Here is a 114978-nt window from a genome sequence, read left to right as displayed (position 1 = left end):
CTCGACCAGGTCGAGCACCGCGCCCAGGTCACCGGCGGGTCGGCCCATGGCCAGGTGGAGCACCAAGCCGTCGTAGGCGAGTTCGAGAAAACGGGCCAGCACGTCGATGGGAATGTCCTCGCGGAGTACGCCGGCCTCACGTTGACGGGCCAGCCGGTCCCGGGTCGCCTCGGCGATGGCGGCCGACCGCTGCGCCCACCGGGTGGCGAAGGTGGGGTCGGTACGCAGCCGTCGCGACACCTCCAGTTGGCTGCCCAGCCATCCGGTGGTGTCCGGGGAGACCGCCCGGGCGAGCAGGTCCCGCATCACCTGGACCAGTCCGTTGCGGGCCACGGTCTCCACCATCGTGGCGGCGTCGTCCTCGGCGACGGCCAGGAAGAGCGAGTCCTTGTCCCGGAAGTGGTGGAAGATGGCGCCGCGGGAGAGGCCGGTGGCCTCCTCCAGCCGGCGCACGGTCGCGCCCTCGTAGCCGTGCCGGGCGAAGCAGGCCCGCGCGGCGGCGAGGATCTCCTGTCGGCGGGCGTCGAGCTGGTCCTGGCTTACTCTGGGCACGTGTCGATCGTGTCAGCTCCCCCTTGCTGACGCAAACCGTACGTACGGCTTGGTTCTCTGGCAGGCCGCGGACGGCGACGGTTCCCGACCGACACCACCGCGTAACCTTCCGCCCTGTCGGCGAGGCACCCGATTCCCGTAAGGTGCCCGAGTGCCGCTGCTCCTGCTGGACCTGGACAACACCCTGCTCGATCGGGCCGGGCCGTTCCGCACCTGGGCGCAGCGCTTCCTCGACGGCATCGGAGCGCCACCGCACGACATCGAGTGGCTGCTGTCCATCGACGCCGACGGGTTGACGGACCGCTGGGACGTGGCGGACGCGATCCGGGACCGCTACCGGTTGCGGATCCCCTCCATCGACCTGGTGGAGGAACTGCACGACGGAGTCGTCGAGTTCACCCGGCTGGATCCGCTGGTGGCGTGTGCCCTGCGGATCGCCGACGACGCCGGCTGGATGCCGGTGGTGGTGACCAACGGCGCGGTTCGGCAGCAGGACACCAAGATCCGCCGCACCGGGTTGGACCGGTACATCGCCGACTGGGTGATCTCCGAGGAGGCCGGGGTCAGCAAGCCCAACCCCCGCATCTTCGCGCTGGCCGCGCAGCGGGCCAGAATGCCGCTGCGCGGCGCCTGGGTGGTCGGGGACGGTCCGGAGGCGGACATCGGCGGAGCCACCGCCGTCGGCCTGCCCAGCATCTGGCTGCACCGGGGGCGGCCCTGGACCGACGCCCGCTTCGCGCCCACCGCGACGGTGGACACCGTGATCGCCGCCATCGCCGAGATCATGGGTGCCTGACTAATTCGGTTGACCAGGCGGGTACCGCCGACGAGCATGGTCCGCGCAGCGTGCGACCCGGGCGTGCGCCCGGACGAGGGAAGGAGGTCGGTCATGGCCGTCTTCGCAGGTCACTTCCTGCCTCCTGACAACTCGACCAAGGGATCACCCGCACCATGCGCGATCACGACTTCCCGGCGCCCGAGCGCCGGACCCGCGGCCGCCGCCGCTTCGACGACGACGAACCGCACTTCCTGAAGCGCGGCCGACCGACCGGCCCCGCTCCGACCGACCCCGACGAGCCTGACCCGGAGACCGACGAGACGTGGTCCTCCTGGGACGACGCCGTGCACGGTCCGCAACCGCACCCGCACTGGCTGGTCACCGAGCTGGCCGCGAAGGACACCGAACTCGGTGTGCTCAAGACCGGCAAGGAGGCCGACGTCCACCTGGTGCGCCGGGGCCTTCCCGGCACCGACCGCTTCTGCCTGCTGGCGGCGAAACGCTACCGGGATCCTCGGCACCGGCTGTTTCACCGGGACGCGGGATACCTCGAAGGGCGCCGGGTGCGCCGCTCGCGTGAGATGCGGGCGATGACCGGCCGGACCGCGTTCGGCCGGCAGATGATCGCCGGTCAGTGGGCGGCGGCGGAGTTCGCCGCCCTCAGCCGGCTCTGGGAGATCGGTGAGCGCTACGGCACGGTCACCGTGCCGTACCCGGTACAGCTGCGCGGCACCGAGCTGATGCTGGAGTTCCTCGGCGACCCTGAGGAGGGAACGGCCGCACCCCGGCTGGCCGAACTGCGCCCGTCGCCGGCCGATCTGCGTGACCTGTGGGGGCAGTTGGTCGACGCGCTTGTCGTCCTGGCCCGGGCCGGCTACGCGCACGGTGACCTGTCGCCGTACAACCTGCTGGTGCACGCGGGACGGTTGGCGCTGATCGACCTGCCGCAGGTGGTCGACGTCGTGGCCAACCCGCAGGGGCGGGAGTTCCTCGCCCGCGACGTTCGCATCGTCGCCACCTGGTTCGCCGCCCGGGGCCTGCCGGCGGATCTCGTGGACCCGACGGTGCTGACCGAGGTGCTGTGCCGCGAGGCCGGTCTGGCCTGACCAGCGGGCTCCGGGCGGTCACCGCCGCCCGGAGCCCGTCACGGTTACCGGAGCCCGACCGAGCCGGACCGGGTGGCGGGCGCCGCCGACCGGGCGGCGAGGTGCGGGTACGCGGCGCTCACTGCAGATACCGTTCGACCTCGGGCACGGGGCGGGCGCCCTGGGCCTCCGGATCGCCGTGGGCCTGCCGAGCGGCGCGGCGGCGGCGCAGCAGGTCCCAGCACTGGTCGAGGGATTCCTCCAGCTCGCGTAGCCGGGCGCGGGCCTCGTCGTCGGTGCCCGTCTCGTGTTCCTGCGCCTGTGCGCGCAGCCGGTGCTCCTCGTCGACCAGATCCGAGATCCGGCTCAGGATGGTCTTGTCGTCCATGTCCCTGAGCCTGGCACAGCGGGGCCGACCAGGGCCCGCATTCCCGTCGGCGAATCCCACGGACGGGCTCGCTGGCGCCGGCGAGCCCGTCCTCGCGACGGGCGGTGGCCAGTCGTCTCGGCCCGCGCGGTCCGGGTCGGGTCGGACGGACATGACGTAGATCACCCGGTCCCCGACGGGCGGGCCGAGGGGCCCCGGCGCCCGCGCGACGCAGCTCAGCGTACGGGCGGCGGTGCCGGTTGCCCGGCGCGGTCCGGTGCGCGTTCCGGGACACCGCACCAGGTCGACCACGGCATGATCACGAGCGCTTGAGTTGATCCGGTGACGTTGTTAGGTTGCGCCGGGGTCGGTGTGCTGTGTGCCTCACTCCTGACTGACCGGTCAACTAGCTCAGGGCCAGGGACGGTGTAATGGGTTCCCGCAGTAGGAGTCTGCGTACCAAGGTGGTGGCCCTGCTGGCCGCGCTTGTGGCGCTGTGGGGCTTCACTGCCTGGGTCACCGTCCGCGATGGAGTCGACCTGCTCGGTATGCGGGCACTCGACGTGCGGGTCTTCGACCCCACCGAGCCGCTGCTGCTGCAGTTGCAACTGGAACGGCGCACCTCGCTGGTCTACCTCGGACGGCCGAACGAGACGACGTTGGACGAGCTGACCCGGTTGCGCGCGCGCACCGACCAGTTGGCCGCCGAGTACGTCGAGTCGAGCGACCACTGGCAGGTCGGCCTGCTCGGCAGCGACGCGCTGCACGACCGCCTCGCCGAGTCGAAGCGGCAACTGGCCGCGTTACCCGACACGCGTGCCGCCGTCGACGGACGCAACATCGGCCGCGGCGTCACCGGGACGGCGTTCACCGAGCTGATCGAGTCGTTCTACGAGGTGTACGACGAACTCGGCAATGTCGACGACGACCAGATCGCCGACGACACCACCCAACTGATCCGGCTCAACCAGGCTCGGGAACTGCTGTCCCAGGAGGACGCTCTGCTGGCCGGCGTGCTCGCCGCCGGCCGGATAACCCCGGCCGAGCGGGCCGAGTTCACCCGGATCGTCGGTGCCCGGCAGTTCCTCGCCGAGCAGGCGGTCGTCCGGCTGCCCGATGCCGACCAGCGCCGCTACGAACAACTGGTCACCGGGACGAGCTTCCGGCGGCTGGCCGATCTGGAAACCCGGATCATGAACGGCACCGGCACCGCCCGACCGCCGTTCTCGACCTCGGACTGGTCGAATGTCACGGCTGCGGCGCTGATCGAGATCGGTGACATGGTGCTGGCCGGTGGGGACGACGTCGTTAGCAACGCCACCCCGGTCGCGATCGGCGTCATCGTCCGACTGGTCCTCGCCACAGGCCTCGGTCTGCTCGTGGTCATCGCCGCGGTGGTCGTCTCGATCACCACGGCACGGGCTCGGGCGCGGCGGTGGCACCGACTGCGCGACGCGGCGCTCCAGTTCGCCGACGAACGGTTGCCGCGCGTTGCCGAGCGGCTCGGGCGCGGTGAGCAGGTGGACATCGCCGAGGAGGCACCGCCGCTGCGCCTCGGCGACGACGAGATCGGCCAGGTCGGCCGGGCCCTGGACGTGGTGCGGCAGACCGCCGTCCGCACCGCCGTCGAGCAGGCCGAGCTGCGTCGGGCCGCAGGCGAGGTGTTCCTGGGCCTGGCCCGGCGTACCCAGGCCCTGGTGCACCACCAGCTCACCCTGCTCGACGCGATGGAGCGGCGCGAGCACGACGCCGAGGAACTGGAAGACCTGTTCCGCGTCGACCACCTGGCCACCCGGGCGCGGCGCCACACGGAGAACCTGATCACCCTCGGCGGCGCCACCCCCGGCCGGGCCTGGCGCCGCGGCGTCCCGATGGTGGACGTGGTCCGGGGCGCGGTCGGTGAGGTCGAGGACTACCCCCGCGTCACGGTGCGCGAGATCGCCGATGTCTCGCTGGCCGGGCCGGCCGTCGGTGCGGTCATCCACCTGCTCGCCGAGCTGATCGAGAACGGAGTCACCTTCTCACCGCCGCACACAAGCGTCGAGGTCCGTGGTCAACCGGTCGCCAACGGCTTCGCCGTCGAGATCGAGGACCGCGGTCCGGGCATGACCGAGGCGGACCGCGCCGCCGCCAACCACCGGATCGGAGACGGTGGTGAGCTGACCCACGGCGACGCGTCCCGGCTGGGTCTCTACGTGGTGAGCCGGTTGGCCACCCGGCACGGCGTGCGGGTCCGGCTCAGGGAGTCGGCGTACGGCGGGACGACCGCCGTGGTGTTGATCCCGAGCGACCTGATCATCGGGGACGAGAGCGAGCCGAGCGTGCCGGGGAAGGCGTCGGCGACCGGCGCCGACGGATCCGGGCCGTCGACCGAACCCCGGGGCGGGCCGGCCCAATCCGCGGCGTTGAACGGACCGACGGTCCCGACCGGACTGCCGGTCACCACCGCGTCCGTCCACGGCTCGCCCTGGCAGCCGCGCCGGTCGGCGAATCCCGGGCCGAGCGCCGGTGCCGACCCTGCCGGTCAGCCAACCGAGCCGGGCCACCTCACGGCCAGCGGGATCGGGCTGACCCGCACCGAGTCGGGCCTGCCGGTCCGGGTACGGCAGGCGAGCCTGGCACCGGCGTTGCGAGCCGAGCCCGAGGCGGTGGCGGAGGGCGACGACACGATCCGGGAGCCGGAGCAGGTCCGGCGCATGATGAGTTCGTACCAGACCGGCACCCGGCGGGGACGCTCCGACGCCGCCCGGCTGCTCGGTGCTGGCGGTCGGCCCGGACCCGACGATGAGTCCGACGACGCCGATCAACAGGAGACCTGACCGAGGTGCGCTGCCCGGTGAGCCCGGGGAGAACGGTCAGGCCCAAGTGAGCCGGTGATGAGCCGGAGGAGAAGAGGGACGACGAAGTGGGGCAGAAGACGGCTTCGAGTGCCGACCTGACGTGGTTGCTGGACGATCTGGTAGGCCGGGTCAAGCAGGCCGAGCACGCGGTCGCGTTGTCCGCCGACGGTCTGCTGATGGCCTCCTCGCAGGGGCTCAGCCGCGACGACGGCGAGCATCTGGCGGCGATGGCCGCCGGCATCCAGAGCCTGGCCCGTGGCGCCGGCAAGCGGTTCGGTGGCGGACAGGTGCAGCAGACGATCATCGAGATGCAGTCGTCGTTCCTGTTCGTCACAGCCGCCGGCCGCAACGCCTGCCTGGCGGTGCTGGCCAGTGCGGACGCCGACGTCGGTCTGATCGCGTACGAGATGGCCATGCTGGTCACCCGGGTCGGCAAGTACGTCGCGTCACCGCCCCGCTCAGCCGAGCAGACCGGCGGGGAGCAGTAACCCTACCCAGCATCTTCGAGGCGGTTGTCAATGGAACACGGGCACTCTGACCGGCCGGCGGACGCGGCCACGCTGCCCACCGCGATCAAGATTCTGATCGCCGGCGGGTTCGGGGCGGGTAAGACCACCCTGGTCGGTGCGGTGAGTGAGACGCGTCCGCTGCGGACCGAGGAGGTGCTGACCGAATCCGGTGTGGGCATCGACGACCTGGAAGGCGTCGAGACGAAGCGGACCACCACCGTCGCGATGGACTTCGGTCGGATCACCATCAGCGACGACCTGGTGCTGTACCTGTTCGGCACCCCGGGTCAGGACCGGTTCTGGTTCGTCTGGGACGAGTTGGCCCTCGGGGCGATCGGCGCGGTGGTACTGGCCGACACTCGTCGGCTGGCCGACTGCTTCCCCTCCATCGACTACTTCGAGGGTCGGGGAACACCGTTCCTCGTCGCGGTCAACTGCTTCGAGGGGGCCCGCCGGTATCGGCTCGACGAGGTGCAGGCGGCGCTGAACCTCGACTCCGAGGTGCCGGTGCTGCTGTGCGACGCCCGGCAGCGGGAGTCGGTCAAGGAGGTGCTCATCATGCTCGTGGAGCACGCCATGAAGATCCGGGCGGCCCGTCGCACCGACTGACGGACCCCGCAGCACCGAGGGCTCCCACCCCGTCGGGGTGGGAGCCCTCACGGCATCGCGGTCAGCTGGCGATCATGCGGCGCAGCACGTACTGCAGGATGCCGCCGTGCCGGTAGTAGTCCGCCTCACCGGGGGTGTCGATCCGCACCACCGCGTCGAACTCCACCCCGCCGTCGGTGGTGACCTTCACCGTGCGCGGGGTGTCGCCGTCGTTGAGGGCGGTGACCCCGGAGATGGAGAACGTCTCGGTGCCGGTCAGCCCCAGCGACTCGGCGTTCTCCCCGGCGGGGAACTGCAACGGCAGCACGCCCATGCCGATCAGGTTGGAGCGGTGGATCCGCTCGTAGGACTCGGCGATGACGGCCTGCACCCCGAGCAGCATGGTGCCCTTGGCCGCCCAGTCCCGCGACGAGCCGGATCCGTACTCCTTGCCGGCCAGGATGACCAGCGGCACCCCCGCCTCCTGGTACGCCATGGAGGCGTCGTAGATCGAGGTCTGCTCCCCGGTCAGGTGGTTGACCGTGAAGCCGCCCTCCACCCCGGGAACCAACTGGTTACGCAGCCGGATGTTGGCGAAGGTGCCCCGGATCATCACCTCGTGGTTGCCCCGGCGGGAACCGTAGGAGTTGAACTCGTGGCGCGGCACGCCGTGCTCGGCGAGGTACTGCCCGGCCGGGGAGTCGGCCTTGATGGAGCCGGCCGGCGAGATGTGGTCGGTGGTCACCGAGTCGCCGAGCTTGGCCAGCACCCGGGCACCGGCGATGTCGGTCACCGGCTCCGGTTGCTGCCGCATGCCCTCGAAGTACGGGGGCTTGCGGACGTAGGTGGAGTCGCCGTCCCAGGCGAAGGTGTCCCCGGTCGGGGTCGGCAGGGACTGCCAGCGCTCGTCACCGGCGAAGACGTCGGCGTACGCGGAGCTGAAACCGGTGGCACCGATCGCGGAGGCGATCACGTCCTGGATCTCGGCGGTGCTCGGCCAGATGTCGCGCAGGAAGACCGGGTTGCCCTCGCTGTCCTCACCGAGCGGCTCGTTGGCCAGGTCGATGTCCATCGTGCCGGCCAGGGCGTACGCCACCACCAGCGGCGGGGACGCCAGGTAGTTCATCTTCACGTCCGGGTTGATCCGGCCCTCGAAGTTGCGGTTGCCGGAGAGCACCGAGACGACGGCGAGGTCGGCCTCGTTCACCCCGGCGGAGATCTCCTCCGGCAGCGGGCCGGAGTTGCCGATGCAGGTGGTGCAGCCGTAGCCGACCAGGTGGAAGCCGAGCTTCTCCAGGTACGGGGTGAGACCGGCCCGCTCGTAGTAGTCCATGACGACCTTGGAGCCCGGCGCGAGGGTGGTCTTCACCCACGGCTTGCGGTTCAGGCCCTTGTCGACGGCGTTGCGGGCGAGCAGCGCCGCACCGATCATCACCTGCGGGTTGGAGGTGTTGGTGCAGGAGGTGATCGCGGCGATCACCACGGCACCGTGGTCCAGCTCGAACTCGGTGCCGTCGGCGCCGGTGACCCGGATCGGGTTGCTGGCCCGGCCGCCCGAACCCACAGCGGCGTTCACCAGGTCGCGGGGCGCGTCGGCCGGGTCGTCGATGCCGTTGGCCGGGGAGTCGCTGGCCGGAAAGGACTCGGCGCTGGCCTCGTCGGCGTGGCCGGTCACGCCGTACGGCTGCTCCTGCTGCGGGACGCCCGGCTTGCGGCCCGGGTCGCCGCCGGTCTCGTCGGCGGACACGTAGTCGGTGAGCGCCGAGCGGAACAGGGTCTTGGCGTTGCCGAGCGGCACCCGGTCCTGCGGGCGCTTCGGTCCGGCGAGCGAGGGCTCGATGGTGCCCAGGTCGAGTTCCAACTGCTCGGAGTAGACCGGCTCGTGGTCCGGGTCGTGCCAGAGGCCCTGCTCCTTGGCGTACGCCTCGACCAGGGCGACCTGCTGCGGGTCACGGCCGGTCAACTCCAGGTAGCGGACGGTCTCGGCGTCGATCGGGAAGATCGCGACGGTGGAGCCGTACTCCGGGGACATGTTGCCGATGGTGGCCCGGTTGGCCAGCGGCACCGCGCCCACGCCGGGGCCGTAGAACTCGACGAACTTGCCGACCACGCCGTGCTTGCGCAGCATCTCGGTGATGGTCAGCACCAGGTCGGTGGCGGTGGTGCCGGCCGGCATCTCGCCGGAGAGCTTGAAACCGACGACCCGCGGGATCAGCATGCTGACCGGCTGGCCGAGCATGGCGGCCTCGGCCTCGATGCCGCCGACGCCCCAGCCCAGCACACCCAGGCCGTTGACCATGGTGGTGTGCGAGTCGGTGCCGACGACCGTGTCCGGGTACGCCTGGCCGCCGCGCTCCATCACGGTGCGCGCCAGGTACTCGATGTTGACCTGGTGCACGATGCCGGTGCCCGGCGGGACCACCTTGAACTCGTTGAACGCGCTCTGGCCCCAGCGCAGGAACTGGTAGCGCTCCTTGTTGCGCGCGTACTCCAGCTCGACGTTGCGCTCGAAGGCGTCCTCGCGGCCGAACAGGTCGGCGATGACCGAGTGGTCGATGACCAGCTCGGCGGGGGCGAGCGGGTTCACCTTGGTCGGGTCACCACCCAGCTCGCGGACGGCCTCACGCATGGTGGCCAGGTCGACCACGCACGGTACGCCGGTGAAGTCCTGCATCAGCACCCGGGCCGGGGTGAACTGGATCTCGACGTTCGGGTCCGCGCTCGGGTCCCACGCACCGAGCTGACGGATGTGCTCGGCGGTGATGTTCGCGCCGTCCTCGGTCCGCAGCAGGTTCTCCAGCAGGATCTTCAGGCTGTAGGGGAGCCGTTCCTGGCCCTCCACCTTACTGATCTTGAAAATCTCGTAGCTCGCGTCTCCGACGCGTAGCTGGGTCTTCGCACCGAAGGTGTCGAGGCTCGCCACGTCGTACTCCTTCACACCAGCGACCGTGAGTAGTCCTGAGCAGTCTTTCGCACCGGCCGGAGCGCTGCCGTGCTTAGGCAACACTTACCGCCGATTCCTGCCGTCAACAAAACCGTACGTCCGTCTTGCTATTCGTGCAACCCGGTGTCACTGGGTGGACGGGCGGTGCCTGCTGCGGCCCGATCTCGACACCCTCACCGCCTGGCTGAGAGCCGCGGGCTGGCACCCCGGGCAACCGGAGGCGACAACATCGGGGATGTTGCTGTGTCACGCCACGGCGAGGGAGCAACATCCCCGATGTTGTCGGACCCCGGGGTGGTTCGGGGAGAGACGACGAAGGGCCGGCCCCGGGTGGGGTCGGCCCTTCGTGGTGGTGCGTTGTGGTCAGGAGGTGGCGGTGTAGCCGCGGGTGGCGATCCAGTCGGCGAGGGCGTCGATGCTCATTCGGTAGGAGGCCTGGGTGGGGTCGGCGGAGTCGGCGATGGTGACGGTGTCGCCGCCGTCGCGGTAGCCGACGACGCTGATGTAGTGGCCGCCCTCGAAGCTGTGCGGGGTGCCGTCGGTGTCGGTGGCGGTGCCGGCGATGTTGGCGACCACCGCACGGCCGTCGTCGATGGTGGTGACGATGTCGTCGCGCAGCTTGTCGGTCTGCTTGTCGTCAGCCTTGGGGGTGGTGATCTCGACCGACTTGTAGACGTCCTTGCCGGTCTCCTTGTTCAGGACGGGGGTGATGTCGTTGATCGAGTTGGTGCCGGCCTCGGTGGTGCGCATCTCCTTGGCCATGGTGTCGACGTCGATGTTCTTGCCCTGCACGCTCAGGGCGTTGCGGGCGGCGGCGGGGCCGCAGTAGTAGAAGTTGGGCTGGGCTTCGTAGCGGACGCCGAGTTCGCGTTCGCCGGCGGGCTTGCGGTCGGCCTGCACGGCGCTCGCCTGGACACCCGGGGTGGCGTGGGCGGCGACGGCGGGGCCGGCGATGCCTCCGGCGGTGGCGGCGGCAGCGGCGATGGTCAGGGCGGTCTTGCGCAGGATGGTGGTAGCCATGATTCGCACCTTTCGGTCGGGGGTGCGCGCGGCGGTGCCCGCGTGGGGGATGCGGGTGGGCCGTGCGGAAAGGGGAGAACGCTTGCTACGCGCTGGGTTCGGCGTGGATGCCGGGGACGTGATGTCCGCCGGGGTGTAACGCCGGGTGGGCCGGGGTCATTCCGGGGGATCCTCGCGGGGGAGGCGGCTGCCCTGGCGGTGTCCCGGGGGATGTAACGCCGGGTGGGCCGGGTGCATTCCGGGACCTCGCGGGGAGGCCGGCTGCCCTGGCGGTGCCCGGGGGATGTAACGCCCGACGGCGGGGGGTCATTCCGACCCGCCGGGGGCGGCGCTCGGGGGGCGCTCGTGGTTACGCCATGTACAACCACCGGACCGGGCCCCCGATTCCGCCGGGGACGTGAGCCGGGTCACCGCAAAGTGTGTCATACCGGACATCGGGTCGATTGTCGCCCGGTCGGCGGGCCCCGCCTGCGCGAGCCGAGGCTCGCGGTGGGCAGGGCAGGGCAGGGGTGGTGGGGCGTTTCTCGGGCGGGGGAAGGGGGAAGCGGCGGCCGGGCAGCAGGTCACGACCGAGGGGAGAGGCCGTGCGGCAGCAGGACCGGTCCACCGCCATCCGTGAGCGCCTTTCACCGGTCGCCGGTGCGCCGCTGTGGTGCGACGCGCTTGATTTCGGACTTCGGGGCGACGGGGTCACCAACGACCAGCCGGCGCTGTCTGCTCTGGTCGACCGCCTGGGTGAGGGATACGCCGCCGACTCCCGGGCGCGGGTCATCTACTGCCCGCCCGGGATCTACTCGATCCGGGACGCGGGCACGATCTGGCGCAGCGGAGTGTCACTGATCGGTGCGGGGCCCGGTGCCACCCGGTTCGTGCTCAGCAACGAAGGCAACCGGGCAGACCCGACACCACTGGCCTTCTGGACCACCGTGCAGCACGGTGCCGACCGGGACCGGCACATCGCCGACTGCACCTTCGCCGACTTCGAGATCGACGGCTCCGGCGTGGCCATGGCCGAGTACAGCTATCTGGCCAAGGGGCTCGGCCTGCAGTACGTGGTGCGGGGTGTCTTCCGCAATCTCTACATCCACCACACCGGCGCCACCGGCCTCGGTTGCGACTTCCTGCAGGACAGCCTGATCGACGGGGTGGTGGTGGTCGGGTGCGGACGGTTGGACACCGGTGAGGAGATGGGCGGCGCGGGCATCGGCATCGGCATCGGCGGCTGGGGTGCGGTGGAGCGTTGCACCATCAGCAACTGCACCACCCTGGGCAACGGCACCAACGGGATCTTCCTCGAACTGCAGAAGCCGTACTGGACGCCGCCGCGCGGCTACCGCATCATCGGCTGTCACAGCCAGGCCAACCGATTCGGCATCTCGGACTGGGGCGCCGACGGCCTGATCGTCTCGGCCTGCACGATCACCGGGAACCTGGAGGCCGGCTTCGACATCTCCGCCAACGGCACGGCCGGCATCGCCGGTCGGGGTGGCATTCTCACCGACTGCGTGATCGACCGCAATGTCCGCGACGGGATCAGCATGGGCAACACCCCGGGGTCGTACACGATCCGGGGCAATCGGATCAGCGGCAACGGCTGGTACGGATACCACCAGCACAGCCTGGGCAACGGCTATGAGGGCCCGGCCTCGGACGTGGTGATCGACAACAACGAGTTCTGGGACAACGGTCTGGACGGGATCCGGGTGGATCGGCCGATGGTCGACGCGACGGTGACGAACAACCGGATCCGGAGCAACGGGCGGCAGTGCGCCCCGGCGGCCACCGGCTCCGGGGAGTCGGTGCGGTACGGCCGGCGTGCCGTGTCCGACCGGGCGGCGGCGTGGTCGATCGACGGGCACCGCGGCAAGCTGCTCCGGGTGGGGTCTCGACTGGCCCTCGTGGTCGGCAACACCGAGATGGAGCTGGAACTGGCCGACCTGCGACCGGACGCGGCGATCGCCTGGAACGAGGACGTGCCGCCACCCGGTGCGCGCTACGAACTGCCGGCGGCGGCACCGGTACGGGCCGGTATCACCGTGAACGCCCACCTCGAGTCCGCAACGTTGCGCGGCAACCGGATCTGGGACAACCGCGACGACCCGACGCAGAGTTACGGCATCTGGATCAGCGATCAGGGTGCGTGTGTCTCCTGCCGGGTCGAGGACAACGACCTCGCCGGCAACACCGAGGGAGCGCTGCGGCTGGACACCCAACCGGTCGGCGGTCGCTGGGACCGCAACCACGTCGACGTGGACTGAGGGACGCCTCAGCCGTCCTCGTCGGCCGGGGCGGCCGAGCTGGCCTCCGCGTGCCGGTCGCGCAGCCGGGCCCGGATCTCCTCCGGGGTGTACGCGCGCCGCCGTCGTTCCGCCCGGGCGATCACCACGCCGGAGGCCGCGACACCGGCCAGTCCGGCCAACCCGAGGACCTTCCACCACCGCATCCGTTGCCGCATCGGCTTAGGGTAGTCCCCTATGAGCATCAGCCTGGACGAGGCGGTGGAGCTGACCCGTACCGGCGATCTGTGGGTCTTCCGTGGCCGCAGCGTGCCCGACCGAGCCATCCAGTTGACCACCAACAGCCCGGTCAACCACGTCGGCATGGCGGTGGTGCTGGACGACATGCCGCCACTGATGTGGCATGCCGAGCTGGGCCGGTCGCTGCCGGACCTGTGGACCGGCACCCACCAACGTGGTGTGCAGCTGCACGACCTGCGCGACGCGGTCTGCGTCTGGGGCAACCGGTACGGCCAGCGTGGCTGGCTGCGCCAGCTCGAGCCGCCGGCGGACGCGGAGATGGAGCGGTCGGTGCTGCGGACCATCGCCCGGCTGGACGGCACACCGTTTCCGTCCACCGCCCAGTTGGCCTGGCGGTGGTTGCGGGGCCGGGTGCCGTCACCGCGGTTGCCGCTGCCGGCGACGCGGCGGCGCGGCCCGGCGGCGCGGGACCTGGCGCTGGAGACCGCGTACTGTGCCGAGGTCGTCGCGGTCACCTACGAGGCGATGGGTCTGCTGCCGGTCGGGCGGCGACCGAGCTGGTACGACCCGGGCCGGTTCTGGAGCGGGGACGACCTGGGCCTGCACGGTGGTGCCCGGCTGGGCAGCGAGATCGAGGTGCGGATCCCGCCGCGTTGAGGTTTCGGCGAGCCGCGCTGCGGCAATTGCTTGCGACGTGACTGCTTCCACCGATCTCGACCTGCTCACCGACTTCTTCGACCGGTACGGGGTGGCGCTGACCGTCGGTGACGTGCCGGCGATCGCCGGCTGTTACGCCCTGCCCGGGCTGGTGGTGGCCGACACCTACAGCTTCTCGTTCAACTCCCCGGCCGCCGTGGCGCTGTCCTTCGTGGGTGCCGCGCCGGACTACACCGAGCGCGAACTGGTCGCCGCGCACGCCGACATCGAGCAGGTGCAGCAGATTTCCGCGCTGCTCGTGGAGGTGGCGGTGCGGTGGGAGTTCCTGGACAGTCAGGGCCGGCAGGTGCCCGGCGAACGGTACCGCTACCTGCTGCGCAGCACCGAGCAGGGGTTGGCCATCTGCACCGTCGTGCGGACGGGCTGAGCCGCCGGGACGACCGTGGCCGCCCCCCGACCGGCCAGGTACGCGACGTCGATGCGTCCGGTCCGTCGGCCGGGTCGGACGGCTTCGGCGCCTGCCCGTTCCGCGCCCCGGGTCGGCGTGACTAGGCTGGCCCGTCGGCGACGACGAGTGGGGACCTCAATGTCAGTGCGGCCGTCCGGTGATGACGCCAACGACGATGCCACCGGTGACGGGTACGGCGACGACAGCCGTGCCGGCACCGGTGACCGGCACGACGACGGCACCGGTGACCGGCACGACGACGGCACCGGTGACCGGCACGGCGACGCCACCGGCGATGGTGACGCGCCCGGTGGAAACGCACTGTCCAGGATGATCGCCTCCGCGCCCTGGGTGGTGGTGCTGGTCGGCGTCGCGGTCCTGGCGGTGCTGCTGGTGGTGGCGCTGTTGGCGTTCCGTGGCCCCGAACGTCCGTCGGCCTGGTCGCCGGGCCCGCCGATGAGCCTGCCGACAGCCGGGCCGGGCGGCGAGTCGACGGCCACGGCACCGTCGACCGCCTCGACCGGTCCGTCCGCCTCGGCCCCGGCGACGGCCTCGGCGGGCCCGACCGGCTCACCCACCCGGTCCGGGTCGCCGGAGCCGTCGACCGCCCCGTCGCGTACCGGAGCGGCCACCCGGCCGGACGCCAGCCGGTCGCCGAGTGCGTCGGCGCCGGCGGTGCCGGCCGACGAGGGCGGGACGGTCACCGCCAGCTACCTGGTGCAGGACAGCGACGCGGACCACTTCGAGGCGCAGTTGATGGTCCGCAACGGCACCAGCCGGTCGGACGACTGGCAGGTGGAGTTGCGCTTCGCCGGCGGCGTCACCGGCGTCCGCGCCTCCAGCGGCCCGGGGGTCTCGGTCACCATCAGGGGCAGCGGCTGGTACCTGCTCAGCGGCACCGGTCAGCTCGCCGCCGGCGCCCAGCAGTCGGTGCAACTGCGGTTCACCCGTACCGGGGGCGGGGAGTACCCGACACAGTGCACGGTTAATGGTTCCGGCTGTGGGATGGGTTAGGACAGTTCATGATTCGTCGGGCACTTTCCGGCGCGGCTGAAGATCGTTACGCTTGCCGGGCTGCCCGCTGAGGAGAGACATGTCCGGTACGCGTCGCGCTCCCCGTCAGTTCCCGCCGCACGGCTCCGCCGCCGTGGCTTCCTCGCCGTGGATCCTGGTGTCGGTCGGGGTCGTCATCATGGTGGTGCTGCTCGTCATCGCGGTCGGCGCGTACCGGGGTCCCGGGCCGGACTTCCAGCCGGGGCCACCGGGACAGCCACCGGTCGCCGCCGCGCCGATACCCGAACGGGCCTCCTCGTCAGGTCGGGAGGTGTCGACACCACCGTCGCTCGCGGTGCCGGGGCTGTCCCCGCGCCGGACCGATCCACCGAGCCCGACCCCCAGCGCCTCCCGTACGACCTCCGCACCGCCATCGGTGGCACCCTCCCGTACGACGGTGTCACCGGCACCGTCGCCCGCGCCGATCGACGCCCGCTACCGGGTCTTGCACACGTTCCATGGCGGCTTCATCGCCGAGGTGTCGATCCGCAACACCTCTCCCCGCGACCTGGGCTGGGTGGCGCGGGTGGACTATCCGGGCGGGCGGGTGGTGACCGCCTGGCTGGAAGGCGTGCCGCAGGGGACGTTCAGCGGTACCGGCGGGACGTTGACCTACCGCAGCGGGCCGGACCTGGACGCCTGGTCGTCGGTGTACCTGCGCTTCCACATCGAGTCGGCCGATTTCCGTCCGGCGAGCTGCAGCGTCTCCGGGCGCACCTGCCGCAGCCGTCGTTAGCCCACGCGCACGGGTCACGTTCCCGTCTTGCGCAAGTGTCTGCTTTGTTGCGGGTCTGTTTGCAAGGTATTGCAGAATCTTTCGGCAAGGGCTAGCGTGCGGGCCAATCAGCGACCAGAGGAAGGCCGTCGATGAAACCCCCGCCGACACCGCGAAAAATCCTGCTCGCCCTCGTCTTCCTGCTCACCGTCACCCTGGTCGGCACGCCCGTCGCGGTGACCCCCGCCGCCGCGACCGGACGGTCCGCCGGCATCGGGGCACCGAGCGCCACCGGCGCCGTCACCTGGCACCGGGAACCCTCCGCCACGGCCCTGCTCGCGGCCGGCCGCAACCAGGCGAAGGCCGAGCAGTTCTACTTCGTACTGCCGGACCGGTTCGCCAACGGCGACCCGCGCAACGACCGCGGCGGCCTGGCCGGCGACCGGCTGCGCACCGGGTACGACCCCACGGACAAGGGGTTCTACCAGGGCGGCGACCTCAAGGGACTCACCGAGCGACTCGACTACATCGACGGGCTGGGCACCACCGCCATCTGGCTCGCCCCGGTCTTCAAGAACCGACCGGTGCAGGGCGAGGGCGACGACGTGTCGGCCGGCTACCACGGCTACTGGATCACCGACTTCACCCAGGTCGACCCGCACTTCGGCAGCCCCGCGGACCTGAAGAAGCTGGTCCAGCTCGCGCACCGGCGCGGCATCAAGGTCTACCTCGACGTCATCGTCAACCACACCGCCGACGTCATCGCCTACGAGGAGGACACGTACACCTACGTCGACAAGGCGACCGCACCCTACCGCGACGCGCAGGGCCGACCGTTCGAGGACCGCAACTACGCCGACGGCAGCCGCGACTTCCCGAAGGTCGACGGCGACTCGTTCCCGTACACCCCGACCTTCGAGACCCGGGCCGACGCGAAGGTCAAGGTCCCGTCATGGTTGAACGACCCCACCATGTACCACAACCGTGGTGACTCCACCTTCGCCGGAGAGAACAGCGAGTACGGCGACTTCTTCGGCCTCGACGACCTGTGGACCGAGCGGCCCGAGGTGGTCCGTGGCATGACGAAGATCTACGCTGACTGGGTGCGGGCCACCGGTGTCGACGGCTTCCGGCTGGACACGGTCAAGCACGTCAACATGGACTTCTGGCCACAGTTCAGCCAGGGGGTGCAGCAGGCGGCGGCCCGCGCCGGCAAGCGGGACTTCTTCATGTTCGGCGAGGTGTACAGCGCGGACCCGGAGATCGCCTCCAGCTACGTGCGACAGGGTGGGCTGCCCGCCACGTTGGACTTCGGCTTCCAGGAGGCCGCGCGCGGCTACACCGCGAACGACGGATCGGCCCGGGCGCTGGCCGACCTGTACGCCCGCGACGACCTCTACGCCGCCCGGGACACCCACGCCGGGCGACTCACCACCTTCCTCGGCAACCACGACATGGGCCGGATCGGCTCGTTCATCGCCAACGGGCCCACCGACCCGGCCAGCCACCTCCGTCGGGACCAGCTCGCCCACGAGCTGATGTTCCTCACCCGGGGCCAGCCGGTGATCTACTCCGGTGACGAGCAGGGCTTCACCGGCGCCGGCGGGGACAAGGACGCCCGGCAACCGATGTTCGCCTCGCGCACCCCGGACTACCTCGACGACGACCTGCTCGGCACCGACCGCACCCACGCGGTCGACCAGTTCGACCCGACGCACCCGCTCTACCGCACCATCGCTGAGCTGGGCCGGTTGCGCCAGGCCCACCCGGCCTTGCGCGACGGCGTGCAGGTCACCCGGTACGCGGCCGACGGACCCGGCGTCTTCGCCTTCTCCCGGTTCGACCCGGACGACCGCACCGAGTACCTGGTCGCGGTCAACAACGCCACCAGCGCGCAGACCGTCACTGTGGACACCTGGTCGGCCGGTGCCACCTTCACCGGCATCCACGGCGCCACCGCCCGACCGGTGGCCGCGGGCGACGGGAAGCTGACCCTGACCGTGCCGCCCCTGTCGGCGGTGGTGCACCGGGCCGGCACGCCGGTCGCGCTGCCCGACGCCAGGCCCGGTATCACCATCACCGCTCCCGCCGGGGCACCGGCCACCCGGGCCGAGGTGACCGCCCAGGTGACCGGCGACCCGCTGGCGCGCGTCGCGATGGCCGCCCGGGTGGCCGGCGGCAAGTGGACGCTGCTCGGCTCCGCCCAGCGCGCGCCCTACACCGTGCACCACGACCTGACCGGGCTGGCCGCCGGCACCAGGATCGAGTACAAGGCGGTGGTCCGCGACGGTCGGGGCCGCACCGCCGCCGCCCGCTCCACCACCACCGTCGGCACCCCGGACCTGCCCGGCTCGTCCCGGGACTGGCTGGTGGTCCACCACCAGCGCCCCGACGGCGACTACGCCGACTGGGGACTGTACGCCTGGGGTGACATCGACCCGGAGTACGCCACCGAATGGCCGCAGGGACAGCCGTTCGCGGGCACCGACGCGTACGGACGGTTCGCCTGGGTGAAGCTCAAGCCCGGCGCGAAGACCGTCGGTTGCCTGGTGGTCGACGCCGACGGCAACAAGGACGTCGACAACGACCGGACCGTCGACGTGACCCGCACCGGCGAGGTCTGGGTCAAGCAGGGCGACCCGGCGACGTACCAGACCCGGGAGGAGGCCGCGGGCGAACCCGCCCCGCCGGTCGAGGAGGGCGTGGCGGTCATCCACTACCACCGCCCCGACGGCGACTACGACGGCTGGGGCCTGCACCTGTGGGACGGCGCCGCCACCCCCACCGACTGGGCGAAGCCGATGCCGCCGACCCGGGTCGACTCCTTCGGCGCGGAGTTCCGGGTGCCGCTGGCCGAGGGCGCGACCGGGCTCAGCTACATCGTCCATCGCGGCGACGAGAAGGATCTGCCGCAGGACCAGCGGCTCGACTTCGCCGACGCCGGCCGCGAGGTCTGGTTGCTCGCCGCGACACCGGGCCGGCTACTGCCGGCGACGGCCACCGGCGGCAGCACGGACAACGACATCACCAGGCAGCGGGCGCACTGGATCGACCGGTCCACCGTCGCCTGGCGCACCGGCCCCACCGACGGTCGGGCGTACGCGCTGGTGACCGCGCCGACCGGCGGCGTGAGCGTGGTGGACGGCGAGTTGGTCGGGACGTACCGGTCGCTACCGTTGACCGCGCGGCCCAACGGGCTCACCGAGGCCCAGCGCGCGGCCTTCCCGCACCTGTGGGATCACCGGGCCTTCACTCTGGACCGGCGGGACCTGGCCAAGGTGCCGGCGGCGCTGCGCGGGCAGTTGCTGGTGACCGAGCGGGCCGCCGACGGCACCCTGCTCGGTGCCACCGGCGTGCAGATCCCGGGTGCGCTCGACGACGTGTACGCGTCGGCCACCGCCGCCCGACTCGGTGCCACGTTCGCCGGTGGCGTACCGACCCTGTCGGTCTGGGCACCCACGGCCCGGACGGTGTCGCTGGAGCTGTACGACTCGCCGACGGCGACCGCGCGGCCGGTGGCGATGCGCCGCGATGACCGCACCGGCGTCTGGTCGGTACGCGGACAGCGGTCCTGGAGCGGCAAGTACTACCGCTACCGGGTGCAGGCGTGGCAGCCGGCCACCCAGCAGCTGGTCACCGCCTCGGTCACCGACCCGTACTCGGTGGCGCTGGCGGCGGACTCCACGCACAGCCAGATCGTCGACCTGGCCGACCCGAGACTCGCCCCGGCAGGCTGGGCGCGGCTGCGTAAGCCGGCCGCGGTGCCCCCGGCCAAGGTGCAGATCTCCGAGCTGTCGGTGCGGGACTTCTCCGTCGCCGACGACACCGTGCCGCCGCAGCGGCGGGGCACCTTCCTCGCCTTCACCGACCCGGCCACCGCCGGCATGCGCCACCTGAAGGCGATGAGCGACGCCGGGGTGACCCACCTGCACCTGCTGCCGGCGTTCGACTTCGCCACCATTCCCGAACGCCGGGCCGACCAGCGACAGCCGGACTGTGACCTGGCCGCCCTGCCACCGGACTCGGAGCGGCAGCAGGAGTGCGTCGCCGCGGTGCGGGAGACCGACGGCTACAACTGGGGGTACGACCCGCTGCACTACACCGTCCCCGAAGGCGGGTACGCGGTCGACCCGCAGGGCGCCCGACGCACCACCGAGTTCCGGCAGATGGTGGCCGGGGTCAACGACGCCGGCCTGCGGGTGGTCATGGACGTGGTCTACAACCACACCTCGGCCGCCGGCACCGACCCGAAGTCGGTGCTGGACCAGATCGTGCCCGGCTACTACCACCGGCTGCTCGACGACGGCACGGTGGCCACCTCCACCTGCTGCGCGAACACCGCACCGGAGCACGCCATGATGGGCAAGCTGGTGGTGGACTCGCTGGTCACCTGGGCGAAGGCGTACAAGGTCGACGGGTTCCGCTTCGACCTGATGGGCCACCACCCGAAGGCGAACATCCTGGCCGTACGCAAGGCGCTGGACAAGCTGACGGTGGCCCGGGACGGGGTGGACGGAAAGAACATCCTGCTCTACGGCGAGGGTTGGAACTTCGGCGAGGTGGCCGACGACGCCCGATTCGTGCAGGCCACCCAGGCCAACATGGCCGGTACCGGGATCGGCACGTTCAACGACCGGCTGCGCGACGCGGTACGCGGCGGCGGCCCGTTCGACGACAACCCACGCCGGCAGGGCTTCGCCTCCGGGCTGTTCACCGACCCCAACGGCGACCCGGTCAACGGCTCGACCGCCGAGCAGCGGGCCCGGCTGCTGCTCCAGCACGACCTGGTGAAGGTGGGGCTGACCGGCAACCTGCGCGGCTACCGGTTCGTCGACTCGGCGGGTCGGCAGGTCACCGGCGCCGACGTGGACTACAACGGCTCGCCGGCCGGCTACACCGCCGCGCCCGGGGAGGCGGTCACCTACGTCGACGCGCACGACAACGAGATCCTGTACGACGCGCTGGCGTACAAGCTGCCGCAGACCACCTCGGCGACGGATCGGGCCCGGATGCAGGTGCTGGCGCTGAGCACCGTGGTGATGGGTCAGGGCACGGGCTTCGTCACCACCGGCACGGAGCGGCTGCGGTCGAAGTCGCTGGACCGCAACTCGTACAACTCGGGGGACTGGTTCAACCAGATCCGGTGGGACTGCGCCGACGGCAACGGCTTCGGTATCGGGTTGCCCCCGGCCGAGGACAACCGGGACAAGTGGCCGTACGCGAAGCCGTTGCTGGCCGACCCGAAGTTGGTGCCGGACTGCGCGGCGGTCGAGCTGACCGACGCCCGCTACGCCGAGCTGCTGCGGATCCGGGCCTCGTCGCCGGTCTTCGGGCTGCCCACCGCGAAGCAGGTGCAGCGGCGGGTCGCCTTCCCGCTGTCCGGTGCGGACGAGACCCCGGGGGTGCTCACCATGACCCTCGACGCCCGTGGGCTCGGCGGGAAGTGGAAGTCCATGACGGTCGTCTTCAACGCCACCCCGCAGGCCGCCACCCAGCGGGTGACCGGGCTGCGCGGGGCGGACGTGACGCTGCATCCGGTGCTGCGCTCCTCGGCCGACCCGGTGCTGCGTACCGCTGCCTTCGACCGGTCCAGCGGCACGTTCACCGTACCGGCGCGCAGCGTGGCGGTCTTCGTCCAGCGGTAGTGCCCTGCCGGTGACACGCCTCGGCCCCGCCGGTCCGATCCTGCTGGATCGTCCCGGCGGGGCCGAAGTCCCCGTCACCTCGGTCCGGCGGGTGCCGGCACCGCGTTGATCAGCCGAAGCAGTTCGGGATCGGGGTGAAGGTGCCGGCGCAGTTGGTCGGCTTGTTGGCCGTGATGGCCGACTTGTCGTCCACGTTCACCTCACCGAGGAAGCTGAAGACACCGCCAGCGGTGAGAGTGGCGAAGTTGTGCGCCACCTTCGTCTTCTCCAGGTCGATCACACCGGCGACGGTGAAGATGCCGCCGCCGACGCCCAGCGGGCCGACGGCCCGGTTGCCGCTGATCTCGCTGTGCCGGAAGGTCGCCTCACCGGTGCCGTTGAACACGCCACCGCCGAAGAAGCCGGCCTTGTTCTCGACGATCTTGCTTTCCTCGACGTTGGCGATCGCACCGAAGCCGAGAGCCAACCCACCGCCGACACCGACCGTGGTGTTCTTGGCGACCTCCACGTGGGCCAGTTCGAGGGTGCTGTCGTCGCCGGCCGCGGTGACCCCGCCGCCGGCCAGGACCGCCGTGTTCCCGGTGACCTTCGAGTACCGGACGGTCGTGTTGCCCTCGATGTCGAGCACGCCACCGCCGAAGCCGAGCACCTCGTTGCTGACGACCTCGGTCTTCTCGATCCAGGCGGTGCCGCCGTCGATGTCGTCACGGAAGATGAACGCCGCGCCGTTGGCGATGCCGCCACCGCCGATGATCGCGTCGTTGTTCTTCACGGTCGACTCGGCCACCCGCAGAACGCCCGCGTTGAAGATGCCACCGCCGTAGAGGAAGGCGGTGTTGTCGGCGACCGTGGTGTGGTACAGGCTCGCCTTGCCGAAGTTGGCCAGGCCACCTCCGACGCCGCCGGCCTGGTTGGCGACGATGTGCGTCTCCTCGAAGGAGGCGGTGCCGCCGGGCTGCACGAGCACGCCACCACCGTCGTTCGACTCCGGGTCGACGAGCACCGACGGCGCGCTCGCGGCCTTCGCCTTGAGCGCGATGCCCTTCGGCTTGGCCTGGAGCAACGGCAGGTACTCCTGCTTCGCCTCGGCGGCCTTCGTCGCCTCGACCGAGTTGGAGAACCGTGACCAGACCGCTTCCGGCGTGTCGCCGTTGACCGGCAGTGCCCGGGTCTGGCCGTTCTTGATGGTCAGGCCCTTGACGGTCAGGTTTCCGCCGCGTCCGACGTTGAGGATCCGGAACTCCTCGGCCGTGGCGTCCCGGACGATCTTGGTGTCGTGGCCCTTGAGCACCACGTTCTCCGTGATCACCGGAAGGCCGTTCGGGCCGGTCCCGTCGCCCGCGTCGGAACGGGTGAGGCTGTAGGTGCACCCCTTGGCGAGGTTGAGCACAGCGCCGTGGTTCTCGTTGGCGTAGACCAGGGCCTGGATCAGCTTGTCGCTGTCGCAGGGCACCTCCTTGCCGTGGTCCCGCTTGTCGCCGTCCCGCTTCTGGTCGTGCCGGGCACGCTCGTCGGCGGCGTTGTCGGCACGATCCTCCTTCTTGCCCTTGTGCTCCTCGGGCGCTACCGCGTTCTGGTCACCGTCCCTGCTGACCTGCTGGGCGGTGGACCAGCGCAGACCATCGGTACCAACCGCACCGGCGCCGGTGGCGACCCCGACGGCGGCGATGCTGACCACGCCGGTGAGCCCGGCGACGCCACTGGCGAGCCAGAGCTTGCGACGCCGCTTGGGCGTCGCCTCCGGCTCGCTGGCGTTGTTCTTAGCTACATAGTTGGACATCGGAGCTCTCTGCCCTCTCGTCGTACCAGACAGGGTCGTCACGCACAGGCGAGCGTCCCCTGCTACAAATCGGTTGTAGCTCCCAGAACCAACGTATGAGAATGTTCCTCGCCTCAGGCCCTTATCCGAAATAACCACACATTGGGTACGCCGGGGATCAGCGAGGCCCAGGGCCGTGCTGATCGGCACGCTCGGGCGGCTTCCCCCCGGACCTGCTCTGACCTGCTCGGACGGCCCTGGATGACCCGGAAGCGGGACGAAGGTGGGGCTCCTCCGTGACGCCGAGCGGCACGGAGGAGCCCCGCTATGTGGTGGTGCTGTCCTGGTTGCTCGTCGCTCGCCTCGGCGATGGCTCAGCCGAAGCAGCGTTCGGGGATGACCGGGCTGCCGAGGCAGTTGGTCGGTCGGTTGCCGGTGACCGCGGACTTGCGGTCGATCTCCACCCGGTTGTTGTCGGTGTAGATGCCGCCGGGTTGGTTGGTGGCCACGTTGTCGGCGACCCTGGTCCGGATGAGCGTGGTCACGCCGTCCTGGTTGGCGATGCCACCCGCGAAGCCGGCCGTACCCGACGCCTGGTTGCCCCACAGCTCGGAGTCGCGCAGGGTCACCGAGGCACCGTCGTTGAACAGCCCGCCGGCAGCGCCGTTGGCGGCCACGTTCTCCTTGACGACGCTGTGGTCGACGACGGCGGTGGAGTCCTCGGCGATCCCGAGGCCGCCGGCGTCGTCGCTGGCGTAGTTCCGGACGACCAGCAGGTGTTCCAGGCTCACCCGGCTGTCGCCGAGGGCGACCAGACCGCCGCCGTCGAGGCTGCTGGTGTTGTCCGTGAGCTGGCTCTGGACGGCGGTCGTGTCACCACCGTTGACGAAGACGCCGCCGCCGAGCACCCCGGTCCGGTTGTGGTTGATCGTGCTCTTCCAGATCCAGACCGTGCCACCCGTGCCGGCGAAGCCGTTGGGTGTGGAGCCGTTGGCGATGCCGCCGCCCCCGGCGCCCGAGGTGTTGTAGACGATCTTCGACTCCTCGACCCGCAGCGTGCCCGCGTTGAACACGCCGCCGCCGAAGCTGCCGGCGCTGTTCTGTTCCACGGTGCTGCTGCGAATCGTGGTGGTGCCGTAGTTGGCGACGCCACCTCCGTTACGGGTCGCCTGGTTCTGCACGATCCGGCTGTGCTCCAGGTCGGCGGTGCCGCCCCGCTGCACCAGGATTCCGCCCCCGTCGACGCCGTCGGCGGCGATGCTCGGCGGAGCGACGTCCACTCCGGTGGTGGCCCTGGCCGCCGGTGCGGGCTTCACGGTCGGTGCCGCCTCGACTCCGGCCGCCTTGGCTCCGGCCGCCTTGGCTCCGGCCGCCTTGACTTCAGCCGCCTTTACCTCGGCTGCCTTGGCTCCGTCGGCCGTGGCCTTCGCCCGGTCCGCCCCGGGCTTGGCCGCGGCCTTCGGGACGGTCCCGGCGGGCTTCCCGGTGCCACCTTCGAGTCCCGCGAGCGGCGCCGGGGGCGTGATGCCCGGAGCGGTCTGGCCGCCCTTGACCGTGACGCCCTTCAGCGTCAGGTGCCCCCCTCGACCGACGTTGAGGATGCGGAACCGCTCGACGTTCGCGGCTCGGACGATCTTGCTGTCGTCACCCGTCAACGTGATCGGCTTGGTGATCACCGGAAGCCCGTTGCCGTCGTCGCTGCGGGTAAGTTCGTACGTGCAGTGCCGGGCCAGGGTGAGTACGCCACCGTGGTTCTGGTTGGCGTGCACGATCGCCTGGATCAGCTTGTCGGTGTCGCAGGGCACCTCGTGGGCCCGGTCCTTGCCGCCGGTGGCGTCCTTGCGACCAGCGCCCTTGCGACCGGTGTGCTCACCGGTCGCCTCGTGCTCGCCGCCGCTGTCGGCCGCGTCTGCCGTCCCGGCGTCGCTGACGTTCTGCCGGGCGTTCGACTGCGCGTCCGACCTACCGGACGTGCCGGATCGGTCGTCCCGGGCGGCCACCCCGCCCAGCGCGGCCAGACCGACGACGCCGGTCAGGCCGGCCACACCCGCTGTCAGCCACAGTTTTCGTCGTCGAAGTCCCGGCGGTGCCGCCGGCGGTGGCGCCGGGGGCGGCCCACCGTAGGAAGTGGTCACGTCATCAGACATCAGAGCCTTCCGCCCTTTCCTGCTACCAGACTGGCCCGCACCGAGCGAATAGGCGCGAGCAGCTACAAATGGGTTGCAGCCTCTGATGACCACCGTATGAGAATGTTCCTCGCGAGAGGGATGAATCCGAAACAACCCCGCATTGGCACCTGATCGGGCATCAGCCGACCATCCCGCAAGATCTGGTTGAAAGCGGTTGACCAGGACGAACGCCGATCCGCAGGACAGACGAGGGCGGACCCCGTACCAGGAGCATCGCTCCGGCGGGGTCCGCCCTCGGTAGCCGGTGCCACGGCTCGGACGAGCCCTGGGCAAGCTGGCTACGCGTCTCGCCCGATCAGTCGGGCGTCCGATCAGCCAGGCAGTCGCGGCCCGGCTTCGCGCTGCTCGGCCAACCAGGTCTCCACCTCGTCGGCCCGGCGCGGCAGGCCGGCCGACAGGTTCACCGCGCCCGAGGTGGTGACCAGGACGTCGTCCTCGATCCGGATGCCGATGCCACGCAACTCCGCCGGCACCAGCTCGTCCTCCGGCTGGAAGTACAGCCCCGGCTCGACGGTGAGCACGTACCCCTCACCCAGGGCGCCGTCGCGGTACATCTCCTTGCGGGCGTTCGAGCAGTCGTGCACGTCGATGCCGAGCATGTGCCCGAAGCCGTGCAGCGTCCAGCGGCGGTAGACCATGGAGTTCTCGTCCATCGCCTCGTCCACGCTGACCGGCAGCAGCCCCAGGTCGGCCAGCCCCTCGGCGAGCACCCGCATGCAGGTCAGGTGGACGTCCTTGAAGGTCACGCCCGGCTTGATGAAATCGATCCCGGCCTGCTGCGAGGCGTACACCACGTCGTAGACCTGGCGCTGCAACGGGCTGAACCGTCCGTCGACCGGCAGCACCCGGGTCACGTCCGCGGTGTAGAGGTGGCGGCCCTCCACGCCCATGTCCATCAGCAGCAGCTCGCCCGGACGGGTGGCACCGTGGTTGTGCACCCAGTGCAGGATCGTGGCGTGCTCGCCGGCGCCGACGATCGAGCCGTAGCCGACGTCGTTGCCGTCGTGCCGGGCCCGCAGCGCGAAGATGCCCTCCAGCAGCCGCTCGGAGACACCCCGGTCGGCCGGCAGCGCCCGGGCCACGTCCTCGAAGCCGCGTACGGTGGCGTCGACCGCCTCCTGGAGCTGGGCGATCTCCCACTCGTCCTTGACCAGCTTCTGCTCCGAGATGGCGATGGCCAGCTCGCGGTCGCGGGCCGGTTGCCCCTCCTCGCGCGGGCCGTCCCAGGGCCGCACCGCGGCGTCCACCCGGGTGTCGAAGCCACGCAGCACCCGGGTACGCGCCGGGGCCAGCTCCGCCAGCGCCGCGTCCAGCTCGGTCAGGTCGGCGGTGGGCAGGCCCAGCTCGGTCGACTTCTCGCTCAGGGTGTGGCGCCGGCCCACCCACAGCTCGCCGTGCCGGCTGCGGAAGAACTCGTCGTTCTCCCGGGACGAGCGGGGGCGCATGTACAGCGTGGCGTCGTGGTCGGAGCCGGTCGGCCGCAGCACCAGCACGCTGTCCGGGTCGTGGTCGCCGGTGAGGTACGCGAAGTCGCTGCCCGGCCGGAACCGGTACTCGGTGTCGTTGGCGCGTACCTTCTCGCCGCCGGTGGGGATCACGAGCGTCTCGCCCGGGAAGGCCGCCGAGAGAGCGGCCCGACGCTTGGCGTAGTTCGGCACCTCCGGCCGTGGACCGACCGGCAGGGTGGTGTCCCGCCAGCCCTGCCGCATGAACGACAGGAACGCCGGTGGGAAGTCCGGGTCGTGCGACTCGGTGCCGTCGGTCGGCTCGCCGTCGGTCGGCTCGCCGTCGGTGCGTTCCTCGGTCATGCCCCGCTCCCTTCGCCTCGTTGCTGGTCCCGACCGTACCGCGAACCCGGTCCCGGGCCGACCCGCCGGTGGCCGTCCCGGCGGGCCCGGCAGTGCCGCGACGGCCGACAAACGCGCGTGGAAAGATGACGGACATGTGCGGACTCCTGGCTTTCTTCAGTGCGCGCGGCGACGCCGCCGCCCACCGCGACAACATCGCCGGGGCGTTGGAATGCCTGCACCACCGCGGCCCGGACGAGACCGGGGTCGAGGTGGTCGGCGACGCCTCCGGCCGGTACGCGGACGGGGTGTTCGCCCACAAACGGTTGGCGATCATCGACGTCGCGCTGAGTCACGAGCCGCTGCCCTATGCCGACGGGCGTTACCTGCTGACCTTCAACGGCGAGATCTACAACTACATCGAGCTGCGCGAGGAGTTGATCCGCGACTTCGGCGCCCGGTTCGCCACCAACGGCGACGGCGAGGTCATCGTCGCCGGCTACCACTACTGGGGCGAGCAGGTGCTCACCCGGCTGCGGGGCATGTTCGCCTTCGTCATCTGGGACCGGCAGCAGCGTCGCGCGTTCGGTGCCCGCGACTACTACGGCATCAAGCCGCTGCACTACCTGGAGACCGCCGACGGGCTCTACCTCGCCTCGGAGAAGAAGGCCCTGCTGCCCTTCGCCCAGTCGGCGTACGCCGGGGACGCCGGGGTCGACCCGGCCAACCTCAGCCACTACCTCACCCTGCAGTACGTGCCCGAGCCCGGCACCCTGCACCGGGGGATCAGCCGGATCGGCTCGGGGGAGTACCTCACCTGGACCCCGGGCGGCCGGATCGACGTGCGGCGCTGGTACCGGCCGGTGTTCCGGCCGGCGCCGGTCTCCGACGAGCAGAAGCTCTACCACGAGATCCGCGAGACGCTGCGCGAGAGCGTACGCATGCACATGCGCTCCGACGTGCCGGTCGGCTCGTTCCTGTCCAGCGGGATCGACTCCACGGCGGTGGTCGCCCTGGCCCGGGAGTTCAACCCGAACATCCTCACCTTCACCGTCGGCTACGACGTGCCGGGCTACTCCGAGATCGACGTCGCCCAGGACTCGGCCCGCCACCTCGACGTGACCACCATCCCGACCAAGATCGGGCCGCAGGACATGATCGAGGCGTTGCCGAAGATCGTCTGGCATCTGGACGACCCGGTCGCCGACCCGGCGCTGGTGCCGCTCTACTTCGTCGCCAAGAAGGCCGCCGAGCACGTCACCGTGGTGCTCTCCGGCGAGGGCGCCGACGAGTTCTTCGGCGGTTACACGATCTACCGGGAGCCGCTGTCGTTGAGCGGCGTCAACGGGCTGCCCGACGGGGTGCAGAAGGGCCTGCGGGCGGTCTCCAAGGCGATCCCGCAGGGGGTCAAGGGCAAGAGCTTCCTGGAGCGCGGCACCACGCCGATCGAGCAGCGCTACTACGGCAACGCCCGGATGTTCACCGAGGAGGAGAAGCAGCACCTGCTGCGCCGCTACGACCCGTCGGTGCGCTACACGGACGTGACCGCGCCGATCTACGCCGAGTGCACCGAGCTGGACGACGTGACCAAGATGCAGTACGTCGACCTCTACACCTGGCTGCGCGGCGACATCCTGGTCAAGGCGGACCGGATCTCCATGGCGCACTCGCTCGAGGTGCGGGTGCCCTTCCTCGACCGGGCGGTGTTCGAGGTGGCGGCGAAGATCCCGGTGGAGCTGAAGTTGCCGCCGCGTTCCGACGCCACCAAGTACGCCATGCGTCAGGCGTTGCAGGGTGTCGTGCCGCCGGCCATCGTCAACCGCAAGAAGCTGGGCTTCCCCACCCCGACCCGGGTCTGGCTGCGCGGCGAGATGTACGAGTGGGCCCGGCACGTGCTGTCCACCTCCGGCGCCGGTGAGCTGCTCGACCTGTCGTACGCGTTGCGCCTGCTCGAGGAGCACAAGCGGGAGGAGTTCGACCACTCCCGCAAGGTGTGGACGGTGCTGATCTTCTGCATCTGGCACGCGATCTTCGTCGCGAAGACCCTCGACCCGGGTATCCAACGCAACCAGTCGGCCCTGCTCACCAAGCCCGTCGTCGGCTCCATGGTGCGCTGACCGACGGGCGGACAAGCGGAAAGGGGGCCCCTCGCGGGGCCCCCTTCGTGCTGCTGACGGTCAGCTGCTGGAGCAGGTCGCCGTCGGCGTCGCGCCACTGCCGCTGGCGAGGAAGCCGAAGCTCGTACTGCCGTTGGCCGCCACGGTGCCGTTGTACGACACGTTACGGGCCGTCACCGACGATCCGGACGTGGTCTGGGTGGCGTTCCAGACCTGGCTGATCTGCTGGCCACCGGGCCAGCTCCAGTTGGCGGTCCAACCGCTCAGCGCGGAGGTGCCGGTGTTGCGGATCTCGACCTCACCCTGGAACCCACCGGACCAGCTGCTGGTCACCTTGACCGTGGCGGTGCAGCCACCGGGGCCCGGCGGCGGGGTGGTCGGGTTCGGCGGGGGCGTGGTCGGGTTCGGCGGCGGAGTGGTGGGGTTCGGCGGCGGGGTGGTCGGGTTCGGCGGCGGGTTGTTGCCACCGATACCGGTCACCTCACCGTTGCCACCGTCGAAGGTCACGTCGGAGCAGCCGAAGAAGTTCTCCTGGCTGTCCGAGCGCACCCACCGGGAGTAGATGATGTGCCGGCCGCTCTTGTTCGACGGCAGGTTCCCGGTGAAGTAGTAGTGACCGTCGTTGGTGCCGACCGCACCGCGCTGCGGCGGGTTGGTCACCGTCAGGAACGGCTGGGCCTCCAGGTCGCTCCAGGCCAGCGCCCGGGTCGGGCTCCAGCTGTCCCGGGTCACGTAGAAGTAGAACGTGCCCGGGTGGTGGGCCCAGTTGCTGTACTTGAACTCGATCGACCGGCCGGCCGTCAGGTGCGTCAGCGGCCAGTCGTTGCGGGCCAGGTCGAAGCCACGGAAGCCGGTGGCCCCGCCGCTGCACAGCTGGCCGTCCGGGATGAAGCCGGTGGTCCGACCGCCGGCGTCCGAACGCAGCACACTGAACCAGTTGTAGAGCGAGTTCGTCCCGCTCTGCGCGACGGCGGCGGCGCAGGCCGGGTTGTTCGGCCTGATCTCACCGGTCTGGGTGAGGCCGTCGCGCCAGCACAGGAAGGTGCGGGCACCCGGCGTCATCGCCGCGCCGTGCGCGGCGGCCGGTTCGGGGCTGGCGGTCACGACGACCGCACCCGCGAGAAGAGTGAAAGCCGCGGTTAGCAGCGCGGCCAAGCGTGGACGGTGCACGGGTTCTCCTGACTCGCGGAGCGCATTGCGTGGGTGCGCCCCGCCGAACGAGCGGGTGGCGGATATGGTGCCGCCCCGCTGCGGGCGAAATGCGACTACGTGGCGACCGTGCGGATGGGGACGGATGGCCCAGCCGGCACGCTGCCGCCAGCGGAGTGTCGACGCGTGAATGCCCTCGCGCGATATGAAGCCCGGCGCCGGTGGACGCGCAGCCCCCGCGCCACCCGGCACCACCATCCCACCATGCCGGACCGCTCGGCGCAATAGTCGCTCCTCGATGCGTGTAACCGACCCGCTGCGCGACACCCAGGTCACGCCAATACGGTGGCTTCCACGCCCGGCACACATCCGCTGTGCCAGCCTGGGCATCACGTACGGCAGACGGAAGGACCTGACGATGGGATACGCGGTCGTGCTCGGCGAGGCGCTCGTCGACCTGCTGGACAGCGAGTGCGACGGCGCGCCGGTCTACCGACAGGCCATCGGTGGTGGACCGCTGAACGTCGCGGTCGGTGTCGCCCGGCTCGGTGGCGCGGTGCAGTTCGTCGGGTCGCTCGGCGACGACGTGCTCGCCGGTCGGATCCGTGACTTCCTCACCGCCGAACAGGTGGGGCTGGCCGGGGCGGTGACCGCCGCGGTGCCGACCACGCTGGCCGTGGCCACCTTCTCCGGCGCGGAGCCGGACTTCCGCTTCTACGGCGAGCCGCCCTCGTACGCGCTGCTCGGTCCCGACGAACTCGACGTCGCGCTGGTCGAGGGCGCCGACGTGCTCTACTGCGGCTCGATCGTGCTGCTGGCGCCGGCGACCCTGGCCGCCGCCCGCCGGGCCTGGGCGGCCGCCCCGGGGCTGCGGGTGTTCGATCCGAACGTCCGTCCCCGGCTGCTGGCCGGCCCGCAGGCGTTGGCCGGACTACGGGAGGTGGTCGCCGAGTTCGCCGGTGGAGCGCACCTGGTCAAGCTCAGTGCGGCCGACGCGGAACTGCTCTATCCAGGTGAGCCGGTCGAGTCGGTGGCGGTCTACCTGCGCGAACTGGGCGCGGCCACGGTGGTGGTCACCCTCGGCGCCGCCGGCGCGGTGGTCGCCGCCGCCGATGCCGACCCGGTACGCGTACCCGCCCCGAAGGTCGACGCCGTCGACGCCACCGGGGGAGGTGACTCGGTGATGGCCGCCCTCGTCGCCGACCTGCTGACCGGCGGCGAGCCCGTCGAGCCGTCCGGCTGGCACGAGCGGGTCGGGTACGCCCTGCGGGTCGCCGGTCTGGTCTGCGAACGTCCCGGTGGCGCGGTCGCCATGCCCACCCGCGCCGAGGTGCGCCAGCGCTTCGGCGACTGACGACGAACCGGCCCGCCGTCGCCGACAGCGGTCCCGGTCAGGCGGTGCCGTCGAGTTCGGCGTACCCGCGCCGGGCGGCGGCCAGGGCGTGGCGGGCCGGGAACGGAGCGTCGGCGGCGACCCGCTCCGGTGGTGCGCCGCCGGTGTGCCCGGCCCGGATCAGCCAGGCCAGCTCCACCAGCTGGGCGTGCTGGGCCCGGACGAACTCCGCGTCGACCGGCTCGCCGTGCCCGGGCACGACCACCGTCGCCGGTGAGATCGACCGGGCCAGCTCGGCCAGCGCGTCGGGCCACTGCAACGGGTACGAGTCCTCGAACGCCGGTGGACCGGCCTGCTCGACAAGATCACCCGCGATCAGCAGGTCAGCGTCGGGCACCCGCACGACGAGGTCGGCGTCGGTGTGACCACGTCCGGGGTGGCGCAGCACCACCTCTCGGCCGCCGACGTCGAGGACCGCCTCGGTGCGCACGGTGTGGGTGGGGGCCAGCAGCGCGGTGTCGGCAAGTTCGGCCGCGAGGTCCGGATGCCCGGCGCGCAACTCCGCGTACGCCTCCCGGCGCAGCCGGTCCCCCTCATCGCGGATCGCCACGGCGACCAGTTCGTGCGCCCACACCGGGCGCGGCGGGTCACCGGCGATCGTGGCGTTGCCGAAGCAGTGGTCGAAGTGATGGTGGGTGTTGACAAGCGTCAGCGGGTCGGTGGTGACCGCCCGTACGGCGGCGGCCAGTTCGGCCGCCTGCCCGGCGGTGGAGAGGGTGTCGACCAGCAGCGCCGCGCCGTCGCCCAGCACCAGCGTGACGTTCACCGCGAGCACCGGCTCGCGTAGCACCAGCACCCGGTCGGCGACCTCGACGAAGCGGCCGGTCGTCGTCATGCGGCCCCGCCGGCTCGTTCCAGGAACCGGTGCCGGTCGACCAGGGCCCGCTCCACCCGCCCCTCGGCGACGGTCCGCCCGCCCTCGGTGACGGTGATCTCGAACACCAGCCGGCGTCGGTCGACCTCGGTCAGCCGGGCCTGCGCCACGACCGTGCGGCCCACCGGCGTGGCGGCCAGATGCTCCAGCTCCACCCGGGTCCCCACGGTGGTCGAGCCACTCGGCAGGTGACGGGCGGTCGCGGCCACGGTCGCCGCCTCGGCCAGGGCGAGCACCCGTGGCGTGCCGAGCACCGGGACGTCACCGGAACCGACCGCCTGAGCGGTGTCGCCCTCGGTGACGGTCAACTCGACCCGGCCGGTCAGACCCGGGGCCAGGGTTTGCTCCGTCAGCTCCCGCATGGCCACAGCGTAGGTGGTCGGCGGAGCCCGGGCCACGCGGCCGGGCAGATGCGCCACGCAGGTGCTCCTGCGTCCGGTCCGGCGCAGGTCGCCGCTAACCTTGTCCGCGATGTCTGCCGAGACCCATCCCCAGCCCCCAGCCTCGACCGAGCCGCCCGCCGCCCGCGACGGCGGACGCCGCCGTGTGATCGCGATGTCGGTCTGGGCCGTCGCCTTCGTGGCGGGCTGGCTCGTCATCGGCCTGCCCACCGACCCGGTGTACGCGTTCTTCTGGATCTGGGCCGGCACCATCGCCTGGTACTCCACCCGACCGTGGCGCAGCCACCTGCAGTTCGCCCGGGACTGGGTGCCGGTGGTCCTGCTGCTGGTGGCCTACAACCTCTCCCGTGGGTTCGCCTACCACGACGGCACCGTGCCGCACGCCTACGAACTGATCCTGGCCGACCGCCTGATGTTCGGCTGGGCGATGGACGGCCAGGTGCCGACCGTCTGGTTGCAGCAGCACCTGTACCAGCCGGAGGTGCGCTGGTGGGACGTCCTGGTCAGCTGGGTGTACTTCTCGCACTTCGTGGCGGCGCTGGCCGCCGCCGCGGTGCTGTGGATGGTCAAGCGCAGCCGGTGGGCGGCGTTCATGCGCCGCTGGTTCTTCCTCTGCGCCACCGGCCTGATCACCTACTTCCTCTACCCGGCCGCCCCGCCGTGGTGGGCAGCCCAGAACGGGCTGATCGAGGAGGTCGCGCGGATCTCCACCCGAGGCTGGAAGGCGTTCGGCATGCACGGGGCGGGCAACCTGCTCAACGCCGGACAGTTGGCCTCCAACCCGGTGGCCGCGATGCCGTCGCTGCACACCGCCTTCGCCCTGTTCGTGGTGCTGTTCTTCCTGCGTGACGTCCGGCGTCGCTGGTGGCCGCTGTTGCTGGCCTACCCGCTGGCGATGACCTTCACCCTGGTCTACAGCGGCGAGCACTACGTGATCGACGTGCTGGTCGGCTGGGCGTACGTCGCCATGACCTTCCTGGCGGTCGGCTGGGCCGAACGCTGGTGGGCCCGCCGGAAGGCCCGCCGCACCCCGCCCGACACCTCCACCGCCGAACCCGTACCCGTGGCGCCGTCCGCCCTGCCCAGCCGCCGCTGACCCCGTCGGCGGATCAGGTCAGCCAGCGCGGCGGGCGACCTGACCCCGGGCGGTGAGCTCCGCCGCCAACGCCCAGGCGTCGGCGAGGTCCCGGTCGACCGCCGCCGCGCCGGCTCCACCGGCGGTGTCGGCGTGCACGGTGGCCAACCCGAGCAGCCGCTGCACCGGCCCCTGCACCACCCGTACGCTCTGCAACCGGGCGTACGGTACGACCGTCAGTTGACGGGTGAGCAGGCCCGAGCGGACCGCGAAGACCTGCTCGGTCAGACCGGCACCGAGCACCTGGCGACTCAACGGGTGGACCCAGCGGGCCCGGGCCGGTGGGGGCCGCAACGGCAGCGCCGCCAGCGCCACCCCGGGCAGCACCTCGCCCACGATCATCTCGCCCGTCGGCTGGTCACCGACGGGCAGCAGCCGGTCCGGCCGGTTGCGCTCGTCGGCCTCGCCGGCCGCGTAGCCGGCCACCTCCAGCCGCAGCCGCAGCCAGCCCTTCATCCGCCAGAGCAGTGGCCAGGTCACCCGCACGGTCTGCACCCGGTGCAACGGTACGGTCTGCGACCTGGTCTCCAGCAGGCCGTTGCGGATGCGCAGCCGGTCGCCGTCGCGGGCCAACTGGAACCGCCAGTCGTCGAGCACCCGGCGGACCGGTTGCAGCAGGACACCGGCCATCGCGGTGAGCGTGCTCGCCACCGCGATGAACGACCAGGACCCCTCGGACAGGAACTGCGTCGCCACGAAGGCCACACCGAAGGGCAGCAGGAACGCCTGCGGGGTCAGCAGCTGGCTGATCAGCAGGTCCCGGTTGCTCACCGCGTGCAACGGTCGCCCGGGTTGCGCGGGCGGCTCGGCACCGGCCGGCACCGGCTGCGCCTGGGCCGCCGGCACCGTGCCGGAGGAGTTGCCGGCCAGGGTCAGCAGCCGCTGCCGCAGCGCCCCGGCCTCGGCGAGGCTGAGGTACGCCAGCGGCGCCTCGGTCTTGCCGCCGCCGACCACCTCCAGCCGCAGCTCGGCCAGCCCGGTGAGCTGGGCGAGCAACGGTCGGACCACCTCGACGGCCTGGAGCCGTTCCAACGGAATGGCCCGGCTGCGGCGCCAGAGCAACCCCTCGTGGATGCGCAACTCCCGGCCGACCACCTGGTAGCCGGTGTTGTACCAGCTGACCACGGCCAGCACGCTCGCGCCGAGTGCGAGCACGATCACCATCGTGGCGAACCAGCCGATCCCCACCCGCGACAGGGTCGACCAGGACAGTCCGGCGATGACCACGGCCAGTGACTTGGCACCGTGCAGCACGGGACTCAGCGGATGCAGCCGCTGCCGCGCCGACGGATCCGGCGGGCGTGGACCGACCCACCCGCCGGGCGGCTGCGACGCGCCGACCGGTGATGACGGCCCCGCCACCTGGTACGAGCCCGGCGGCCGGCCCTCGCCCGGCGCCGGTGCCTCAGCCGGCACCGCCGGCACGACTTGGTCGGGCGGTGGTGTTTCGGCGGGAACTGCCGGCACGGCGTCGGCGGGTTCGCCGCCCATCGCCTCTCCGGCGTGATCCCGCTCGTCCGCGCCGGTCGGGGTCCGGTCCGGACCCGGAGCGGCCGAGCCGCTCACAGTCCTTCCGCCCGGTCCTCGCCGAGCGCGGTCAGGCGGTCCCGCAGCCGGGACGCCTCCGCCGGACGCAGCCCCGGCACCCGGGCGTCGCTGGCCGCGGCCGCGGTGTGCAACTGGACGGTCGCCAGGTCGAACGCCCGCTCCAGCGGGCCGGCGCTGACGTCGACGAACTGCATCCGCGAGTACGGGACGATGGACAGCCGGCGGACCAGCAGACCGTGCCGGACCAGCAGGTCGTCCTCACGTTCGGCGTAGCCCCAGGCGCGTACCGCCCGCACGATGGTCACCACCCGCCAGAGAGCGAACAGCACGACCGCACCGAGCGCCAACCCGAACGGCCAGGAACCGGTGAGCGCCCAGCCGACCCCGAGCACCGCCGCCACGACGGCCACACCGGCTGCCAGGCGCAGCAGCTCGACCCAGATCAGGTCGGTCGATATCGACTGCCACCGCACGGTGTCCGGCCACGGTTCCAGGGGGCTGGTCGGCGCGGCCGACGGCGAAACCTCAGGCGCGTCATCGCTCACGGGGCCAGCCTTCCGTTGTACGCGTTCACCCTTCGAGCGTAGGCGATTCCCCCATCGGGGCGACCTCACGCAGAAAGCCTCGTGCGCCGAGGAAGTCGCCGAGCGAGGGCCGGTGCGTGTCACAGGCGAGCCAGGTCTTGCGCCGCTCGGGCCGGTGCAGGCGGGGATTGTTCCAGCGCAGTGCCCATCGGGCCGGGGTGCGACACCCACGGGCCGAACAGGGCAGCGCCTCGGCGGGGCTGTCGGGGTGGGTCATCCCGCTCAGTCTAGGACGGCGGGGAAGAGTGAGCGCCGGGCGGCCACGGGGGAAGCCGCCCGGCGACGGATGAATGGTACACACGCCGGGACGGCTTTTGTCCACTGGTGATCGGCGATTTTTCCGTCCCGGAACGGCGTGGCGGAAATCGGTCGCTCCCCCAGTCGGCACTCAGTCGGGCATGCGAGGCTTGGTACCGCACACGCCGCGACGACCGCTCACGCTGTGGAGGACCAGTGGCCCAGCCGACCACGCCCGACGCCCCGCCGCCGAACGGGGCCCAACCGCAGGCGCCCGCGCCGCCGACCACCCCGGCGCAGGACGCCACCCTGCTGGAGCGGGCGCTGTTCGAGATCAAGCGCGTGATCGTCGGGCAGGACCGGATGGTCGAGCGGATGTTCGTCGCGCTGCTCGCCCGGGGCCACTGCCTGCTGGAAGGCGTACCGGGGGTGGCCAAGACCCTCGCGGTGGAGACCCTCGCCAAGGTGGTCGGCGGATCGTTCGCCCGGGTGCAGTTCACCCCGGATCTGGTGCCGGCCGACATCATGGGTACCAGGATCTACCGGCAGTCCAGCGAGAAGTTCGACGTCGAGCTGGGCCCGGTCTTCGTCAACTTCCTGCTCGCCGACGAGATCAACCGGGCGCCGGCGAAGGTGCAGTCCGCGCTGCTGGAGGTGATGAGCGAGCGGCAGGTGTCGATCGGTGGCGAGAGTCACCGGGTGCCGAACCCGTTCCTGGTGATGGCGACGCAGAACCCGATCGAACAGGAAGGGGTGTACCCGCTGCCGGAGGCGCAGCGGGACCGCTTCCTGATGAAGATCATCGTGGGGTACCCGACTGACGCCGAGGAGCGGGAGATCGTCTACCGGATGGGCGTCGCGCCGCCCGAGCCCACCGCGGTGTTCGACACCGACGATCTGGTCGCCCTCCAGCACAAGGCCGACCAGGTGTTCGTGCACAACGCCCTGGTCGACTACGCGGTCCGGCTGGTGCTGGCCACCCGTACGCCGGCGGAACACGGCATGCCCGACGTCGCGCAACTGATCCAGTACGGTGCCAGCCCGCGGGCCTCGCTCGGGTTGGTCCGGGCGACCCGGGCGCTGGCCCTGCTCCGCGGCCGTGACTATGCCCTGCCGCAGGACGTGCAGGACATCGCACCGGACATCCTGCGGCACCGGCTGGTGCTCAGCTACGACGCGCTCGCCGACGACGTACCGGCCGACCACGTGGTGCACCGGGTGATGTCGACCATCCCGCTGCCGTCGGTGGCACCCCGGCAGCAGGCCACCCCGCCCGCCGGGGCGGTGGCACCTACCTCAGGGTGGCCCGGGCAGCGGCCGTGACCTCCACCACCCCTCGACCCGGTGAGCCGGACCGGATGGCGGCCAGCGACCGTTCCGGTGCCGTGCTGTCCCGGCTGCAACTGCTGGTGACCCGCAAACTCGACGGACTTCTCCAGGGTGACTACGCGGGCCTGCTGCCCGGGCCGGGCAGCGAGGCGGGTGAGTCGCGTGAGTACCGTCCCGGCGACGACGTGCGCCGGATGGACTGGCCGGTGACCGCCCGGACCACCACCCCGCACGTGCGGCGTACCGTGGCCGACCGTGAGCTGGAGACGTGGCTGGCGGTGGACCTGTCGGCGAGCCTGGACTTCGGCACCGGCCGGTGGCTCAAGCGGGACGTCGTGATCGCGGCGGCCGCGGCGATCACGCACCTGACCGTGCGGGGCGGCAACCGGATCGGTGCGGTAGTCGGCAGCGGCGGCGACGTGCCGGTGCCCCGCCGTGGCCGGCGGCAGGCGCCCCCGGCCGGCCCGGGGCGACTGGTCCGGCTGCCGGCCCGGTCCGGCCGCAAGGAGGCCCAGGGCATGCTGCGGGCCATCGCCGGCACCGAGATCCGGCCCGGCCGCGGTGACCTCGGCGCGCTCATCGACATGCTCAACCGGCCACCCCGGCGGCGCGGTGTCGCCGTGGTCATCTCCGACTTCCTCGCCCCGCCGGCCCAGTGGGCGCGCCCGCTGCGCAAGCTGCGGGTACGACAGGATCTGCTCGCCATCGAGGTGGTCGATCCGCGGGAGCTGGAACTGCCCGACGTCGGGGTGCTCCCGGTGGTCGACCCGGAGACCGGCGAACTGCACGAGGTGCAGACCGCCGACCCGAGCCTGCGGCATCGTTACGCGGCAGCCGCCGCGGCCCAGCGGGCGGAGATCTCCGCCGCCCTGCGCGCCGCCGGCGCCGCCCACCTGCGACTGCGTACCGACCGAGACTGGCTGCTGGACATGGTGCGCTTCGTGGCCGCCCAGCGGCACGCCCGCACCCGGGGGACGACACGATGATTCGACTGCTGCAACCGTGGTGGCTGCTGGCCGTGCTGCCGGTGTTCGCCCTCGCCGCGCTGTACGTCTGGCGGCAGCTGCGCCGGCGCGACTACGCGCTGCGGTTCACCAACGTGGACCTGCTGCGTACCGTGGCGCCGAAGGGTCTCGGCTGGCGCCGGCACGTGCCGGCCACCGCGTTCCTGCTGGCCCTGCTGGTGCTGGCCGGTGCGCTGGCCCGGCCCGCGGTCGACACCCGGGAGCCGCTGGAACGCGCCACCATCATGCTGGCCATCGACGTGTCACTGTCCATGCAGGCCGACGACGTGCCGCCGAACCGGCTGGAGGCGGCCCAGGAGGCGGCCATGCAGTTCGTGGCGGAGCTGCCGGAGACGTACAACCTGGGGTTGGTCTCGTTCGCCAAGTCGGCGAACGTGCTGGTGCCGCCGACCAAGGACCGCCCGGCGGTGACCAGTGCCATCGAGGGCCTGGTGCTGGCCGAGGCGACGGCGACCGGCGAGGCGGTCTTCACCTGCCTGGAGGCGATCCGGTCGGTGCCGGCCGACGGGGCGGCCGGCATCCCGCCGGCCCGGATCGTGCTGCTCTCCGACGGCTTCCGGACGGCCGGACGGTCGGTGGAGGAGGCGGCCGCCGCGGCGCAGGCGGCGAACGTGCCGGTCTCCACGATCGCCTTCGGCACCGACTCCGGACATGTGGACATCGGTGGTCAGTTGCAGCGGGTGCCGGTGGACCGGCTCGCCCTGGCCGAGTTGGCGGAGACCACTGAGGGCTTCTTCTACGAGGCCGCGACGGTCAACGAACTCAAGCAGGTCTACCAGGACATGGGCAGTTCGATCGGCTTCCGCACCGAACCCCGCGAGATCACCCAGTGGTACGCCGGCATCGCCCTGCTGCTGGCCCTCTGCGCCGGCGCCTTCAGCCTCCTCTGGTCCTCCCGCATGATCTGACCACCACCGGAGGTCGGCGGGTGGGCGAGTGGGTTAGTGGGTGGCGCTGGCCAGGAAGAAGAGGACGGCTACCCAGACGGCGGCGAGGGTGAAGCCCAGCGGGGCGACGTAGCGGCTCATGACAGCTCCGACGTGGCGGCTCGGCGGCCCGGGCAGGGCGGACCGCGGGAGGGGTGGATCGGGACGCGCACACGCGAAGTCGTGACCGGGCTGCTTTCCGGCGGCGCCCGTCCGATCGGCCGCCCCGACAGAATCGCCGGGCGGTGGGACGGGTGCGCGGGGGAGCGGGCCAGCTCAGGCGGAGCGGGGCTCAGCGTGGCTGGCGGTCGGCCCGGCCACGACTGGGAGGATCGCTATCTCGCACAGCGATCACCTCCTGGGGTCGGTTCCGGGGCGACGCGGGCCGCCGAGCGACCCGCAAACGTCGATCATCGTACACCCGGTGTGCGCGTCCGTCCCACTCGGTCGACCGGCCGACGGAGCGCGCCCGTTCAGCGGTCGCCGGTGGCCCGGCCGGCGTTGACGGGTGCCGTCGTCCGGCGGGGCTCCCGGCGTCGGACAAGCAGCACCAGCACGGCGGTGAGCACCGGCAGCCAACCGATCCGGGCCAGCAGCCAGGTCGGATCGTCCGGCGCGGTGTGCAGTCCCGGCAGCGCGGTACCGCCATGCGCGGCGAGCACCACCACCGCGACCAGCACCGGTTGGTGCCAGAGGTAGACGCGTACCGCATGCCGGTTGATCCCGTTGGTCAGCCGGCGAGGCAACGGCCGGGACAGCAGTCGGACCAGTGTCGGCCGGGACAGCAGGGCGAGACCTGTCTGGGTGACCGCGAGCGCCACCACGAGCAGCGATGGCGGATCGAGGTTGGACCGGCCGTCGCCGGGGATCCCGACCGCGCTGACCGGGTAGCCGAGGGCGAGTACGGCGGCCAGTCCGACCGCCCCCGTGGCGGCCAGCCAGCGGGCGTCGCGCCGTCGGCTCAGCCGGCCGTCGGCGTGGGCCAGTCCCAGCAGGTACGGCACGGCCCAGGCGGCCAGCACCGTCACCGGTGGCAGCCAGACGCCGGCGGGCAGCAGCCGTACGGCCAGGTCGGCGCCGGCCACCACGGCCGCCGCGGTGACCGCGCAGCGCGGCGTGCCCCAGCGGCGTACGGCGGCGCGCAGCGGGCTGGTGAGCACCACCAGGGTCAGCAGGGGTGCCAGGAACCACAGGGGACTGATCGCCAGGGTCAGCGCCACCGACAGGGTGTCGTCGGCGACGCCGGCGACGGCGGCGGCCAGCAGTACGGCCGACCCGGTGCCGAGCAGGGCGACCGCCGGCAGGAGCAGCCGCCGCAGCCGGTGTCCCAGCCAACCGGGTCCCGGATGCCGGTCCGCCGAACGGGCGGAGGCGTGACCGGCGGCGAAGAAGAACAGCCCGAGAGTCTGCAAGACCCAGCTGGCCGGGGCCAGGGCCGGCATCGCGGTCAGCGGGCTGGCCAGGTTCAACGCGCCCGCCTCGTCGAGCACCAGGCCGGTGACCAGCCAGTGCCCGAGCACCACCGCGGCGACGGCGAAGGCGCGCAGCCCGTCGACGAGGGGATCCCGAACCGGCCGGTGGGCGGTGTGCGGGCCGCTCATCGGGCCGCTCCCGGGGTGACCGTGACGTCCGGACGGACCTGGCCCGTGCCGATCGCACCACCCAGCACCACCTCGGCGACCGCCGCGAGGGTCGGCCCGCCGGGCAGCAGGTATCCGTCGTGGCCGGTCGAGGCGGCCGGCAGCGGCCGCGCACCGAAGGCGGCGTCGGCCGGCCGGATCCCGTGTCCCAACTCGGGCAGGCGAAGCCGCGGCAGGCGCCGGATCCAGTCGTCCGGTGCCTCGGCCGTCCAGACGCGGACCGGCCCGAAACTGTCGGCGTGTTCCGCGCCGACGCCCACACCGCCGAGGGTGACCACGTCGGTGACCTGCGGCGGGGCGTCCATGGCGGCCAGCCCGACGACCAGCGCGCCGTAGCTGTGACCCACCAGGGTGATCCGGCTGGCCGGTAGCCGCCCGGCCAGTGTTCGCAGGTGGTGGCTTAGCTGTTCGGCACCGCGACGGGCGGCGGCCGGGGTGGCTGCCGTGACGAGACCGTCGGGCGCGTCGTAGCCGAGCCAGGCCAGCACGGCCACCCGGGCGTGCGGATCGGCGGTCTGCAACGCGGCACGCAGGTCTCGGGCCTGCCGGGCCGGGGCGCGCCGTGGAACGCCGCCCAGCCCTCGATCGAAGTCGGCCAGCCGGGTTCCGACGCCGGGCACCAGCACCGCGATCCGATCGGCGGTGGCCAGGTCACCGAGGACCTCGACGGCCCGACCGTCACCGCGCGGGTCGAAGGCCAGGAACTGCCGACCCTGCGCGGCCCAGTGGGTGTACGGCGGGCCAGCGGCGCCCAGCGCGGCGGCGGTCGCCGGGTACGCCTCGACGAAGCCGGCCGGCGCGGGGTCGGGCGGCACCGTGGAAGGCCGTACCAGTCCGGCCGCCAGCATCGCCGCGAGGCCGAGCCGGAACATCCTGCTGCCCACCATCACGTGCTCCCTCCACCCGGTCGTGGAGTGCAGGATGTGTCGGCGGTGTGGTGCCGGTCGTCACCCCGGAGAGCCGTTCGCGGCTACCACGGTGGAGCTACTCCCCGGCGGCGACCAGACCGGTCTCGTAGGCGAGCACGACGGCCTGGGCGCGGTCGCGCAACTGGAGTTTGGCCAGGATCCGGCCGACGTGGGTCTTGACGGTCTGCTCCGCGACGACCAGCTCCGCGGCGATCTCGCCGTTGGAGCGTCCCTGGGCGATCAGCCGCAGCACCTCGGTCTCGCGCAGGGTGAGGGCGGCGAGGGCGGTGGGTCGGGGCCGCTGCCGGTGTGGCCGGGCCGCGAATTCGGCGATCAGGCGGCGGGTGACGGTCGGGGCGAGCAGCGCGTCACCGCCGGCGACGACGCGTACCGCGTGGATCAGGTCGGCGGCGGGGGCGTCCTTGAGCAGGAAGCCACTGGCACCCGCGCGCAGCGCCTCGTAGACGTAGTCGTCCAGGTCGAAGGTGGTGAGGATGAGCACGCGGGGCCGGCCGGTCGGCCTGTCGCCGAGCAGTTTGCGGGTCGCGGCGAGCCCGTCGAGCACCGGCATCCGCACGTCCATCAGCACCACGTCCGGGTCGAGTCGGCGGGCCTGGGCGACCGCCTGGGCGCCGTCGGCGGCGTCGCCGACCACCAGCAGGTCCGGCTGGGCGGCCAGCAGGGCGCCGAAGCCCTGCCGGACCATCGCCTGGTCGTCGGCGATCAGCACCCGGATCATGATGTTCCGTCCTCCGGCTCGTCGGATGGTGGCGGGTCGGCCGGCAGTAGCGCGTCGATCGCGTAGCCGTCGTCGGCGGTGGGACAGGCGGTGAAGCTGCCGCCGAGGGCGAGGACCCGCTCCCGCATGCCGGTCAGTCCCTGCCCGCCGCCGCGTGCGTCGGGGCCGGCCGGGGTTCCCCCGGCGGCGTTCTGGACGCGTACCGCCAGGGCGCCGGGGCGTTCGCGGACCGTGACACGCACCTCGGCACCGGCCGCGTGGCGGGCCGCGTTGGCCAGTCCCTCCTGCACGATCCGGTACGCGGCCAGCCCGACCGGGGCCGGTGGCTCGACCGTGACGTCGGTGTCCAGTTCCACGGTCATGCCGGCCCGCCGCGCGGCGGCCACCAGCGCCGGTAGTTCGGCAAGCGTCGGCTGCGGGGCGGTCCGGGGGTCCTCCGTCTCGCTGCGCAGCACGCGCAGCAGCCGCCGCATGTCGGTGAGCGCCGCGCGGGCGGCCTCGGCGATGGCGGTGAACTCGGCGCGGGTGGGCTCGGGCACGGCGAGTCGGTACGGCGCGGTCTCGGCCTGGACGGCGATCAGCGACATGTGGTGCGCGACCACGTCGTGCATCTCCCGGGCGATGCGGGTGCGTTCCTCCAGCACCGCCCGCCGGGCCTTCTCCAACTCGCTCAGCTCGGCCTGCTCGGCCAGGGCCCGCCGGGTGAGCAGGTTGTGCCGCAGCAGGTCGCCGACGATGAGCAGCACCACGAACAGCAGGGTGACGGCCACCTGGTTGCCCGGCGGCACGAACATCCAGACCGGGATCAGGCTGAACAGTCCCGTCCAGGCGAGCACGGCCCGGTCGACCCGGGCGGCCACGGTGACCAGCACGACGATGATGACCAGGAGCTGCGTCGGGCTCCACGGCCAGAACTCGTACGTGGCGGGGCCGAGCACCACGGCGTCGTCCGTCGTGCGTCGGTTGAAGGTGCCGAACAACTGCCCGACGAACATGATCCGCCAGGCCAGCAGTGGTCGGGTGGGCAGCAGGGGCAGCGGTGCGACGGTGAGCAGCGCGATGACCCACGCGGTGGCGACCGGCAGGCGCCGGGTGTCCAGCAGGAACTGCGCGGTGATCAGGACCAGCCCGAGCAGCGCCAGCAGCCCGAGCGTGCGCAGCACGGCGACGGTGCGGGGCCGGTGTCGCAACCGGTCCAGTGGTCGGCGCCTCGCCGGATAGTCCGGCCCCGCCACGGTACGGCGCAGCCCCGCCACGGCGGCACCGACGGTACTGCGGTCCATATCCCGGCAGGGTAGTTCGATTGGCGCGCCGCGTCGTGCGACCACGGGGTGATCCGCCAGGTGGTACCCGGGTACGACGTGCGGCGGGTTAGTGATTACCGTGCGGTAACGCCTAGTCTCCAAGCCGCAGCGATCTTTGGGAGGGGACGCACCGTGTCGCGAACTGTGCTGGTTACCGGGGGCAACCGGGGGATCGGTCTGGCCATCGCCCAGGCTTTCGCCAAGCAGGGCGACCGGGTGGCGATCACCCACCGGGGCAGCGGGGCGCCGGAGGGGCTGTTCGGCGTGCGGTGCGACATCACCGACGGTGAGTCCGTCGACGCGGCCTTCGCGGCGGTCGAGGCCGAGCTGGGGCCGGTGGAGGTGCTGGTCGCCAACGCCGGCATCACCGACGACACGCTGCTGCTGCGCATGTCGGAGGAGCAGTTCACCCGGGTGCTGGACACCAACCTGACCGGCGCGTACCGCTGCGCCAAGCGGGCCTCGGGGAAGATGCTGCGGGCCCGGTGGGGGCGCATGATCTTCGTCTCCTCGGTGGTCGGCCTCTCCGGCGGTGCTGGCCAGGTCAACTACGCGGCCAGCAAGGCCGGCCTGGTCGGGGTGGCCCGCTCGATCACCCGAGAGCTGGGCGGCCGCAACATCACCGCGAACGTGGTCGCGCCGGGCTTCATCGAGACCGACATGACCGCCGGGCTGACCGACCAGCGCAAGGCCGAGATCCTCAAGTCGATCCCGGCGGGCCGGATGGCCACTCCGGACGAGGTGGCGGCGGTGGTCACCTGGCTGGCGGGGGACAGCGCCGGGTACGTCTCCGGCGCGGTCGTCCCGGTCGACGGTGGCCTGGGCATGGGCCACTGAATCCCGAGTACGGAGGAAAGAGCGTAATGTCCGGACTGCTGGCCGGTAAGCGGCTGCTCGTCACCGGCGTCATCACCGACGCCTCGATCGCCTTCTCGGTGGCCAAGCTCGCCCAGGAGAACGGCGCCCAGGTCGTGCTCACCGGCTACGGCCGACTGTCACTCGTGGAGCGGATCGCCAAGCGGCTGCCCGAGCCGGCGCCCGTGATCGAGCTGGACGTGACCGACCCCGAGCACCTCGCCGGGCTGGCCGACAAGGTCCGCGAGCACGTCGACGGCCTCGACGGGCTGGTCCACTCGATCGGGTTCGCCCCGCAGAGCTGCCTCGGCGGCGGGTTCCTCGACGCCTCCTGGGCGGACGTGTCGACGGCGCTGCACGTCTCGACGTACTCCTACAAGTCCCTGGCGGTCGCGGCGCTGCCGCTGATGTCGCCAGGCGGCTCGGTGGTCGGCCTGACCTTCGACGCCAGCCTGGCATGGCCGGTGTACGACTGGATGGGCGTGGCCAAGGCCGGGCTGGAGTCGGCTTCCCGCTACCTCGCTCTGCACCTGGGCAAGCAGGGCATCCGCAGCAACCTGGTGGCCGCCGGTCCGCTGCGCACGATGGCCGCGAAGTCCATCCCCGGCTTCGAGCAGTTCGAGGACGCCTGGGCCGGGCGGGCCCCGCTGGGCTGGGATCTCACCGACCAGGAGCCGGCCGCCCGGGCCTGTCTCGCCCTGCTGTCGGACTGGTTCCCGGCGACCACCGGCGAGATCGTGCACGTCGACGGCGGCTACCACGCGGTCGGCGCCTGACGCCGACCATCCCGCGGTCTGTTTACGACCGGGACCCGGGGGCGTTGCCGGGACGCCGCAGGCCACCGGCAAGAATGGGACCATGGCGTACGACGCGGTGGTGCTGGTGTCCTTCGGTGGCCCGGAGGGGCCCGACGACGTGCTGCCGTTCCTGCGGAACGTGACCCGGGGGCGGGGCGTACCGCCGGAGCGGCTGGCCGAGGTCGCCGAGCACTACCAGCACTTCGGTGGAGTCTCCCCGATCAACCAGCAGTGCCGGGAGCTGTTGGCGGCGGTCCGCGCCGACTTCGCCGCCAACGGGCTCGACCTGCCGGTCTACTGGGGCAACCGGAACTGGGACCCGATGCTCGCCGACACGGTGGCCCAGATGCGCGACGACGGCGTACGCCGGGCGTTGGCGTTCGTCACCAGCGCATTCGGCGGGTACTCCTCGTGCCGGCAGTACCAGGAGGACATCACCGCCGCGCGGGCGGCGGTCGGGCCGGACGCACCGGTGATCGAGAAACTGCGCCAGTTCTGGGACCACCCCGGCTTCGTCGAGCCGCACGCCGACGCGGTGCGCGCCGCGTTGGCCCAGCTCGATCCGGCGCGGCGGGACAGCACCCGGCTCGTGTTCACCGCGCACTCGGTGCCGGTCTCGGCGGCCGACAGCGCCGGTCCGCACGGCGGCCGGTACACCGCCCAGCTCGCCGAGACGGCCCGGCTGGTGCACGCGGCGGCGGCCCCGGACCTGCCGTACGACCTGGTCTGGCAGAGCCGGTCCGGCCCGCCCCACGTGCCGTGGCTGGAGCCGGACATCAACGACCACCTGGAATCGCTCGCCGAGCAGGGCGTGACCGGCGTGGTGGTCAGCCCGATCGGCTTCGTCTCCGACCACCTCGAGGTGGTGTGGGACCTGGACACCGAGGCGTTGGACACGGCCAAGCGGCTCGGTGTGGACTTCGTCCGCGCCGGTACCCCCGGCACCGACCCGCGCTACGTGACCATGGTGCGCGAGCTGGTTCGGGAACGCATCGACCCGGACGGGGCGCAGTCGCGCCGTCGACTGGGCCAGCTGCCGATGTGGGACACCTGTCCCACGGTCTGCTGCGTCCCGGCCCGCCGTCCGTCCTGACCGCCGCGGCGTACCGACGACACCCCTGGGGATGATCATGCAGGACCGTAAGCCCGTCGAGAGTTGGCTCACCGACATGGACGGGGTGCTGGTGCACGAGGGCCAGCCGGTGCCGGGCGCGCCGGAGTTCGTCAAGCGGCTGCGTACCTCGGGCAAGCCCTTCCTGGTGCTGACGAACAACTCCATCTACACCCCGCGCGACCTCCAGGCCCGGTTGGCCCGGATGGGCCTGGACGTGCCGGAGTCGGCGATCTGGTCGTCCGCCCTGGCCACCGCCCAGTTCCTGGCCGACCAACGGCCGGGCGGCACCGCGTACGTCATCGGTGAGGCCGGGCTGACCACCGCCCTGCACGCGGTGGGTTACGTGCTCAGCGACTTCGCCCCCGACTACGTGGTGCTGGGGGAGACCCGCACCTACAGCTTCGAGGCGATCACCAAGGCGGTCCGGCTGATCAACGACGGGGCCCGGTTCATCTGCACCAACCCCGACGCCACCGGGCCGTCGGTGGAGGGTGCCCTGCCGGCCGCCGGCTCGGTGGCCGCGATGATCTCCAAGGCCACCGGTGTCGAGCCGTACTTCGTCGGCAAGCCCAATCCGATGATGATGCGGTCGGCCCTGAACACGATAAACGCGCACTCGGAGAGCACCGCGATGATCGGTGACCGGATGGACACCGACATCCTCTGCGGCCTGGAAGCCGGGCTGGAGACCATCCTGGTGTTGACCGGGATCAGTTCCCGGGCGGAGGCGGAACGCTACCCGTACCGCCCCTCCCGCATCGTCGACTCGGTCGCCGACCTGATCGACGAGGTCTGACCCGGCACCTGGTCGGGGTTGCGCCCGATCAGTGCGGTGCCGTGTCGCGGAGCAGGAACTCGGTGAGCACGGGGGCGAGGGTCGCCGCCGGCACGCCGTGCCACTCGCCGGGCAGGCCGCGCCGCTCGGCGGCGGGCAGCAGGCCGGCGGTGGTGGCGGCCATTCCGGTCAGGTCGTCGCTGCTGCCGTCGCTGTGCAGGACGAGCGTCGGAGCGCGTACGCGGGCGAGCACCGCCGGTCCGGTGGCCGCACTGAGCAGGCTGTCGTAGGCCAGGGTGTGCGCCACCGAGACCATGGCGTTCCAGTGTGGCGTGTCGCGCATCCCGCTGATCATGTGCGCGGGCACGCCGATCTCGGTCAGGAAGAACGTCACCGCCTCGGCGCCGGTCAGCCGGCCCAGCTGTGCGGTGAACGCCTGTTGGCCGGCTTCGTCACCGTCGCTGTTCAGCGGCGGCTCCAACAGGACCAGCCGCCGCACGTCGAGGTCGGCGGCGGCCGCGTGCAACGCGAGCAGGCACCCCGAGGAGTACCCGTACAACGCGGCCGGCTCGCCGGCCTCGGCGATCAGCGCGGCGAGGTCCTCGACCTCGCGCTCCGGGGCGTAGGGCGGGGTGTCGTCGCTGTCCCCGCGCCCGCGCCGGTCGTAGCGGTAGACGGTGAAGCGGGGCGTGAGCAGGTCGGCGAGTTCGCCGAGCGGGCTGTTGGCGCGGAAGTGCCCGGCGGCGTCGATGAGGATCAGCGCCGGTCCGACGCCGTCGCGTTGGTACCCGATGCGGGTGCCGTCCCGTGAGGTGACCACTGACATGAACTGAACCGTACAGTACAGTTCAGGGATGCGAAAGGACGTCAACCGGCGCGGGATCCTCGACGCGGCCCTGACCGAGTTCCTCGAACACGGCTACCTGGCCGCCGGGATGGACCGGATCGCCGCCCGCGCCGGTGTCTCCAAGGTGACCGTGTACGCCCACTTCACCGACAAGCACGGCCTTTTCGAGGCGGTGTTCACCGGCGCGATCGCCGAGGCCGAGCGGGCCGGCTCGGCCTATGTCGGGGCCCTGGCCGACACTGACGACCTCCCGGGTGACCTGCGGGCCTTCGCCCGCGAACACATCACCACGGTCACCGCCCCGCACCTGCTCCAGCTGCGTCGGATGCTGATCGGGGAGGCGGGCCGTTTTCCGGAGCTGGCCCGCGCGTGGCACCACGCCGCGCCGGAACGCGGCCACGCCACCCTCGCCAGGGTCATCACCCGCCTCGCCGAGCGGGGCCTGCTACGGGTGTCGGACCCGCTGCTCGCCGCGCAGTACCTGAACTATCTGATCCTGTCGATCCCGCTGAACGAGGCGATGTTCGCCGTCCGCGAGTCGTTCCCCGAGACGGAGCTGCACCGCTGGGCCGACGAGGCCGTCCGCATCTTCCTCGCCGCTCACACCCCCTGACCGGCCCCGCTTCTCACGGCTCCCGCCCGCCGCGCTCTCCGCGATCTTGCACTTTTGGTCGGGGCAGAAGCTGACGAAAGCCACAATACGGCGACCAAAGTGCAAGATTGCCGGGGCCGGGGCCGGGGCCGGGGTGGGGTTTAGGGGCGGAGGGGGGCGTTGCAGGCGGCGACGAGGGCCCGGCGGCAGGCGGCGGTGAGCGGGCGCAGGGCGGCGTCGCGCTGCTGGGCCTCGTAGTTGTTGACCGCGCCGCCGGGGGCCGCGTGCCCGGCCAGGGCGAGCACCCGGTCGAGCACCGCGGCGCGGGCGAACAGCCGGCGCGAGCGCGGGTCGAACCCGGGTGGCAGGTCGGTGGTGCCGTCGGGGCGGCGCAACGCCTCCAGGGCGCCGGCCAGCTCCGGCCGCCACTGCGCCACGTCGAGGCGGGTGAGCGCGGCGGTGGTGTCGGCCAGTGCGGCGGCCAGCTCCGCCTCCGCCTCGGCGGCACCGGGCAGGGTGAGGCTGGCGGCGGGCGCGTCCGCCGGCAGCGGGTGCACCCGCCAGAGCACCGTCTCGAAGGTGTCGCCGGAACCGGAGGTGTGTACGCGTACCTCGGGGATCAGCCCAAGCGCGCCGGCGATCACGGCCTCGCCGGCGAGCAGCGCGGCACCGGCGAAGTCACCCGGGCCGGGCAGGCCACGCGGGTCACCCGGCGCCGGCAGCACCAGCCGGATCTCGTCCGGCGAGAGCTTGGCCAGGGTGGGCAGCGCTTCCCGCAGCGGTACGTCGGTCCAGGTGCCGGGCGCGTCGGCGACCAGGTGCTCCTCGGTGCCGGCGACCGCGTCGGCGACCTCGTCGAAGGGCACCAGCCCGGCGCGCCACGCGCGCACCCAGGCGACGAACCGGCTCGACCGGCGCGGCGCCAGGATGGCCGCACCCGCAGCGGGGGTGGACATGCCGAAAGAGTACGTGGTGACGCCCGTCCGTGTCTCGACTGCCGCGCCGCCGCCTCCCCGTCGCGCCGATCATGCAGTTGTGGCGCGCGATTGATTGTTCTTCACGGCTTTTGTCACGTGCCACACCTGCATGATCGCGTACGTCGGCCGGGGGTGGGGTGTGTCGGGGTTGGGGGGTGGTGGCGGCGGGACTAGCGTGGCGGGATGGGGCGGCGCTACGGCGAGGACGTGTTGGCGGGGGACTGGCGGCGGCGGAGGGTGACCCCGGAGGTCGACGCCGAACCGGACCTCGTGGTCGAGGACGCCGAATCCGGCTTCTGCGGCGCGGTCGTCGGCTTCGAGGCCGGTGCGGTCGTGTTGGAGGACCGGCACGGTAGGCGGCGCAACTTCCCGCTGCTGCCGGCGGCGTTCCTGCTCGACGGCAGCCCGGTCACCCTGCGCCGTCCCACCCGGCCGGCGGTGCCGGCGGCCCGGCGGCGCACCGCCTCGGGCTCGGTGGCGGTGGACGGGGTGCGCGCCCGGGTCGCCCGGGCCAGTCGGATCTGGGTCGAGGGCCTGCACGACGCCGCCCTCGTCGAGCGGATCTGGGGCGACGATCTGCGCATCGAGGGTGTGGTGGTGCAACCGCTGTCCGGCATCGACGCCCTCGACGCCGAGGTACGCGACTTCGGCCCCGGCCCGGGCCGCCGGCTCGGCGTGCTGGTGGACCACCTCGTACCCGGCTCCAAGGAGAGCCGCATCGTGGCCCGGGTCAACTCGCCGCACGTCCTGGTCACCGGTCACCCCTACATCGACGTGTGGCAGGCGGTGAAACCCGCCGCACTGGGCATCGCGGCGTGGCCGGTGGTGCCGCCGGGACGGCCGTGGAAGGAAGGTGTCTGCGCCGCGCTCGGCGTCGCCGAACCGGCCGACATGTGGCGACACATCCTGTCCAGGGTGAACAACTTCGCCGACGTGGAGACCCCGCTGATCAACGCGATGGAGCGACTGATCGACTTCGTGACCGAACCGGACTGACCAACCGGCCCCACCGGCACGGTCCTCGACCGTTACCGTGAACGGCCTGATCCCTACCACCCCCGGGGGTGTCCACGTGAGCCGGACAGAGCAGCTGCGGCAGCGGTTGCGTCAGGCGTACGCGACGGGACGCGAGTCGGTGCGTACGGCTCGGGAGCGGGAGAACGCCCGACGCGCCGAGCGGGACCGGTTCCTCGCCGAACCGGTGCCGCCGACCGACGACGGTGCCGTCTCCACGGCGAGCCGGGACGACGCGGACGTGCCGAGAGGGCTGCGGATCGCCGCCGCTTGGTCGTGGCGGCTCATCGTCATCGGGATCGTCGGCTGGGGACTGCTGCGCATCCTCGGCGCCGTCCGCGTCGTCATCGTGCCGTTGCTCGTGGCGTTGCTGCTCGCCGCCCTGCTGGCGCCGGCCGTCGGCTGGCTGCTGCGCGCCCGGTTCCCGCGTACGCTCGCCACGGCCGTGGTGCTCATCGGCGGGCTGGCCGCGGTGATCGGCACGTTGACGCTCGTGGTCAACGAGTTCATCGCCGGGCTGCCCGAGCTGAGTTCCAGCGCCGCCGCCGGCATCGGGCAGATCCAGGACTGGCTGCGCGACGGACCGCTGAACCTCTCCGACACCCAGCTCGACAGGTACATCGAGTCCGGACAGAACTGGATCAACGAGAATTCGCAGGCGTTGACCAGCAACGCGATCTCGACCGCCGGCACTGTGGTCGAGGTGTTCACCGGAGCGTTGCTGGTGCTCTTCGCCACGTTCTTCTTCCTGCGGGACGGCGACCGGATCTGGCGCTTCCTGGTCGGGATGTTCCCGGTCGCGGCCCGCTGGCGGGTCGACGACGCCGGGCGTGCCTCCTGGCTGACCCTGGTCGCCTACGTACGCGCCACGGTGCTCGTGGCGTTCATCGACGCGGTGGGCATCGGCGTCGCGCTGGTGCTGTTCGACGTGCCGTTCGCCTTTCCACTGACGGCGCTGGTGTTCCTCGGCGCGTTCATCCCGATCGTCGGCGCGACGTTGTCCGGCGCGGTCGCGGTGCTGGTGGCTCTGGTCGACGGTGGCTGGGTCACCGCGTTGATCATTCTCGGTGCGGTCGTCGTGGTGCAGCAGGTGGAGGGCAACGTCCTGCAACCGTGGATCATGGGCCGGGCGGTGGCGCTGCACCCGTTGCCCGTGGTACTGGCGGTGACCGCCGGAGTGGTGCTGGAGGGCATCGTCGGCGCGCTCGTCGCGGTACCGCTGATCGCGGTGCTCAACACCGCGGTGCGCCGGCTGTCCCGGCACCGGCCGGCGCCACCGGCGCCACCGGCGTCGACCCCCGTGTCCCCGGCACCGACGCCACCGGCGCCCGAGGCGGTGGTGGTCCGCTCCACCCCGCCGTGACGGCGCCGGCGGGACCGGTCGCCGGCCGTCGACCGGGCGAGCCGCTCGGGTGACCGGCCCTCCCGGTTCGGCGACCGGGCTGGCCGTCAGGGTTCGCGGTCCGGATCCCGGGTGAAGACGAAGGTGGCGATGTCCAGGGCGACCGGGCGGCCCGCCTCGTCCCGCAGCACCGCGAGCACCTCGCCGTTCTCGACGCCGCTGACGCCCCGCCACCGGTCCGGGCCCTCCGGGGCGTAGCGGCTGACCCGGTCGCCGCGCACCGTGCCGACCAGTTCGCCGGTCGCCCGGTCCCAGCTGACGTCGAGCGCCGTACCCATCCACCACCAGCGGCCGGTCAGCGCAGCCAGGTCGGCCGGCGGTGGGGCGTCGGCCGGCGTCCACGGCCGGGCCGGCCCGGGCTCGACGTCGAGTACGTGGGTGAGGACCCGGTGACCGAGCGGCCCGATCCCGCCGGTACGGAACCCGTACGAGTTGGCGAAGCCGACGACGCCGGTTCGGCTGGGGCGGTGCACGGCCAGCGTGGCGACGTAGCCGGGCATCGAACCGCCGTGCCCGACGTGTACCCGGTCGCCGTCGCGGGTGAGCTGGATGCCGAGGCCGTACCCGCCGCGCCAGGCGTCCAGGTCACTGAGGATCACCGGAGCGCACATCTCCTCGACGGTGGCGGGACTGAGGACGGCCGGATCCGGGTCGGCCAGGAAAGCCGCCCAGCGGGCGAGATCGGTGACGGTGGACCAGAGCTGACCGGCCGGCGCCATCGCCCGGCTGTCGGTTCGCGGCTCCTCCCGCAGCGTGTCGTGCCAGGGGTGCAGCACGTAGCCGCGGGCGAACGGTTCGGCGGCCGCGTAGGTGGTGCGGCGCAGTCCGAGCGGCTCCAGGATCCGCTGGCGCACCAGCTGCGACCAGGGCGTCCCGGTGGTCCGCTCCAGCACCCCGCCGAGCAGCCCGAACGCCAGGTTTGAGTAGTGCCAGAACCGGTACGGCGGGTACGCGAGCTTCGCGGCGGTGAACCCGGTCAGCAGGGCGGTCAGGTCGACGCCCTCGTTGCGTTCCCACCACGGCCCGTCGGGTTCGCGTTGCAGGCCGCCGGCATGGCCGAGCAACTGCCGCAGGGTGACCTGCCCGGCCGCGGCGGCCTCGGGCAGGTGCCGACGCAGCGGGTCGTCAAGTGCCAGCCGGCCGGCGTCGCGTTCCTGCATGACCAGTACGGCGGTCATCGTCTTGGTGATCGAGCCGATGCGGTACTGGAGATCGGCGTCGGGCGGCGGCTGCGTGCCGGCGGCGGCCAGGTGGGCCAGCGCACCGTCGCGGACCACGCCGATGATCAGCGATGGGGCGTGGCCGGCGCACTGAGCGTCGGCCACCAGAGCGTCGACCTGCCGGGCGGTTTCGGGACGCAGTGGCACGAAGTCTCCCTCAAGGTCGGTGGGGGTCGCTCTGAGATCATGACAGTTCGATGACACGTGCACGGACATGTCACGATCGTTACGTGGATGCCGTGCTGTGGATCGTGCTGGGTGTGGTGCTGGCGGTCGCTGAGATCTTCACCGCGACCCTGTTCCTGATCATGTTCGCGGTCGGCGCGTTCGCCGCCGCCGGTGCCGCCGCGCTCGGGGCACCGGTGGCCGTGCAGGCGGTGGTCTTCGCGGTGGTCTCCGCGCTCACCGTCTTCGCCGCGCGGCCGGTCATCCAACGACACAAACAGACCAGCTCCGACAGCGGCGACACCACCTTCGGGGTCGAGGCGATCGAGGGCTCCACCGCCCTGGTGCTCGAGCAGGTGGACGCCGACCGGGGCATGGTGAAGATCGACGGCGAGGTGTGGAGCGCTCGCGCCTACGACGCCACCCAGGTTTTCGCACCCGGCGAGCGGGTGCAGGTTATCCAGGTCAAGGGAGCGGTAGCCCTGGTCTGGCGGGACGTCACCACTCCCGGCGAGCTACCCGAAGCGGAAAGGTGAACGGATGGAGTTCGTAGTTCCCGCCCTATTGATAGCAGTGGCGCTGATCGCGGTGGTCACCCTGGCCAAGTCGGTGCGGATCGTGCCGCAGCAGCGGCAGGACGTCGTCGAGCGGCTCGGCCGCTACAAGCGCACGCTGAACCCTGGCCTGAACATCCTCGTGCCGTTCATCGACGCGGTGCGTACCAAGGTCGACATGCGTGAGCAGGTGGTCAGCTTCCCGCCGCAGCCGGTGATCACTTCGGACAACCTGGTCGTGTCGATCGACACCGTCCTCTACTTCAAGGTGGTGGACTCGGTCCGGGCCACCTACGAGATCTCCAACTTCCTCCAGGCGATCGAGCAGTTGACCGTCACCACGCTGCGGAACGTCATCGGCTCGCTGGACCTGGAACGGGCGCTGACCAGCCGGGAGGAGATCAACCGGCACCTCTCCGGCGTGCTGGACGAGACCACCGGCCGCTGGGGCATCAAGGTGACCCGGGTGGAGATCAAGGCGATCGAGCCGCCGCCGAGCATCCGCGACTCGATGGAGAAGCAGATGCGCGCCGAGCGGGACCGTCGGGCGGCGATCCTGAACGCCGAGGGGCACAAGCAGTCGCAGATCCTGTCCGCCGAGGGTGAGAAGCAGGCGGCGGTGCTGCGCGCCGACGGTGACCGGCAGGCCCGGATCCTGCAGGCCGAGGGGCAGGCCAAGGCGATCCGGACCGTGTTCGACGCCATCCACCAGGCCAACCCGAGCCAGAAGGTGCTCGCGTACCAGTACCTCCAGGCACTGCCGCAGATCGCCAACGGCACGGCCAACAAGGTGTGGATCGTGCCGACCGAGCTGACCAAGGCCCTGGAGGGGATGGGCGGCGCACTCGGCGGTCTGGGCCAGATGGTCGGTGACGCGCCGAGCAAGGAGGCCTCCGACGACGCCAGCGCGGTCGAGCGGGAGGCGGCGGAGGCCGCGCAGGCCGCCGCCGCGGCGGCCCAGGAGATCCACGACGAGGTACGCGTGGCCGAGGCGCAGGCCACCGGCGGCAACAGCCCGCAGGGGTTGCCCGCGCCGGAGCCGGTCTCGCCGACGAGCCTGCTCAACGACTCATCGGAGCAGCGCGAGCGCGGCTGACCCGATCCGCTGCCGGCCCGAACCGCTTCGGCGGTCCGGGCCGGTTCGGCGGCAAATGCGAGAAAGCCTCATGAAGTGTCCCGGCGCCTGCCACCATCGGTCCTAGCGCGGGTGGTGACCAGGCATCGGGGCGCCTCGGCGTGCCCCGGCACCAGTCGCGGGTGAGCGAGGTGACGCATGGAGCCGGTACGGCGGCTGTGGTCCACGCCGGAGGTGCCCGGGGCGCACGACCCGAAGGGACCGATCGGCACCCGACGTACCGGCGGGGGGTTCGGCGTCCTGCCCTTCGTCGACGAACCGGGGCCACCCCGGGCGGCCACCAACGCGAGCTGGGCCTGGTCGCTGCGGCGGCTGGCCCGGGCCGCGGTCTGGCTGCTGCCGGCGTACGCGATCCTCTACGGCGCGGTGGCGATGGCCAGCGACGGCGGGGTGGGCAACGACCCGTATCCGGCCGACGGCCGGGCGTTGTACCTGATCGGCTGGGTGGCCGCCGTCTGGCTGGGCCTGCTGGCCCTGCTCGGGCTGACCGGGCTGCTCGCCGCCACCCGCAGCCGGCACGCCGCCGTGGCCGGCCTGCTGGTCAGCATCGCCGGTACGGTGCTCATGCTGCCCTTCGCCGGACTGTCCGAGCAGACTCCGGTCTTCGGCACCACCGCCCGATCGCTGGTGCTGGTCGGTGCCACCTGCTACAGCGCCGGCTGGCTGCTCACCGGGTGGGCGGTGGCCCGATCGGGGATGTTCAGCATCGGGGACGGGGTGATGCTGATGATCGCCAGCCCGCTGCTCGGTCTCGGTGGCGCGTTGATCGGCTCGTTGCAGACGTTCGGGGCGATCTTCGTGCTGATCTCCGGTATCGGCATCTGCTACCGCTCTGGCCGCCTGCTGCCCCGGGAGATCCTCCGCGACGCCACCAGCGCCAGCGTCGCCACGGCCGGTCCCGCCGCGCCGATGGGCCCCGGTGGCGCGGGCCCACTCGGAACCGCCTGAGGGCCGCCCGCCATGCCCACGATGGTTCTCGTCCCAACTGAGGGCCGTCGTCCGGGCTGCGGCCGATGTACCGGTTGTCGGGTGTCGACCATGACGAGGCGATCCTGCTCCGGTGCGGCAGTAGCGGCTGGCAAATGGCGGTGAATTGCCTGACAATTGGCCGATTGTTGTGGCCGGAAGATGGCTTTCGCGGCAATCCTGGTGACCATGGCCACCCCTACGCCGCTGTCGCGGCTGTTCACCGTCGTGCTGACCGGCGTACTCGCCGGCCTGGTCCTGGCGGTCGCCGCGCTACCGGGCAACCTGCTGCTCGGTTTCGCCGCGAAGGCGGCACTCGGGAACTACGCCGCGTTGCCCGACGCGCTGCGGACCCCGGCCACCCCGCAGCGGTCCTACCTCTACGCCAACGACGGCAAGACGTTGATCACCACGTTCTACGACGTCAACCGCACCGACGTGGCGCTCACGGAGATCGCACCGGTGATGCGCCAGGCGATCGTGGCCGCCGAGGACCGGCGGTTCTACGACCACGGCGGGGTCGACCTGCGCGGCATGATGCGGGCGGTGGTCAGCAACGTCACCGAGGGCAGCGGACAGGGCGGCTCGACGCTGACCATGCAGTACGTCCGCAACGTGCTCAAGACCGACCCGAACCGCACCGCGGCGGAGCGGGCCGCGGCCACCGAACCGACGATCGGCCGCAAGCTCCAGGAGATCCGGTACGCCAACGCGTTGGAGCAGCGCCTCGGCAAGGACGAGATCCTCAACCGCTACCTCAACATCGCGTACTTCGGGTCCGGGGCGTACGGGGTGGCGGCCGCGAGTCAGCGCTACTTCTCCAAGGCGCCGGCCGACCTGACCCTCGCCGAGGCGGCGCTGCTCGCCGGCCTGGTGCAGTCGCCGGAGGCGTACAGCCCGATCGACGGCGACGCCGACGCGGCGCTGGAACGCCGAGGTTACGTGCTGGACTCGATGGTCGAGACCGGGGCGATCACCGCCGAGCAGGCCGCCGAGGCCCGCGCCGAGAAGCTGACGCTGGACCCGAGCGAGCAGGCCAACGGCTGCGCCGCCACCGCCGGCGGGCGCGACGACGAGTGGGGCTTCTTCTGCGACTACCTGCGCCGCTGGTGGGTCGCCCAGCCGGAGTTCGGCGACACCGTGCAGGAGCGGGAGCAGGCACTACGACGCGGTGGCTACACCGTGGTGACGACGCTGGATCCGCAGATCCAGGCCACCGCGCAGCGCCAGGCCACCGGCATCTACGGGTACGACAACCCGCGCGCCGTACCGATCGCCGCCGTCGAGCCGGGCACCGGTCGGGTCCTGGCGATGGCGGTCAACCGGCACTACAGCCTCGACGGCAACCCCGACGGTCAGGTCAACTACCCGAACACCGTCAACCCGTTGATCTCCGGCGGTGCCGGTGTCGCCGGCTACCAGGCCGGTTCCACCTTCAAGCTGTTCACCATGCTCGCCGCGCTGGAGTCCGGCCGGACCCTGTCCACCGGCTTCGACGCGCCCAGCCGGCTGCCCACCCGGTACGCCGCCGAGGGGGAGGGCAGCTGCGACGGCCGCTGGTGCCCGGCCAACGCCAACCCGGAGTGGATGGACGGGTACCGGATGATGTGGGACGGCTTCGGCCGCTCGGTGAACACCTACTTCGTCTGGCTGGCCGAGCAGGTCGGCCCGGAGAAGGTGGTCGAGATGGCCCAGCGCCTGGGCATCACCTTCCGCGCCGAGTCCGATGCCGACTTCGCCGAGAACGACGCGGCCGACTGGGGCGCGTTCACCCTCGGCGTGGCCGCCACCACGCCACTCGACCTGGCCAACGCGTACGCCACGGTGGCGGCGGAGGGGACGTACTGCGCGCCGCTGCCGGTGGTGTCGGTGACCGGGCCGGACGGTCAGCGGCTGCCCGTCGGCGACCCGGACTGCCGCGAGGTGCTCGACGCCGACGTGGCCCGCGCCGCCACCGACGCCGCGCGCTGCCCGGTGGGTCAGCAGTCCGCCTTCGGGCAGTGCAACGGTGGCACCGCCACCGCGGTGAACCGGATTCTCGACGGCCGCCCGGTGGCCGGCAAGACCGGCAGCTCCGACCAGGCCGCCACGGAGAGCTTCGTCGGGTACACCCCGCAGGTCGCGGTCGCCGGCATCGCCGCCAACCCGGACGACCCGACCGACCACGTCGGCGCCGCCGTACAGGCCCGGGTGATCGACGCGGTCGCCCGGATCATCGCCACGGCCGTCGAGGGTCAGCCGGAGCAGTCCTTCACCCCGCCCACCCGCGAACTCGTCGGCGATCCCCGCCGCCCGGTCGACCGCGACCCGCCCACCGAGCCCCGCCGCACCGACGACGACCCCCTCTCCGACCTCCGCCGCTGGTTCCAAAACCGCACCCGCGGCTGACCCCCCACCCACCCCAGGGGGTGGGAGGGGAGGGGGTCAGGGGCGGCGGGGGCGGTAGGTGGTGACGACGCTGGGGATGCCGCGGCGGAGGATGCCGGCCCAGTCGGTGTCGCCGCGCAGCACCGCGGCGGCGGTCTTGCGGGCCTGGTCGACGGTGAAGTGTGGCGGCATCATCAGCTCGGCTGGGTCGACCAGGGCGTTGATCACCGTCGGGCGGTCGGCGCGCAGTGCCCGGTCCCACACGTCGGTCACCTGGTCCGGGTGGTCGACCAGTTCGCCGCGCAGCCCCAGCACCTCACCCCACCGGTGGTACGCGATGTCGGGCAGCTGCTGGCTGTCCGGGAACATCGGGGTGCCCTCGTCGGAGCGCTGCTCCCAGCTGACGAAGGCCAGGTCCCGGTTGTTGAGCACCAGCACCACGAACCGTGGGTCGGCCCAGCCCCGCCAGTACTTCGCCACCGTGATCAGCTCGTTGACCCCGTTCATCTGCATCGCGCCGTCACCGATCAGGGCCACCAGCGGACGGTTCGGGTGGGCGAACTTGGCCGCCAGGGCGTACGGCATGGCGCCGCCCATGGACAGCAGGGTGCCCGACAGGCTGGCCAGCATCCCCGGACGCACCTTGACGTGCCGGGCGTACCAGGCGGTGGTGGTGCCGCAGTCCACGGCGAGCATCACGTCGTCGGGCAGGCGTTCGCTGAGGGTGGCGAAGAGCAACTGCGGGTTGACCGGGTCGGCGGTCTGCTCGGCCAGTTCCCGCTGCGACTGCCGCCACGCGGCGGTGGCGCCGGCGACGGTCTCCCGCCAACGGGTCGGGCCCGGCCCCGGCCCGAGGGCGGCGAGCAGCGCCCGCAGGGTCGGCGCGGCGTCTCCGGTCAGGTTCACCTCGGTCGGGTAACGCAGCCCGAGCTGGGTGCCGTCGTGGTCGATCTGCACCGCGCGCGCCTGGCCGGGCGGCGGGTAGAACTCCGAGTACGGCATGTTGCTGCCGACGATGAGCAGCCGGTCGCACTGGTTCATCAACTGCCAGCTGGGCCGGGTGCCGAGCAGACCGATGGCGCCGGTCACCCACGGTTCCCGGTGGTCCACGGCGGTGAACCCGAGCAGCGCCGTCGCCACGCCCGCGCCGAGCCGGTGGGCGATCTCGCGGACCTCGTTCTCGGCGCCGAGCGCACCCTGGCCGACCAGCATGGCCACCCGCTCGCCGCTGCCCAGCACCTGCGCGGCGTGCCGGATGTCGGCCTCCGGGGGCGTCGTCGGACCGCTGCTCGGCACGCTGCTGGTGTGGTAGAAGCCGTGCGCGTGCGGTGGGTTGGGCACCGCCGGCAGGTCCTGCACGTCGAGCGGCAGCACCAGGGCGGTGACGGTACGCCGGGCAAGCGCGGTCCGGCACGCCCGGTCCACCAGGTGGCGTACCTGGGACGGGTGGTCGAGCTGGGCCAGGAACGCCGCCGCCACATCCTTGTAGAGGGCGAGCAGGTCCACCTCCTGGTAGTAGCCGCCGCCCTCGGCGGTGAGCGCGGTGTGTCCGACCAGGGCGATCACCGGCTGGTGGTCCAGCTTCGCGTCGTAGAGCCCGTTGAGGGCGTGGATGGCGCCCGGACCGCTGGTGACCAGCACCGCGCCGAGCGGCCCGCCGCCGTACTTGACGTGTGCCGAAGCGGCGAACCCGGCGGTCTCCTCGTGCCGCACCTGGACGAACTGCACCTGCTCGTCGGTGCGTTGCAGGGCGGAGGTCATTCCGTTGATGCCGTCGCCGGGGAAGCCGAAGTAGCGGCGTACGCCCCAGCAGGCGAGCCGCTGCACGAGGTGGTCCGCGACGCTGGCGTCACGGGGCAACGGCCACGGGTCGGCCGGCACGTACGTGCCGACGTGATCTGCGCTCATCGGGTACGCCTTCCGGGTCGGACGACCGGCACTGCGCCGCAACTTCCCTGATGGTGCGGCGTCGCAGGCGCCGGAGGCAGCGATATCCCCGAAAGTGCGCGGATCTTGCAGCGCCGGCCGCCGGGTAGGGTCGCGTCATGGTCGCCCATCGACTGACGCGGGACGAGGCCCGGCGGATCGCGGTCCGGGCCCAGCTGCTCGCCGTGCCGCGCCCGAGTGACCTGGTGGAGGCCGTCGAGCGGCTCACGGTCCTGCAACTCGATCCCACGGCGGCCATCGCGCCGAGCGCCGATCTCGTGCTGTTCAGCCGACTCGGTCCGACCTACGATCCCGCGCAGCTGACCAGGGCGATCGAGGTCGAGCGCCGCCTGGTCGAGACCGTCGCCTACATCCGGACGCCGGGCGATCTGCCCGCCGTGATCGCCGAGGCCCGCGCCGCGATCCATCCGTCCGTCCGGGCCTGGCTGGAACAGAACGCGTCGTTTCGCCGGGACATCCTGGCGGTGCTGGCGGCGAAGGGCCCGTTGCTGTCCCGGGACATCCCCGACACCAGCGTGGTGCCCTGGCCGTCGAGCGGCTGGACCAACAACCGCAACGTCACCAAGATGCTCGAACTGCTGGCTCGACACGGCGAGGTGGCGATCGCCGGCCGAAAGGGACGGCAGCGCTACTGGGATCTCCCCGAACGGGTCTATCCGGTCGACCTGCCCGACCTCGATCCGGGCGAGGCGGCCCGGCTGCGCGACGAGCGTCGGCTCGCCGCGTTGGGCATCGCCCGGTCCGGTGGCACGTTGACCCCGGGCGAGTCGCCGTTCGTCGGCTCCGCCGGTGAGGAGGCCGTGGTCGAGGGGGTACCCGGGACCTGGCGGGTCGACCCGGCGTACCTCGGGTTGCCGTTCGAGGGGCGCACCGCGCTGCTGTCGCCGTTCGACCGGCTGATCCACGACCGGGTACGCACCGAGCAGTTGTTCGGCTACGAGTATCTCCTGGAGATGTACAAGCCCCGGGAGAAACGCCGCTGGGGCTACTTCGCCCTACCGGTACTTCATCATGACCGGCTCGTCGGCAAGCTGGACGCGACCGCCGACCGCAAGGCGGGTGTCCTCGTCGTCAACGCCCTGCACGAGGACGTCCCCTTCACCCCGGCGATGACCGCCGAGGTCGACGCCGAGATCGAGGCTCTCGCCGCCTGGCTGGGCCTGCGGACCACCCGGTCCCGGTCGTCGTAGTCGCCGCTCCGGGTCGCGCCGGCCGACCCGGCGCGGCGTGCGGTGGGCCGGCCGGCACCTGCCGGTCAACTGCCGGTCAATCTCCTGGATGGCCCCACTGCGCGGGAATAGCGTTCCTGGCAACCGCTGCGGGTGACATTTCTGTCAACGGGACCCTCCCGCAGCGGGTCATGCCAAACCTGCTCGTGCCGAGCGTTTCGTGACCTCGGCGCGGGCACCAGGAAGGGAGAGCGCAATGTCGGAGATCAATGAGGTCGTGGAGACCGAAATCACCGAGCAGGCCACCCCCGAGATCGAGGACACGGCCGAGGCCGCCGACGTCCGTCAGCCGTCGACCCGCGTGATGTGCTGCGACCAGGCCGTCTGACGTGGACCGGTGGTCCGGGCCGGCGATCGCCGGCCCGGACCACCACCGCACGATCCGCTGGACAGATCGAGATTGGCTGCGACATGACCGAGATCGTCGTCAAACCCGCCGCGGACCTTCGCTGGGAGGTTCCCCACGACACCTCCGCCAACCGGATCACCGACCTCGCCGAGGTGCGGCGGTACATCGACGCCATCGACTTCGGGCCGCTCAAGCACCGGCTCACCCAGGGCCGCGACGTGCTGGGCAGCGAGTGGAGCCCGGCACGCGCGGACTACTACGAACGGCTCTACAAGAACTGGCTGTACCTGCGTCGCCGGTACGAGGGCGAGCTGTTGCCGCCGCACATCGACATCGACGAGTTCTGGCACGGCCACATCCTCGACACGCACGCGTACTTCGCCCACTGTGACCGGATCTTCGGTTACTACTTCCACCACTTTCCCTACTTCGGCACCCGTGGACCGGCCGACCGGACGAACCTGTCGAACGCGTGGCAGCAGACCCAGGACCGGTACCACGCCGAATTCGGCGAGTACATCTACGACTTCGTGGAGTAGACGGTGACGTCCGACCCGCTGTTGTGCTACGTCCACATCAACAAGAACGCCGGCAACAGCATCATCGAGGCGTTGCTGAACAACTACCCCGACCGGTTCCGGCAGTACCTCGTCTCCGGCCGCAGAAGCAGCGGGGGTCCGGGGGCCAAGACCGTCGACAGCCCCGATGAGGACGTGCGGCGGATCGTCTCGGAGATCGCCGAGAACCAGCACCGTCACGACGCCATCGCACTCAACCTGCCGGTCGGTATCCACCGCAGGATCGATCGACCGGTCCGCTACGTCACCATGCTGCGCGAGCCGGTCGACCGGTGCGTCTCGTACTGGTACTGGGCGTACCGCAAGCGTGACACCGGTAATCTCTGGGCCGCCCTGCAGGCCGGGTTGCCCGACGGCGTGGCCGGACTGCCGCTGCAGTTCCGCGACGACCAGGTGCGCTTCCTGTCCGGTACGACGAACGTCGAGACCACCGACGACGACCTGGCCTCGGCGATGAAGGCCGTCGAGGAGCACTTCGCCTTCGTCGGCACGGTCGAGCGGTTCGCCGAGTGCCAGGCCCGGCTCGGCGAGCTGTTGTCCTGGAAACGACCGGCGACGTTCCATCTGAACAGCGGCGACCGTGGCGACCATCGGCTGCTGCCGCCCGAGGCCGTCGACATCTTCCGCGCCGCGAACACCCGGGATCTGGAACTCCACACATGGTTGACGCGAAGCTACCTGCCGTCGGTTCTCGGACGGAACTGACCGGCGGCACCCCCGCCCCGGCCGCCGTCGCACCGCCGGCTGGGCCGCGCGTCGAACGCCTCGCCATCGTCGCGAACATGGTCATCGTGCCGCTCTGTTTCGCCACCGGCCGGCTCAGTGCGGACCTCGTCCAGTTGTACGGCGTACAGACGCTCGGCCTCACCCCGGCGCAGGTCGGCACGGCACTGGGGTTGCTGGTGCTCAGCGTGCCCGCGCAACTGCTCGCGGTGCGCCTGCCCCGGCGTCTCGGTTTCCGGCGCACCATGCGACTCGGGTACGCGGGCGTGCTGCTCCTGCTGGTGCTGCTGGCTGCGGTGCCGGAGCTGGACCGGTGGGGGACCACGGCCGTGTTCGTGGCGTTCGTGGCGGTGCTGCTCGCCATCGAGGTGGCGGTCTCGGTGAGCTGGGGTGTGGCGTGGCACCCCTGGATGCGGGCGCTGGTGTCCGCGGATCGCCGACCCCGGTTCGTCGCCCGGATGCAGTTCGCCACCCAGATCCTGAACGTGCTGCTGCTGCTCGGCTTCGGCCTGCTGGCCGGTGCCGTGGTCGAGCGGACCGAGTACCGGATCCTCCTCGGGGCGCTGGCGGTGTTGCTGATCGTGTCGATCACGACGCTGGGCCGCCTACCGCGTACGCCGGTGCCGGGCGGCACGCGCCCCCAGGCCCTCGGTGAGCTGCGCGCCGCCGCCACGGACCTGGTCGCCGCCGGCCCGCTCCGCCGGCTCAGCGTCATCTTCGTCCTCGACACGGTGCTGGTGACGCCACTGCTGGCGATCTACGCCGTGCTGCACCTCGGCATCCCCGCGGGCACCGTGGCGGTGATCCTCGCCGTACGCGGACTGGCCGCGCCGATCAGCCTGCTGGCCTGGAGCCGGGCCGCGCACCGGCTCGGCACGTACCGTCTCATCGGCTACACGATGGCCGGCACGGTGCTCACCCGTGTGCTGTGGGTCTTCGTGCCAACCACCGAGGGCGCGGCCAGCGGGGCGAGCATCGCCGGCTTCGCCGCCATCGTCGTCACCGCGGCGGTCTGCGCCGCCGGCTACGGCAACGCCAACCTGACCACCTGGTACGACGCCGTGCCGGACCACCACTCCCGGGCGATGTTCACGCTGCGCGACGTGGTCGCCTCCTCCAAGCTCCAGCTCTACTCGGCGGCCGGCGGCGCTGTGCTGGCCGTGACCGCCACCCTCGGTGCCGTCTCGTACGGCCCGATCCACGTCGACGCCTACAAGCTGCTGATGCTGGCCGGTGTCCCGGTCGCGGTGGCGATCGCGGTGCTGTCGCGGCGGGCGCAAGCAGAAGGGGCATCCCGATGAGTACCCACACCCTGATCGAGTCGCTGCGGCCACCGGTGGCCACGATCCTGGACACGCTCGCCGCAGCCGAGGCGCGGTACTGTCTCGGCGAGACCGCCACGTTCGAGCCGGCGAAGATCCACGCGGCGTGGCCGGAGGTGTTCCGAGCGGAGACGGTCAGCGCGTTGCGGGCCGCCGGTGTCGCGGAGGGGGCGGGACGCCCGTTCGTCGCGCTGGTGCTCCAGGCGCTGATCGAGGCGGAGACCACCCTGCTGCACGCCCGCATCGCCGAGCGGGAGAAGGCGGTGACCATCACCGACGCCAGCGGCGGGCGAGTCGATCTCGCCCGCGCCCGACGGCTTGCGGCCCGTGCCGCGACGGCCCCGCAGGAGCACCTGCACGAGCTGTACGACCGCGAGGTCGCCCCGCTGTGGCTGGAGTCGCAGCAGCGGCGGCTGGCCGTCGTCACGGCGGCCGGCTACCAGGATCTGATCGACTACGCCGACCGGGTGCAGCGACACGACCTCGACCGGCTGGAGCGCGAGGCGCGCGCATTCCTCGACGCGACCCGGGCGCGGTACGAGTCGATCCGGCGTCCCCGGTTCGCCGCCGGCTCGTTCACCGTCGCCCAGCTCATCGGCGCGGCGCGCACCACCTTCGCCGACCCGGTGGACCTGGCGACCTGCCTGCCGCTGCTGCACGCCCTGGTCGCCGAGCTGGGGCTGGAGTTCGCCCCACGGATCCGGCTCGACCTGGAGGCCCGCCCCGGCAAGGTGCCCGGCGCCTACTGCCTGCCGGTACGGGTGCCCGACGACATCGTCGTCGCCGTGTCGGCCGCCGGCGGTGTGGGTGACTGCCGGCCCCTGTTCCACGAGGTCGGGCACGCGCTGCACTTCGCGTACACCGGCCCGGACCTGCCGGTCGACGGACGCCGGATGGGCGACGAGGGACTGGTCGAGGGTTGGGGCGTGGTCACCGAGAACATGTTCCTGCACCGGGAGTGGCTCGACCGGTCGTTTCCCGGGCGAACCGCGGCGGCTCTGCGCCACGACACCGCGCAACGACTGATGATCGTCACCCGGGCCCAGTGCGTCCGGCTGCTCTTCGCCGTCGACGCCGCCCGCCGTCCGGCCGCCCCGGCCGAACTGCGGGCCCGGTACGACCAGCTGATGGCCGAGCACCTGGGCGCGCGTCCCGGACCGGTCGAGTACCTGGACGTGCTCTGCGGTGACTTCGTCAGCGCCACCCGGCTGCGTTCCTGGGAGTTCGGCACGTCGATCGCCGGGCTGCTCGCGCACGAGATCGGTCCGGACTGGCCGGGTGATCCCCGGGCCGGACGGTGGCTGCGCGAGCACTGGCGGGTGGGGGTCACCCACACCGCGACCGAGGCCGTCGACCGCTGGGCCGCACCACCGCTGAGCCTGGAGGCGGTGGCGGAGAACCTGGCCGGCAGCATGGTCGACTCCTGACGGCGCGGGCCGCCCGGGCCGTCCCGGCCGTCGGGCTCCGGCTCGACAAGGGCGACGCCATCCAGTAGAAACCATCACCGGACATCCATTTCCCCGTCGAGAGGCCGATCGGTCCACTTCGGACCGCAGGCCGTGAGTGGATGGGCATGGCCCGGTTCAGTCAGATGGTTACGGCCCACCGGCGACGGCTCGGGTTGACCCAGGAGGATGTCGCGGCCGCCACCGGGCTGGCCGTACGCAGCATCCGGGACGTGGAGAGCGGGCGGGTGGCCCGGCCGCGCGCGTCGACGGTCCGGCTGCTCGCCGAGGCGTTCAACCTGTCCGCCGCCGACCGGGTCCACTTCATCCACGCCGCCGACCCCGACCTGGCCGCGCCGGAGGGGGAACGACCGCAGCAACTGCCGCTGGCGGTGCCGGGTTTCGTCGGCCGCTGCGCCGAACTGGAGACCCTCGACTGCGGCCGCCACCCGGAACCGGCGAAGCGTCCGGCGGTGGCCATCTTCACGATCTCCGGAATGGCCGGGGTGGGCAAGACCGCGCTAGCCCTGCACTGGGCGCACCGGGCCGCCGGCTCGTTTCCCGAAGGCCAGCTCTACGTCAATCTCCGCGGCTACGACGAGGCCGACGTGGTCGATCCGAGCGACGCCCTGCGCGGCTTCCTCGAGGCGCTCGGTGTGCCGGCCACCGGCATACCGGCCGGGCTGGAGGCCCGCGTCGGACTGCACCGCAGCCTGCTGGCCGAGCGGCGCATGCTGCTGGTGCTCGACAACGCCCGCGACTCGGCGCAGGTCCGGCCGCTGCTGCCCGGCGCGGGCTGCTGCGTGGTCGTGGTGACCAGCCGGGACGAGCTGTCCGGGCTGATCGTGGCGGAAGGCGCCCACCCGATCCGGCTGAACGTGCTCACCGGCACCGAGTCGATGAGTCTGCTCGCCAGTCGGCTCGGCGCCGGTCGGCTGGCCGCCGAGCCGGCCGCCGCGGCGGACATCATCGACTCGACCGGCCGGCTGCCGCTGGCGCTGTCGATCGTGGCGGCCCGGATGGCGCTGCATCCCGGCTTTCCGCTCGACGCCTTCGCCGCCAGCCTGCGCCCCGACGAGGCGATGCTGGACGCCTTGGCCGACGGCGACGTACGCGCCGTCTTCTCCTGGTCCTACCTGGCGCTGAGCCGGCCGGCGGCGCGCCTGTTCCGCCTGCTCGGGCTGCACCCCGGCCCGGATCTGACCGCCGAGGCCGCGGCGGCCCTCACCGGCCAGACCCCGGCGAGCGTCGCGTCGTCGCTGCGGGAGCTGACCCGGCTGCACCTGCTGGCCGAGCACCTGCCCGGCAGGTACGCCTTCCACGACCTGCTCCGCGCGTACGCCGCCGAGCTGACCCGGTCCGCCGGGGAGGCCGACGAGTCGCGGCAGGCACGCCACCGGCTGTTCGACTACTACCTGCACAGTTCCTATCCGGCGGCGGTGCTGCTCCAGCCGCAGTGGCCGACGATCGACCCGGTCCCCGCGGTGCCGTCGAACGTCAGGTCTGTCCCCGAGGGCCACGACGCGGCGCTCGGCTGGTTCGCGGCGGAGCACCAGGTGCTGCTGCGGGCGGTGCGGCAGGCCGCCGAGACCGGCTTCGAGGCGTACGCCTGGCAACTGGCCTGGGCGCTCACCACGTTCTTCGCTCCGCGTGGACTGTGGCAGGAGCAACGCGCCGCCCAACAGGTCGCCCTCGCCGCGGCCGAGCGCGTCGACGACCTCGCCGGCCAGGCCGTCGCCAACCGGTTGCTGTCCCGTGCCCAGACCCGCCTCGGCGACCTCGACGCGGCGGAGAAACGGCTGCTGTGCGCCCTGGATCTGCACCGGCGACTGGACGACCCGACCGGCCAGGCGCTCACCCTGCACAACCACGCCGAGGTCTGCTACATGCGCGGGCGACCCGAGGAGGGGCTGCGCCACGGTCAGGAGGCGCTGCGGCTGTACCGGTCGGTCGGCAACCGCGCCGGGGAGGCTCGGGCGCTGAACGCGGTCGGCTGGCTCTATGCCGCCACCGGGGACTATCCACGGGCGATCGAGAGCTGCACCGAGGCGCTCGCCCAGCAACGGGCGAGCGGCGACCACAACGGCCAGGCGGCGACGTTGGACAGTCTGGGTTTCGCCCACGCCCGGCTGGGCGAGCACGATCGGGCGGCCGGCTGTTACGAGGAGGCCATCGCGCTGTTCCGCGAGTCCGCGGACCGCTATCACGAGGCCGAGACCCTCCAGCGGCTCGGTGAGGCGCGCGAGGCGACGGGCGACGTCCCCGGGGCCGTCGATGCCTGGCGCCGGGCGGCGCAGATCCTCGACGATCTCGGTGACCCGGCGGCCGAGGACGCCCACCGCACGCTGTCCCGGCTGTCGCCACCCTGACCACACCGCTGCGGCCACCGGGATGACACGCGGGTGGCCGATGTCGGCGCTGCTGCCTGGTGGGTCAGCGCTGCTTGGTGTGGTCGAGGAAGGACCGCCAGGCGGCCGGGTCGAAGGCGAGGACCGGGCCGGACGGATCCTTGCTGTCGCGGACGGCGACCGTCGCGGGCAGGTTGTCGGCCACCTCCACACAGTCGCCGCCGCTGGTGCCGCTGCGGCTGGACTTGCGCCACCGGGCGTTACTGAGGTCCATGTCGGCTCTCAACTTCCTTGATCAGGGCGATCGAGAGGTCTTCGGGAAGGGCGACGCCCCGCACGCACTCCCATCTGGCCAGCAGTGTAGCCAGCCGCTCCTCGGTGTCGGTCTCCTCGCCGCCGAGCTGGCTTTCCAGGTGGCCGACGCACGTACCGTCAGGCAACCGAGCCAACAGCATCGGCCCGGACAGGCCGACGTGCAGGCCGGCGCTGGCCGGGATGATCTGGATGTGGACGTGCGGTAGCTCGGCCATCCGCAGCAGGTGCGCGAGCTGCTCGGCCATGATGGCGTCCCGGCGGCGCAGCACGGACTCGTCGATCACCGCGACGAGCTGTGGTGGACGGTCGCGGTGCAGGATCTCCTGGCGTTCCAACCGGACCGCCACCTGTTGCTCGATCTCCTGCTCCGGACGGGTGTCGTCGAACCGCAGCACCGCGCGGGCGTAGTTCTCGGTCTGGAGCAGGCCGGGGATCAGCGTCGGATGGAAGCAGCGGAGTTGCCGGGCGGCGCGCTCGGCCTTGAGCCAGGGCATGAACCAGGCAGGCCGACCGTCCTGCTGGGCGGTGCGCAGCAGCGACTCGAACAGGCCACCGGTCTCCAGGATCTCGTCGGCCCGCCGGGCGTACGGCAGGTCGACCGCACGGGTGCCGGTCTCCACGGCGGACACCGTGGAGGCCGAGTAGTTCGTCCGCCTGCCGAACTCGTCCTGGTTCATGCCGGCCAACGCCCGCTGCTTGCGCAACTGGACGCGGAGCAGATCCACGCCCTGTTCGCCTTCCATCCGACCTCCAGGAACTCGTCAAGATCCCCAACCGCTGCCGAGCGACCGCCAAGATCCGCCGACTGTCGCCGCGGCTGGGCCTGACATGTTCCGAGCGTAGTCGTGTCCTCAGCAGACTGTCACGTATGCGGATCCGCTTCACGCCGGGCAGAGCTGGGGCGGATCCTGCGCCGGGGCCGTCCCCGCTTCCCCCGTGCCGGGGGCGGCCCCGATCCGGCACCGTGCCGTCCCGTGCCGTCGCGAGCGGCGGCGACGCCCCACACACCCCGCTGCGACCGATGTGGTGCTGCCGGACCTGCGGGCAGCCGTGGCCGTGCGGCCCGGCGCGACTGCGCCTGCGGGCGGAGTACGACGGTGACCGCCCCGGCCTGTCGATCTACCTCGCCGGCCTGATGCACGAGGCCATGCGAGACCTGTACCACCTCAACGCCCGCGATGCTCCCGCGCCGGCGGCGCTGTTCGACCGGTTCCTCGCCTGGGCGCGCCGGCGGCCCGCGACCGACCCGCCGACCTGACGCGCCGGCGGCCTGCGATCTGTCGGCCGGCCCGCCGACCTGACGCGCCGGTGGTGTCTCACCGGCGGGCCGCGTTGGTGCGCAGCGAAGCGACGACGTGTCGCTCCACATCGGCCCAGGTGGGTGTCGGTCGGCCGTAGGCGGGCACCGGTCGGCGCTGGGGTCCGAAGAAGTACTGGTGGGCGACGGTGCCCCGGATGGCGGCGTGCACCTCGGGATGGTCGTCGACGAAATGGGTGAGGGCGAGGTCGAGGCAGTGGGCGCGCTTGTCGGCCCGCGCCCGGCAGAACCGGACGTGGTCGTGGGGGACGCCGCTGCGCCGGTGGAAGTCGTGGCCGGCGAGCCAGCGCAGGGTACGGGCCTGGACGCGCGGACCGCACTTGGACACCAGCCACACCCGGCCGTCGAACAGGGGGACGAGGCGGGCGATGGTCTCGACGGCACCGGGCACCTCGGGGGTGGCCAGCATGGTCGCCTCGTCCCCGCTGAAGAAGGCGGTGTCACCGCCGCCCGGATGGGCCGGACCGTCGATGACGACCCGGCCGATGTCGATGCCGAGGCGGGGGAGGATCTTTGTCATGCCGCTCAGGATGCGGCGCTCTCACTGCCATCCGGAACTATTGTTTGCCATGCCCGCTATAGTTGCCGGCTATGGACGGGCGGGACCTGCTGGAAGCCGACGCGCTGCGCTCGTTCGCTGTCTTCGCCCAGCACCGCAACTTCACCACCGCCGCGCGGGAGCTGCACATCAGCCAGCCGTCCCTGCACGTGAAGATCCGCAAGCTGGCCACCGCGCTCGGCATCGAGCTGTACGAGCGTGACGGTCGCCGGCTGACGCTGACGGCCGCCGGTGACCGCCTCGCCGCGTACGCGCTGGACTCGCGCCGCCGGGCCGAGGAGTTCCTGCGCGAGCTGGACCACGAGACCGCGCCGGCGCTCACCATCGCGGCCGGCCGGGGCGCGCTGCGGTGGGTGATCGGCGAATCGATCGAACGGGTCGGCCGCCAGGGTCGCCGGGTCCACGTGATCACCGCTGACCGGGACGCCGCCCTCGCCGCCGTCACCAGCGGCCGGGCCGACCTGGCCGTGGTCGCCCACGATCCGCCCGGCCGGCAGGTCGAGGCGCGACAGATCGCCGCCTACGGGCAGGTGCTCGTACTCGGTGCCGAGCACCCGCTCGCCACGCGCCGGCAGGTCCGGCTGAGTGATCTCGACGGCCTGGATCTCGTCGTACCGCCGGCCGGGCGCCCGCATCGCAGGGCGCTGGACCGTGCCCTGCTCGACGCGGGCGTGCGTTGGCAGGTCGCCGCCGAGGTCGACGGCTGGGATCTGCTGGTGCACCTGGCCGCGTTGGGGGTCGGCGCCACCGTGGTCAACGGATGTGTCGGGCTGCCCGACGGTCTGCGTGCCGTCCCGATCCACGGCCTGCCGCGGATCCGCTACTGGGCCGCCTGGCGGCCGGCTCGACGGCCCGTGGTGCGGGACCTGCTCGACCAGTTCGGCACGGAACGGTGACTGGCCGACTCACCGCTGCCAGCAGGTTCCTCGCGTACGTGCTGCGTCATCGTCCGGACGTCGTCGAACTCACCCTCGACGAGGGCGGGTGGGTCGAGGTGGACGTGCTGCTCGCCGCGCTCGCCCGGCACGGCCGTCCGGTCAGCCGGCAGGTGCTGGCCGAGCTGGTCGCCGGTACCGACAAGCGGCGGTTCGAGCTGCGCGCCGGGCGGATCCGGGCCGCGCAGGGCCACTCGATCCGCGTCGACCTGCGGCTCGATCCCGTGGCACCGCCGTCGCTGCTCTACCACGGCACGGTGGCCCGCTACCTGCCCGGTATCCGTGCGGAGGGGCTGCGACCACGCGGTCGTACCCACGTCCACCTGTCGGTGGACCGGGAGACCGCCGCCACGGTCGGCGCCCGACGCGGTGTCCCGGTGGTGCTGAGCATCGACGCGGCCGGCATGCACCGCCACGGGTTCGTCTTCTACCGGGCCGTCAACGGCGTGTGGCTCACCGACCACGTCCCACCCGGTTGGATCATCGGCGCCGGGTCCGCTTGACAGGCAAGTGGCCACTTGCCTATAACTGTGCCTGTGGACGCTGACCCTGACCTGTTCAAGGCCATCGGTGACGCGACGCGACGCACGATCCTGGACGAGTTGATCGACCGGGACGGTCAGACGCTCTTCGAGATCTGCAGCCGGCTGACCATGAAGCACAACCTGACCTCGTCACGCCAGGCGATCTCCCAGCATCTCGCGGTGCTCGAACAGGCCGGTCTGGTCCGTACCCGGCGACAAGGCCGCTACAAGTTCCACCACATCGACACCAGTCCGCTGCGCTCGATCGTCGAGCGGTGGCCCATCGACCGAGAGGCACCAGATCCATGATCCGTATCCATGTCACCAGCGTGTTCGTCGACGACCAGGCAAAGGCGCTCGCCTTCTACACCGAGAAGCTGGGATTCGCCAAGAAGCACGACATGCCCGCCGGCGAATACCGCTGGCTGACCGTCGTCTCGCCGGCCGACCCCGACGGCGTCGAGCTGCTGCTGGAACCGGACGCGCACCCGGCGGTGGGTCCGTACCGACAGGCCCTGGTCGCCGACGGCATTCCGGTCACCTCGTTCGCCGTCGACGACGTGTACGCCGAGGTCGAGCGCCTCAAGGGACTGGGCGTCGAGTTCACCCAGGAGGCGACCGATATGGGCCCGGTGGTCACCGCCGTGCTCGACGACACCTGCGGCAACCTGATCCAGATCGCCACCATGAAGTAATTCTCCCGCCGATTCTGCCGGACGATCACATCGCGGCTGCCGGCGTACCGTCGGCACCTGCGATGTCTGGCGTCGGGGGTAGTCCGGCAGAATCGGCGGGTGCCCGTCCACCTGATCACCGAGCCCGACGACGAGCGGATCGCCGACTACCGGGCGCTCACCGACGTCGAGCTGCGTACCCGCTGGGAGCCGCCGCACGGCCTGTTCATCGCCGAGGGTGAGCTGGTGCTACGGCGGGCGCTGCGGGCCGGTTACCCGGCTCGGTCCTTCCTCGTCGACGCCAAGCGGGTCGACCAACTGGCCGACCTCGACACCGGCGACGCCCCGGTGTACGCCGCCACCCCCGACGTGCTGCGCGAGGCCACCGGATTCCACGTGCACCGGGGCGTGCTCGCCTCGTTCCGGCGCAAACCACTGCCGGCCGCCGGTGAGGTGCTCGCCACCGCCGGCCGCGTGGTGATCCTCGAAGACGTCAACAACCACACGAACCTGGGCGCGATCTTCCGGGCGGTGGCGGGGCTGGGGGTGGACGCCGTGCTGCTCTCGCCGACCTGCGCCGACCCGCTCTACCGGCGCAGCGTACGGGTCAGCATGGGTGAGGTCTTCGCCGTGCCGTACGCGAAGCTGGAACCCTGGCCGGCGGCGCTGGCCGACGTGCGGGCCGCCGGGTTCACCGTGCTGGCTATGACGCCGGCACCGGACGCGGTGCCCATCCAGCGACTGGCCCCGGCCCAGCGGTCCCGGGCCGCGCTGCTGCTCGGCGCCGAGGGCGCCGGGCTGACCGACCCGGCGATGGCCGCCAGCGACGCCCGCGTGGTGATCCCGATGCGCCGTGGCGTGGACTCGCTGAACGTCGCCGCCGCCACCGCCGTGGCCTGCTGGGAACTGGGCCGCGACGACCCGCTCTGAGGCACCGCCAAGCCCCCTCACGCGTCACGGACGGTAGCGTGTCGCGGGTGTTCCCTACCGTGCGTGAGGTCCTCGCCCTGGACCCGGTCCGCCACGGCGCGCCGCGCCTGGTCGCGGGGGAGGGCGGGCTGGACCGTCGGGTGCGCTGGGTGCACGTCGCCGAGGTACCGGACATCGCCACCCTGCTCGGCGGCGGCGAGCTGGTGCTCACCACGGGTATCGGGCTGCCCGGCGATGACGCCGGGCTGCGGGCCTTCATCGGTGACCTGGCCGGTGTCGGCGTCTCCGGACTGGTGGTCGAGCTGGGTCGGCGCTACCTCGACGGCGTACCCCGGGTGATGGTGGCCGCCGCCGAACGTCACGGGCTGCCGTTGGTGGAGCTGCGCCGGGCCACCCCGTTCGTGCGGATCACCGAGGCGGTGCACGCCCTGATCGTGGACGCCCAGCTCACCGAGCTGCGGGCCACCGAGGAGATCCACCAGCGGTTCACCGAGCTGTCGGTGGAGGGGGCGGACCCGGGCGAGGTGGTCCGGCAGGCGGCCGAGCTGTCCGGCTGCCCGGTGGTGTTGGAGAACCTGTCCCGCCAGGTGCTGGCGTACGACCCGGCGGGGGAGAACGCCGAGCTGCTGCTGGACGGGTGGGAGCAGCACTCACGGCGGATCCGGCCCGAGGGGCGCACGGCGTACGACCCGGACCGAGGCTGGCTGGTCACCATGGTGGGCGCCCGGGGGCAGGACTGGGGGCGGCTGCTGCTGCGCTGGCCGCCCGGTGACGACCTGGCCGGCGGGCAGCCGTTGCCGACGCCGGCCGATGGGCGGTCCGCTCCGGCGTCGGCTGGTTCGCGGTCGGCCTCGTCCCCGGCTGGTTCGCGGTCGGCCTCGGCGTCGGCTGGTGGGCGGTCGGCCTCGGTGTCGGCCGTTGGACGGGCCGACGCGGTTCGGGCCGGAGGTGGCGGCTCGTTGTCTGCGCCACCGACCAGGCTGACCATTCTGGTGGAGCGGGCGGCCTCCACGCTGGCCCTCGGTCGGCTGATCCGACGCGACGCCGAAGGGCTGGAACGCCAACTGCACCGGACCCTGCTCACCGCCCTGCTCGATCATTCCTGGCCGGTGGACGAGGTGGCCTTGCGGGCGCGGGCGCTCGGGGTGGTGCTGGAACGCCGTCTGCTCGTCGGCGTGGTGGTCCGCCACCGGGTCGACGACGGCGGTGCGGAGCCCGTGCGCCACCGTCAACCGGCGGGCAGCGGGCCGCGCACCGAGCCGGGACACCCCGGCGAGGTGCTCGACCACGCCGACACCGGGCCGGCCCGGTTGCGTGACCTCGCCGAGGCCGCCGGACAGGCGCTGCGCGAGGCCGGGCTGACCGGGCTCACGAGCGCCCTGGACGACCAGACGGTCGGTGTCCTGCTGGCCCTGCCCGATGCGGCGGCGGAGGAGCGGGCGCTGTCCGCCTTCGCCGTCGCGCTGCGCCGGACCCGCCCCGACCCGCCCGGGCGTACCGACCCGCTGGGGCGCTGCGGAGCGTCCAGCCGTGCCGATGACGCGTTGGCGCTTAGTGCCGGCCGACGGTCCGTCGCCGGGCTGCTGATCGCCGCCGGATCCGGTGTGGGCAGCCTGCGGGAGGCGCGCCGGTCACTGATCGAGGCCCGTCAGGTCGCCGACGCGGCCCGCCGGGACCGGCGTGACCTGCCGATCTTCCGGCTGCCGCACGTCGGGCTGGCCGGACTGCTGCACCTGCTGCGTGACGAGCCCCGGGTGCAGACCTTCGTCGAACGGCAGCTCGGCGCACTCCTCGCCTACGACGCGCAGCATCCCCGGGAGCAGTTGCTCGGCACCCTGCGCGCCTACCTGGAGCAGGGCCGGAACAAGTCGGCGGCGGCGTCCGCCGCCCACCTGTCCCGCCCGGCGTTCTACGAGCGGCTGGCCCGGATCGGCCGGGTCCTCGACGTCGACCTCGACTCGGTCGACGCCTGCCTCTCCCTCCACGTGGCCCTCCTGGCCCTGGACGCCATCCGCACCCCCTGACCACCCTCCCTCTTCGGCGTTGATCAAGAAGTTTGCGTCATTTTCGATCTTCCTGAAGACCAAAACTTCTTGATCAACGCGGCGGCGCGCGGCGCGGTAGGGGTGCGGGGTGGGGGTGGGTGGTTAGGGGGTGAGGGTTTGGAGGGTTTTCTGGTAGGTGGGGGGGATGTGGTGGTCGGCGGCGGCGGGGGTGAAGGTGTCGGAGGTGGCGGCCGTCGTCCAGGCGCTGTCGGGGACGGCGGCGACCAGGGCGGCCACCACGGGGGTGTCGCGCCAGTCGGGCTGCTGGGCGAGCAGGCTCAGCGCGACCACCGACTCCTCCACCTCGCCGACGCACTCGAACGGCTTGTGCCCGTCGATGCCCAGCAGCTCGCGGTAGCCGGGAATCTGCGCGGAGTCGGCGAGCAGGTCACCGCCGAAGATACGGGTGATCCGCTCGCGGGGCATGAACGGAGCCAGGGCCAGGAAGACAAAGCGGCACTTGGGGCAGTCGCGGCACCACCGCTCACTGGCGTCGCGGAGCTTGAACGCGGCGTTGCAGCTGGTGACCACGTCGTCGTAGCGGTCGATGCCGGCGAACAGCCGGGCGATGTGCAGCTCGGACAGCGGGCGCAGCAGCGAGAAGTACGGCTCGGCCAGCCCGGCGTGCTCCGCGAGGGCCGCCCGCAGCAGCCCCTCGGCCTCGATGCCCTTGGACCACTGGTGGTTGATCTCGTGACCGTTCCAGATCAGGTTCGGGTCCGACGCCGACCGCTCGTTGGACATCACCACCGGACCCAGGCCGTGCAGCACCGCCGTGGCGACCGCGATCAGCGAGTTGATCGCGGTGACCGGGATGTGGCCGTTGCGGGCCCCGGCCGCGTTCAGCTCGAACAGCGCCGGGTCGAGGCGCCGCCGGGCCGCGAGGGCGGGCAGCCCCGACGCCGCGTTCACCGCGTTGATCACGTGGTTCGGGTTGACCGAGAAGGGCACCGGGTCGAGGCCGGCCCGACGCAGCGCCTCCAGGCTGACGATCGAGTCCTTGCCGCCGCCGACCGCTGACAGCGGACGCCGGTCGGAGTTGTCGTACTCGGCCGCCGGCTTGACCCGTCCGTCGGGCACGCGCGGGGTCAGCTCCAGCACGTGCGGCAGTTGGTTGCGGTACGCGTACTCGGCGAGGCCCTTGGTGTAGACGGCGGTGACGAACTCGACGGCGGCCGGGCCGAGCGGTGCCGGCAGCACCAGCTGCCCCGGCGCGGCCGTCTTGTAGTAGCTGACCCCGGCCACCACGTGCAGCAGCTCCAGCACCCGGCCCAGCGCCGCCACGGCGGCGTCCGACGGGGACTCCGCCGGCACCGGCAACGTGACCACCTCGGTGAACCGTTGCTCGCCGTCAGGTCCGGTCAGGGCGTAGTCGAGCAACACCTCGCCGGTGGACAGGTCGATCGAGTAGGACGGGAAGGTGAACGCGTCCATCCGCGCCAGCTGCGTGTTGAGCACACGCCATACTAGGCCCTGGTTCGTCCGGTCGTGCCCGGCTCGGCCGGACCGCGCCCTACCGCCGTCGTACCCGAGGAGAGCCTGTGCGCCTGTCTGACCTGCGCGGACGTAAAGTCGCCGTCTGGGGGGCCGGCCGGGAGGGGCGGGCCGCGGTGACGGCCATCGCCGCCCACGGTCCCGCCGACCTCGTTGCCGTCGACGACAGCGCGAACTTCCTGACGCTGCCCTGGGACGGCCCGTTGGCGGAGGCCGCCCCGCTGGTCACCGGCGACGAGGGCTTCGCCCGGCTGGCCGCCGCCGACGTGGTGGTCCGGTCGCCGGGTGTGCCGCAGACGCACCCCTGGCTGATGGAGCTGCGCCGCCAGGGCGCGACGGTCACCCAGGGCACCTCGCTGTGGATGGCCGACCACGGCGACCGCACCATCGGGGTGACCGGCAGCAAGGGCAAGAGCACCACGTCCAGCCTGATCAGCCACCTGCTGACCGCGGTCGACCGGCCGAACGTCTTCGGCGGCAACATCGGCGTACCGACGCTGGACCTGCCGGAGGCGGAGCTGTACGTGCTGGAGCTGTCCAGCTACCAGTGCAGCGACCTGACCGACTCGCCCCGGGTGGCGGTGGTCACCGCACTGTTCCCCGAGCATCTCGACGCGCACGGCGGGGAACGGGAGTACTACCGGGACAAGCTCAACCTGCTCGCGTACGGGCCACGCACCGTGGTGGTCAACGGCGCGGACCCCCGGCTGGCGTTCGAGTTGGGTGACCGCGCGGCGGTACGCGCCGGCACCGCCGACTCGGTGAACGTTGCCACCGGCCCGGACGGTGCGCCCTGGTTCCACCGGGTCGACCAGCCACTCTTTCCCCGGGCGGTGCTGCCGCTCGTCGGTCGGCACAACGAGGGCAACCTCTGTGTTGCCCTGGCCGTGCTCGACGCGTTGGGCATCGACCTGGTCGACCGCAAGGACGCCCTCGCCGTGGCGGTCGCCGAGTTCCAGGGGCTGGCCCACCGGCTGACCGAGATCGCCGACCCGTCCGGCCTGACCTTCGTCGACGACACCCTCGCCACCAGCCCGTACGCGGCCATCCACGCCATCGACGCCTACGACGGGCGGCCGTTGACCGTGATCGTCGGCGGCAACGACCGAGGGGTCGACTACACGCCCCTGCGCGAGCACCTGGCCGAGCGGGAACTGACCGTGATCGGCATCCCGGACAGCGGCCCGCGGATCATCGGGGCGCTCGACGGGCTGCCGAAGGTACGCACCGAACTGGTCGACGATCTCGCCGAGGCGGTCCAACTGGCCCGGCAGGTCACCCCGGCCGGCGGCGTCGTGCTGCTCTCGCCCGCCGCGCCCAGCTACGGCCGTTTCCGCAACTTCGAGCACCGCTCCGAGGTCTTCGCCGAAGCCATCCGCACCACCGCCCCTGCCTAACCCACCCACCCTCCCTCCCTCCCATCCCGTTGATCATGAAGTTGTTGCCACCTTTTGTCGGATTCTCGGGCAATAACTTCATGATCAACCTTGCTGAGGTGGGGGTCGGGCGGGGTCGGCGGGGGTGTGGTTGGGGGGTTTTACGCTGACGGGAGTCGGGTCCCGGAGGTGGTTGGTGGTTCAACTGCTGCGTCGTCCGCGTACCGGCCCCCGTGCGCACGCGGTCGGCGTCGCGCGGCTGATGGCGCACACCGACCCGGTCGCGCTGGTCGGTGTCGCCCTGTCGATCTCGCTCTCCGTGACGCTCGACCTGACCGGTGCCGCCACCGGCGTGGAGTCGTTGCTGGCTGGTCTGATGGGCATCACCATCTCGTTGCTCGTGGACTCCATCGCCCGGGCCGAGCGTCGGTTCCACCTGCGGGCGCTGCTGGCCGGACCGCACTGGCTGGTGCGGGCGGTGCCGGAAGTCGCCACCGCCGCCACCGAGGCGGTCGACCGGCATCCGGGCACCCGGGTCGCCGAGGAGACCCAGCGCCGGTTCGAGCGGTTCCAGGCCGACCTCGCGCAGCTCCGGCAGGGACGCATCATCCGACCGGGTACGGACTACCAGGACATGCTGGGTGCCACCCGGGACTGCGTACGGCAGCTGGAGGCGCTGACCAACGTGTTGCCTCGACTGGCCTGGTGGAGCGGTGACATCGGCCGGCGGTACTGGTCGGAGAACCTCGCCGCACTCGCCCGGGGAGTAAAGATCACCCGGATCTTCACCTACGCCGAGTTCTCCGACGAGTTGGCGGACCTGGTGGCGACGCAGCGTCGGGCGGGTGTCCGGGTGGGTCTGCTGTCGACCGGCGCGGTTCCGGCCGACCTGCACGTCAACCTGATCCGCTGGGACGGCACCGCGTGCTGGACGGCCGGCATGAGCGCGCACGGCGAGATCAACGAGAACCGGTTCTCGGTCAACGCCGCCGACCTCGCCTGGACCGACGAGACGTTCCAGGCGTGCCTGAGCCGGGCCTCCTTCGATACCTGACGCACGGATGACCGTCCAGGGCGTACTGCTGGTGACCGTGGTGGTCTGGGCGGTGACCCTGATCCGTCCGGTCCGGTGGCGGGCCCTCGTGGCCGCGTTGCCCCTGCCCATGACCGCCGCGCTGCTGGCCACGGGTCTTCCCGTCGACGGCGCGCAACTCGTCGGGGTGGTCGGGCTCAACCTGTTCTTCGGCGTCGTGGCACTGACCCATCACCGTTTCCGGTGGCCGATCCTGCTGGCCGACCTGGCGGGTGTCGCCGGCTACCTCGCGATCGCGGCGGCGCTGCGTCCGATCACGCTGCCGTTCGGGCCGACACTGGCCGCCACGGCCGCCTGCTGGCTGCTCACCATGCTGGTGCTGCACCGCCTTCCGGAGCCTGACCAGCCGACCGATCCGACCGATCCGACCGATCCAGCCGATCCGGCCGATTCGGCTGGCCCGGCGCGGTTGCCGGTGGTGGCCCGGCTGCTGCTGGTCCTGGCTGGTGCGGTGCTGACCGGGCTGCTCGGCCAGGTGCTGCGGGGACTGGTGGTGACCTTCCCGTATGCCGGGGTGCTGGTGGCGGTCGAGGTGCGGCGGGACCTGCCGGCCTTCTGCCGGCATTTCGCCCGCAACAGCCTGGCGCTGATCGGGTTCCTGGTCGGGGTCCACCTGGGCCAGGACGTCTCGATCGTGGTGGCGCTGGTCGCCGGCTGGGCCGGGTTCGCGCTGGTCGCGGTGGCGCTGCACCTTCCCGCCTGGCGCCACGGCAGACGCCACCCGGTCAGTCTCGGCTGCCCCAACCGGACCTGAGCAGACGCAGCGTGCCCGCGCCGGCCAGGTAGGCCACCAGCGCCGCCACCGGCCACCCGAGCGGCTCCGGCGCGGTCTTGGCCGCCACGCCGTTGGCCGCCAGGGCGTACCCGACGGCGACGAATCCGGCGACGGTGAGCGCGGCACGGGCACCCGCCCACCTGGCCGGCGCCCGCAGGTGCCGGGGACGACCGGTGGACGCCTCGATCGGACCGAAGATGGCGACCAGGACGGCCAGCACCACCGTCAGCATCAACACCCACGGCAGCCGCCAGGCCAGCCAGGTCGCCGTTCCGGCCGGCGGGGTGGGCAGCAGGCCGAGGCCGTGCAGCGCGCCGACAAGCAGTACGGCCGCGCTCAGGTGCCAGAGGAAGACCGTCAGCACGACCGAGTTGACCGCGATCACCGCCTGCCACGGGCGGTCGCGGTGCAGCCACCGTTCCGCCCGCTGCCGTAGCAGCAGGATCAGCCCGAGTTGGGCGGTGGCGACCGCGAGCAGTGCCACGCTGGGTGGGGCGGCGTTGGCCAACCGCTGACCGGGCAGGTTGATCATGCTGATCGGGTACGGGCCAGGGCCGGTGAGCAGGACCGCCACGGCGAGACCGCCGAGCAGCATGACGATCGCGGCCCGGCGGGACATCGGCAGGCACCGGGCACGCAGTCCGCTCGGGCGGCAGTGTCCCTGGCGGGCGTCGTACCAGGCGAAGCCGAGCTGGTGGACGGCGAGCCAGCCGAGCAGGTAGCTGGGCAGGGCGAGGTTGGCCGGTCCGAGGGCCCGGCCGGCGTCACCGGCGGCGACCAGCAGCACCAGCGTCAGCGGCACCAGCAGCCCGAGGCGGCGGTGCAGCGCGTACATGACCGGGGTCAGCGGCACTACGGCCAGGTAGGCGGCGAGAAACCACAGCGGGATGGTGGCGAACCAGACGACCGGGCGAACCTCGTCCGGCTGGGCGCCGCCGAGCCGGGCCACCAGCGCACCACCGGCGAGCACCAGGACCAGGGCGCTGGTCGGGCGCAGCAGGCGGGCGCTGCGGCCGAGCAGCCATCCGATCGCGTCGCCGCCGCGGCGCCGGTGGGCGGCCAGCGAGGCGGCGTTGGCGTACCCGCCGACCAGGAAGAACACGGGCATGACCTGGACCGCCCAGGTCAGCGGATACGCCCAGGGCATCGTGGTCAGGGCCGAGTGCCCGTCGGGTCGGCCGCTCTCGTCGTACTCGACTGCGGCTATCGCCCAGTGGCCGAGGACCACCAGGAGGATGGCAACTGCCCGCAGCAGGTCGAGGTAGCGCTCCCGGTCCGGCGGCGTACGGGCGGCGAGGCGGGCCAGGCGGCGCATCCTTCGAGCGTAGGCCAGTCCCGGCAGCGGTCGGGGTGGTTGCGGCGCCGGCCCGGGCACACCCGCGTCGGCTCCTGGTCCGGCTCGCGTTCATGCTGGTCACGGCGGCGACGTCGGGCAGCGGGCGGGCCGGGTGGCGGGCTGTGCGCCAGGTAACAGTTTGAAAACTTCGCCCATGGTCTTGACACGGAGGGGCCTTCAGTAAGAACTTTTACCACTAACAGTTAACAGTCTTTTCCGAAAGGCATCCCATGGTTGATCACGAGTCGGACACCTCCGCGGGCACCGCGGTGGCCGACGCCGACGAGATCGATCGACGGGGTGCCCTCGGCGTCGTCCCCGACGGGATCGACCGGCGCGCCGCCCTCGTGACCTCCGACGGGACACTGGCTCGGGTCCGCACCGGTGCCGCCGAACTGACCGGAGCGCTGCGTCGGGTCGCCGAGCACGTGCTCAGCGACCCGGAGGCGGCGGCCCGGGCCACCATCGTCGAACTGGCCGAACGCAGCGGCACGTCGCCGGCCACGGTCACCCGGTTCTGTCGGGCGATGGGCTTCGACGGCTACGCCGACCTGCGGCTGGGCATCGCCGCCGAGACCGGCCGGGCCCGCTCGGCCGGCTGGACCGTCGACATCGGCCGCGAGATCCAGCCCGGTGACCCGCTGGAGCGGGTGCTGGAGCAGATCATGGCCGCCGACACCCGGGCCATGCACGACACCGCCGCGCTGCTCGACCTGAACGAGGTGGAGCGGGCCGCCGTCGCCATCGCCGGCGCCGAGCGGGTGAACATCTTCGGCGCCAGCGGCAGCGCACTCGTCGGCGAGGAGATGCAGTTCAGCCTGCACCGCATCGGCGTGGCCGCGTGGGCCTGGAACGACGTGCACTCCGGGCTGGCCGCCGCCGCGTTGCTGCGCCCCGGTGACGTCGCGCTGGGCATCTCGCACAGCGGACAGACCCGCGAGGCCATCGAGATGCTCGCCGAGGGTGGCAGCCGGGGCGCGACCACCATCGCGCTCACCGGGTTCCGCCGGTCGCCGCTGGCCGAACTGGCCGACATCGTGCTGCTCACCGCCAGCCAGGCCACCACGTTCCGGCCGGACGCGCTGTCGGCCCGGCACCCTCAGCTGGTCGTGCTCGACCTGCTCTACATCGCCGTCGCCCAACGTACTCACGACCGCGCCCACGCGGCCTTCCGGCGTACCGCCCAGGCCGTCGACGGGCACAAGGCCGCGCGGGAGGCCACCGCATGATCAGCGCCCAGGGGTACGCCGACGCGGTCCGGCCGGTTCTCGACCGGCTGATCGAGCGGGGGTCCGAGACGGTGGGCCGGGCCGCCGACCTGATCGCCACCAGCCTGCGCGCCGGTGGGGTGCTGCAGGCGTTCGGCGCCGGGCACTCGGAGGTCTTCGCCGCCGAACTGGTCGCCCGGGCCGGTGGGCTGGTCCCCACCAACCGGATCTCCCTGCACGACCTGGTATTGCACGGCGACGCCGCGCGCCAGGTGCTCGCCGACCCCAAACTGGAACGCGACCCCGCCGTCGCGCATCAGCTCTACGCGATCGCCGCACCCCAGCCGCAGGACGTGTTCGTGGTGGCGTCCCAGTCCGGCATCAACGGTTCGGTGGTCGAACTGGCCCTGCTGGCCACCGGGCGCGGTCACCCGCTGATCGCGGTCACCTCGGTCGAGCACACCGGACGGGTGTCCCCGCGGCACCCCTCCGGCCGCCGGCTCGTCGATCTCGCCGACGTCGTGCTGGACAACGGCGCGCCGTACGGCGACGCACTGCTGCCGCTCGAGGGCGGCGGCGCGGTCTGTGCGGTCTCCTCGGTCACCTCGGCGCTGCTGGCGCAGCTGCTGACCGCGGAGGTCGTACGACGGTTCCACCAGGCCGGAGAGGTACCCCCTATCTACCTCTCCGCCAACGTCCCCGGTGGGGACGAGCACAACCTCGCCCTCGAGTCGCGGTACGCCGGGCGTCTCCGGCGCACCGCCTGACCCGACATCACAAGGAGAGTCACACGATGTCCGTTACCCCCGATCTCGACCGCCGGACCCTGCTGCGCCGCGCGGCGGCCGCGGGCCTCCTGGTGACCCCGGCCGCCGGTCTGCTCAGCGCCTGCGCCGGCAGCACGCCGAGCCAGAACGACGACAGCGCCGGGGAGAAGAGCAACGACAACCCCTTCGGCGTGCAGGACGGCAGCGCCGTCAAGGTGGTCATCTTCAACGGTGGGTTGGGTGACGCCTGGGCCAAGGAGGACCAGGCGATCTTCAACGCCAAGTACCCGAACGTCACGGTCAACATGAGCTCCACCCAGAAGATCAAGACCGAAGAGCAGCCGAAGATGGCGACGCAGCCCAGCGACGTCGTCATGAACTCCGGCGCCGACATGATGGACATCAGCACCCTGGTCAACGAGGGTGCCATCGAGCCGCTGGACGACCTGCTCGCCGCGCCCGCCTGGGACAGCGAGGGCACCGTGGCGGACACGCTGCTGCCGGGCACCGTCGGCGACGGCACCTACCAGGGCAAGTTCTTCGTGGTGAACGTGGCCTACACGGTCTGGGGCAACTGGTACAACTCGGTGCTGTTCGACAAGGAGGGCTGGACGCCGCCGAAGACCTTCGACGACTTCTTCGCCCTCGCCCCGAAGATCAAGGCCAAGGGCATGGCCCCGTACGTGTACGACGCCGTGCACGGCTACTACCCGCGCTGGGCGCTGATGGCGACGGTCTGGAAGTCCGCCGGCAAGCAGGCCGTCATCGACATCGACAACCTCAAGGAGAACGCCTGGCGGGCCGAGGGCGTCCTGCCGGCGCTCGAGGCATGGGAGAAGCTGGTCAAGGACAAGCTGCTGCTGCCCGGCAAGCTCGACCACACCCAGTCGCAGCAGGCGTGGCTCGACGGCAAGGCCGCGTTCATCCAGGTCGGTACCTGGCTGAAGAACGAGATGGCGGCGACCATCCCGCCGGGCTTCGAGATGAAGATCTCCGACTACTGGGGCCTGGGCGCCACCGACAAGGCGCCCAACGACGTCTACGCCGGTGCCGGCGAGGGCATCGTCGTCCCGGCCAAGGCGCCGAACAAGGCCGCCGCCAAGGAGTTCCTGCGCGCGGTGCTCTCCAAGGCCGGTTCGGCGAAGTTCGCTGAGCTGACCAAGTCGCTGGCCTCCACCAAGGGCTCCGGCGACAACGTCCAGGACGCCGCCCTGGCCAGCGCCAACGAGCTGATGAAGAACGCCAGCTCGGACCTGATTTCGATCAAGCTCTGGAACTTCTACGCCGACCTGGACAAGGAGAGCCAGAACCTGTCCGCCGAGTTGATGGCCGGCCGGCTGACCGCCGCGCAGTTCGTCGACAAGATGCAGGCCGCCGCCGACAAGGTCGCCAAGGACTCGTCGATCACCAAGCAGACCCGCGACGCCTGATCCGAACGGAAAGAGTGAGTCCCATGCGGCACGGTGTTGCGCGTTTCGTCACGGGTTTCCTGGCCCTGCCGGTCGGGCTGTACCTCTTCTACGTGGTGTGGCCCTTCCTGCAGGCCGCCGGGTACTCGCTGACCGACTGGGGAGGTTACTCCGACAGGCAGCAGTTCGTCGGGCTGGACAACTACCTCCGGCTCTTCTCCGACGAGCTGATCAGGAAGGCGTTCTGGCACAACGTGTTCTTCCTGATCACCGTGCCGCTGTTGACCATCGCGCTGGCCCTGTTCCTCGCGTTCCTGCTCAACGTGGGCGGACGCGAGGACAAGGCCGGCATCCGGGGAGTCTTCGGCTCCGGGCTCTACAAGGTGATCTTCTTCTTCCCGCAGGTGCTGTCCCTGGTCGTCATCGCGGTGATGTGGCAGCAGATCTACCGCGCCGACGGCCAGGGCCTCATCAACGGCATGCTGATGAAGATCGGGCTGGTCAGCGAGGACGACCCGATCACCTTCATGTACGACCCGGAGCCCTTCCTCGGCGTACCGGCGGTGCTGTGGTGGCTGCTGCTGATCGCGGTCTGGAGCGGCGCCGGCTTCTACATGGTGCTCTTCTCCGCGGCCATGCAGTCCATCCCGAAGGACGTCTACGAGGCGGCCATCCTCGACGGTGCCGGCCGGTTCCACACCTTCTTCCGGATCACCCTGCCGCTGCTGCGGGACACCGTCTCGGTGGCCTGGGTCTACCTGGGCTTCATCGCCCTGGACATGTACGCCCTGGTGTTCGTCATGACGCCCAGCCAGGGCGGCCCGAACCACGCCAGTGAGATTTTCGCGTCGGTGCTGAACTTCACCGCCTTCCAGAAGGGCCAGTTCGGCTACGCCTGCGCGATGGGCGTGGCACTGGCGATCTTCACGATCCTGCTGGCCGCTCTCCAGCTGAGGATCACCCGTCGTGAGCGGATCGAGTACTGAGGAGACCTGGACGATGAGCACGGTGACCCACACCCCGGGTGGCCTGGCCGGCCCCGACCAGACTCCACCACCGGGCCGTACGCCGGCACCGCGCGCCGCCGTCGGCGGCGGCCGGGCCGGGGCCAGGTTCTTCAACGGCTTCTCGCACCTGTTCCTCGCCGTCTGGGCGATCATGGTGGTCTACCCGCTGCTGTGGGTGGTGATGTCGGCACTCAAGACCGACTCGGAGGTCATCCGCAAGCCGCTGTCGTTGATCCCCGAGCGGTTGCAGTGGGACAACTTCGCCCGGGCCTGGACCGAGGGGCACATCGGGTCGTTCTTCCTCAACACCGTCCTGGTGCTCACCGGCAGCGTCTTCCTCACCATGCTGCTCGGCTCGATGGCCGCCTACGTGCTCGCCCGCTACGAGTTCCGGGGCAACCGGCTGATCTACTACATGTTCCTGTCCGGGCTGACGCTGCCGATCTACCTGGCCGCGGTGCCGCTGTTCAAGGGCGTCTACAACACCGGCGTGGTGCTGCCGTTCCTCGGGCCGAACAGCCACTTCATGCTGATCCTGGTCTACGTGGCCTGGTCGCTGGCGTTCACCGTCTTCTTCATGCACTCGTTCTTCCGTACCCTGCCGACCGCGATCGCCGAGGCGGGCATGGTCGACGGTGCCTCGCACAGCCGGTTGTTCTTCAGCGTGATGCTGCCGATGGCCAAGCCGGGCCTGATCAGCATCGGCATCTTCAACGTCCTCGGCCAGTGGAACCAGTGGTACCTGCCGACCCTGCTCATGCAGTCGGTGGCCGGGGAGCCGAAGAACCAGGTCATCTCCCAGGGCCTGATCGAGCTGTCGGTCAACCAGGGCTACCGCTCCGACTGGTCCGGCCTGTTCGCCGGGGTCACCATGGCGATGCTGCCGGTGCTCATCGTCTACATCGTCTTCCAGCGCCAGGTGCAGTCCGGCCTCACCGCCGGCGTCAGCAAGTAGCCCGGAACGACAGCGGCTCCGGGACCGGGCTCGAGCCTCACCTCGGGCCCGGTCCCGAAGAGCGGTCTCAGCTCACTCGGGACCACGTTCGCGTACTCCCGGCCACACCCGCAGGGTTGGTGCGTCGACGAAGTCGTCGCACGGATAGGCACGCCGAACCTCGGTCTCCGTCACTCCCACCGGTCAGCGAGCATCGGCCCGGCCCAGCACCAGGGTGGTACGCAGGTTGAGCGTCACGGCGCCACCGAACTCGTCGACCAGTCGGCCGAGCGCGTCCAGCCCGCGTCGCTGCTGCTCCGGCGACCGGGTCAGGAACGGTCCGAAGGTCCGTACCAGGTCGAGGTAGCGTTCCTTGGCCAGCGGCAGTTCGTGACCGAAGACCTCCTTTCGGACGTCGAGAAACTGCCCGTGGTCGACGACGTCCTGATGGAACCAGTCCGCCGGCCGTTCCCGTGCGGTCGGGTCGATCGCGTGCAGCGCGGCCCGGATCGCCGCTCGTTGATCGGGGTCGGCGTAGTCGTAGCGATGCCCGAAGATGGCCAAGGTGCCGCCGGGCGCGAGGGCCTGCCGAGCGCGCGTGTTGCGGGTGGCCGGGTCCAGCCAGTGCCAGGCCATGGCGCAGGCCAGCACGTCGACCCCGCCGGCGGGCGGTGCCCACTGTTCGAAGGTGTCGCCGTGGATGCGAACGCGCGGATACCGGGCGGCCAGCAGCGCGGCCATTCGTGGGTCGGGTTCGAGGCAGGTCAGGGGTGCGCCGACGCGGGCGAGCACGTCGGTCCCTTTGCCGGTGCCAGCACCGATCTCGACAACCGACGCCGGTGTGCCGCCGTGGTAGGCGACGAGCTGGTCGGCGATCTCGGGCGGATAGCCCGGCCGGACGCTCTGGTACAGCTCGGCTGTCGCGCCGAAGACGTCCACCACCGCACTCCCTCCGGTCATGACGTCGCCTCCGCCCCGCGTAGCGAGTCGAGCGCGGCCTGGCTGCCCTCGCTCAGGTCCATGCCCAACGCCTGGAGCATCACCACCAACGCGCCGAGCGCGAGGGTGCCCCGCAGCTCCCGCGGCCCGGCGCTGGACAGCCGCCCGGCGTGCTCCAGAATCCGGCCGACCAGGGCCCGGCAGCGCGCCGCGACCACGTCGTCGGAGCGGGCCGCAGCGCAGGCCTGCAACCACAGGCCGGTCACGACGCCGTCCGCGATGAGCGTCCGGAAGCCGGCGCGCATCGCCGGCAACGGGTCGGCCGGGTGCGCGCCGGCCTCCTGCTGGAGCGCCTGCCCGATCCGGGCCTCCAACTCGTCCAGACAGGCCAGGAACAGGTTGCGCTTACTACCGAAGAGCCGGAAGACGTACGGCTGGGACACACCCATCCGGTCGGCCACCTGCTGTATCGACGCTGTGGTCAGCCCGTGGTCGGCGAAGACCCGCATGCCGATGTCGATCGCGTCCGTACGCCGTCGTCGGGCCGTGCTCCGTTGTTCCGCCACGACCGCAGCCTGACACTAGTAACCACTTACAAACAAGACCGGAGCCCGTCCGCTCTCGGATCCGTGGGTCAGCTCACGGCGCACCTGGCCGGCCGCGTGCGCCCGAGGCTCGTCACTACGCTGCGGGAATGGGCGTCGATGAGCGGTTGCGGCGGATCCGGGGCTGGCTGTGGATCGTGGTGGTGGGCCTGTTCCTGAGCGGGGTCACCGCGTTTCCCCTGGAGATCGAGGTGCGCTGGCTGTTGCGGGCGGCCGATCCGCTCGCCGGGCAGTTCCCGGCCCTGGTCGGCTGGATCGAGCGGGTCCATGTCGGACTTGTCGAGACCGGGGAGCGGTATCCGTTCATGCGGTACGGGACCGACTGGCTCGCCTACGCCCACCTGGTGTTGGCGGTGGCGTTCTGGGGGCCGCTGCGCGACCCGGTGCGCAACGTCTGGGTTGTCCAGCTCGGCATGATCGCCTGTGCCGGGATCGTGCCGCTGGCGCTGATCTGCGGGCCGCTGCGGGACATCCCGTGGTTCTGGACTGTGGTGGACCTGTCCTTCGCCGTCGGGGCGTTCCCGCCGTTGTGGTTCGCGTACCGGCACATCCGGGCGATCGAGTCGCAGCAGGTCGAGCCGGAAGCACGGGCCCACTTGTCGACTCCCGAAACCACCGGGCCCACGCCACCACCCCGCTCGGCTACCGGACCGCATTCCAGCAACACTGATCCACTCGGCTGATGACCTCGCCGGGTCCGGTGGGCCGTGCTACCCGGACTCGCGGGATGACAGTGTCAGAGTTCAACCGTTCGGTTGCCGACGCGTGGGGTGAGTGGTCGAATGCCGGTCATGACGGCGGCCTGTCGAGAGTCCTCGATGCTCTTTCCCGCCGCCGACGGCAGTGAGCTGCGCATGCTGGTTTTCGAGCCGGCCGACGGCACCCGGCCGCTGGCCGGAGTCGTGCTGTTCCATGGCGGTGCCCTGCGTGAGGGCTCGCCCGACGGGCTCGCCCCGCACTGCCGGAAGATGGCGTCGCGCGGGATCTTCGCCGGATCAGCCGGGTATCGGCTGCTCGGTCGTGGCGCTGCCAGCATCGACGACTGCATCGTCGATGTTCGGTGCGCGGTCGAGCAGTTCGCCCGGCTGGCCGCGATGCGCGGGCTCGAGGCACCGCACCTGGCCTCGGGCGGCAGCTCAGCCGGTGCTCATCTGGCGCTTGTCGCGGCGATGACCCCGCCGGAGTCCACCACGGCACCGGGGCCCGGAATCGCGGCCGTGGTGGCCTTCAACCCCGCGGGACTGAATCTGCGCTCCTTCGAGCCGGCGGCGCAGCGCCGCCTCGAACAGCAGGTCGGTATCGCGGCGGGCAGACTCAGCGAGTACTCGCTCATCGAGTTCGCGCGGCCGGGCCACCCGCCGATGCAGATTCACCACGGCACCCGCGACGAGGTCGAGCCGATCGACTCTGTGCGGCAGTTCCGGGACGTGATGGTGCGCTCCGGCAACGAGTGCGTACTCGTTGAGTACGACCACGCCGGACACGGGTTCCACTACCCCGGCGACGGCGGGCACTTCGACGATGTCATCGATGCCACGGCGCTGTTCCTCCTCGACCGGATCGCGACGACGTGACCGGCGGAAGTCCACCGACACCGGCGACGCGTCCCTGCTGATCCTCGCCGTCGTCAACATCGGCATGGTTCTGCTCGTGTGGCTGCGCGAGCGGCGCACTCGGACCGGCGAATAGCGTCGGAGGTGTCCACGATCCCGCCGCCGGTCGCCGTCGGATGGCAGGGTGTTGTCCATGGACAGGAAGCAGGTCGCCGACTGGATCGCCGCCTACGAGCGGCTTTGGCGGACGCCGGGCACGCAGGCGCTGGTCACGCTCTTCACCGAGGATGCGAGCTATCGGCAGGGACCGTACTGGACGCCTGTGGTCGGTCTGCCGGCCATCGCCGAGATGTGGGAGCAGCAGCGCAAGGGCCCCGACGAGGTGTTCGAGATGACCACGGACATCGTCGCGGTCGACGGCGACACCGCGGTGTCGCGCCAGGAGGTCCGCTACGGCGACCCGGTCGACCAGGAATACCGCGACCTCTGGATCATGCGGTTCGCCGACGACGGACGTTGCCGGTCGTTCGAGGAGTGGCCGTTCTGGCCGGGGCAGCGGCCGGCCACCTGATCGCAGCGGCCGGACCGCGTCGACGGTGGTAGCGCACTGCCGGCTGGCGTGACGAGCCGGCCCACGTCTACGACGGCGACGGATCTGGCGGTCAGTAGCGGATCAGCCGGTGCAGCCGGAGGAACGTCTCGGTGAAGCCCAGCTTCGGCCAGGCTCGCGAGGAGAGCAGGTTGGTGACTCGCCAGTCGGTGACCACGCTGTCGAAGCCGGCCGACACCGCCCAGTCGACGACCGCGGCGCCGAGGGCTCGTCCGGCGCCGACGCCACGGGCGTGCGGCAGGACCGCCGCGAACCCGAGGAACCCGGCGTGTTCGGGTCGGGCCAGGCTCAGGTGCGAGCTCGACTTCTCGAGCGCGCAACCGATGGCGGAGCCGATGACCTGGCCGTCCGCTTCGGCCACGAAGGTGGCGTACGCGGGGTTGTCGATGTCCGCCGCCCATTCGGCGGCGGCTTCCGCAAGCGTGCCCATCGGGCCGGCGGAGAACGTCGGCGACTGTCCCTGGTGCAGCGGCAACTCGAGATCAAGTTGGGCGAGTGCCGGGATGTCGGCCCGGGTCGCCCGACGCACCGACAGCCCGGCCGGTCTGACCGCTGCCGGTGGGGCGGCGGGCCGGATGGCGTGCGCGTGCTGCTGGCCGAACCCCAGCCGGAACCAGGCCTGTACCAGCTCCGGGTCGTGCGCCGGAACGACGACGTAGTGCGCCGTGCGGCCCTCGTCGACCCAGCGGGTGGCGGCGAGCGCGTACAGGTCGCGCAGCACCTCGGGGTCGGTGGCAGCCAGCCCGGCGGCCTCCACCCAGATGTTCGGCCCCCACAACGGCGACGGCTTCGGCGCGCCGAGGACGAAACCCACCGGGACGCCGCCGCGGTGAGCGACCGCTCCCGACGCGTCCGGCGTCTCGTACGCGGTGGTCAGCTCGGCCAGCGTCGCGGCGACGTCCTCGAACCGGGCGGACAGCAGCGGCTGGGCGACGCGGTGCCGGCGGTGCCGTTCGGCGAGCAAGGTGGCGCAGGCGGCCAGGTCGGCGGCCGTGAACGGCCGCAGCTCGGTGCGGGACATGGCCGGACCCTACGTGCCGCCGGTGTCGCGGTCATCCTGGTTTCGACGGCGCGGCCTCGGCGGTGACCGGCTGCCGCAGGAGGGTACGCCTGCTGTCGGGCGCGACCCTGCGGAAGTCACTGAGATAGATCTCGTGGTGTTTGCCGGTCATGCGCAGCCCTTGGGCCGGGATGAACTCGTCGTGCAGTTCCGCGAGCACGGCGGCTTCGTCGTCGAAGGAGCCCACGTGCAGTGTCTGGACGCATCGTCCCTCGGCCAGCGGTTCCAGGCGGATGTCGTCGAGGCGTACCGGCCTGTTCTTCGCCCCCGCCTGCCCGACGGCGGCGTCGAACATGGCCCGGTCGATCCAGTCCGGGACCATGAGCAGCAGGGTCCAGTTCCACTGTGACTTGTCCCGCGACGTGGTGAAGGCGGCCATGTCGTCGGCCCACCACAGGCCCTCCAACGGCGGGACGACGTAGTCGCGGCCGAGGTCGCGCTTGCTGGCGAACTTCAGCTTGTACGCCACCGGGTAGAGCGCTTCGACGGCGGTGGTGAACGCGGGTGAGGTGTTCGGATCGCCGTGGCCGTCGACCATGAGGTACCGCAGGTCGGGCACGTCCACGATCCGGAACCGTCCCCGTGGTGCCCGGTAGGCGTCGATGGTCTTCTTGAAGTCGATCTTGTCGGTCATCGCGTGCCTGGACCTGCTGGACCTGGAAAGCACAACGGCAAGGAGGAGAACTCCTTGTCACTGTCAACATATACCGCACCCCCGGTATTGCGGCAAGACCCCGGTCGTGACGCACAATCGTCCGCCGAGCTGAAGAATTGGCATTTCCGGGGGGATTCATGTTCGATGCGGTAATCGTCGGTGGCGGGCCGACCGGCATGATGCTGGCGAGCGAATTGCGGCTGCGGCACGCCAGCGTGCTCGTGCTGGAGAAGGAGGTCGAGCCGCCACCGTTCGTACGGTCGCTCGGGCTGCACGTGCGCAGTATCGAGGTGATGGATCAGCGCGGACTGTTGGAGCGGTTCCTGGAGAACGGCAAGCAGTTTCCGATCCGGGGATTCTTCGCGGGCATCGACAAGCCCGCCCCGGACCGGCTGGACACCGCCCACGGATACGTGCTCGGCATTCCGCAGCCGCTCACCGACCGGCTGCTGGCCACGCACGCGGCCGAGGTGGGCGCGGAGATCCGGCGGGGCTGCCCGGCGGTCGGGCTGGAGCAGGACGACGACGGGGTGACCGTCCAGCTCGGCGACGGCGCGTCGCCGGTGCGGGCGCGGTTCGTGGTCGGCTGTGACGGCGGGCGCAGCACCGTGCGCAAGCTGCTCGGGGTCGGCTTTCCCGGCGAGCCGTCGCGGGTGGACACGCTGCTGGGCGAGATGGCGGTGACCGCCTCCCCGGAGGAGATCAGCGAGGTGGTGGCGCGGGTACGCAGGACCGAGAAACGGTTCGGCGTCGGTCCGTCCGGCACACCAGGGGTGTTCCGGGTGGTCGTGCCGGCACAGGGCGTGGCCGAGGACCGGTCGACGCCGCCGACGCTCGCCGAGTTCACGCAACAGTTGCGGGCGTACGCGGGCACCGACTTCGGGGTGCGTTCGCCCCGCTGGCTGTCGCGCTTCGGCGACGCGACCCGCCAGGCCGAGCGCTACCGGGTCGACCGGGTGTTCCTGGCCGGCGACGCGGCGCACGTGCACCCGCCGCTGGGCGGGCAGGGGCTGAACCTCGGGATCCAGGACGCGTTCAACCTGGGCTGGAAGTTGGCGGCGGCGATCGACGGCTGGGCGCCGGACGACCTGTTGGACACCTACGAGTCCGAGCGGCATCCGGTGGCGGCGGACGTGCTCGACAACACGCGTGCGCAGATGGAGTTGACCACCAACGAACCGGGGCCGCGCGCCGTCCGACGGCTGCTGACGCAGCTGATGGACTTCGACGACGTCAACCGGTACCTGATCGAGAAGATCACGGCGATCGGCGTCCGGTACGACGTCGGTGAGGGGCATCCCCTGCTCGGGCGGCGGCTGCGTGACCTCCAGCTCACCCGCGGGCGACTGTTCGGGCTGCTGCGCTCCGGCGCCGGGCTGCTGCTCGACCAGACCGGGCGGCTCTCGGTGGGCGGCTGGCGTGACCGGGTGGACCATGTCGTCGACACCAGCGAGGAACTGGACGTGCCAGCGGTGCTGCTCCGGCCCGACGGACACGTCGGGTGGGTCGGCGAGGACCAGCAGACCCTTGAGGTGGCGTTGGCCAGGTGGTTCGGTGGTGTTCGCTGACGCGCACGAGGAACGAGGAGGTTCGCATGCCGTTACCGCGCTGGCTCGCCCGGTTCAACAAGCGGGTCGTCAACCCGCGGGAGATCCGTCGGGGGGTTCGACCGGTCCTGACCCACGTCGGCAGGTCGTCCGGCAGGACGTACCAGACTCCGCTCGACGCCCATCCGCTGCCCGACGGATACCTCTTCGTGCCCCTGTACGGGCCGCGTACCGACTGGGTGCGAAACGTCCTGGCGGCGGGCACGGCGCGGCTGTCCGTCGGCGGCGAGCGGCTGCAGTTGGATGGTCCCCGGTTGGTGCGCAAGCAGGAGGTGTGGTCGCTGCTCCCGGCGGGCACCAAGGCGCCACCGGGGATCTCCGACGAATCCGAACTGCTACGGATGAACCTGCGTCGAGACTGACGAGCAGGGCTCCGGTCTGTCGCACGGTCCGGGCAGAATCACGTTCGTGCTGGTGGCGGTGGTCTCTGACGAGCGGGGTGGGGGAGTGTTGCACCCCCTCGACCCGACCGGTGCGCCGCTGGGCGCGCCCGAACCGGTCGTCGACCTGGCCGCCGCGGTGGCCGCCCGCGAGCGCACCGATCGGCCGCGCTGGGTCTGGGCGTCCGGGGCCACGCTCTACCCGACGTTGCTCCGCGCCGGGGTCGCGGTGCGGCGGTGTCACGACGTGGAGCTGACCGAGGCGCTGCTGCTCGGGTACGCCGGCCGGTGGGGTGAGCCCCGCGCGCTGGCGGCGGCCTGGGCGCGGCTGACCGGTGCGCCGGTGCCGGCCGATCCGCCGCCGCGCGCCGCCACCCCGCCCGGCGCGGGTCAGGCCGCGCTCTTCGACGCCGTCCCGGGTCCGCCAGGCCCCGGCATCACCGCGTTGACCCGGGTGTACGCCGACCAGCTCGCCCGGGTCGCGGCGACCGGCGACCCGGGGCGGTTCCGGCTGCTGGTGGCGGCCGAGTCGGCCGGTGCGCTGATCGCGGCGGAGATGGGCACGGCCGGGCTGCCCTGGCGGGCCGATGTGCACGACGCGGTGCTCGCCGAGTTGCTGGGCGAGCCCTCTCCGGTGGGTGGGCCGCCGCGCCGGCTGGCGGAGCTGGCCGCGCGGATCGCCGACGCGTTCGGGGTCCGGCAGGTGCACGCGGACAGTCCGGCCGAGCTGCTGAAGGCGTTCGCGCGGGTCGGCGTGGAGCTGCCGAACACCCGAGCCTGGGTGCTGCGCGGGGTCGACCATCCGGCGGTGCCGCTGGTCCTGGAGTACAAGGAGCTGTACCGGATCTGGACGGCACACGGCCGGGCGTGGCGGGACGCCTGGGTCCGCGACGGGCGGTTCCGGCCGGAGTACGTTCCGGGTGGGGTGGTGTCCGGGCGGTGGGCCACCCGGGGTGGCGGCGCGTTGCAGATCCCGAAGGTGATCCGCCGGGCGGTGGTGGCCGACCCGGGCTGGCGGCTCGTGGTGGCCGACGCCGGGCAGTTGGAGCCACGGGTGCTGGCGGCCGTCTCCGGTGACGTCCGGCTCGCCGCCGCCGGGGCGACCGGTGACCTCTACGCCGCGCTGGCCCGGGACGCGTTCGACGGTGACCGGGCCCGGGCCAAGCTGGCGCTGCTCGGCGCCATGTACGGGCAGACCGGCGGGGCGGCGGTGCCGGCCCTGGCGGTGCTGCGACACAGCTATCCGACCGCGTTCGACTACGTCGAGGCGGCGGCGCGGACCGGGGAGGCGGGCGGGTTGGTGCGCTCCTGGCTGGGGCGGACCTGTCCGCCGGGCACGGGGGGATTCGGCGCCGACGACGCCCCGGCGGACCCGGACGATGCCGGTGACGTCCAGTCGCCGCGAGCCCGGGCGGCCCGGTCCCGGGGCCGGTTCACCCGCAACTTCGTCATCCAGGCGACCGCGGCCGAGTGGGCCTCCACCCTGCTCGCGGTGCTTCGCGGCGAGTTGGCCGGCAGCCCGGCCGAGCTGGTCTTCTTCCAACACGACGAGGTGATCGTGCACTGCCCGGCGGAGCAGGCCGAGCAGGTCGCCGAGGCGGTCGACCGGGCCGGTCGGCGCGCCACCACGCTGCTGTTCGGGGACACGCCGGTCCGCTTTCCGGTGGATCTGTCCATCGTGGAGTGTTACGCCGAGGCGGCGTGATTGCCCTCGACGAACCGCCGACCGCGTACGCCGGCAACCAGATGTTCACCTTGTTTTCGTGGTCCGTGCATCGTCGAACAACCGGGAATTCGCCCGCCTGAAAAGGCGTCGCCCGCTGTTTTGGCGTACGCCCGCGGTATGTCACCCTGGCTCCGCAAACGTGACCACGTCGGTCGACGTGATGTCGATTCCAGGGAGGCGGCATGGCCAGGCGCGTCTATCTGCACATCGGTGCGCCGAAAACGGGAAGCACCTATGTGCAGAACGTGCTCTGGAACAACAGTGCCGCCTTGGCCGACGCCGGCATTCTGCTGCCGGCCAGTGCGGCGGCGCACGACCACGCGATGGCCGATCTGCGCGTGGCGCCCTGGCGGGACAGCGACGCCTACTGGACGTGGGACCGGCTGGCCGAGAAGGTACGCGACTGGTCCGGTGACGCGATCATCAGCAACGAGGGGCTGGGCGCGGCGACCGATGCCCAGGCCGCCCGCGCGGTGCAGAGCCTGGAGGCCGCCGAGGTCCACGTCATCGCGGCCGGCCGTGACCTGTGGCGGACGTTCCCGTCCTTCTGGCAGCAGAGCATCCGGGCGCGCAGCGGCTGGCGGTTCGGGGCCTTCCTGCGCGCCGTCGAGGAGGGCAGGGCCGACACCTTCTGGCACAACCACACCGCACCGGGCATGCTGCGCCGCTGGGGCGACCTGGTCCCCCCACAGCACCGGTACCTGGTGACGGTTCCGCCGCCCGGCGCACCGAGGGACCTGCTGTGGCAGCGGTTCGCGGGCATCCTGGGTATCCCGGACGGGCTGTGTGAACTGGCCGAACCCATCTCGAACCCGTCGCTCGGCGCGGCCGAGATCGAACTGCTCCGCCGGGTCAACCTGGCGTTGGGCGACAGGTATCCGCTGCGGACGCCGTACCAGAAGGTGGTCCATCGGCACCTGGTCGACGCGGTGCTCAAGCAGCGCGAGGGGACGCCGTTCGGTGTCGGACTGGACCGGGCCGACTGGGTGCGGGAGCTGGCCGAGCAGCAGATCAAGGAGCTTCAGGACTATCCGTGTCGAATCGTCGGTGACCTCGACGAGCTGCGGCCGACCGTGATGCGGGAGAGCATCAGCCCCGACGAACTGGACGAGAACCAGCTCCTACAGGTCGCCGTCGAGACGATCGTCGGCATGCTGGACAACGCCGACATCCTCAGCCAGCAGCTGGACGCACCATCCGACAAGGTGAACGTCCTCTCCCGGCTGCGGACCCGCGCGGCCGGCGGTGTCAAGCGCCGGCTGCGGCTGGCCACCCGTCGCGAGCCATAGCCCGGCCTGAACGCACTGGTGGCCGGGCCGCCGCCGGTCGTACCCGAGAACTGTCCATGCAGTCCGGATAGATACCCAATTTACACCAAATGCCCCGCCACTCTCCTCCGACCGCTGTCGTTGCAAACGGTGTGCGTAGGACGGGAGGGTCGGGGCCGTGCGCGGCTGCGACCGCTTCCACGCTGGAGGGAGCGCAGCTCTGAACCGGATCGCAGGAATGATCATCGCTGCGGGGGGTGGCCGTCGGATCGGCGGGCCGGAGGCCCTGCTGCACCAGGGCGGCAAGCCGCTGGTCGACCAGATGATCGACACGCTGACGGAGGCGGGCTGCGGGCAGATCGTGGTCGTCCTCGGTGCCGCGGCCGACCAGGTCCGCGAGACCGCCGACCTGAGTCGCGCCACGGTGGTGGTCAACCGCGCCTGGGGCACCGGCGTCGGTTCGTCCATCCGGGCCGGTCTGGCCGGCATCGACGACGACCGGGTCGAGGCGGCGGTGGTGGTGCCGGTGGACATGCCGGGGCTCACCGCCGCGGCGGTCCGTCGGGTGGCCGCGCTGCCCTTCCCCGACGTGCTGGTCTGTGCCACCTACAACGGCCTACGCGGCTACCCGATGCTGTTCGGCCGCCGGCACTGGCCCGGCATCGCCACCCTGGCCAGCGCCGATGTCGGTGCCCGCCCGTACCTGTTGGCGCACAAGGACCAGATCGTCGACATCGCCTGCGACGCGGTCGCCGACGGCAGCCGCGTGGACACCCCCGAACTGATGGCCCTGTACGGCCTGACCGTCCCCGAACAACGCGTCGGCGTCTGACCCACCCCCCGTCCAGCACTGTTGATCATGAGGTTGGCGGCACAGTCGATCTGATCAACGGGAAGGTGGGTGGGTGGGGGTGGGCAGGTGGAACAGGGTGGCGGCGGCCTGCCAGCAGACCATCCGCAGCCAGTCGTCGCCCAGGTCGAGTCGGGCCAGACCGGTCAACTGGTCGGCGTACGGGTAGGGGATGTTCGGGAAGTCGCTGCCCAGCAGCACCTTGCCGGCCAGCCCCAGCTCGCGCAGTCGGGGCAGTTCGTCGGCGGGGAAAGGCACGAACCGGTCGAAGAATGGCGTGAAGGCCATCGTGGTGTCCAGGCGTACGCGCTCGTGCCGCTCGGCGAGATCCAGGAAGGCGGGATAGTCCGGAGCACCCAGGTGGGCGACGATCGCGGGCAGCCGTGGGTGCCGGGCGAGCAGTGCGGCGAACGGCTCCGGCCCGGTGTGCGCGGTGCCCACCGGGGCGTGCCCGGCGTGCACGACCACCGGCACGCCGGCCTCGGTGAGCAGGTCCCACACCGGCGCCAACGCCGGGTCGGTGGGCGCGAAACCGCCGACCTGGACGTGCACCTTGAACACCCGGGCGCCGGCGTCGATCGCCTCGGCGACGTAGCGCGGCGCCGTCGGCTCGGGGAAGAAGGTGGCCGACGGCAGGCATCCGGGGGTGTCGCGGGCGAAGTCAAGCGTCCACCGGTTCAGCTGCTCGGCCATGCCGGGCCGATGGGCGTACGCGAGCGCGCTGAACGCCCGTACCCCCAGCCGATGGAGGTGGTCGACCCGTTCGGCGTCGCTCCACCGGTACCGGATCGGCCACTCCAGCCCACCAGCGGGCCGGCCGAGTCGAAGTACTCCCACACCCGGCGGCGCAGCCTCGGCGGCAGGAAGTGCACGTGCACGTCGACCAGGCCGGGCAGGCCGAGCCGCTGCCAGAACCGTGGCACCACCTCGTCGGCGGCCACGACCACCGGGTCGACGGCTTCGACGCTCACAGGTCGAGATTGAACTTCTGCAGCACCGAGGGAGCGACCAGCCCGACCGCGGCCAGCACCGACACGACGGTCAGCGCGGTGCGGACCACGACGATCTCGGTCTTGCCGCCGGCCCGCAGCGCGATGCTGTCGGGCAGGCTGATCGGTGTCCACATCCGGCGTTTGATCGGAATCGGCCACAGGATCGGTACGCCGGCCCGGGTGATCATGTCACCGATGATATGCACGAAACAGCCCACGCCGACGGCCAGCCCGATCATCGGATAGCCCCGGTCGCCGGGCAGGTTCGCCGCGGTGAACGTGGCCGCGCCGGCCGAGACCAGGGTGACGATGACCCAGCCCGCGCGCTCGGCCCACTCGTCGAACAGGCCGCGCAGGGCGAGACCGATCATGAAGAACAGAATGCCGATGACCGCCCACTTGCCGTACCGGGCGCACAGCGTGGTGGTGCCCCAACCCACCAGCACCGTGAACGGGATGGTGTGGGTGAGCGTCCGGTGACCGTTGCTGCGCTTGGGGTCGCGGCTGAGCTTGGTGGCGTAGTAGACGCCCAGCGAGACCTTCTCCACCACCTCGGCGACGAACAGCGAGAAGACGCCGAACGTACGGGCCACGGTGGCGCCACCCTGGTTGCGGGTGACCTTGCCGGACAGGTCGAGATCGGGCAGCAGCGCCCCACCGGCGCAGACGGCGGTGCCGACGGCCAACGCCAACGGCGACTGCTCGTAGTCGTAGAAGTGCTGTAGCGCCCAGGACCCGCTCAGCCATACCGCCGCGCCAGACAGCGCGTGCGACGGTCCCATCATCTCGGCTCGCCCTCCCCAGGGATCTTGAGCGCCAAAACTACGCCACTGTAGTTCGCGGCGGCGCCGCAGGGGGACCGTCTTCGTCGTCCACTTCGGACGGTTGTCGGAGTCGGTCCGTGGACCGCGCCGACCACCAGGGAGTATGGCAGCGCGTAGCGGTCGGTCGGCACGATCTGTCGGCCATGGGACGGCGGTGGCTGTGTTGCCGCCGGTCGGTGCGTTCACCACGGAAGACGCGGAGGGCAACCGCTGGACCGTCAGCGGCGTCGTGGCGCTCACCGGCTGACGCCGGGTGCCGCCGGTTCTATCGTCCGGCTCGGAAGCCGAGCCGGACGGTGGCCAGTTGGCTCGCCGCGGTCGTCCAGTCCCGCTCGTGCGTGATCCAGCCCAACGTCCAGGAGCGGCCCCGCGCCGGACCGTCCGGCACGATCTGCGTGGCGCGCAGCCGGTCACCGTGCGGTGTCAGCCAACTGAACTCCCACTCGATCGCGTCGCCGACCCGACCGAGCCGGAACTCCTGGTAGCCCGGCAGGGTGCCGCCGGCCAGCTCCCGATCCCGCACCGCCCGCAGTCGAGCCGTCGGCTCGGTGGTGGCGTCCGCGCTGTCCGCGACGGTGAACGCGCGACCGGTGGCCGGATCCTGGAAGCAGGCGACGTCGTCCTCGCGGGAGTGCCGCCAGTCGGCCGGCAACGCCACCCGGAAGCCGCCGGCGTCGGCATGCCACACCCACCCGGCGGGCGGCCGGAACCTGTCGCCGGCCCGAGGTGGGGCGGAGCGTAGCGAGGCACCGTCCACCCATGGCCGGACGCAGGGCAGCGGCGGAGGGACGAAGCCGCCGGGTGGCGGGGGCGGGCGTCGCCCGTCGCGCGGGAACGGGTTGTCGGGGCCGGGCGCGCCCACGTCGTACGACTGAGGGCTGCCGGCATCCGAGGACCGTTGCGTGCCCGTGCCGACCACCGTGAGGGCGGTGCCGATCCCTGCCGCCATGGCGACCAGCACCGCGACCGCCGCCAGGGCCCAGGGCCGGGCCCCGGCATCCCGGCGCGGCATGCCCGTCGAGTTGCCGGCGGACGACGTGGGCGACGGGGAGTCGCCGATTCGCTCCGAGCCGTGCCCGCTGGTCTGCTCTGGCTCATCCCGGTGACTCCGGTCCGCGTCGTGCCGGTGGGTCCGGTCCGGCTCCTCCCGGTGGGTCTGGTCCGGATCGTGCCGGGTCTGGTTCCGGTGCCCGACCGGCGACCGGGTCACCTCGTCGGCGGTCGGCTGCCCGGCCGGCTCACGACGGGGCGAGGCGGCTGCCGTCGCCGGAGCGGTTGCGGCCCCGAGCGACGCGGCGGTGCCGGCGGGCGACGAGCCGGCCGTGGGCAGCGAAGTGGTCTGCTCACCCGGCCGGGCGGGCTCGTCGGCGGGCCCGACCGCGGCCAGCAGCCGGCGGCGCGTCTCGGCGTGGTCGGTGCGGTGCGCGGGGTCGCGACGCAGCAGCCCGGCCAGCGCCGCCGACAGCGGCCCGGCGTGCGGCGCCGGGTCCGGTGGCGCGGCGGCCAGCGCGCTCAGCGTCGCCATGGCCGTGCTGCGGGCGTACGGCGCGCGGCCCTCGACCGCGGCGTGCAGCGTGGCGCCGAGCGACCAGAGGTCGGCCCGCTCGCTGGACACCCCCTCGGCAGCCCGTTCCGGCGCGACGTACTGCGGCGAGCCCAGGATGGTGCCGGGCCCGGTCATCGTCTGATCGCCACCGTCGAACACGGCCAGCCCGAAGTCGGTGAGCAGCACCCGGCCGTCGTCGGCGACGAGGACGTTCGCCGGCTTGACGTCGCGGTGCAGCACCCCGGCGTCGTGCGCCGCCCGCAACGCGTCCAGCAGCGCCAGACCGATCCGAGCGGCCCGCCGCGGCGGCAGCGGCCCGTCGGCGTCGAGGAGGTCCTGGAGGGTGCGCGACGGCACGTACTCCATCACGATCCACGGCACGTCGGCCTCGGAGACCACGTCGTAGACGCGGACCACGTTGGGGTGGTTGAGCCGCGCCGCGGTGCGCGCCTCACGCAGGGTACGGGCCCGCAACTGGTCCAGCTCGTCCCCACCGAGCCAGGCCGGCAGCACCACCTGCTTGATCGCCACCTGGCGGTGCAGCAGCTCGTCCTCGGCCCGCCAGACCGTCCCCATCCCGCCGCGCCCGACCTGATCGAGCAACCGGTACCGGCCGGCGATCACCGCTCGCACATCGCTCCCATCCGCCGCGTCCGGCGTACACCCCCAGGGTCTGGTCGACGTCTTCGGTCGAACCGTGGACGTCGACACAGACCCTAGCCAGCGGATCGGGATTCACCTATCCGGCCGGTCCATTCAGGAGGCGGCCCCGCCCACCGCGAGGAGGTTGCCGTCCGGGATGGCGATGGTCTGCCGGCGCGTGGGCAGCTCGGCGGTGCGCCGGAGCTGTGGCGCGACGTGCTCGCGGCGGGCCGCGGCGTACGTCTCGGCGGTGCGGGCGGCGATGGTGGCCCAGCCGTACCGTCGGCCGACCATGCTGCGTGCCTGCCGGGCGACCCGGCGGGCGAAGACTTCGTCGCCGAGCAGCTGCCCCACGGCACCGGCCAGCGCCGACGGGTCGCTGTGCGGGAAGGTGACGCCGGTGACGCCCGGCTCGACGATCTCGGCCAGCCCGCCGGTGCGGGCCACGGCCAGCGGGGCTCCGGCCGCCGCCGCCTCCAGCGCCACCATGCCGAAGGGTTCGTAGAGGCTGGGCACCACCGTCGCGTCGGTGGCGCCGAGCACCGCCGGCAGTTGGGTGTTGTCGAGGAAACCGGTGAAGCGGACGGTGCCGCCGAGCCCGAGCTGACGGGTCCGGTCCTCCAACTCGCCCCGGTAGGGCCCGTCTCCGGCGATCAGCACCCGCAGGCCGGGATGCCGCGCGCGCAGCTTCGGCACCGCGTCGACCAGGTGCTGTACGCCCTTCTCGTAGACCAGCCGGCCGGCGTACCCGACCAGCGGACCGTCACCGGCGAAGCGGGCGCGGGCCGAGGCGACCGCGCGGGGCCGGGCCCGCCAGGCCCGGTCGTCGACGCCGTTGGGCACCACGTCGACCCGGTGCCCGGGAGTGTCGAACAGCGTGGTGACCTGATCGCGCATGTAGCCGGAGCAGGCGATGACGCGGTTCGAGGCGGTGCTCAGCCAGTGTTCGACGCCGTGGATGGTGCGGTTCATCTCGTCGGGGAGCCAGCCCTGGTGTCGGCCGGCTTCGGTGGCGTGGATGGTGGTGACGAGGGGGAGGTGGAGGTGGTCGCGCAGGGTGATGGCGGTGTGGGCGACGAGCCAGTCGTGGGCGTGGATGACGTCGTAGGTGCCGGTGGTGGCGGCGTGCAGGGCGGCGCGGGTGAGGGTGTGGTTGAAGGCCATGGTCCAGGCCAGTAGTGATCCGGTGGCGAGGGGGAAGGTGACGGGGTCTTCGGCGGCGCGGATGACGTGGACGCCGTCGACGTATTCCTCCAGGGGTGCGCCGTCGGTGTGGCGGGTGACGACGGTGACGTGGTGACCGGCGGCGGCCAGGGCCACCGACAGGGCGTGCACGTGTCGACCCAGCCCACCGACGAGCACGGGTGGGTACTCCCACGACAGCATCAGCACCCGCTGCGAGCGTGCGGGGTTGATGTCGATCACGTCGGCGTTCGGTGACATACGCGCCCCCTTTGAGTTGTCTCCGCGCACCCCTGGGAAGCCCCCTGACGGGTGGCGTTCGCGTTGCGGCCGGATCGGGACCAATCCTGGTCGTAGCTGGCTAACCAGCGGAGACGTAACCGTTGCGGGGGTGTAAAGCGCTACCGGCGGACGCGCAGCAGCTCCGCGACCGACCACGCCTGGAAGGGGCACCCGGTGGCGGTGTGCGGGGCCGTGCCGTCGGCGGTCTCGCTGACCGAGCCGAGGCCGTACTCGCTCAGGTGCGCCTCCAGACCGGTGAACAGGTCGTCGACCGGCAGCCCGGCCCGGCGGACGGCGTCGGCGTACGGGCCGATCAGCCACGGCCAGACCGTGCCCTGGTGGTACGCGGTGTCCCGCTCGGCCGGTCCGCCCCGGTGCCGGCCGAGGAAGCCGGGACAGTCCGGGGACAGGCTGCGCGGGCCGAGCGGGGTGAGCAGGCCCGCGCCGAGGTGCCCCAACGCCTCGACGTCCGGCTCCATCGGCGCGAACGGCAGCGACCAGGCCAGCAGCTGATTGGGGCGCAGCAGGTCGTCGTCGTGGTGGGCGGCACCACCGAGCGGGTACGCCGGTGCGGGCGCGTCGACCACGTCGTGCAGCCAGCCGGCCGGGGTGGGGAAGCGGTCCCGGAACGCCTTGACCGCCCGATCGTGCAGCCGGTGCAGTCCGTCGGCGTCCTGTCCGGCGAGTTCGGCCAGTTCGGCGATCCCGGCCACCCCGTTGATCCACAGGGCGTTGACCTCGACCGGCTTGCCGTGTCGCGGAGTGACCGGCACTCCGTACACCCGGGCGTCCATCCAGGTCAGCGCGGCCCCGGGGGCGCCGCAGGTGAGCAGTCCGTCGGCCGGGTCGACGGCGATGCCGTACCGGGTGCCGGCCACGTGCGCGTCGACCACCGCGCGCAGCGCCGGCAGCAGTTCGTCACCGAGGTCGGTGTCGCCGGTGACGGTGACGTGCCGGCTGACCGCGTGCAGGAACCACAACGTGCCGTCGACGGTGTTGTACTCGACCCGCCCGGTGTCGGCGGTGTTGGCGAGCATCCCCTCCGACAGCGTCGCCGCGTACGAGCGCAACAGCTCGCGGCCGAGGTCGGCCCGACCGGTACGCAGGAACAACCCCTCGTACGAGATCATCGTGTCCCGGGACCAGGCGCCGAACCACGGGTAGCCGGCCACCACGTCCGGCCCGGTGGCGGTCCGCACCACGAACGCGTCGGCGGCGAGCGCCAGGGTCGCCCCGACCGCGTCGGCCGGCCTGGCCGCCGCGACCACCTGCCGGTTGCGGTGCCGCGCCGCCGCCACCACCTGCGGGCCGGGCGGCGGTTCCTGCTCCAGGTCCGTGGCCCAGGCCAGCACCGACAGCGTGTCCCCGGGGCGGTGCAGGGTGTCGCGGAACTGGCCCGCGTACCACAGGTCCTCGTCCGGGTGCAGGCCCCGGGCCGCCTCCTCGCGGTGGTACACGCCCCGCCACCAGTGGCCCTGCGGCGACCAGCCGGGCCCGGACAGCCGGTACGCCCCCTCGATCACCGCGCCACCGTCGACCGGATCCATCCGCAGGGGTGGCCCGTCGCCGCGTCGCTCGCCGTGCGCGTCCCGCCAGGTGCCGGCGGCGGCCAGCTCCAGCTCGACCGGAGGGCCGCTGACCAGCCGATGCACCACCGCGACACAGGAACGGCCGGGCAGCATGGCCAGCTCCCGCTCGATCACCACGTCGCCGACCCGCCACCGCCAGCGCGGCAACCCGTCGGCCAGGTCGAAGCGTTCCAGCAGCTCGAAGCCGCGCGGATCCACGTCACCGGAGACCCACTCGTGCGCGCCGAGGCGCACCCGGGCGCCGGAGGGCAGCAGCACCGCCGGATCGAGGCTCGCCAGTGCCACCCTGCGGGAGGCCGGCGTCGCGCCCGGGACCACCAGCAGCCCGTGGTAGCGGCGGGTGCGCAACCCACCCACGGTGCCCATCGCGAATCCGCCCAGCCCGTCGGGGACCAGCCACTCGCGGCTGGCGGCGCTGGTCAGCTCGCCGCAGACCTGCGAACCGTAGCGAATCTCGATCAACTTTCCTCCACGGCGGCGAGGTGTAACACGACACGACGACAATGGCCGCTGTGGAGAAGTACCCCGGCGGCGTCGAAGATGTTCAGGTGATCAATGACAGTTCGCCCTCCGCCCCCGACGTCGAGCGGATCCGGCTCGCCCAGGCCGATGCCGGGGAGCAGGACTGGCGCGCATGGGGTCCCTATCTGTCCGAGCGGGCGTGGGGGACGGTACGGGAGGACTACAGCGAGCACGGCACGGCCTGGGACTACTTTCCCCACGACCATTCGCGGTCCCGAGCCTACCGGTGGTCCGAGGACGGCATGGCGGGCGTGTGCGACGACCGGCAGACGTTCTGTTTCGCTCTCGCGTTGTGGAACGGACGGGATCCGATCATCAAGGAGCGGATGTTCGGCCTCGGTGGCGACGGCGGCAACCACGGCGAGGACGCCAAGGAGTACTGGTGGTACGAGGACTCCACGCCCACCCACTCCTGGATGCGGTGGCGGTACCACTACCCGCAGGCCGCCTTCCCGTACGACGAACTGGTCGCGGTCAACGGGCTGCGCGGCCGGGACGACACCGAGTACGAGCTGGTCGACACCGGCATCTTCGACGACGACCGGTACTGGGCGGTGACCGTCGACTACGCCAAGGCCGGCCCGACCGACATGTGCGTCGTGGTGACCGTGGCCAACCGTGGCGAGGAGGCCGACCGGCTGCACGTGCTGCCGCACCTGTGGTTCCGCAACACCTGGTCGTGGAACCTGCCCGGCGGTGACCGGGTGCCCCGGATCGTCGGCTCGGGGCGGCGGCTCGTCGGCGAGCACTGGGTGCTCGGTCAGATCATGCTCGAAGGCGACGGCGACCCGACGCCGCTGCTCTGCGACAACGACACCAACGCCGAGCGGCTGTGGGGGCTGACGAGTCGTACCCCGTACCCGAAGGACGGCATCAACGACCACGTGGTCGACGGCGCGGAGACGGTCAACCCGGACCTGGAGGGCACCAAGGGCGCGTTGCACTACGTGCTGGACGTGCCGGCCGGCGAGCAACGGCGGATCCGGCTGCGGCTGACCCGTACCGCCCCACCCCCGGGCGGTGGCCAGCCGCCGCCAGCCGACCTGGGCGACGGCTTCGACGCGGTGGTGTGGGCCCGTCGCGCCGAGGCGAACCGGTTCTTCGACGCGGTCATCCCGGCCGAGGCCAGCGCCGACGAGGCGCTGATCGCGCGGCAGGCCATCGCCGGGCTGATGTGGGGCAAGCAGTTCTACCACTTCGACGTCAAACGGTGGCTGGAGGGCGACCCCGGCTCGACCCCGCCGGCCGGTCGCCGGTACGGGCGCAACAGCCACTGGTGGCACATGACCAGCTTCGACGTGATCTCCATGCCGGACCCGTGGGAGTACCCGTGGTACGCCGCCTGGGACCTGGCCTTCCACTGCGTGAGCATCGCCCGGGTCGACCCCAACTTCGCCAAGGAACAGTTGCTGCTCCTGCTGCGGGAGTGGTACCTGCACCCCAACGGGCAGATCCCGGCGTACGAGTGGGCCTTCGGCGACGTCAACCCGCCGGTGCACGCCTGGGCGGCGTTGAAGGTGTTCGAGATCGACGGGAGCCGGGACCACGACTTCCTGGCCCGGATGATGCACAAGCTGCTGATGAACTTCACCTGGTGGGTCAACCGCAAGGACACCGGCGGCAACAACGTCTTCGAGGGCGGGTTCCTCGGGCTGGACAACGTCGGCCCGTTCGACCGTTCGGCCGCGCTGCCGGTGGCCGGGGTGCTGGAGCAGTCCGACGGCACCGGCTGGATGGCGATGTACGCGCTCAACCTGCTGGACATCGCGATCGTGCTGGCCGAGCACGACCGCACCTGGGTGGACACCGCGACGAAGTTCTTCGAACACTTCGCCTACATCGCGGCGGCCGCGTACGACCAGGGGTTGTGGGACGACGAGGACGCGTTCTTCTACGACGTGCTGCGGCTGGCCGACGGCACGAAGGTGCCGTTGAAGGTGCGCTCGGTGGTGGGTCTGCTACCGCTGGCCGCGGTGACCCGACTGACCGCGCGGACCCTGCACCGGCTGCCCGAACTGGGTGCCCGGCTGCGCTGGTTCCTGACCAACCGGCCCGAGTACGCCTCGGTGGTCGGCGCGCGGCGGCTCGGCCCGGACGGGCGGCAGCAACGGCTGCTGTCCATGTGCGGCCCGGAGCAGGTGGTGCGGTTGCTCGCCCGGATGCTGGACACCGACGAGTTCCTCTCCGAGTACGGGCTGCGGACGCTGTCCCGCGCCCACCTGGACAAGCCGTTCGCGGTGACCCTGGGCGGGCAGGAGTTCTGCGTCGGCTACGAGCCGGCCGAGTCGACGAGCGGCCTGTTCGGTGGCAACTCGAACTGGCGCGGGCCGATCTGGATGCCGACGAACTTCCTGCTCATCAGCGCGTTGCGGGACTACGCCGCGTTCTTCGGCGACGACCTCCAGGTGGAGTACCCGACCCGTTCCGGGGTGAAGAAGACCCTCGACGAGATCGCCGACGACCTGTCGGCCCGGTTGATCGCGCTGTTCACCCGCGACGGCTGGGGCCGCCGGCCGATCTACGGCGCGGCGCAGTTGTTCCAGACCCACCCGGACTGGCGCGACCTGGTCGCCTTCCCGGAGTACTTCCACGGCGACAATGGCGCCGGCCTGGGCGCCTGGCACCAGACGGGCTGGACCGCCCTGGTCGCCGACCTCATCCTCACCCTGCGCCGCTGACCGGGCCGCCGCCTTCAGTCGCCAATCCGTCGCGACCGGGTGACCCTGCGTGACGTGGGGCTAGCATCGGCGGCGTGTCCGGAGCAGACGAACCAGGCACCGGGCGGGACGGCGACGCCATCGTCACCACCGCCTGGCAGCTGGCCGAGGCCGAGGGCCTGGCCGCGATGACCACCCGCCGGCTCGCCGAACGCGCCGACGTCGACCTCGGTGCCCTCTATCAGCGCTTCGCCGACCGGGACGCGGTGGTCGCCGCCGTCGCGGTGCGAGGCTTCGCCGACCTGGCCGCCGCGCTGACCGACGCGCGTGCGGCGGTCGACTGCCCGGCGAACGTCTGGCCGGCGGTGATGGCGGCCTACCTGGACTTCGCGTACGCCAATCCGGAGGTCTACGACGCGATGTTCGCCCACACACCGGAGCTGACCCTCGGCGCGGAGCAGGTCCCCGAGACGGTGGCGGCCACCTTCGATGAGCTGCGCACCGCGCTGACGCCGTTGGCCGCCGGCCGGGACGCCGACATTCTCGCCGAGCTGGGCTGGAGCCTGCTGCACGGCATGGTGATGCTCACCCGGGGCGGCCGACTGCGCCCGGAAACCCAGGAACACCGCGAACACCTCCTCAGCAGAACCCTCTTCAACCCCCACTGACCCACCCCACCCTCCCTGCCCCGGCCCATCCCGGCGCGGTGATCAAGAAGTTTTGGTCGGAGTTCGTGCGCGGGAACGACGCAAACTTCTTGATCAACCGAGAGGGGGAAGGAGGACGGGGAGCGGTGCGGGGGCGGGTGGTTGCGGGGGGTGGGGTGGGGGCGTAGGTTCGCTGGCACGCCGATCGAGTGGAGAGGAGGTCAGAACAATGTCCGATGTTCTGCGCCCCGTCCGCGGCCCGGCGTCCACGCGGATCTGACCCGGGGCGTCGCTGTCCCGGAGGATCTGCCATGACCGATGTGGTCATCCGCCCGCTCGTCGCGGGCGAGGAGGAGCTGTTCGACTCGATGCCCGACCCGTTGCCGCAACTGCGACAGATCAGCTACGCCGACGGGATCGCCGGTGGCGGCTACCGGCCGGAGCACACCTTCATCGCGCTGCGCGGCGACCGGGTGGTGGGCCGCGCCGCGTGGCTGTTGCTGCCCGGTGCCGTCGGCGAACCGTGGCTGGAACGCTTCGACCTGGATCTCAGTCCGTTCACCGGTGCGGCGCGGCCGGCCGAGCCCGCCGGGTCGGTCGACACCGTGCGGCTGGTCGATCCCGCGGGGTCGGTCGGCTCCGCGGGGCCGGTCGACCCTGCGGGGCCGGTCGACCCTGCGGGGCCGGTCGACCCTGCGAGGCCGGTCGACCCTGCGGGGCCGGTCGGCACGGCGTCGGAGGTCGGTGCGGCGTTGCTGCGCGCCGCGCATGACGCGCTGGGTGGCCCGAAGGTGTACCACGCGGCGCTGCCGGCGTACTGGCGGCGGCAGCCCGAGGTGCGGGCGGTCGCCGAGGCGACGATGGCTGCGGCCCGGCTCGCGGGACTGGTCGAGCGGGGGGAGCGGCTGCGGTTCAGTTGGGCGGGTGGTCCGTTGCCGGCTCCGTCCGGCCGGTTCTCGTTCCGCCCCGCCGAGGACGCTGCGGAGATCAACGCCTTGGTGGCCCGGATCGCCGAGCCGGTCGTGCTGACCGGTGCCGAGACCGCCCGGGCGGTGGCCGGAGTGGACCTGGCCCGCGATCCAATGGCCTGGTTGACCGGTACGCCACTCGGCAACTGGCGCGTCGCACTGCACGGCGACGAACCGGCGGGGCTGGCGGGGCCGACGGCCGACGCCTGTTTCCCCATGATCGCCTACCTCGGCCTGCTGGACGAGTCGGTGTTGGGTGAACTGCTGGCCGACGCGGTCGCGGCGTTGGCCGGCGGCGGGGCGTACGAGGTGGTCGCCGACGTGGACGCGCACCGGGTGGCGGTGGTGGCGGAGCTGGAGCGGACCGGCTTCCGGCGGATCCGCTCCCGGGTGGTCTTCACGCCGGCCTGAGCCGACGATCGTCTGCATTCCAGTGACCGTCGTGCCGGCGTGTCGGGTCACTGGAATGCAGACGATCAAGAGTCCGCAGTATTCGGGTCGTCGGGCGTGCGCCGGTTCGCCTAGAGTCCGCCAGGTGACGCGTGGGGCAACCATCGAGCCGGGACGGGTGTTGGTCTTCGACGCCGACGACACCCTCTGGGAGAACAACGTCGTGTTCGAGCGGGTGATCGACGACTTCCTGGAGTGGTTGGACCATCCCACGCTGGACCGGGTGCAGCTGCGGGCCGTGCTCGACGACATCGAGCGGGCCAACACCGTCACCCACGGGTACGGCAGCAAGGTCTTCCTGCGCAGCCTGCGGGATTGTCTGGAACGGCTGCGCCAGCGGCCGGCCACCGAGGCGGAGCGCCGGGAGATCGACGAGCTGGCGGTGGCCCTGGTGACGCATCAGGTCGAGCTGATGCCGGGGGTGGCCGACGCCCTGGACGAGTTGGCCACCCGGCACGAGCTGCTGTTGCTGACCAAGGGCGAGCGCGAGGAGCAGCAGCGCAAGCTGGACGCCTGCGGGTTGCTGCACCACTTCTCCGCCGCGCACATCGTGGCGGAGAAGAATGTGGAAACCTACCGTTGGCTGGCGAAGGAGCACGGCTTCGAACCGGCGGGAGCCTGGATGATCGGCAACTCGCCACGCTCGGACATCCTGCCCGCCCGGACCGCCGGCTGGAACGCGGTGTTCATCCCGAACGCGAACACCTGGGTGCTGGAACACGACGAGTTGGACCTGGCGGACGCGGGTTTGCTGCGCCTCGCCGCCTTCCCGGACCTGCTCCTCCACTTCTGAGCGGCGGCTGGCCGCCCGCCGCAATGCGTCTGCGCAATCCCCGCTTCGAGGGGCGACAGGACCCGCGGAAAGGCCTGACGCCTCGATATCTGATCGATAGCCCGGGAAGTATCGACCGCACCTAGCTTCTACCCGTCGTATTGGCCCTTGACCGGAGGGTGACGGGTGAAGAGAACACTACGGGGATCGTTGATCGCGGTCCTGGCGGTCACGCTGGTGGGCAGCACCGTCGGCGGGAGGCAGCTGCTGACCCATGACAGCCCCGACCAGGCAGCGGGTTTCGAGGATGGGCCGGGCCTGCTGGAGCGCATCGGCGGCGCGGCGAGGGACCTGGTCGGCGGAGGTGTCGGGCGCACCAAGCCCGAGGTGGTCACCGCCGGGCTGACGGTCCACGAAAAGGCGCTACCGGCCAAGGCATGGCCGCCGCAGAAGCGGGTCCGGGAGCTGACCGGCAAGCGGACGGAGAACGCCCGCGTCTACCAGCTCTCCGACGGGCGGACGCAGGCGGAGATCTCCGCGGTGCCGCTGCACTACCAGGACGCCAAGGGCCGCTTCCAGCCCATCGACACCAAGGTCCGCCCGACCACCGAGAAGGGCTACATCCAGGCCAACCGCAGCAACACCTTCACCAGCCTGTTCGGTGACAGCTCCGACGAACTGGTCCGCTTCGAACGGGACGGGCGCAGCATCGAACTGGGCCTGGCCGGTGCGGCGCAGGACGTGACGCCGAAGGTCAGTGGCTCGACGGTCACCTACCCGGGCATCGCCGACGGCGCCGACGTCGTCTACGACGTCACCGCAACCGCACTCAAGGAGAAGATCGTTCTGCGGAAGGCGCCGAGCGGACCGGCGTCGTACACGTTCACCCTGGAGACCGCCGGCCTGACCGCGCAGCAGCGGGACGACGGCTCGATCGCCTTCGTGCGGGCGAGTGGTGGTGAGCCGGCCTTCGTGATGCCGGCGCCGTTCATGTACGACGACAAGGACGACAGGTCGTCCCCGCACGGCAAGGTGTGGAGCGACAAGGTCACCCAGACGGTGACCCGGTCCGGCAGCACCTCGACGATCACGGTGACCGCCGACGCCGGCTGGCTCGCCGACCCGGCGCGCGTCTACCCGGTGGTCATCGACCCGACGATCAAGATCCAGCCCGTCCCCGCCGACGCGCAGGACGTGCAGATCTACTCGGGCAACACGAGCAAGAACTACAACGACACCTACCAACTGAAGGTCGGCACCGAGGCGACCCACACCTGGCGGTCGCTGCTGAGGTTCAACCTCGGCACCATCCCGGCGAACACGCCCATCGACGACGCGCAGCTGCAGCTGTACTACTCGCAGACCCACACCCAGTGGGCCTACGACGTGCCGATGGAAGCGCGGCGGGTCACCACGGCATGGTCCGAGGGCACCGCCACCTGGGCGAACATGAGCGGCAACATCGCGGGCGCCCCGGCCGGCAACGTGGTGACCAAGGACGACGGGGACTCCGGCACGTCGGTGGTCGGCTCGTGGCCGTACTCCAGCAACGCCACGCTGACGCCGAAGGCGGTCAACGGCGACTACCGCTACCACGGCAGCTCCAGCTCGTCGGACACCCACACCTGGGTGCCCACCATCACCGAGTCGGGCGACTACCAGGTGGAGGTGCACTACGTCGGCGCCTCCGACCGACCCACGAACGCGAAGTACACCGTGCACCACAGCGGCGGCTCGAAGGCCTACACCGTCGACCAGACGACGCCCGACAGCGCCGGCAGGTGGGTCACCCTCGGCACCCACCCGTTCGTGGCCGGCACCACCGGCAAGGTGGTCCTCAACGGCGTTCCGGGCACGTCGGCGAACGCCGACGCGGTGCGCTTCACCAAGGCCGGTGCGGTCAAGAAGAACGCCAAGTCGAGCGTGTGGACCTCGTTCCCGGTCCGCAACCTGGTGCAGGACTGGGTGAACGGGACGCACTCGAACCACGGCTTCATGATCAAGGCCCTGGACGAGGCCACCAAGGACCGGGGTGGCCCGATCTACGAGGCGTCGGAGTACGCGTACGCGAACGACCGGCGGGACTACAACCTGCCGAAGCTGGTCGTCACCTACGGCCGGCCGGGCGTTCCGGTGGACCCGCCGACCACGATCACCTCGACCGGTGCGGTGCTGTCCTGGCCGGCGTACGTCGACCCGTCGACGGCGACCGGTGACGACATCGTCGAGTACCAGGTGCACCGGAACGTGCACCAGAACTTCACGCCCTCGGCGGCGACGCTCGTCGCCCCGGTCTCGTCGGGCACGCGGACCTATCAGGACACCACCGCGGAGCCGACGGCGGCCGACAACACCGACCCGATGGCCCGCAAGTTCTTCTACTACATGGTCGCGGTGAAGACCCGCGACGGGCAGTTGCTCGCCGGCCCGACGCAGCCGGCGATGCTGCCAAAGGCCGGCCAGATCACCCGGATCTACCGGACCGCGGCGACCGACGCGACCGGCTCGAA

General features: G+C 71.7%; 98 protein-coding genes and 1 pseudogene (2 of these 99 only partly in view). 63 read left to right on the top strand and 36 right to left on the bottom strand.

Translation table 11 applies throughout. The features are described from left to right. Nucleotides 1–552, bottom strand: partial view of a TetR/AcrR family transcriptional regulator gene (locus O7597_RS01205; protein WP_093401424.1) — the 5' portion only. 21 nt of this gene lie to the left of the window's left edge; 552 of the gene's 573 nt are visible here — the first part of the coding sequence; it begins with the start codon at nucleotides 550–552; its stop codon lies off the left edge, out of view. Nucleotides 553–703: 151 nt separating this feature from the next. On the opposite strand from O7597_RS01205, the gene O7597_RS01200 reads away from it, so the two are divergent. Together O7597_RS01200 and O7597_RS01195 are read left to right on the top strand one after the other, a co-directional pair. Further along, complete coding sequence (locus O7597_RS01200) at nucleotides 704–1348, top strand: HAD family hydrolase (RefSeq protein ID WP_164448269.1); 645 nt, start codon at nucleotides 704–706, stop codon at nucleotides 1346–1348. 155 nt (nucleotides 1349–1503) lie between these two features. After that, nucleotides 1504–2436 carry an RIO1 family regulatory kinase/ATPase gene (locus O7597_RS01195; protein ID WP_269742505.1) on the top strand — a complete coding sequence of 311 codons (933 nt, stop codon included), beginning with the start codon at nucleotides 1504–1506 and terminating at the stop codon, nucleotides 2434–2436. Nucleotides 2437–2554: 118 nt separating this feature from the next. On the opposite strand, the gene O7597_RS01190 is transcribed toward O7597_RS01195, so the two are convergent. Further along, nucleotides 2555–2803 carry a DUF2630 family protein gene (locus O7597_RS01190; protein WP_269742504.1) on the bottom strand — a complete coding sequence of 83 codons (249 nt, stop codon included), beginning with the start codon at nucleotides 2801–2803 and terminating at the stop codon, nucleotides 2555–2557. A 410-nt stretch (nucleotides 2804–3213) separates the two neighbouring features. Between O7597_RS01190 and O7597_RS01185 the strand changes: the two genes are divergently transcribed. The 3 genes from O7597_RS01185 to O7597_RS01175 all read left to right on the top strand — a co-directional run bounded on the left by O7597_RS01185 (nucleotide 3214) and on the right by O7597_RS01175 (nucleotide 6740). Then, nucleotides 3214–5601 (top strand): nitrate- and nitrite sensing domain-containing protein, encoded by a 2388-nt coding sequence (locus tag O7597_RS01185; RefSeq protein WP_281581802.1) that lies wholly within the window; start codon nucleotides 3214–3216, stop codon nucleotides 5599–5601. 86 nt (nucleotides 5602–5687) lie between these two features. Then, complete coding sequence (locus tag O7597_RS01180; RefSeq protein WP_269742502.1) at nucleotides 5688–6110, top strand: roadblock/LC7 domain-containing protein; 423 nt, start codon at nucleotides 5688–5690, stop codon at nucleotides 6108–6110. A gap of 30 nt (nucleotides 6111–6140) precedes the next feature. Next, the gene (locus tag O7597_RS01175) at nucleotides 6141–6740 is read left to right on the top strand and encodes an ATP/GTP-binding protein (protein ID WP_269742501.1); all 600 of its coding nucleotides are present in this window, start codon (nucleotides 6141–6143) and stop codon (nucleotides 6738–6740) included. A 61-nt stretch (nucleotides 6741–6801) separates the two neighbouring features. Here O7597_RS01175 and O7597_RS01170 read toward each other — a convergent pair whose 3' ends face one another. Together O7597_RS01170 and O7597_RS01165 are read right to left on the bottom strand one after the other, a co-directional pair. After that, the gene (locus O7597_RS01170) at nucleotides 6802–9657 is read right to left on the bottom strand and encodes an aconitate hydratase (protein WP_269742500.1); all 2856 of its coding nucleotides are present in this window, start codon (nucleotides 9655–9657) and stop codon (nucleotides 6802–6804) included. A gap of 369 nt (nucleotides 9658–10026) precedes the next feature. Beyond that, nucleotides 10027–10683, bottom strand: a complete 657-nt coding sequence (locus O7597_RS01165) for a C39 family peptidase (RefSeq protein ID WP_281581801.1) — start codon at nucleotides 10681–10683, stop codon at nucleotides 10027–10029. Between the two features lie 584 nt (nucleotides 10684–11267). On the opposite strand from O7597_RS01165, the gene O7597_RS01160 reads away from it, so the two are divergent. Further along, on the top strand, nucleotides 11268–12941 hold the full coding sequence (locus O7597_RS01160) for a right-handed parallel beta-helix repeat-containing protein (protein ID WP_281581800.1): 1674 nt from the start codon (nucleotides 11268–11270) through the stop codon (nucleotides 12939–12941). Nucleotides 12942–12949: 8 nt separating this feature from the next. Here O7597_RS01160 and O7597_RS01155 read toward each other — a convergent pair whose 3' ends face one another. Further along, nucleotides 12950–13138 (bottom strand): hypothetical protein, encoded by a 189-nt coding sequence (locus tag O7597_RS01155; protein WP_269742497.1) that lies wholly within the window; start codon nucleotides 13136–13138, stop codon nucleotides 12950–12952. A 19-nt stretch (nucleotides 13139–13157) separates the two neighbouring features. Here O7597_RS01155 and O7597_RS01150 point away from each other — a divergent pair, with 19 nt between their 5' ends. The 5 genes from O7597_RS01150 to pulA all read left to right on the top strand — a co-directional run bounded on the left by O7597_RS01150 (nucleotide 13158) and on the right by pulA (nucleotide 21678). Continuing rightward, nucleotides 13158–13817, top strand: coding sequence for a hypothetical protein (locus tag O7597_RS01150; protein ID WP_269742496.1), 660 nt, complete (start codon nucleotides 13158–13160; stop codon nucleotides 13815–13817). Nucleotides 13818–13854: 37 nt separating this feature from the next. Then, on the top strand, nucleotides 13855–14244 hold the full coding sequence (locus O7597_RS01145; RefSeq protein ID WP_164448257.1) for a hypothetical protein: 390 nt from the start codon (nucleotides 13855–13857) through the stop codon (nucleotides 14242–14244). A gap of 159 nt (nucleotides 14245–14403) precedes the next feature. Further along, complete coding sequence (locus O7597_RS01140) at nucleotides 14404–15279, top strand: hypothetical protein (protein ID WP_269742495.1); 876 nt, start codon at nucleotides 14404–14406, stop codon at nucleotides 15277–15279. A 79-nt stretch (nucleotides 15280–15358) separates the two neighbouring features. Further along, nucleotides 15359–16054: a cellulose-binding protein gene (locus tag O7597_RS01135; protein ID WP_281581799.1), complete on the top strand. Its 696-nt coding sequence runs from the start codon at nucleotides 15359–15361 to the stop codon at nucleotides 16052–16054. A 131-nt stretch (nucleotides 16055–16185) separates the two neighbouring features. Then, on the top strand, nucleotides 16186–21678 hold the full coding sequence (gene pulA / locus O7597_RS01130; RefSeq protein ID WP_281581798.1) for a pullulanase-type alpha-1,6-glucosidase: 5493 nt from the start codon (nucleotides 16186–16188) through the stop codon (nucleotides 21676–21678). Nucleotides 21679–21787: 109 nt separating this feature from the next. Here pulA and O7597_RS01125 read toward each other — a convergent pair whose 3' ends face one another. The 3 genes from O7597_RS01125 to O7597_RS01115 all read right to left on the bottom strand — a co-directional run bounded on the left by O7597_RS01125 (nucleotide 21788) and on the right by O7597_RS01115 (nucleotide 27434). Further along, nucleotides 21788–23458: a hypothetical protein gene (locus O7597_RS01125; protein WP_281581797.1), complete on the bottom strand. Its 1671-nt coding sequence runs from the start codon at nucleotides 23456–23458 to the stop codon at nucleotides 21788–21790. A gap of 353 nt (nucleotides 23459–23811) precedes the next feature. Further along, on the bottom strand, nucleotides 23812–25584 hold the full coding sequence (locus O7597_RS01120) for a right-handed parallel beta-helix repeat-containing protein (RefSeq protein WP_281581796.1): 1773 nt from the start codon (nucleotides 25582–25584) through the stop codon (nucleotides 23812–23814). Between the two features lie 353 nt (nucleotides 25585–25937). Then, a complete protein-coding gene (locus tag O7597_RS01115) occupies nucleotides 25938–27434 on the bottom strand; it encodes an aminopeptidase P family protein (protein ID WP_281581795.1) in 1497 nt (498 codons plus the stop codon). 134 nt (nucleotides 27435–27568) lie between these two features. Here O7597_RS01115 and asnB point away from each other — a divergent pair, with 134 nt between their 5' ends. Then, nucleotides 27569–29530 (top strand): asparagine synthase (glutamine-hydrolyzing), encoded by a 1962-nt coding sequence (gene asnB, locus O7597_RS01110; protein ID WP_269742489.1) that lies wholly within the window; start codon nucleotides 27569–27571, stop codon nucleotides 29528–29530. 60 nt (nucleotides 29531–29590) lie between these two features. On the opposite strand, the gene O7597_RS01105 is transcribed toward asnB, so the two are convergent. Continuing rightward, on the bottom strand, nucleotides 29591–30700 hold the full coding sequence (locus O7597_RS01105; RefSeq protein WP_269742488.1) for a lytic polysaccharide monooxygenase: 1110 nt from the start codon (nucleotides 30698–30700) through the stop codon (nucleotides 29591–29593). A 397-nt stretch (nucleotides 30701–31097) separates the two neighbouring features. On the opposite strand from O7597_RS01105, the gene O7597_RS01100 reads away from it, so the two are divergent. Next, nucleotides 31098–32033, top strand: coding sequence for a PfkB family carbohydrate kinase (locus O7597_RS01100; protein ID WP_281581794.1), 936 nt, complete (start codon nucleotides 31098–31100; stop codon nucleotides 32031–32033). A 37-nt stretch (nucleotides 32034–32070) separates the two neighbouring features. On the opposite strand, the gene O7597_RS01095 is transcribed toward O7597_RS01100, so the two are convergent. Then, nucleotides 32071–32907, bottom strand: coding sequence for an MBL fold metallo-hydrolase (locus tag O7597_RS01095; RefSeq protein ID WP_281581793.1), 837 nt, complete (start codon nucleotides 32905–32907; stop codon nucleotides 32071–32073). Continuing rightward, nucleotides 32904–33308: a hotdog domain-containing protein gene (locus tag O7597_RS01090; RefSeq protein WP_269742485.1), complete on the bottom strand. Its 405-nt coding sequence runs from the start codon at nucleotides 33306–33308 to the stop codon at nucleotides 32904–32906. Before O7597_RS01090 ends, O7597_RS01095 begins: the two co-directional genes overlap by 4 nt. A gap of 109 nt (nucleotides 33309–33417) precedes the next feature. On the opposite strand from O7597_RS01090, the gene O7597_RS01085 reads away from it, so the two are divergent. After that, entirely contained in the window at nucleotides 33418–34443 is a 1026-nt protein-coding gene (locus O7597_RS01085; protein WP_269742484.1) for a phosphatase PAP2 family protein, read from the top strand. Nucleotides 34444–34461: 18 nt separating this feature from the next. Here O7597_RS01085 and O7597_RS01080 read toward each other — a convergent pair whose 3' ends face one another. From O7597_RS01080 to O7597_RS01070, 3 genes are all read right to left on the bottom strand, one after another. After that, a complete protein-coding gene (locus O7597_RS01080; RefSeq protein WP_269742483.1) occupies nucleotides 34462–35973 on the bottom strand; it encodes a PH domain-containing protein in 1512 nt (503 codons plus the stop codon). 71 nt (nucleotides 35974–36044) lie between these two features. Continuing rightward, nucleotides 36045–36575 (bottom strand): PH domain-containing protein, encoded by a 531-nt coding sequence (locus O7597_RS01075; protein WP_269742482.1) that lies wholly within the window; start codon nucleotides 36573–36575, stop codon nucleotides 36045–36047. 25 nt (nucleotides 36576–36600) lie between these two features. Continuing rightward, on the bottom strand, nucleotides 36601–36831 hold the full coding sequence (locus tag O7597_RS01070) for a hypothetical protein (protein WP_269742481.1): 231 nt from the start codon (nucleotides 36829–36831) through the stop codon (nucleotides 36601–36603). A 236-nt stretch (nucleotides 36832–37067) separates the two neighbouring features. On the opposite strand from O7597_RS01070, the gene O7597_RS01065 reads away from it, so the two are divergent. Genes O7597_RS01065 through O7597_RS01055 form a run of 3 tightly spaced genes read left to right on the top strand, consistent with a single transcriptional unit; the run spans nucleotide 37068 to nucleotide 40113 of the window. Then, nucleotides 37068–38174, top strand: coding sequence for a MoxR family ATPase (locus O7597_RS01065; RefSeq protein ID WP_281581792.1), 1107 nt, complete (start codon nucleotides 37068–37070; stop codon nucleotides 38172–38174). Then, nucleotides 38153–39166, top strand: coding sequence for a DUF58 domain-containing protein (locus O7597_RS01060; RefSeq protein WP_269742479.1), 1014 nt, complete (start codon nucleotides 38153–38155; stop codon nucleotides 39164–39166). Before O7597_RS01065 ends, O7597_RS01060 begins: the two co-directional genes overlap by 22 nt. Beyond that, complete coding sequence (locus O7597_RS01055) at nucleotides 39163–40113, top strand: VWA domain-containing protein (RefSeq protein WP_281581791.1); 951 nt, start codon at nucleotides 39163–39165, stop codon at nucleotides 40111–40113. The genes O7597_RS01060 and O7597_RS01055 overlap by 4 nt, the downstream gene beginning before the upstream one ends. Nucleotides 40114–40604: 491 nt before the next feature. Here O7597_RS01055 and O7597_RS01050 read toward each other — a convergent pair whose 3' ends face one another. From O7597_RS01050 to O7597_RS01035, 4 genes are all read right to left on the bottom strand, one after another. Then, entirely contained in the window at nucleotides 40605–41732 is a 1128-nt protein-coding gene (locus O7597_RS01050) for an acyltransferase (RefSeq protein ID WP_281581790.1), read from the bottom strand. After that, entirely contained in the window at nucleotides 41729–42658 is a 930-nt protein-coding gene (locus tag O7597_RS01045; protein WP_281581789.1) for an alpha/beta hydrolase, read from the bottom strand. The genes O7597_RS01050 and O7597_RS01045 overlap by 4 nt, the downstream gene beginning before the upstream one ends. Nucleotides 42659–42755: 97 nt before the next feature. Continuing rightward, complete coding sequence (locus O7597_RS01040) at nucleotides 42756–43418, bottom strand: response regulator transcription factor (protein WP_281581788.1); 663 nt, start codon at nucleotides 43416–43418, stop codon at nucleotides 42756–42758. Then, the gene (locus O7597_RS01035; protein ID WP_281581787.1) at nucleotides 43415–44701 is read right to left on the bottom strand and encodes a histidine kinase; all 1287 of its coding nucleotides are present in this window, start codon (nucleotides 44699–44701) and stop codon (nucleotides 43415–43417) included. Before O7597_RS01035 ends, O7597_RS01040 begins: the two co-directional genes overlap by 4 nt. A gap of 153 nt (nucleotides 44702–44854) precedes the next feature. On the opposite strand from O7597_RS01035, the gene fabG reads away from it, so the two are divergent. From fabG to O7597_RS01015, 4 genes are all read left to right on the top strand, one after another. After that, entirely contained in the window at nucleotides 44855–45559 is a 705-nt protein-coding gene (gene fabG, locus O7597_RS01030) for a 3-oxoacyl-ACP reductase FabG (protein ID WP_164448237.1), read from the top strand. A 26-nt stretch (nucleotides 45560–45585) separates the two neighbouring features. Next, on the top strand, nucleotides 45586–46353 hold the full coding sequence (gene fabI / locus O7597_RS01025) for an enoyl-ACP reductase FabI (RefSeq protein ID WP_281581786.1): 768 nt from the start codon (nucleotides 45586–45588) through the stop codon (nucleotides 46351–46353). An 82-nt stretch (nucleotides 46354–46435) separates the two neighbouring features. After that, nucleotides 46436–47467 carry a ferrochelatase gene (locus O7597_RS01020; protein ID WP_269742473.1) on the top strand — a complete coding sequence of 344 codons (1032 nt, stop codon included), beginning with the start codon at nucleotides 46436–46438 and terminating at the stop codon, nucleotides 47465–47467. Nucleotides 47468–47504: 37 nt separating this feature from the next. Further along, entirely contained in the window at nucleotides 47505–48284 is a 780-nt protein-coding gene (locus O7597_RS01015; RefSeq protein WP_281581785.1) for an HAD-IIA family hydrolase, read from the top strand. Between the two features lie 28 nt (nucleotides 48285–48312). Here O7597_RS01015 and O7597_RS01010 read toward each other — a convergent pair whose 3' ends face one another. Next, nucleotides 48313–49089 (bottom strand): alpha/beta hydrolase, encoded by a 777-nt coding sequence (locus O7597_RS01010; RefSeq protein WP_281581784.1) that lies wholly within the window; start codon nucleotides 49087–49089, stop codon nucleotides 48313–48315. 28 nt (nucleotides 49090–49117) lie between these two features. Between O7597_RS01010 and O7597_RS01005 the strand changes: the two genes are divergently transcribed. Beyond that, nucleotides 49118–49723 carry a TetR/AcrR family transcriptional regulator gene (locus O7597_RS01005; RefSeq protein ID WP_281581783.1) on the top strand — a complete coding sequence of 202 codons (606 nt, stop codon included), beginning with the start codon at nucleotides 49118–49120 and terminating at the stop codon, nucleotides 49721–49723. A 140-nt stretch (nucleotides 49724–49863) separates the two neighbouring features. Here the strand turns inward: O7597_RS01005 and O7597_RS01000 are convergent, their stop codons facing one another. Continuing rightward, a complete protein-coding gene (locus O7597_RS01000; RefSeq protein ID WP_281581782.1) occupies nucleotides 49864–50658 on the bottom strand; it encodes a hypothetical protein in 795 nt (264 codons plus the stop codon). Nucleotides 50659–50862: 204 nt separating this feature from the next. Between O7597_RS01000 and O7597_RS00995 the strand changes: the two genes are divergently transcribed. After that, the gene (locus O7597_RS00995; protein WP_281581781.1) at nucleotides 50863–51675 is read left to right on the top strand and encodes a DUF3097 domain-containing protein; all 813 of its coding nucleotides are present in this window, start codon (nucleotides 50863–50865) and stop codon (nucleotides 51673–51675) included. A 76-nt stretch (nucleotides 51676–51751) separates the two neighbouring features. Beyond that, nucleotides 51752–53056, top strand: coding sequence for an AI-2E family transporter (locus tag O7597_RS00990; protein WP_281581780.1), 1305 nt, complete (start codon nucleotides 51752–51754; stop codon nucleotides 53054–53056). Between the two features lie 86 nt (nucleotides 53057–53142). Here the strand turns inward: O7597_RS00990 and O7597_RS00985 are convergent, their stop codons facing one another. Continuing rightward, nucleotides 53143–54462 (bottom strand): serine hydrolase domain-containing protein, encoded by a 1320-nt coding sequence (locus O7597_RS00985; RefSeq protein WP_281581779.1) that lies wholly within the window; start codon nucleotides 54460–54462, stop codon nucleotides 53143–53145. An 83-nt stretch (nucleotides 54463–54545) separates the two neighbouring features. Here O7597_RS00985 and O7597_RS00980 point away from each other — a divergent pair, with 83 nt between their 5' ends. The 4 genes from O7597_RS00980 (at nucleotide 54546) to O7597_RS00965 (ending at nucleotide 59523) form a co-directional block, all read left to right on the top strand. Next, nucleotides 54546–55016 (top strand): NfeD family protein, encoded by a 471-nt coding sequence (locus O7597_RS00980; RefSeq protein WP_269742465.1) that lies wholly within the window; start codon nucleotides 54546–54548, stop codon nucleotides 55014–55016. Nucleotides 55017–55020: 4 nt separating this feature from the next. Continuing rightward, nucleotides 55021–56130: an SPFH domain-containing protein gene (locus O7597_RS00975; RefSeq protein ID WP_269742464.1), complete on the top strand. Its 1110-nt coding sequence runs from the start codon at nucleotides 55021–55023 to the stop codon at nucleotides 56128–56130. Between the two features lie 177 nt (nucleotides 56131–56307). Continuing rightward, nucleotides 56308–57117 carry a hypothetical protein gene (locus tag O7597_RS00970; RefSeq protein WP_269742463.1) on the top strand — a complete coding sequence of 270 codons (810 nt, stop codon included), beginning with the start codon at nucleotides 56308–56310 and terminating at the stop codon, nucleotides 57115–57117. A gap of 207 nt (nucleotides 57118–57324) precedes the next feature. Continuing rightward, nucleotides 57325–59523 carry a transglycosylase domain-containing protein gene (locus O7597_RS00965; RefSeq protein ID WP_281583356.1) on the top strand — a complete coding sequence of 733 codons (2199 nt, stop codon included), beginning with the start codon at nucleotides 57325–57327 and terminating at the stop codon, nucleotides 59521–59523. Nucleotides 59524–59559: 36 nt separating this feature from the next. On the opposite strand, the gene O7597_RS00960 is transcribed toward O7597_RS00965, so the two are convergent. Beyond that, complete coding sequence (locus tag O7597_RS00960) at nucleotides 59560–61410, bottom strand: thiamine pyrophosphate-requiring protein (RefSeq protein ID WP_281581778.1); 1851 nt, start codon at nucleotides 61408–61410, stop codon at nucleotides 59560–59562. A gap of 137 nt (nucleotides 61411–61547) precedes the next feature. Here O7597_RS00960 and O7597_RS00955 point away from each other — a divergent pair, with 137 nt between their 5' ends. From O7597_RS00955 to O7597_RS00925, 7 genes are all read left to right on the top strand, one after another. Continuing rightward, nucleotides 61548–62639: a crosslink repair DNA glycosylase YcaQ family protein gene (locus O7597_RS00955; protein ID WP_281581777.1), complete on the top strand. Its 1092-nt coding sequence runs from the start codon at nucleotides 61548–61550 to the stop codon at nucleotides 62637–62639. Nucleotides 62640–62874: 235 nt separating this feature from the next. Beyond that, complete coding sequence (locus O7597_RS00950; protein WP_269742460.1) at nucleotides 62875–63006, top strand: hypothetical protein; 132 nt, start codon at nucleotides 62875–62877, stop codon at nucleotides 63004–63006. 83 nt (nucleotides 63007–63089) lie between these two features. After that, entirely contained in the window at nucleotides 63090–63566 is a 477-nt protein-coding gene (locus O7597_RS00945) for a hypothetical protein (protein WP_269742459.1), read from the top strand. A gap of 3 nt (nucleotides 63567–63569) precedes the next feature. Beyond that, nucleotides 63570–64310: a sulfotransferase family 2 domain-containing protein gene (locus O7597_RS00940; RefSeq protein ID WP_269742458.1), complete on the top strand. Its 741-nt coding sequence runs from the start codon at nucleotides 63570–63572 to the stop codon at nucleotides 64308–64310. Continuing rightward, nucleotides 64265–65629 carry an MFS transporter gene (locus tag O7597_RS00935; protein ID WP_281581776.1) on the top strand — a complete coding sequence of 455 codons (1365 nt, stop codon included), beginning with the start codon at nucleotides 64265–64267 and terminating at the stop codon, nucleotides 65627–65629. Before O7597_RS00940 ends, O7597_RS00935 begins: the two co-directional genes overlap by 46 nt. Then, the gene (locus tag O7597_RS00930; RefSeq protein ID WP_281581775.1) at nucleotides 65626–67077 is read left to right on the top strand and encodes a hypothetical protein; all 1452 of its coding nucleotides are present in this window, start codon (nucleotides 65626–65628) and stop codon (nucleotides 67075–67077) included. The genes O7597_RS00935 and O7597_RS00930 overlap by 4 nt, the downstream gene beginning before the upstream one ends. Before the next feature lie 146 nt (nucleotides 67078–67223). Further along, nucleotides 67224–69464, top strand: a complete 2241-nt coding sequence (locus O7597_RS00925; RefSeq protein WP_281581774.1) for a tetratricopeptide repeat protein — start codon at nucleotides 67224–67226, stop codon at nucleotides 69462–69464. A gap of 64 nt (nucleotides 69465–69528) precedes the next feature. On the opposite strand, the gene O7597_RS00920 is transcribed toward O7597_RS00925, so the two are convergent. Next, nucleotides 69529–69717, bottom strand: coding sequence for a DUF397 domain-containing protein (locus O7597_RS00920; RefSeq protein WP_281581773.1), 189 nt, complete (start codon nucleotides 69715–69717; stop codon nucleotides 69529–69531). Next, on the bottom strand, nucleotides 69704–70501 hold the full coding sequence (locus O7597_RS00915) for a helix-turn-helix transcriptional regulator (RefSeq protein WP_281581772.1): 798 nt from the start codon (nucleotides 70499–70501) through the stop codon (nucleotides 69704–69706). Before O7597_RS00915 ends, O7597_RS00920 begins: the two co-directional genes overlap by 14 nt. 278 nt (nucleotides 70502–70779) lie before the next feature. On the opposite strand from O7597_RS00915, the gene O7597_RS00910 reads away from it, so the two are divergent. Further along, on the top strand, nucleotides 70780–71016 hold the full coding sequence (locus O7597_RS00910; RefSeq protein WP_348650812.1) for a hypothetical protein: 237 nt from the start codon (nucleotides 70780–70782) through the stop codon (nucleotides 71014–71016). 58 nt (nucleotides 71017–71074) lie between these two features. Here the strand turns inward: O7597_RS00910 and O7597_RS00905 are convergent, their stop codons facing one another. After that, complete coding sequence (locus tag O7597_RS00905) at nucleotides 71075–71596, bottom strand: hypothetical protein (RefSeq protein WP_269742451.1); 522 nt, start codon at nucleotides 71594–71596, stop codon at nucleotides 71075–71077. Between the two features lie 71 nt (nucleotides 71597–71667). On the opposite strand from O7597_RS00905, the gene O7597_RS00900 reads away from it, so the two are divergent. The 6 genes from O7597_RS00900 (at nucleotide 71668) to O7597_RS00875 (ending at nucleotide 76722) form a co-directional block, all read left to right on the top strand. Continuing rightward, nucleotides 71668–72531, top strand: a complete 864-nt coding sequence (locus O7597_RS00900; protein WP_269742450.1) for a LysR family transcriptional regulator — start codon at nucleotides 71668–71670, stop codon at nucleotides 72529–72531. Beyond that, nucleotides 72528–73073, top strand: a complete 546-nt coding sequence (locus tag O7597_RS00895) for an RNA 2'-phosphotransferase (protein WP_281581770.1) — start codon at nucleotides 72528–72530, stop codon at nucleotides 73071–73073. The genes O7597_RS00900 and O7597_RS00895 overlap by 4 nt, the downstream gene beginning before the upstream one ends. 27 nt (nucleotides 73074–73100) lie before the next feature. Beyond that, the gene (locus tag O7597_RS00890; RefSeq protein WP_269742448.1) at nucleotides 73101–73403 is read left to right on the top strand and encodes a metalloregulator ArsR/SmtB family transcription factor; all 303 of its coding nucleotides are present in this window, start codon (nucleotides 73101–73103) and stop codon (nucleotides 73401–73403) included. Beyond that, nucleotides 73403–73789, top strand: coding sequence for a VOC family protein (locus tag O7597_RS00885; RefSeq protein ID WP_269742790.1), 387 nt, complete (start codon nucleotides 73403–73405; stop codon nucleotides 73787–73789). The genes O7597_RS00890 and O7597_RS00885 overlap by 1 nt, the downstream gene beginning before the upstream one ends. Nucleotides 73790–73855: 66 nt before the next feature. After that, nucleotides 73856–74698 carry an RNA methyltransferase gene (locus O7597_RS00880; RefSeq protein WP_281583355.1) on the top strand — a complete coding sequence of 281 codons (843 nt, stop codon included), beginning with the start codon at nucleotides 73856–73858 and terminating at the stop codon, nucleotides 74696–74698. Continuing rightward, a complete protein-coding gene (locus O7597_RS00875; protein ID WP_348650811.1) occupies nucleotides 74695–76722 on the top strand; it encodes a PucR family transcriptional regulator in 2028 nt (675 codons plus the stop codon). Before O7597_RS00880 ends, O7597_RS00875 begins: the two co-directional genes overlap by 4 nt. Before the next feature lie 123 nt (nucleotides 76723–76845). Here the strand turns inward: O7597_RS00875 and O7597_RS00870 are convergent, their stop codons facing one another. Next, nucleotides 76846–78201 carry a hypothetical protein gene (locus O7597_RS00870; protein ID WP_281581768.1) on the bottom strand — a complete coding sequence of 452 codons (1356 nt, stop codon included), beginning with the start codon at nucleotides 78199–78201 and terminating at the stop codon, nucleotides 76846–76848. Nucleotides 78202–78284: 83 nt separating this feature from the next. On the opposite strand from O7597_RS00870, the gene murD reads away from it, so the two are divergent. The 3 genes from murD (at nucleotide 78285) to O7597_RS00855 (ending at nucleotide 81460) form a co-directional block, all read left to right on the top strand. Then, complete coding sequence (gene murD, locus O7597_RS00865; RefSeq protein ID WP_269742445.1) at nucleotides 78285–79634, top strand: UDP-N-acetylmuramoyl-L-alanine--D-glutamate ligase; 1350 nt, start codon at nucleotides 78285–78287, stop codon at nucleotides 79632–79634. Between the two features lie 175 nt (nucleotides 79635–79809). Next, nucleotides 79810–80667 carry a hypothetical protein gene (locus O7597_RS00860; protein WP_281581767.1) on the top strand — a complete coding sequence of 286 codons (858 nt, stop codon included), beginning with the start codon at nucleotides 79810–79812 and terminating at the stop codon, nucleotides 80665–80667. A 7-nt stretch (nucleotides 80668–80674) separates the two neighbouring features. Continuing rightward, on the top strand, nucleotides 80675–81460 hold the full coding sequence (locus tag O7597_RS00855) for a hypothetical protein (protein WP_281581766.1): 786 nt from the start codon (nucleotides 80675–80677) through the stop codon (nucleotides 81458–81460). Here the strand turns inward: O7597_RS00855 and O7597_RS00850 are convergent. Continuing rightward, a complete protein-coding gene (locus O7597_RS00850) occupies nucleotides 81432–82796 on the bottom strand; it encodes an acyltransferase (RefSeq protein WP_281581765.1) in 1365 nt (454 codons plus the stop codon). The genes O7597_RS00855 and O7597_RS00850 overlap by 29 nt on opposite strands. 251 nt (nucleotides 82797–83047) lie before the next feature. On the opposite strand from O7597_RS00850, the gene O7597_RS00845 reads away from it, so the two are divergent. The 5 genes from O7597_RS00845 to O7597_RS00825 are packed head-to-tail and all read left to right on the top strand — an operon-like array spanning nucleotide 83048 to nucleotide 88163. After that, nucleotides 83048–84046 carry a MurR/RpiR family transcriptional regulator gene (locus O7597_RS00845; RefSeq protein ID WP_281581764.1) on the top strand — a complete coding sequence of 333 codons (999 nt, stop codon included), beginning with the start codon at nucleotides 83048–83050 and terminating at the stop codon, nucleotides 84044–84046. Continuing rightward, nucleotides 84043–84792 carry an SIS domain-containing protein gene (locus tag O7597_RS00840; protein WP_269742440.1) on the top strand — a complete coding sequence of 250 codons (750 nt, stop codon included), beginning with the start codon at nucleotides 84043–84045 and terminating at the stop codon, nucleotides 84790–84792. Before O7597_RS00845 ends, O7597_RS00840 begins: the two co-directional genes overlap by 4 nt. 26 nt (nucleotides 84793–84818) lie before the next feature. Beyond that, entirely contained in the window at nucleotides 84819–86222 is a 1404-nt protein-coding gene (gene ngcE / locus O7597_RS00835) for an N-acetylglucosamine/diacetylchitobiose ABC transporter substrate-binding protein (protein WP_210828372.1), read from the top strand. A 23-nt stretch (nucleotides 86223–86245) separates the two neighbouring features. Next, a complete protein-coding gene (locus O7597_RS00830) occupies nucleotides 86246–87187 on the top strand; it encodes a sugar ABC transporter permease (RefSeq protein ID WP_281581763.1) in 942 nt (313 codons plus the stop codon). A gap of 13 nt (nucleotides 87188–87200) precedes the next feature. Further along, nucleotides 87201–88163, top strand: a complete 963-nt coding sequence (locus tag O7597_RS00825; protein ID WP_269742788.1) for a carbohydrate ABC transporter permease — start codon at nucleotides 87201–87203, stop codon at nucleotides 88161–88163. Between the two features lie 183 nt (nucleotides 88164–88346). On the opposite strand, the gene O7597_RS00820 is transcribed toward O7597_RS00825, so the two are convergent. Continuing rightward, nucleotides 88347–89102, bottom strand: a complete 756-nt coding sequence (locus O7597_RS00820; RefSeq protein ID WP_269742439.1) for a class I SAM-dependent methyltransferase — start codon at nucleotides 89100–89102, stop codon at nucleotides 88347–88349. Then, nucleotides 89099–89647 (bottom strand): TetR/AcrR family transcriptional regulator, encoded by a 549-nt coding sequence (locus O7597_RS00815; protein ID WP_281581762.1) that lies wholly within the window; start codon nucleotides 89645–89647, stop codon nucleotides 89099–89101. The genes O7597_RS00820 and O7597_RS00815 overlap by 4 nt, the downstream gene beginning before the upstream one ends. 128 nt (nucleotides 89648–89775) lie before the next feature. Between O7597_RS00815 and O7597_RS00810 the strand changes: the two genes are divergently transcribed. The 3 genes from O7597_RS00810 (at nucleotide 89776) to O7597_RS00800 (ending at nucleotide 91810) form a co-directional block, all read left to right on the top strand. After that, the gene (locus tag O7597_RS00810) at nucleotides 89776–90369 is read left to right on the top strand and encodes a hypothetical protein (protein WP_281581761.1); all 594 of its coding nucleotides are present in this window, start codon (nucleotides 89776–89778) and stop codon (nucleotides 90367–90369) included. A 108-nt stretch (nucleotides 90370–90477) separates the two neighbouring features. Next, nucleotides 90478–91260 carry an alpha/beta hydrolase gene (locus tag O7597_RS00805; RefSeq protein WP_281581760.1) on the top strand — a complete coding sequence of 261 codons (783 nt, stop codon included), beginning with the start codon at nucleotides 90478–90480 and terminating at the stop codon, nucleotides 91258–91260. Between the two features lie 172 nt (nucleotides 91261–91432). Next, nucleotides 91433–91810 carry a nuclear transport factor 2 family protein gene (locus O7597_RS00800; RefSeq protein ID WP_281581759.1) on the top strand — a complete coding sequence of 126 codons (378 nt, stop codon included), beginning with the start codon at nucleotides 91433–91435 and terminating at the stop codon, nucleotides 91808–91810. Nucleotides 91811–91901: 91 nt separating this feature from the next. Here O7597_RS00800 and O7597_RS00795 read toward each other — a convergent pair whose 3' ends face one another. Together O7597_RS00795 and O7597_RS00790 are read right to left on the bottom strand one after the other, a co-directional pair. Next, nucleotides 91902–92870, bottom strand: a complete 969-nt coding sequence (locus O7597_RS00795; RefSeq protein ID WP_281581758.1) for a GNAT family N-acetyltransferase — start codon at nucleotides 92868–92870, stop codon at nucleotides 91902–91904. Between the two features lie 31 nt (nucleotides 92871–92901). Further along, nucleotides 92902–93543: a GyrI-like domain-containing protein gene (locus O7597_RS00790; protein WP_269742434.1), complete on the bottom strand. Its 642-nt coding sequence runs from the start codon at nucleotides 93541–93543 to the stop codon at nucleotides 92902–92904. 158 nt (nucleotides 93544–93701) lie between these two features. On the opposite strand from O7597_RS00790, the gene rox reads away from it, so the two are divergent. The 5 genes from rox to O7597_RS00765 all read left to right on the top strand — a co-directional run bounded on the left by rox (nucleotide 93702) and on the right by O7597_RS00765 (nucleotide 99377). Beyond that, on the top strand, nucleotides 93702–95132 hold the full coding sequence (gene rox, locus O7597_RS00785; RefSeq protein ID WP_281581757.1) for a rifampin monooxygenase: 1431 nt from the start codon (nucleotides 93702–93704) through the stop codon (nucleotides 95130–95132). 26 nt (nucleotides 95133–95158) lie between these two features. Next, a complete protein-coding gene (locus O7597_RS00780; RefSeq protein ID WP_269742432.1) occupies nucleotides 95159–95533 on the top strand; it encodes a nitroreductase family deazaflavin-dependent oxidoreductase in 375 nt (124 codons plus the stop codon). A 16-nt stretch (nucleotides 95534–95549) separates the two neighbouring features. Continuing rightward, the gene (locus O7597_RS00775; protein WP_281583354.1) at nucleotides 95550–97256 is read left to right on the top strand and encodes a bifunctional 3'-5' exonuclease/DNA polymerase; all 1707 of its coding nucleotides are present in this window, start codon (nucleotides 95550–95552) and stop codon (nucleotides 97254–97256) included. Between the two features lie 203 nt (nucleotides 97257–97459). Next, a complete protein-coding gene (locus O7597_RS00770; protein WP_281581756.1) occupies nucleotides 97460–98566 on the top strand; it encodes a hypothetical protein in 1107 nt (368 codons plus the stop codon). Nucleotides 98567–98783: 217 nt separating this feature from the next. Continuing rightward, nucleotides 98784–99377, top strand: coding sequence for an NTP transferase domain-containing protein (locus tag O7597_RS00765; RefSeq protein ID WP_164448187.1), 594 nt, complete (start codon nucleotides 98784–98786; stop codon nucleotides 99375–99377). 54 nt (nucleotides 99378–99431) lie between these two features. Here the strand turns inward: O7597_RS00765 and O7597_RS00760 are convergent. From O7597_RS00760 to O7597_RS00740, 5 genes and pseudogenes are all read right to left on the bottom strand, one after another. After that, nucleotides 99432–100342 (bottom strand): annotated as a pseudogene (locus tag O7597_RS00760) (amidohydrolase family protein). Between the two features lie 20 nt (nucleotides 100343–100362). Beyond that, entirely contained in the window at nucleotides 100363–101172 is an 810-nt protein-coding gene (locus O7597_RS00755; RefSeq protein WP_269742430.1) for a metal-dependent hydrolase, read from the bottom strand. A gap of 304 nt (nucleotides 101173–101476) precedes the next feature. Beyond that, nucleotides 101477–103381, bottom strand: a complete 1905-nt coding sequence (locus O7597_RS00750) for a serine/threonine-protein kinase (protein WP_281581755.1) — start codon at nucleotides 103379–103381, stop codon at nucleotides 101477–101479. A gap of 132 nt (nucleotides 103382–103513) precedes the next feature. Next, entirely contained in the window at nucleotides 103514–104842 is a 1329-nt protein-coding gene (locus tag O7597_RS00745; protein ID WP_281581754.1) for a glycosyltransferase family 4 protein, read from the bottom strand. A 140-nt stretch (nucleotides 104843–104982) separates the two neighbouring features. Continuing rightward, nucleotides 104983–106914 (bottom strand): amylo-alpha-1,6-glucosidase, encoded by a 1932-nt coding sequence (locus O7597_RS00740; RefSeq protein WP_281581753.1) that lies wholly within the window; start codon nucleotides 106912–106914, stop codon nucleotides 104983–104985. Between the two features lie 41 nt (nucleotides 106915–106955). Here O7597_RS00740 and O7597_RS00735 point away from each other — a divergent pair, with 41 nt between their 5' ends. The 5 genes from O7597_RS00735 to O7597_RS00715 form a co-directional block, all read left to right on the top strand. Further along, nucleotides 106956–109652, top strand: coding sequence for a glucosidase (locus O7597_RS00735; protein WP_281581752.1), 2697 nt, complete (start codon nucleotides 106956–106958; stop codon nucleotides 109650–109652). A 74-nt stretch (nucleotides 109653–109726) separates the two neighbouring features. Continuing rightward, nucleotides 109727–110299, top strand: coding sequence for a TetR/AcrR family transcriptional regulator (locus O7597_RS00730; RefSeq protein ID WP_269742425.1), 573 nt, complete (start codon nucleotides 109727–109729; stop codon nucleotides 110297–110299). 290 nt (nucleotides 110300–110589) lie between these two features. Next, entirely contained in the window at nucleotides 110590–111657 is a 1068-nt protein-coding gene (locus O7597_RS00725) for an acetyltransferase (RefSeq protein ID WP_281581751.1), read from the top strand. A 157-nt stretch (nucleotides 111658–111814) separates the two neighbouring features. Further along, nucleotides 111815–112489, top strand: a complete 675-nt coding sequence (locus O7597_RS00720) for an HAD family hydrolase (RefSeq protein WP_281583353.1) — start codon at nucleotides 111815–111817, stop codon at nucleotides 112487–112489. A gap of 165 nt (nucleotides 112490–112654) precedes the next feature. After that, nucleotides 112655–114978 carry the start of a DNRLRE domain-containing protein gene (locus O7597_RS00715; RefSeq protein WP_281581750.1) on the top strand. The gene runs 6376 nt beyond the window's last position, so 2324 of the gene's 8700 nt are visible here — the first part of the coding sequence; the start codon lies at nucleotides 112655–112657; its stop codon lies off the right edge, out of view.

The organism is Verrucosispora sp. WMMC514 (assembly GCF_027497295.1).
Lineage (GTDB): Bacteria > Actinomycetota > Actinomycetes > Mycobacteriales > Micromonosporaceae > Micromonospora > Micromonospora palythoicola.
The sequence above is the reverse complement of the archived record's forward strand: the minus strand, read 5'-3'. Positions and strand labels throughout refer to the sequence as shown.

What these genes read in the sequence shown, in the direction of transcription:
- O7597_RS00800 (WP_281581759.1), top strand. Translation starts at nt 91,433, where the DNA reads ATGGACAGGAAGCAGGTCGCCGACTGGATCGCCGCCTACGAGCGGCTT.
- O7597_RS00765 (WP_164448187.1), top strand. Translation starts at nt 98,784, where the DNA reads ATGATCATCGCTGCGGGGGGTGGCCGTCGGATCGGCGGGCCGGAGGCC.
- O7597_RS00925 (WP_281581774.1), top strand. Translation starts at nt 67,224, where the DNA reads ATGGCCCGGTTCAGTCAGATGGTTACGGCCCACCGGCGACGGCTCGGG.
- O7597_RS01150 (WP_269742496.1), top strand. Translation starts at nt 13,158, where the DNA reads ATGAGCATCAGCCTGGACGAGGCGGTGGAGCTGACCCGTACCGGCGAT.
- O7597_RS00805 (WP_281581760.1), top strand. Translation starts at nt 90,478, where the DNA reads ATGACGGCGGCCTGTCGAGAGTCCTCGATGCTCTTTCCCGCCGCCGAC.
- O7597_RS00905 (WP_269742451.1), bottom strand. Translation starts at nt 71,596, where the DNA reads ATGACAAAGATCCTCCCCCGCCTCGGCATCGACATCGGCCGGGTCGTC.
- O7597_RS00960 (WP_281581778.1), bottom strand. Translation starts at nt 61,410, where the DNA reads ATGAGCGCAGATCACGTCGGCACGTACGTGCCGGCCGACCCGTGGCCG.
- O7597_RS01015 (WP_281581785.1), top strand. Translation starts at nt 47,505, where the DNA reads ATGCAGGACCGTAAGCCCGTCGAGAGTTGGCTCACCGACATGGACGGG.
- asnB (WP_269742489.1), top strand. Translation starts at nt 27,569, where the DNA reads ATGTGCGGACTCCTGGCTTTCTTCAGTGCGCGCGGCGACGCCGCCGCC.
- O7597_RS00770 (WP_281581756.1), top strand. Translation starts at nt 97,460, where the DNA reads ATGGCCAGGCGCGTCTATCTGCACATCGGTGCGCCGAAAACGGGAAGC.
- O7597_RS01080 (WP_269742483.1), bottom strand. Translation starts at nt 35,973, where the DNA reads ATGGGCGGCGAACCCGCCGACGCCGTGCCGGCAGTTCCCGCCGAAACA.
- O7597_RS00945 (WP_269742459.1), top strand. Translation starts at nt 63,090, where the DNA reads ATGACCGAGATCGTCGTCAAACCCGCCGCGGACCTTCGCTGGGAGGTT.
- O7597_RS01020 (WP_269742473.1), top strand. Translation starts at nt 46,436, where the DNA reads ATGGCGTACGACGCGGTGGTGCTGGTGTCCTTCGGTGGCCCGGAGGGG.
- O7597_RS01055 (WP_281581791.1), top strand. Translation starts at nt 39,163, where the DNA reads ATGATTCGACTGCTGCAACCGTGGTGGCTGCTGGCCGTGCTGCCGGTG.
- O7597_RS00735 (WP_281581752.1), top strand. Translation starts at nt 106,956, where the DNA reads ATGGCCGCTGTGGAGAAGTACCCCGGCGGCGTCGAAGATGTTCAGGTG.
- O7597_RS00935 (WP_281581776.1), top strand. Translation starts at nt 64,265, where the DNA reads ATGGTTGACGCGAAGCTACCTGCCGTCGGTTCTCGGACGGAACTGACC.
- O7597_RS00930 (WP_281581775.1), top strand. Translation starts at nt 65,626, where the DNA reads ATGAGTACCCACACCCTGATCGAGTCGCTGCGGCCACCGGTGGCCACG.
- ngcE (WP_210828372.1), top strand. Translation starts at nt 84,819, where the DNA reads ATGTCCGTTACCCCCGATCTCGACCGCCGGACCCTGCTGCGCCGCGCG.
- O7597_RS01140 (WP_269742495.1), top strand. Translation starts at nt 14,404, where the DNA reads ATGTCAGTGCGGCCGTCCGGTGATGACGCCAACGACGATGCCACCGGT.
- O7597_RS01155 (WP_269742497.1), bottom strand. Translation starts at nt 13,138, where the DNA reads ATGCGGCAACGGATGCGGTGGTGGAAGGTCCTCGGGTTGGCCGGACTG.
- fabI (WP_281581786.1), top strand. Translation starts at nt 45,586, where the DNA reads ATGTCCGGACTGCTGGCCGGTAAGCGGCTGCTCGTCACCGGCGTCATC.
- O7597_RS01035 (WP_281581787.1), bottom strand. Translation starts at nt 44,701, where the DNA reads ATGGACCGCAGTACCGTCGGTGCCGCCGTGGCGGGGCTGCGCCGTACC.
- O7597_RS00920 (WP_281581773.1), bottom strand. Translation starts at nt 69,717, where the DNA reads ATGGACCTCAGTAACGCCCGGTGGCGCAAGTCCAGCCGCAGCGGCACC.
- O7597_RS01050 (WP_281581790.1), bottom strand. Translation starts at nt 41,732, where the DNA reads ATGAGCGGCCCGCACACCGCCCACCGGCCGGTTCGGGATCCCCTCGTC.
- O7597_RS00850 (WP_281581765.1), bottom strand. Translation starts at nt 82,796, where the DNA reads ATGCGCCGCCTGGCCCGCCTCGCCGCCCGTACGCCGCCGGACCGGGAG.
- O7597_RS01185 (WP_281581802.1), top strand. Translation starts at nt 3,214, where the DNA reads ATGGGTTCCCGCAGTAGGAGTCTGCGTACCAAGGTGGTGGCCCTGCTG.
- O7597_RS01195 (WP_269742505.1), top strand. Translation starts at nt 1,504, where the DNA reads ATGCGCGATCACGACTTCCCGGCGCCCGAGCGCCGGACCCGCGGCCGC.
- O7597_RS01095 (WP_281581793.1), bottom strand. Translation starts at nt 32,907, where the DNA reads ATGACGACGACCGGCCGCTTCGTCGAGGTCGCCGACCGGGTGCTGGTG.
- O7597_RS00820 (WP_269742439.1), bottom strand. Translation starts at nt 89,102, where the DNA reads ATGACCGGAGGGAGTGCGGTGGTGGACGTCTTCGGCGCGACAGCCGAG.
- O7597_RS01190 (WP_269742504.1), bottom strand. Translation starts at nt 2,803, where the DNA reads ATGGACGACAAGACCATCCTGAGCCGGATCTCGGATCTGGTCGACGAG.
- O7597_RS00725 (WP_281581751.1), top strand. Translation starts at nt 110,590, where the DNA reads ATGACCGATGTGGTCATCCGCCCGCTCGTCGCGGGCGAGGAGGAGCTG.
- O7597_RS01165 (WP_281581801.1), bottom strand. Translation starts at nt 10,683, where the DNA reads ATGGCTACCACCATCCTGCGCAAGACCGCCCTGACCATCGCCGCTGCC.
- O7597_RS00745 (WP_281581754.1), bottom strand. Translation starts at nt 104,842, where the DNA reads ATGTCACCGAACGCCGACGTGATCGACATCAACCCCGCACGCTCGCAG.
- O7597_RS00810 (WP_281581761.1), top strand. Translation starts at nt 89,776, where the DNA reads ATGGGCGTCGATGAGCGGTTGCGGCGGATCCGGGGCTGGCTGTGGATC.
- O7597_RS01070 (WP_269742481.1), bottom strand. Translation starts at nt 36,831, where the DNA reads ATGACCCACCCCGACAGCCCCGCCGAGGCGCTGCCCTGTTCGGCCCGT.
- O7597_RS01085 (WP_269742484.1), top strand. Translation starts at nt 33,418, where the DNA reads ATGTCTGCCGAGACCCATCCCCAGCCCCCAGCCTCGACCGAGCCGCCC.
- O7597_RS00845 (WP_281581764.1), top strand. Translation starts at nt 83,048, where the DNA reads ATGGTTGATCACGAGTCGGACACCTCCGCGGGCACCGCGGTGGCCGAC.
- O7597_RS00780 (WP_269742432.1), top strand. Translation starts at nt 95,159, where the DNA reads ATGCCGTTACCGCGCTGGCTCGCCCGGTTCAACAAGCGGGTCGTCAAC.
- O7597_RS00965 (WP_281583356.1), top strand. Translation starts at nt 57,325, where the DNA reads ATGGCCACCCCTACGCCGCTGTCGCGGCTGTTCACCGTCGTGCTGACC.
- O7597_RS01000 (WP_281581782.1), bottom strand. Translation starts at nt 50,658, where the DNA reads ATGTCCACCCCCGCTGCGGGTGCGGCCATCCTGGCGCCGCGCCGGTCG.
- O7597_RS01090 (WP_269742485.1), bottom strand. Translation starts at nt 33,308, where the DNA reads ATGCGGGAGCTGACGGAGCAAACCCTGGCCCCGGGTCTGACCGGCCGG.
- O7597_RS01175 (WP_269742501.1), top strand. Translation starts at nt 6,141, where the DNA reads ATGGAACACGGGCACTCTGACCGGCCGGCGGACGCGGCCACGCTGCCC.
- O7597_RS01100 (WP_281581794.1), top strand. Translation starts at nt 31,098, where the DNA reads ATGGGATACGCGGTCGTGCTCGGCGAGGCGCTCGTCGACCTGCTGGAC.
- O7597_RS00910 (WP_348650812.1), top strand. Translation starts at nt 70,780, where the DNA reads ATGTGGTGCTGCCGGACCTGCGGGCAGCCGTGGCCGTGCGGCCCGGCG.
- O7597_RS01005 (WP_281581783.1), top strand. Translation starts at nt 49,118, where the DNA reads ATGCGAAAGGACGTCAACCGGCGCGGGATCCTCGACGCGGCCCTGACC.
- O7597_RS01125 (WP_281581797.1), bottom strand. Translation starts at nt 23,458, where the DNA reads ATGTCCAACTATGTAGCTAAGAACAACGCCAGCGAGCCGGAGGCGACG.
- O7597_RS00900 (WP_269742450.1), top strand. Translation starts at nt 71,668, where the DNA reads ATGGACGGGCGGGACCTGCTGGAAGCCGACGCGCTGCGCTCGTTCGCT.
- O7597_RS00795 (WP_281581758.1), bottom strand. Translation starts at nt 92,870, where the DNA reads ATGTCCCGCACCGAGCTGCGGCCGTTCACGGCCGCCGACCTGGCCGCC.
- O7597_RS00995 (WP_281581781.1), top strand. Translation starts at nt 50,863, where the DNA reads ATGGGGCGGCGCTACGGCGAGGACGTGTTGGCGGGGGACTGGCGGCGG.
- O7597_RS01135 (WP_281581799.1), top strand. Translation starts at nt 15,359, where the DNA reads ATGTCCGGTACGCGTCGCGCTCCCCGTCAGTTCCCGCCGCACGGCTCC.
- O7597_RS00915 (WP_281581772.1), bottom strand. Translation starts at nt 70,501, where the DNA reads ATGGAAGGCGAACAGGGCGTGGATCTGCTCCGCGTCCAGTTGCGCAAG.
- pulA (WP_281581798.1), top strand. Translation starts at nt 16,186, where the DNA reads ATGAAACCCCCGCCGACACCGCGAAAAATCCTGCTCGCCCTCGTCTTC.
- O7597_RS00975 (WP_269742464.1), top strand. Translation starts at nt 55,021, where the DNA reads ATGGAGTTCGTAGTTCCCGCCCTATTGATAGCAGTGGCGCTGATCGCG.
- O7597_RS00950 (WP_269742460.1), top strand. Translation starts at nt 62,875, where the DNA reads ATGTCGGAGATCAATGAGGTCGTGGAGACCGAAATCACCGAGCAGGCC.
- O7597_RS00855 (WP_281581766.1), top strand. Translation starts at nt 80,675, where the DNA reads ATGACCGTCCAGGGCGTACTGCTGGTGACCGTGGTGGTCTGGGCGGTG.
- O7597_RS00955 (WP_281581777.1), top strand. Translation starts at nt 61,548, where the DNA reads ATGGTCGCCCATCGACTGACGCGGGACGAGGCCCGGCGGATCGCGGTC.
- O7597_RS01115 (WP_281581795.1), bottom strand. Translation starts at nt 27,434, where the DNA reads ATGACCGAGGAACGCACCGACGGCGAGCCGACCGACGGCGAGCCGACC.
- O7597_RS00825 (WP_269742788.1), top strand. Translation starts at nt 87,201, where the DNA reads ATGAGCACGGTGACCCACACCCCGGGTGGCCTGGCCGGCCCCGACCAG.
- O7597_RS01010 (WP_281581784.1), bottom strand. Translation starts at nt 49,089, where the DNA reads ATGTCAGTGGTCACCTCACGGGACGGCACCCGCATCGGGTACCAACGC.
- O7597_RS00970 (WP_269742463.1), top strand. Translation starts at nt 56,308, where the DNA reads ATGGAGCCGGTACGGCGGCTGTGGTCCACGCCGGAGGTGCCCGGGGCG.
- O7597_RS00755 (WP_269742430.1), bottom strand. Translation starts at nt 101,172, where the DNA reads ATGATGGGACCGTCGCACGCGCTGTCTGGCGCGGCGGTATGGCTGAGC.
- O7597_RS01040 (WP_281581788.1), bottom strand. Translation starts at nt 43,418, where the DNA reads ATGATCCGGGTGCTGATCGCCGACGACCAGGCGATGGTCCGGCAGGGC.
- O7597_RS01120 (WP_281581796.1), bottom strand. Translation starts at nt 25,584, where the DNA reads ATGTCTGATGACGTGACCACTTCCTACGGTGGGCCGCCCCCGGCGCCA.
- O7597_RS01045 (WP_281581789.1), bottom strand. Translation starts at nt 42,658, where the DNA reads ATGGTGGGCAGCAGGATGTTCCGGCTCGGCCTCGCGGCGATGCTGGCG.
- O7597_RS00790 (WP_269742434.1), bottom strand. Translation starts at nt 93,543, where the DNA reads ATGACCGACAAGATCGACTTCAAGAAGACCATCGACGCCTACCGGGCA.
- rox (WP_281581757.1), top strand. Translation starts at nt 93,702, where the DNA reads ATGTTCGATGCGGTAATCGTCGGTGGCGGGCCGACCGGCATGATGCTG.
- O7597_RS00830 (WP_281581763.1), top strand. Translation starts at nt 86,246, where the DNA reads ATGCGGCACGGTGTTGCGCGTTTCGTCACGGGTTTCCTGGCCCTGCCG.
- O7597_RS00840 (WP_269742440.1), top strand. Translation starts at nt 84,043, where the DNA reads ATGATCAGCGCCCAGGGGTACGCCGACGCGGTCCGGCCGGTTCTCGAC.